Annotated in this window: 111 protein-coding genes and 1 tRNA gene (2 of these 112 cut by a window edge); 58 read left to right on the forward strand and 54 right to left on the reverse strand. The window is 62.1% G+C overall.

The genetic code is table 11. The features are described 5' to 3' along the window. The 5 genes from mce to ACKLNI_RS20745 all read left to right on the forward strand — a co-directional run. Nucleotides 1–342: the 3' portion of a methylmalonyl-CoA epimerase gene (gene mce / locus ACKLNI_RS20725; RefSeq protein WP_413721011.1), read on the forward strand. The gene continues 63 nt to the left of window position 1, outside the view; 342 of the gene's 405 nt are visible here — the last part of the coding sequence; its start codon lies beyond the left edge, outside the window; its stop codon occupies nt 340–342. Continuing rightward, entirely contained in the window at nt 339–626 is a 288-nt protein-coding gene (locus tag ACKLNI_RS20730; protein ID WP_413721012.1) for a DUF1467 family protein, read from the forward strand. Before mce ends, ACKLNI_RS20730 begins: the two co-directional genes overlap by 4 nt. 220 nt (nt 627–846) lie before the next feature. Then, nucleotides 847–1788, forward strand: coding sequence for a lipocalin-like domain-containing protein (locus ACKLNI_RS20735; RefSeq protein WP_413721013.1), 942 nt, complete (start codon nt 847–849; stop codon nt 1786–1788). A 26-nt stretch (nt 1789–1814) separates the two neighbouring features. Further along, nucleotides 1815–3182, forward strand: coding sequence for a c-type cytochrome (locus ACKLNI_RS20740; protein WP_413721014.1), 1368 nt, complete (start codon nt 1815–1817; stop codon nt 3180–3182). 339 nt (nt 3183–3521) lie between these two features. After that, on the forward strand, nt 3522–4841 hold the full coding sequence (locus ACKLNI_RS20745; RefSeq protein ID WP_413721015.1) for an MFS transporter: 1320 nt from the start codon (nt 3522–3524) through the stop codon (nt 4839–4841). A gap of 69 nt (nt 4842–4910) precedes the next feature. Here the strand turns inward: ACKLNI_RS20745 and hemN are convergent, their stop codons facing one another. The 16 genes from hemN to ACKLNI_RS20825 all read right to left on the reverse strand — a co-directional run bounded on the left by hemN (nt 4911) and on the right by ACKLNI_RS20825 (nt 21704). After that, nucleotides 4911–6263, reverse strand: coding sequence for an oxygen-independent coproporphyrinogen III oxidase (hemN, locus tag ACKLNI_RS20750; RefSeq protein WP_413721016.1), 1353 nt, complete (start codon nt 6261–6263; stop codon nt 4911–4913). A 16-nt stretch (nt 6264–6279) separates the two neighbouring features. After that, nucleotides 6280–6870: a bacteriochlorophyll 4-vinyl reductase gene (bchJ, locus tag ACKLNI_RS20755; protein WP_413721017.1), complete on the reverse strand. Its 591-nt coding sequence runs from the start codon at nt 6868–6870 to the stop codon at nt 6280–6282. A 3-nt stretch (nt 6871–6873) separates the two neighbouring features. Continuing rightward, the gene (bchE, locus tag ACKLNI_RS20760) at nt 6874–8493 is read right to left on the reverse strand and encodes a magnesium-protoporphyrin IX monomethyl ester anaerobic oxidative cyclase (protein ID WP_413721018.1); all 1620 of its coding nucleotides are present in this window, start codon (nt 8491–8493) and stop codon (nt 6874–6876) included. Nucleotides 8494–8590: 97 nt separating this feature from the next. Continuing rightward, on the reverse strand, nt 8591–9286 hold the full coding sequence (locus tag ACKLNI_RS20765; protein ID WP_413721019.1) for an RraA family protein: 696 nt from the start codon (nt 9284–9286) through the stop codon (nt 8591–8593). Further along, nucleotides 9283–9975, reverse strand: coding sequence for an alpha/beta fold hydrolase (locus ACKLNI_RS20770; protein ID WP_413721020.1), 693 nt, complete (start codon nt 9973–9975; stop codon nt 9283–9285). The genes ACKLNI_RS20765 and ACKLNI_RS20770 overlap by 4 nt, the downstream gene beginning before the upstream one ends. Beyond that, complete coding sequence (locus ACKLNI_RS20775; protein WP_413721021.1) at nt 9972–11096, reverse strand: cobalamin-independent methionine synthase II family protein; 1125 nt, start codon at nt 11094–11096, stop codon at nt 9972–9974. Before ACKLNI_RS20775 ends, ACKLNI_RS20770 begins: the two co-directional genes overlap by 4 nt. Before the next feature lie 82 nt (nt 11097–11178). Then, nucleotides 11179–12144: a cupin domain-containing protein gene (locus ACKLNI_RS20780; RefSeq protein WP_413721022.1), complete on the reverse strand. Its 966-nt coding sequence runs from the start codon at nt 12142–12144 to the stop codon at nt 11179–11181. Then, nucleotides 12141–13124, reverse strand: coding sequence for a nuclear transport factor 2 family protein (locus ACKLNI_RS20785; protein ID WP_413721023.1), 984 nt, complete (start codon nt 13122–13124; stop codon nt 12141–12143). The genes ACKLNI_RS20780 and ACKLNI_RS20785 overlap by 4 nt, the downstream gene beginning before the upstream one ends. After that, nucleotides 13121–14143 carry a LacI family DNA-binding transcriptional regulator gene (locus ACKLNI_RS20790; protein ID WP_413721024.1) on the reverse strand — a complete coding sequence of 341 codons (1023 nt, stop codon included), beginning with the start codon at nt 14141–14143 and terminating at the stop codon, nt 13121–13123. Before ACKLNI_RS20790 ends, ACKLNI_RS20785 begins: the two co-directional genes overlap by 4 nt. Continuing rightward, nucleotides 14143–14907 (reverse strand): SDR family NAD(P)-dependent oxidoreductase, encoded by a 765-nt coding sequence (locus ACKLNI_RS20795; protein ID WP_413721025.1) that lies wholly within the window; start codon nt 14905–14907, stop codon nt 14143–14145. The genes ACKLNI_RS20790 and ACKLNI_RS20795 overlap by 1 nt, the downstream gene beginning before the upstream one ends. Beyond that, nucleotides 14904–15947 carry an ester cyclase gene (locus ACKLNI_RS20800; protein ID WP_413721026.1) on the reverse strand — a complete coding sequence of 348 codons (1044 nt, stop codon included), beginning with the start codon at nt 15945–15947 and terminating at the stop codon, nt 14904–14906. The genes ACKLNI_RS20795 and ACKLNI_RS20800 overlap by 4 nt, the downstream gene beginning before the upstream one ends. Beyond that, nucleotides 15944–17254, reverse strand: a complete 1311-nt coding sequence (gene hisD, locus ACKLNI_RS20805; protein ID WP_413721027.1) for a histidinol dehydrogenase — start codon at nt 17252–17254, stop codon at nt 15944–15946. The genes ACKLNI_RS20800 and hisD (ACKLNI_RS20805) overlap by 4 nt, the downstream gene beginning before the upstream one ends. Nucleotides 17255–17387: 133 nt before the next feature. Continuing rightward, nucleotides 17388–18269, reverse strand: coding sequence for a carbohydrate ABC transporter permease (locus ACKLNI_RS20810; RefSeq protein ID WP_413721140.1), 882 nt, complete (start codon nt 18267–18269; stop codon nt 17388–17390). Beyond that, nucleotides 18269–19294: a carbohydrate ABC transporter permease gene (locus ACKLNI_RS20815; protein WP_413721028.1), complete on the reverse strand. Its 1026-nt coding sequence runs from the start codon at nt 19292–19294 to the stop codon at nt 18269–18271. The genes ACKLNI_RS20810 and ACKLNI_RS20815 overlap by 1 nt, the downstream gene beginning before the upstream one ends. A gap of 58 nt (nt 19295–19352) precedes the next feature. Then, the gene (locus tag ACKLNI_RS20820) at nt 19353–20579 is read right to left on the reverse strand and encodes an extracellular solute-binding protein (protein WP_413721029.1); all 1227 of its coding nucleotides are present in this window, start codon (nt 20577–20579) and stop codon (nt 19353–19355) included. 75 nt (nt 20580–20654) lie between these two features. Next, nucleotides 20655–21704, reverse strand: a complete 1050-nt coding sequence (locus tag ACKLNI_RS20825; RefSeq protein ID WP_413721030.1) for an ABC transporter ATP-binding protein — start codon at nt 21702–21704, stop codon at nt 20655–20657. 107 nt (nt 21705–21811) lie between these two features. Between ACKLNI_RS20825 and ACKLNI_RS20830 the strand changes: the two genes are divergently transcribed. Beyond that, nucleotides 21812–22795 carry an ester cyclase gene (locus tag ACKLNI_RS20830; RefSeq protein WP_413721031.1) on the forward strand — a complete coding sequence of 328 codons (984 nt, stop codon included), beginning with the start codon at nt 21812–21814 and terminating at the stop codon, nt 22793–22795. A gap of 5 nt (nt 22796–22800) precedes the next feature. Here the strand turns inward: ACKLNI_RS20830 and ACKLNI_RS20835 are convergent, their stop codons facing one another. Next, on the reverse strand, nt 22801–23631 hold the full coding sequence (locus ACKLNI_RS20835; RefSeq protein ID WP_413721032.1) for a GNAT family N-acetyltransferase: 831 nt from the start codon (nt 23629–23631) through the stop codon (nt 22801–22803). Further along, nucleotides 23628–24323, reverse strand: coding sequence for a GntR family transcriptional regulator (locus ACKLNI_RS20840; protein WP_413721141.1), 696 nt, complete (start codon nt 24321–24323; stop codon nt 23628–23630). The genes ACKLNI_RS20835 and ACKLNI_RS20840 overlap by 4 nt, the downstream gene beginning before the upstream one ends. 233 nt (nt 24324–24556) lie before the next feature. Here ACKLNI_RS20840 and ACKLNI_RS20845 point away from each other — a divergent pair, with 233 nt between their 5' ends. The 5 genes from ACKLNI_RS20845 to ACKLNI_RS20865 are packed head-to-tail and all read left to right on the forward strand — an operon-like array spanning nt 24557 to nt 29232. Beyond that, on the forward strand, nt 24557–25543 hold the full coding sequence (locus ACKLNI_RS20845; protein ID WP_413721033.1) for an ABC transporter ATP-binding protein: 987 nt from the start codon (nt 24557–24559) through the stop codon (nt 25541–25543). Nucleotides 25544–25567: 24 nt separating this feature from the next. Then, nucleotides 25568–26827: an ABC transporter substrate-binding protein gene (locus ACKLNI_RS20850; protein ID WP_413721034.1), complete on the forward strand. Its 1260-nt coding sequence runs from the start codon at nt 25568–25570 to the stop codon at nt 26825–26827. Nucleotides 26828–26882: 55 nt separating this feature from the next. Next, nucleotides 26883–27746 carry an ABC transporter permease gene (locus ACKLNI_RS20855; protein ID WP_413721035.1) on the forward strand — a complete coding sequence of 288 codons (864 nt, stop codon included), beginning with the start codon at nt 26883–26885 and terminating at the stop codon, nt 27744–27746. Next, nucleotides 27746–28585, forward strand: coding sequence for an ABC transporter permease (locus ACKLNI_RS20860; RefSeq protein ID WP_413721036.1), 840 nt, complete (start codon nt 27746–27748; stop codon nt 28583–28585). The genes ACKLNI_RS20855 and ACKLNI_RS20860 overlap by 1 nt, the downstream gene beginning before the upstream one ends. Beyond that, nucleotides 28582–29232, forward strand: coding sequence for an aspartate/glutamate racemase family protein (locus ACKLNI_RS20865; protein ID WP_413721037.1), 651 nt, complete (start codon nt 28582–28584; stop codon nt 29230–29232). Before ACKLNI_RS20860 ends, ACKLNI_RS20865 begins: the two co-directional genes overlap by 4 nt. 3 nt (nt 29233–29235) lie before the next feature. On the opposite strand, the gene ACKLNI_RS20870 is transcribed toward ACKLNI_RS20865, so the two are convergent. From ACKLNI_RS20870 to ACKLNI_RS20890, 5 genes are all read right to left on the reverse strand, one after another. After that, complete coding sequence (locus ACKLNI_RS20870) at nt 29236–30021, reverse strand: coniferyl-alcohol dehydrogenase (protein ID WP_413721038.1); 786 nt, start codon at nt 30019–30021, stop codon at nt 29236–29238. Between the two features lie 16 nt (nt 30022–30037). Then, a complete protein-coding gene (locus ACKLNI_RS20875) occupies nt 30038–31600 on the reverse strand; it encodes an FAD-dependent monooxygenase (RefSeq protein WP_413721039.1) in 1563 nt (520 codons plus the stop codon). Next, nucleotides 31597–32370 carry an IclR family transcriptional regulator gene (locus ACKLNI_RS20880; RefSeq protein ID WP_413721040.1) on the reverse strand — a complete coding sequence of 258 codons (774 nt, stop codon included), beginning with the start codon at nt 32368–32370 and terminating at the stop codon, nt 31597–31599. The genes ACKLNI_RS20875 and ACKLNI_RS20880 overlap by 4 nt, the downstream gene beginning before the upstream one ends. After that, nucleotides 32367–34268: a TRAP transporter permease gene (locus ACKLNI_RS20885; RefSeq protein ID WP_413721041.1), complete on the reverse strand. Its 1902-nt coding sequence runs from the start codon at nt 34266–34268 to the stop codon at nt 32367–32369. Before ACKLNI_RS20885 ends, ACKLNI_RS20880 begins: the two co-directional genes overlap by 4 nt. Nucleotides 34269–34332: 64 nt before the next feature. Beyond that, on the reverse strand, nt 34333–35283 hold the full coding sequence (locus ACKLNI_RS20890) for a TAXI family TRAP transporter solute-binding subunit (protein ID WP_413721042.1): 951 nt from the start codon (nt 35281–35283) through the stop codon (nt 34333–34335). Nucleotides 35284–35393: 110 nt separating this feature from the next. Here ACKLNI_RS20890 and ACKLNI_RS20895 point away from each other — a divergent pair, with 110 nt between their 5' ends. Genes ACKLNI_RS20895 through ACKLNI_RS20905 form a run of 3 tightly spaced genes read left to right on the forward strand, consistent with a single transcriptional unit; the run spans nt 35394 to nt 38644 of the window. Continuing rightward, complete coding sequence (locus ACKLNI_RS20895) at nt 35394–37085, forward strand: thiamine pyrophosphate-requiring protein (protein ID WP_413721043.1); 1692 nt, start codon at nt 35394–35396, stop codon at nt 37083–37085. Next, nucleotides 37085–37825 carry a sulfite exporter TauE/SafE family protein gene (locus ACKLNI_RS20900; protein WP_413721044.1) on the forward strand — a complete coding sequence of 247 codons (741 nt, stop codon included), beginning with the start codon at nt 37085–37087 and terminating at the stop codon, nt 37823–37825. Before ACKLNI_RS20895 ends, ACKLNI_RS20900 begins: the two co-directional genes overlap by 1 nt. 24 nt (nt 37826–37849) lie before the next feature. Beyond that, nucleotides 37850–38644 carry a nitroreductase family protein gene (locus ACKLNI_RS20905; protein ID WP_413721045.1) on the forward strand — a complete coding sequence of 265 codons (795 nt, stop codon included), beginning with the start codon at nt 37850–37852 and terminating at the stop codon, nt 38642–38644. Nucleotides 38645–38679: 35 nt separating this feature from the next. Here ACKLNI_RS20905 and ACKLNI_RS20910 read toward each other — a convergent pair whose 3' ends face one another. The 8 genes from ACKLNI_RS20910 to ACKLNI_RS20945 are packed head-to-tail and all read right to left on the reverse strand — an operon-like array spanning nt 38680 to nt 48168. After that, nucleotides 38680–40227 carry a flotillin family protein gene (locus tag ACKLNI_RS20910; RefSeq protein ID WP_413721046.1) on the reverse strand — a complete coding sequence of 516 codons (1548 nt, stop codon included), beginning with the start codon at nt 40225–40227 and terminating at the stop codon, nt 38680–38682. Nucleotides 40228–40249: 22 nt separating this feature from the next. Further along, nucleotides 40250–41725 carry an aldehyde dehydrogenase family protein gene (locus ACKLNI_RS20915; RefSeq protein ID WP_413721047.1) on the reverse strand — a complete coding sequence of 492 codons (1476 nt, stop codon included), beginning with the start codon at nt 41723–41725 and terminating at the stop codon, nt 40250–40252. Nucleotides 41726–41730: 5 nt separating this feature from the next. Beyond that, nucleotides 41731–42924 carry an ATP-binding cassette domain-containing protein gene (locus tag ACKLNI_RS20920; RefSeq protein ID WP_413721048.1) on the reverse strand — a complete coding sequence of 398 codons (1194 nt, stop codon included), beginning with the start codon at nt 42922–42924 and terminating at the stop codon, nt 41731–41733. Then, nucleotides 42917–43654 carry an ABC transporter ATP-binding protein gene (locus ACKLNI_RS20925; protein WP_413721049.1) on the reverse strand — a complete coding sequence of 246 codons (738 nt, stop codon included), beginning with the start codon at nt 43652–43654 and terminating at the stop codon, nt 42917–42919. Before ACKLNI_RS20925 ends, ACKLNI_RS20920 begins: the two co-directional genes overlap by 8 nt. Beyond that, the gene (locus ACKLNI_RS20930) at nt 43651–44586 is read right to left on the reverse strand and encodes a branched-chain amino acid ABC transporter permease (RefSeq protein ID WP_413721050.1); all 936 of its coding nucleotides are present in this window, start codon (nt 44584–44586) and stop codon (nt 43651–43653) included. Before ACKLNI_RS20930 ends, ACKLNI_RS20925 begins: the two co-directional genes overlap by 4 nt. Next, nucleotides 44583–45449 carry a branched-chain amino acid ABC transporter permease gene (locus ACKLNI_RS20935; protein WP_413721051.1) on the reverse strand — a complete coding sequence of 289 codons (867 nt, stop codon included), beginning with the start codon at nt 45447–45449 and terminating at the stop codon, nt 44583–44585. The genes ACKLNI_RS20930 and ACKLNI_RS20935 overlap by 4 nt, the downstream gene beginning before the upstream one ends. Nucleotides 45450–45503: 54 nt before the next feature. After that, nucleotides 45504–46706 carry an amino acid ABC transporter substrate-binding protein gene (locus ACKLNI_RS20940; RefSeq protein ID WP_413721052.1) on the reverse strand — a complete coding sequence of 401 codons (1203 nt, stop codon included), beginning with the start codon at nt 46704–46706 and terminating at the stop codon, nt 45504–45506. Between the two features lie 13 nt (nt 46707–46719). Then, the gene (locus ACKLNI_RS20945; RefSeq protein ID WP_413721142.1) at nt 46720–48168 is read right to left on the reverse strand and encodes an aldehyde dehydrogenase family protein; all 1449 of its coding nucleotides are present in this window, start codon (nt 48166–48168) and stop codon (nt 46720–46722) included. 126 nt (nt 48169–48294) lie between these two features. Here ACKLNI_RS20945 and ACKLNI_RS20950 point away from each other — a divergent pair, with 126 nt between their 5' ends. The 6 genes from ACKLNI_RS20950 to ACKLNI_RS20975 all read left to right on the forward strand — a co-directional run bounded on the left by ACKLNI_RS20950 (nt 48295) and on the right by ACKLNI_RS20975 (nt 54825). Continuing rightward, nucleotides 48295–49188: an AraC family transcriptional regulator gene (locus ACKLNI_RS20950; protein ID WP_413721053.1), complete on the forward strand. Its 894-nt coding sequence runs from the start codon at nt 48295–48297 to the stop codon at nt 49186–49188. Between the two features lie 159 nt (nt 49189–49347). Continuing rightward, nucleotides 49348–50271 (forward strand): Gfo/Idh/MocA family protein, encoded by a 924-nt coding sequence (locus ACKLNI_RS20955; protein ID WP_413721054.1) that lies wholly within the window; start codon nt 49348–49350, stop codon nt 50269–50271. 13 nt (nt 50272–50284) lie between these two features. Beyond that, nucleotides 50285–51790, forward strand: coding sequence for an aldehyde dehydrogenase (NADP(+)) (locus ACKLNI_RS20960; protein ID WP_413721055.1), 1506 nt, complete (start codon nt 50285–50287; stop codon nt 51788–51790). A gap of 292 nt (nt 51791–52082) precedes the next feature. Next, nucleotides 52083–52985 carry an NAD(P)-dependent oxidoreductase gene (locus tag ACKLNI_RS20965; protein WP_413721056.1) on the forward strand — a complete coding sequence of 301 codons (903 nt, stop codon included), beginning with the start codon at nt 52083–52085 and terminating at the stop codon, nt 52983–52985. After that, nucleotides 52982–53845: a sugar phosphate isomerase/epimerase family protein gene (locus ACKLNI_RS20970; RefSeq protein ID WP_413721057.1), complete on the forward strand. Its 864-nt coding sequence runs from the start codon at nt 52982–52984 to the stop codon at nt 53843–53845. The genes ACKLNI_RS20965 and ACKLNI_RS20970 overlap by 4 nt, the downstream gene beginning before the upstream one ends. A gap of 101 nt (nt 53846–53946) precedes the next feature. Next, a complete protein-coding gene (locus tag ACKLNI_RS20975; protein WP_413721058.1) occupies nt 53947–54825 on the forward strand; it encodes an NAD(P)-dependent oxidoreductase in 879 nt (292 codons plus the stop codon). A gap of 4 nt (nt 54826–54829) precedes the next feature. Here the strand turns inward: ACKLNI_RS20975 and ACKLNI_RS20980 are convergent, their stop codons facing one another. From ACKLNI_RS20980 to ACKLNI_RS21025, 10 genes are all read right to left on the reverse strand, one after another. Beyond that, nucleotides 54830–55576: a TSUP family transporter gene (locus ACKLNI_RS20980; protein ID WP_413721059.1), complete on the reverse strand. Its 747-nt coding sequence runs from the start codon at nt 55574–55576 to the stop codon at nt 54830–54832. Beyond that, nucleotides 55573–56442 (reverse strand): NAD(P)-dependent oxidoreductase, encoded by an 870-nt coding sequence (locus tag ACKLNI_RS20985; protein ID WP_413721060.1) that lies wholly within the window; start codon nt 56440–56442, stop codon nt 55573–55575. The genes ACKLNI_RS20980 and ACKLNI_RS20985 overlap by 4 nt, the downstream gene beginning before the upstream one ends. A gap of 3 nt (nt 56443–56445) precedes the next feature. Then, nucleotides 56446–57534: an amidohydrolase family protein gene (locus ACKLNI_RS20990; protein ID WP_413721061.1), complete on the reverse strand. Its 1089-nt coding sequence runs from the start codon at nt 57532–57534 to the stop codon at nt 56446–56448. A gap of 68 nt (nt 57535–57602) precedes the next feature. After that, nucleotides 57603–58631, reverse strand: a complete 1029-nt coding sequence (locus ACKLNI_RS20995) for an ABC transporter substrate-binding protein (RefSeq protein WP_413721062.1) — start codon at nt 58629–58631, stop codon at nt 57603–57605. Between the two features lie 20 nt (nt 58632–58651). Then, nucleotides 58652–59500: an ABC transporter permease gene (locus ACKLNI_RS21000; protein WP_413721063.1), complete on the reverse strand. Its 849-nt coding sequence runs from the start codon at nt 59498–59500 to the stop codon at nt 58652–58654. Then, on the reverse strand, nt 59497–60354 hold the full coding sequence (locus ACKLNI_RS21005; RefSeq protein ID WP_413721064.1) for an ABC transporter permease: 858 nt from the start codon (nt 60352–60354) through the stop codon (nt 59497–59499). Before ACKLNI_RS21005 ends, ACKLNI_RS21000 begins: the two co-directional genes overlap by 4 nt. Further along, nucleotides 60354–61133: an ABC transporter ATP-binding protein gene (locus tag ACKLNI_RS21010; RefSeq protein WP_413721065.1), complete on the reverse strand. Its 780-nt coding sequence runs from the start codon at nt 61131–61133 to the stop codon at nt 60354–60356. The genes ACKLNI_RS21005 and ACKLNI_RS21010 overlap by 1 nt, the downstream gene beginning before the upstream one ends. A gap of 77 nt (nt 61134–61210) precedes the next feature. Further along, complete coding sequence (locus tag ACKLNI_RS21015; protein ID WP_413721066.1) at nt 61211–61864, reverse strand: GntR family transcriptional regulator; 654 nt, start codon at nt 61862–61864, stop codon at nt 61211–61213. 59 nt (nt 61865–61923) lie between these two features. Next, nucleotides 61924–62805 (reverse strand): MBL fold metallo-hydrolase, encoded by an 882-nt coding sequence (locus tag ACKLNI_RS21020; RefSeq protein WP_413721067.1) that lies wholly within the window; start codon nt 62803–62805, stop codon nt 61924–61926. Between the two features lie 7 nt (nt 62806–62812). Further along, nucleotides 62813–63451 (reverse strand): glutathione S-transferase family protein, encoded by a 639-nt coding sequence (locus ACKLNI_RS21025; protein WP_413721068.1) that lies wholly within the window; start codon nt 63449–63451, stop codon nt 62813–62815. A gap of 210 nt (nt 63452–63661) precedes the next feature. On the opposite strand from ACKLNI_RS21025, the gene ACKLNI_RS21030 reads away from it, so the two are divergent. Together ACKLNI_RS21030 and ACKLNI_RS21035 are read left to right on the forward strand one after the other, a co-directional pair. Further along, nucleotides 63662–64126 carry a cupin domain-containing protein gene (locus ACKLNI_RS21030; RefSeq protein WP_413721069.1) on the forward strand — a complete coding sequence of 155 codons (465 nt, stop codon included), beginning with the start codon at nt 63662–63664 and terminating at the stop codon, nt 64124–64126. Further along, nucleotides 64089–65390, forward strand: a complete 1302-nt coding sequence (locus tag ACKLNI_RS21035) for an FAD binding domain-containing protein (protein ID WP_413721070.1) — start codon at nt 64089–64091, stop codon at nt 65388–65390. Before ACKLNI_RS21030 ends, ACKLNI_RS21035 begins: the two co-directional genes overlap by 38 nt. Here ACKLNI_RS21035 and ACKLNI_RS21040 read toward each other — a convergent pair. Then, nucleotides 65366–65971 carry a glutathione S-transferase family protein gene (locus tag ACKLNI_RS21040; protein ID WP_413721071.1) on the reverse strand — a complete coding sequence of 202 codons (606 nt, stop codon included), beginning with the start codon at nt 65969–65971 and terminating at the stop codon, nt 65366–65368. The genes ACKLNI_RS21035 and ACKLNI_RS21040 overlap by 25 nt on opposite strands. Beyond that, the gene (locus tag ACKLNI_RS21045; protein ID WP_413721072.1) at nt 65968–66924 is read right to left on the reverse strand and encodes a cyclase family protein; all 957 of its coding nucleotides are present in this window, start codon (nt 66922–66924) and stop codon (nt 65968–65970) included. Before ACKLNI_RS21045 ends, ACKLNI_RS21040 begins: the two co-directional genes overlap by 4 nt. Nucleotides 66925–67014: 90 nt before the next feature. Here ACKLNI_RS21045 and ACKLNI_RS21050 point away from each other — a divergent pair, with 90 nt between their 5' ends. Together ACKLNI_RS21050 and ACKLNI_RS21055 are read left to right on the forward strand one after the other, a co-directional pair. Beyond that, nucleotides 67015–67500, forward strand: a complete 486-nt coding sequence (locus ACKLNI_RS21050; RefSeq protein ID WP_413721073.1) for an OsmC-related (seleno)protein — start codon at nt 67015–67017, stop codon at nt 67498–67500. Beyond that, nucleotides 67481–68143 carry a TetR/AcrR family transcriptional regulator gene (locus tag ACKLNI_RS21055; RefSeq protein ID WP_413721074.1) on the forward strand — a complete coding sequence of 221 codons (663 nt, stop codon included), beginning with the start codon at nt 67481–67483 and terminating at the stop codon, nt 68141–68143. Before ACKLNI_RS21050 ends, ACKLNI_RS21055 begins: the two co-directional genes overlap by 20 nt. A 13-nt stretch (nt 68144–68156) precedes the next feature. Here the strand turns inward: ACKLNI_RS21055 and ACKLNI_RS21060 are convergent, their stop codons facing one another. Further along, nucleotides 68157–68672, reverse strand: a complete 516-nt coding sequence (locus ACKLNI_RS21060; RefSeq protein ID WP_413721075.1) for a redoxin domain-containing protein — start codon at nt 68670–68672, stop codon at nt 68157–68159. Then, a complete protein-coding gene (locus ACKLNI_RS21065) occupies nt 68669–69133 on the reverse strand; it encodes an OsmC family protein (protein WP_413721076.1) in 465 nt (154 codons plus the stop codon). The genes ACKLNI_RS21060 and ACKLNI_RS21065 overlap by 4 nt, the downstream gene beginning before the upstream one ends. 118 nt (nt 69134–69251) lie before the next feature. Between ACKLNI_RS21065 and ACKLNI_RS21070 the strand changes: the two genes are divergently transcribed. Genes ACKLNI_RS21070 through ACKLNI_RS21080 form a run of 3 tightly spaced genes read left to right on the forward strand, consistent with a single transcriptional unit; the run spans nt 69252 to nt 72918 of the window. Continuing rightward, a complete protein-coding gene (locus ACKLNI_RS21070) occupies nt 69252–70079 on the forward strand; it encodes an FAD binding domain-containing protein (protein ID WP_413721077.1) in 828 nt (275 codons plus the stop codon). Further along, complete coding sequence (locus tag ACKLNI_RS21075; RefSeq protein WP_413721078.1) at nt 70076–70546, forward strand: (2Fe-2S)-binding protein; 471 nt, start codon at nt 70076–70078, stop codon at nt 70544–70546. Before ACKLNI_RS21070 ends, ACKLNI_RS21075 begins: the two co-directional genes overlap by 4 nt. Beyond that, nucleotides 70543–72918, forward strand: a complete 2376-nt coding sequence (locus ACKLNI_RS21080) for a xanthine dehydrogenase family protein molybdopterin-binding subunit (RefSeq protein WP_413721079.1) — start codon at nt 70543–70545, stop codon at nt 72916–72918. Before ACKLNI_RS21075 ends, ACKLNI_RS21080 begins: the two co-directional genes overlap by 4 nt. 37 nt (nt 72919–72955) lie before the next feature. Here the strand turns inward: ACKLNI_RS21080 and ACKLNI_RS21085 are convergent, their stop codons facing one another. After that, entirely contained in the window at nt 72956–73873 is a 918-nt protein-coding gene (locus tag ACKLNI_RS21085; protein ID WP_413721080.1) for a LysR family transcriptional regulator, read from the reverse strand. A 148-nt stretch (nt 73874–74021) separates the two neighbouring features. Between ACKLNI_RS21085 and cuyA the strand changes: the two genes are divergently transcribed. The 6 genes from cuyA (at nt 74022) to ACKLNI_RS21115 (ending at nt 80193) form a co-directional block, all read left to right on the forward strand. Continuing rightward, nucleotides 74022–75026 (forward strand): D-cysteate sulfo-lyase, encoded by a 1005-nt coding sequence (gene cuyA / locus ACKLNI_RS21090; RefSeq protein WP_488199647.1) that lies wholly within the window; start codon nt 74022–74024, stop codon nt 75024–75026. 36 nt (nt 75027–75062) lie between these two features. Continuing rightward, nucleotides 75063–76028, forward strand: a complete 966-nt coding sequence (locus ACKLNI_RS21095; RefSeq protein WP_413721082.1) for an ABC transporter substrate-binding protein — start codon at nt 75063–75065, stop codon at nt 76026–76028. 77 nt (nt 76029–76105) lie between these two features. Then, a complete protein-coding gene (locus ACKLNI_RS21100; protein WP_413721083.1) occupies nt 76106–77161 on the forward strand; it encodes a quaternary amine ABC transporter ATP-binding protein in 1056 nt (351 codons plus the stop codon). Beyond that, nucleotides 77158–78699 (forward strand): ABC transporter permease, encoded by a 1542-nt coding sequence (locus tag ACKLNI_RS21105; RefSeq protein WP_413721084.1) that lies wholly within the window; start codon nt 77158–77160, stop codon nt 78697–78699. The genes ACKLNI_RS21100 and ACKLNI_RS21105 overlap by 4 nt, the downstream gene beginning before the upstream one ends. Continuing rightward, nucleotides 78696–79418 carry an alpha/beta fold hydrolase gene (locus tag ACKLNI_RS21110; RefSeq protein WP_413721085.1) on the forward strand — a complete coding sequence of 241 codons (723 nt, stop codon included), beginning with the start codon at nt 78696–78698 and terminating at the stop codon, nt 79416–79418. Before ACKLNI_RS21105 ends, ACKLNI_RS21110 begins: the two co-directional genes overlap by 4 nt. Before the next feature lie 133 nt (nt 79419–79551). Then, the gene (locus tag ACKLNI_RS21115) at nt 79552–80193 is read left to right on the forward strand and encodes a transglutaminase-like cysteine peptidase (protein WP_413721086.1); all 642 of its coding nucleotides are present in this window, start codon (nt 79552–79554) and stop codon (nt 80191–80193) included. A gap of 76 nt (nt 80194–80269) precedes the next feature. On the opposite strand, the gene ACKLNI_RS21120 is transcribed toward ACKLNI_RS21115, so the two are convergent. From ACKLNI_RS21120 to ACKLNI_RS21130, 3 genes are all read right to left on the reverse strand, one after another. Next, nucleotides 80270–80902: a hypothetical protein gene (locus tag ACKLNI_RS21120; RefSeq protein WP_413721087.1), complete on the reverse strand. Its 633-nt coding sequence runs from the start codon at nt 80900–80902 to the stop codon at nt 80270–80272. A 213-nt stretch (nt 80903–81115) separates the two neighbouring features. Then, entirely contained in the window at nt 81116–81652 is a 537-nt protein-coding gene (locus ACKLNI_RS21125) for a cupin domain-containing protein (protein ID WP_413721088.1), read from the reverse strand. A gap of 51 nt (nt 81653–81703) precedes the next feature. After that, on the reverse strand, nt 81704–82780 hold the full coding sequence (locus ACKLNI_RS21130; protein ID WP_413721089.1) for a C4-dicarboxylate TRAP transporter substrate-binding protein: 1077 nt from the start codon (nt 82778–82780) through the stop codon (nt 81704–81706). Nucleotides 82781–82983: 203 nt separating this feature from the next. Here ACKLNI_RS21130 and ACKLNI_RS21135 point away from each other — a divergent pair, with 203 nt between their 5' ends. From ACKLNI_RS21135 to ACKLNI_RS21155, 5 genes are all read left to right on the forward strand, one after another. Beyond that, a complete protein-coding gene (locus ACKLNI_RS21135) occupies nt 82984–83508 on the forward strand; it encodes a TRAP transporter small permease (RefSeq protein ID WP_413721090.1) in 525 nt (174 codons plus the stop codon). Then, a complete protein-coding gene (locus ACKLNI_RS21140) occupies nt 83508–84824 on the forward strand; it encodes a TRAP transporter large permease (RefSeq protein ID WP_413721091.1) in 1317 nt (438 codons plus the stop codon). The genes ACKLNI_RS21135 and ACKLNI_RS21140 overlap by 1 nt, the downstream gene beginning before the upstream one ends. 118 nt (nt 84825–84942) lie before the next feature. Beyond that, on the forward strand, nt 84943–86043 hold the full coding sequence (locus tag ACKLNI_RS21145) for an LLM class flavin-dependent oxidoreductase (RefSeq protein ID WP_413721092.1): 1101 nt from the start codon (nt 84943–84945) through the stop codon (nt 86041–86043). Continuing rightward, the gene (pcaD, locus tag ACKLNI_RS21150) at nt 86043–86834 is read left to right on the forward strand and encodes a 3-oxoadipate enol-lactonase (protein ID WP_413721093.1); all 792 of its coding nucleotides are present in this window, start codon (nt 86043–86045) and stop codon (nt 86832–86834) included. Before ACKLNI_RS21145 ends, pcaD begins: the two co-directional genes overlap by 1 nt. Before the next feature lies 1 nt (nt 86835). Continuing rightward, complete coding sequence (locus ACKLNI_RS21155; protein WP_413721094.1) at nt 86836–87705, forward strand: polysaccharide deacetylase family protein; 870 nt, start codon at nt 86836–86838, stop codon at nt 87703–87705. A gap of 539 nt (nt 87706–88244) precedes the next feature. Here the strand turns inward: ACKLNI_RS21155 and ACKLNI_RS21160 are convergent. Continuing rightward, nucleotides 88245–89168 (reverse strand): aldo/keto reductase, encoded by a 924-nt coding sequence (locus tag ACKLNI_RS21160; RefSeq protein WP_413721095.1) that lies wholly within the window; start codon nt 89166–89168, stop codon nt 88245–88247. Nucleotides 89169–89356: 188 nt separating this feature from the next. Between ACKLNI_RS21160 and ACKLNI_RS21165 the strand changes: the two genes are divergently transcribed. Further along, nucleotides 89357–90259: an AraC family transcriptional regulator gene (locus tag ACKLNI_RS21165; protein WP_413721096.1), complete on the forward strand. Its 903-nt coding sequence runs from the start codon at nt 89357–89359 to the stop codon at nt 90257–90259. A gap of 610 nt (nt 90260–90869) precedes the next feature. Here the strand turns inward: ACKLNI_RS21165 and ACKLNI_RS21170 are convergent. Together ACKLNI_RS21170 and ACKLNI_RS21175 are read right to left on the reverse strand one after the other, a co-directional pair. Then, nucleotides 90870–92645, reverse strand: a complete 1776-nt coding sequence (locus tag ACKLNI_RS21170; protein ID WP_413721097.1) for an SLC13 family permease — start codon at nt 92643–92645, stop codon at nt 90870–90872. A 165-nt stretch (nt 92646–92810) separates the two neighbouring features. Next, nucleotides 92811–93758, reverse strand: a complete 948-nt coding sequence (locus ACKLNI_RS21175) for a LysR family transcriptional regulator (protein ID WP_413721098.1) — start codon at nt 93756–93758, stop codon at nt 92811–92813. Nucleotides 93759–93869: 111 nt separating this feature from the next. Between ACKLNI_RS21175 and ACKLNI_RS21180 the strand changes: the two genes are divergently transcribed. The 5 genes from ACKLNI_RS21180 (at nt 93870) to ACKLNI_RS21200 (ending at nt 99386) form a co-directional block, all read left to right on the forward strand. Next, nucleotides 93870–94370, forward strand: a complete 501-nt coding sequence (locus ACKLNI_RS21180; RefSeq protein WP_413721099.1) for a flavin reductase family protein — start codon at nt 93870–93872, stop codon at nt 94368–94370. Beyond that, entirely contained in the window at nt 94367–94951 is a 585-nt protein-coding gene (locus tag ACKLNI_RS21185; RefSeq protein WP_413721100.1) for a carboxymuconolactone decarboxylase family protein, read from the forward strand. The genes ACKLNI_RS21180 and ACKLNI_RS21185 overlap by 4 nt, the downstream gene beginning before the upstream one ends. Nucleotides 94952–95251: 300 nt before the next feature. Then, entirely contained in the window at nt 95252–97045 is a 1794-nt protein-coding gene (locus ACKLNI_RS21190) for an ABC transporter transmembrane domain-containing protein (protein WP_413721101.1), read from the forward strand. Nucleotides 97046–97173: 128 nt separating this feature from the next. Beyond that, the gene (locus ACKLNI_RS21195; RefSeq protein WP_413721143.1) at nt 97174–99066 is read left to right on the forward strand and encodes an acyl-CoA synthetase; all 1893 of its coding nucleotides are present in this window, start codon (nt 97174–97176) and stop codon (nt 99064–99066) included. Between the two features lie 110 nt (nt 99067–99176). Further along, entirely contained in the window at nt 99177–99386 is a 210-nt protein-coding gene (locus ACKLNI_RS21200; RefSeq protein ID WP_413721102.1) for a hypothetical protein, read from the forward strand. Nucleotides 99387–99391: 5 nt separating this feature from the next. Here ACKLNI_RS21200 and ACKLNI_RS21205 read toward each other — a convergent pair whose 3' ends face one another. Then, nucleotides 99392–100258 carry a Vgb family protein gene (locus ACKLNI_RS21205; RefSeq protein ID WP_413721103.1) on the reverse strand — a complete coding sequence of 289 codons (867 nt, stop codon included), beginning with the start codon at nt 100256–100258 and terminating at the stop codon, nt 99392–99394. A 110-nt stretch (nt 100259–100368) separates the two neighbouring features. Between ACKLNI_RS21205 and ACKLNI_RS21210 the strand changes: the two genes are divergently transcribed. The 3 genes from ACKLNI_RS21210 (at nt 100369) to ACKLNI_RS21220 (ending at nt 103394) form a co-directional block, all read left to right on the forward strand. Then, the gene (locus ACKLNI_RS21210; RefSeq protein WP_413721104.1) at nt 100369–101976 is read left to right on the forward strand and encodes an alpha-amylase family glycosyl hydrolase; all 1608 of its coding nucleotides are present in this window, start codon (nt 100369–100371) and stop codon (nt 101974–101976) included. A gap of 70 nt (nt 101977–102046) precedes the next feature. After that, on the forward strand, nt 102047–102649 hold the full coding sequence (locus ACKLNI_RS21215) for an HD domain-containing protein (RefSeq protein ID WP_413721105.1): 603 nt from the start codon (nt 102047–102049) through the stop codon (nt 102647–102649). Between the two features lie 157 nt (nt 102650–102806). After that, nucleotides 102807–103394 carry a hypothetical protein gene (locus ACKLNI_RS21220; RefSeq protein WP_413721106.1) on the forward strand — a complete coding sequence of 196 codons (588 nt, stop codon included), beginning with the start codon at nt 102807–102809 and terminating at the stop codon, nt 103392–103394. Nucleotides 103395–103618: 224 nt separating this feature from the next. Here ACKLNI_RS21220 and ACKLNI_RS21225 read toward each other — a convergent pair. Beyond that, nucleotides 103619–103693: transfer RNA gene (locus tag ACKLNI_RS21225), tRNA-Thr, on the reverse strand. 93 nt (nt 103694–103786) lie between these two features. Here ACKLNI_RS21225 and ACKLNI_RS21230 point away from each other — a divergent pair. The 11 genes from ACKLNI_RS21230 to ACKLNI_RS21280 form a co-directional block, all read left to right on the forward strand. Continuing rightward, nucleotides 103787–103936 carry a hypothetical protein gene (locus tag ACKLNI_RS21230; RefSeq protein WP_413721107.1) on the forward strand — a complete coding sequence of 50 codons (150 nt, stop codon included), beginning with the start codon at nt 103787–103789 and terminating at the stop codon, nt 103934–103936. Nucleotides 103937–103938: 2 nt separating this feature from the next. Next, complete coding sequence (gene murA, locus ACKLNI_RS21235; protein WP_413721108.1) at nt 103939–105207, forward strand: UDP-N-acetylglucosamine 1-carboxyvinyltransferase; 1269 nt, start codon at nt 103939–103941, stop codon at nt 105205–105207. Continuing rightward, nucleotides 105204–105683: a DUF2948 family protein gene (locus ACKLNI_RS21240; protein ID WP_413721109.1), complete on the forward strand. Its 480-nt coding sequence runs from the start codon at nt 105204–105206 to the stop codon at nt 105681–105683. The genes murA and ACKLNI_RS21240 overlap by 4 nt, the downstream gene beginning before the upstream one ends. A 217-nt stretch (nt 105684–105900) precedes the next feature. Next, the gene (gene hisD, locus ACKLNI_RS21245) at nt 105901–107214 is read left to right on the forward strand and encodes a histidinol dehydrogenase (protein ID WP_413721110.1); all 1314 of its coding nucleotides are present in this window, start codon (nt 105901–105903) and stop codon (nt 107212–107214) included. Further along, nucleotides 107211–107690: a UPF0262 family protein gene (locus ACKLNI_RS21250; protein WP_413721111.1), complete on the forward strand. Its 480-nt coding sequence runs from the start codon at nt 107211–107213 to the stop codon at nt 107688–107690. Before hisD (ACKLNI_RS21245) ends, ACKLNI_RS21250 begins: the two co-directional genes overlap by 4 nt. 4 nt (nt 107691–107694) lie before the next feature. Then, complete coding sequence (locus ACKLNI_RS21255; RefSeq protein ID WP_413721112.1) at nt 107695–108156, forward strand: arsenate-mycothiol transferase ArsC; 462 nt, start codon at nt 107695–107697, stop codon at nt 108154–108156. After that, complete coding sequence (locus ACKLNI_RS21260) at nt 108153–108545, forward strand: ketosteroid isomerase-related protein (protein ID WP_413721113.1); 393 nt, start codon at nt 108153–108155, stop codon at nt 108543–108545. The genes ACKLNI_RS21255 and ACKLNI_RS21260 overlap by 4 nt, the downstream gene beginning before the upstream one ends. Then, a complete protein-coding gene (locus tag ACKLNI_RS21265; protein ID WP_413721114.1) occupies nt 108542–109129 on the forward strand; it encodes a GNAT family N-acetyltransferase in 588 nt (195 codons plus the stop codon). Before ACKLNI_RS21260 ends, ACKLNI_RS21265 begins: the two co-directional genes overlap by 4 nt. 419 nt (nt 109130–109548) lie before the next feature. After that, nucleotides 109549–109767: a translation initiation factor IF-1 gene (gene infA / locus ACKLNI_RS21270; protein WP_021097168.1), complete on the forward strand. Its 219-nt coding sequence runs from the start codon at nt 109549–109551 to the stop codon at nt 109765–109767. Continuing rightward, nucleotides 109764–110354 (forward strand): Maf family protein, encoded by a 591-nt coding sequence (locus tag ACKLNI_RS21275; RefSeq protein WP_413721115.1) that lies wholly within the window; start codon nt 109764–109766, stop codon nt 110352–110354. Before infA ends, ACKLNI_RS21275 begins: the two co-directional genes overlap by 4 nt. Further along, on the forward strand, nt 110354–111339 hold the 5' portion of the coding sequence (locus tag ACKLNI_RS21280) for a ribonuclease E/G (RefSeq protein WP_413721116.1). 46 nt of this gene lie beyond the right edge of the window; the window shows 986 of its 1032 coding nt (coding positions 1–986); the start codon lies at nt 110354–110356; its stop codon lies beyond the right edge, outside the window. The genes ACKLNI_RS21275 and ACKLNI_RS21280 overlap by 1 nt, the downstream gene beginning before the upstream one ends.

Consider the following 111339-nt stretch of genomic DNA (forward strand, 5'->3'; position numbering starts at 1 on the left):
TATCGCGAAACGCTAGGAGCGAATGTCGGCGCCCCGCAGGATGAGCCGGATCACGGCGTGACCGTTATTTTCATCGAACTTCCAAATACCAAGATCGAGTTGCTCTATCCGCTGGGTGACAACTCTCCGATCAAGGGATTTCTTGAGAAGAACCCGTCTGGAGGGATTCACCACATCTGTTACGAGGTGGACGATATCGATGCATCGGCCCGGAAGCTGACGGATAAGGGCGCACGTGTCCTCGGTGACGGAAAGCCAAAGATCGGTGCGCATGGCAAACCAGTTCTTTTCCTGCATCCGAAGGATTTCAACGGCACGCTTATTGAACTGGAGCAGGTATGAATGTCGTTTCAGCCTTGGTCTTGCTGGCCGTCATTTGGTTCCTGACGCTCTTCATCGTCATACCTATCCGGCTTGAGACACAAGGGGACATTGGTGAACGGGTGGAAGGGACGCATGCCGGCTCTCCTTCGTCATCCTTCTCGATGAAGCGCAAGATCAGGATTACCACGCTGGTCGCTCTTCCGATCTGGCTCGCAGTTAGTGCGGTGATCATCTGGGGCGGCATCGGTGTGCGCGACATAGATTTCTTCGGGCGCATGGGGCCTCCGAGCGAGCAGAATTGATTGCTCGTCGCTTCAGACCTTGCAGGCGGTTCGACACACTCCATCTTCTTTAGGGATGAAAACTTGGATGTCGAAACGCCTGCTGTGGATTCTGATTTTTGGGCTTGCCGTTAACGCTAGTCCAATAGGGAGCCACGCTCAGACTCCTTTGGCGAGGGACGCGGCTGCCTCGCTATACCAAGAGTTGCTCAACATCGGGCGTGATGCCGACTTTCCTTCGTTGTCCGGACCTTGGCGACTTTCGCTGCCGGAGGATCATGGCGCACACCCTGCAGCGCATATCGAGTCATGGGGGATCGTAGCCCATCTTCGCACCGAAGAGGGCGAGTTGGTAAACCTACAGTTCTCACTGGCGCGACTTGGGCTGCGTTCGCCGGACGCGGCTCTGGGACAGTTCGATCTGCGAGAACTCTATCGCGCCCATATAGTCGCCGTGATGACGCAGAGCGGAGCCAGATGGGCCGATGAGCGGTTTTCCAGAGGTCTGGGTGCCGCAGGAGATGACGGAGCATCGGGAGTTGTCTGGATAGATGATTGGCGCTTGTCTTCAAGTGGCAAAGCCGAAATCGACCTTGAGATTTTTTCTGCAGGCGAGGCTATAAGTCTTCGCTTTCACGAAGGAAAATCTCCAATTCAACAGGCGGCGGATGGCAAGGTTCCATTCCGCGGTTTTGCCTTGCCCCGAATGAGCGTTGAAGGTCGGATCGGTAGTAATACCGTGACCGGGACTGCCTGGCTTGACCGGCTTTGGGGCGACGTTCCCATGCCGGGAGGTCCGATTGCTTACGACCGTGTGATCCTTCACCTGGATGACGGTTTCGACATTGGCCTTGTCAGAACCCGCCGGCAGGATGGGGGAGGGATCGCGACTCTTGATGGCGTCGTCGTCGACGGATCAGGTACAGTGTCGGCAATAAGCGATGAGACGATCGAGATGACGGCCGTCAAGGCATGGCAAAGCGAAAAGGCCGGCGAGGCCTATCCAGTTGGCTGGCGAATTGCCGGTGCCGGACTTGATCTGGACGTGTCGCCAATCCAAGAAAACCAGCGTCACACATTTGCCAGCCCAGTTTGGTTGGGAGGAGTTCGCGTCGAAGGGACCCGCAACGGTCAGCCTGTATCCGGCGTAGGGTCGCTGCAACTCTCGGGCTACGAGGAATGATCTCTGCGATCAGATTTTTGTCTTCTGTGGCAGTCATCTTCGCTCTTGCCGGATGCTACGACGACGAGAACGACCATCGTTCGACTGTCGGTCAGGTGCCAATGACGCCCCAGACTTCGGGTGACCCTGAACGAGGCTACCATGCGCTGTTGAATGCGCCTTACGTTTCCTGCGGCATTCCTCTGGATGCTTTTGTCCGCCTTGCGCCGGATGCCCCAACTGAGCCACTCGCGGGTCGTACCGGCCGAAATGCCGAACTGCCGTATGCTGCCACGTCGGTTGTAAACGAAGATGGCGTCGAGGTCGTCGCGTCAAACTGCCTGACATGCCATGCTGCCGAGATAGATGGCGAACTGATCATTGGCCTTGGCAACGAGTTTGCCGATTTCACCAGCGACCCTCGCCGTCTGGCGCTGCGCGCGGGCGCTTTTGTCAGCGGTGCGGCTGAAACGCGTGCGTGGGAAACCTGGGCTGACAGGGTCGAAGGCATTGGTCCCTATATCCAGACGAAGACTATAGGCGTTAATCCCGCGACGAATCTGACTTGGGCCCTGATGGCCCATCTCGATCCCGAGACGTTGAAGTGGTCCAAGACGCCTGTCATCGACCCGCCGCCGGTTGATCCACTTCCGATCAGTGTGCCTCCCTGGTGGACGTTGTCGAAGAAGAACGCGATGTTCTATACGACCATCGCGCGAGGTGATCATTCACGTTACATGCTGCTGGCATCAATGCTTTGCATCGACGGGACAGGCGATGTGGAAGAGGTCCTGGATTACGCGCCGGACATACGCGCTTACATCGCCTCGCTCGACGCACCGGAATGGCCCTGGGATGCCGATGAACTCCTTGTTGAGCAGGGCGAGGCCATTTTCAACGACGTCTGTGCAGAGTGCCACGGTACCTACGGCGAGGAAGAGACCTATCCCAACCGGGTATATCCTCTTGGAAAGATCGGCACCGATCCGGCTTACGCGATAGAGCAGACCAACGGTGATCGCGACAGGTTCTACGATTGGGTCGAGCGTTCGCCATATGGAGACGAATACTCCGCCGCGCCGGCTCCAGGTTACATTGCGCCGCCTTTGGACGGTGTGTGGGCGACAGCACCCTATCTTCACAATGGCTCGGTGCCTTCGATTGCCGCGCTTTTGAGCCCCGAGGCGCGCCCAAAATTCTGGCGCCATCGTCTGCCACGAACTTATGTCCGGGAGGGCATGGGCTGGGCTTACGACGCCCTCGAAAAGGGACAGTTGGAAGAGCCCGATCCGAGCGCACGGCGACGCATATACGACACGACATTCCGGGGGTACGACAACCGGGGCCACAGCTTCGGTAGCGAGTTGCCTGCCGCAGAGAAGACGGCACTGATCGAGTACCTGAAGACTTTGTAGGACATGCCGTTTCCTCCGGGGTAGGTCGTGTTTCGTGCGAGACGGTAGCGACAAGGTCAGCGTCATCCGGCGTGTCCGAGGGCGGCGGATTCGATAGTCTCCTTCCAGCACGGCTTGCTGAAAGCGCCAACGGCGAACAACGCATTGCGCCAGCTTGTCGTCTTTCCCCGAGACAGCTAGCGTCATTTCACGAAAACGCGCTGTCTGACTTCAAGCTGCCGCATGTGGTACGAGGGACCGATACGCGCGACCTTACGGTTTCGCTGGAACATGGAGATGATCTCAGGCTTTCTGAGATGAGAGAGTGAAAAACAAGGCCTTGCAAAACTGAGGCTGAGCATGCTGGAAATCCTTGCCGACCGTACCTATCGACACCTTTTCCTTGCCCAGGTGGTCGCTTTGCTTGGGACCGGCCTCGCGACCGTGGCGCTTGGGCTTCTCGCCTATGATCTGGCTGGCGGCAACGCGTCGATGGTCTTGGGGGCGGTCTTCACCATCAAAATGGTTGCCTATGTTGGCATTGCCCCCTTGGCCGGAGCGTTTGCTGACAGGGTCCCGCGACGCGCGTTTCTCGTGATGCTGGATCTGGTCCGTGCTGGTGCCGCTCTATGTTTGCCGTTTGTCTCGGAAGTCTGGCACGTTTATGTCCTGATCTTCCTGCTTCAATCGGCGTCAGCCGCTTTCACGCCGACGTTTCAGGCGACAATTCCTGACGTTCTTCCCGAGGAGGCGCGCTATACCCGTGCGCTTTCGTTGTCGCGACTGGCATACGACCTCGAAAACATAGTCAGTCCGACGCTGGCAGGTTTGCTTCTGGTGGTATTAAGTTACAACGCACTTTTCTTTGGAACCGTTGCGGGTTTCGTCGGTTCGGCATTGCTTGTCGTCTCGGTCATTCTGCCAAGTCCGAAGTCGTCAAAACCCCGGGGCATCTACGACAGGACTACACGCGGAATTCGCATCTACCTGGCCACGCCTCGTTTGCGCGGCCTGCTGGCTCTCAATCTTGCTGCGGCGTCGGCGGGAGCGATGGTGCTGGTCAATTCCGTGGTTCTCGTGCGAGGGATGCTTGATCTTGGGGAAAGCTCTCTCGCCTGGACGATGTTTGCGTTCGGGGCGGGGTCGATGCTTGCTGCGATGGCTCTGCCTCGACTTCTGGACAGGGTTAGGGACCGCCCTGTGATGATCGTAGGAGCGTCATTGATGGTCGTGGCGCTTCTGGGCCTTGCCGGTGAAATCGCGGCGCTTGGTGTCGGCTGGAACGCGCTGCTCGTTGCTTGGGTTTTGGTGGGGCTGGGATACTCGGCGGTGCTTACGCCGTCGGGACGGCTTTTGAGGCGCTCGGCTCATACGGCGGACCGGCCTGCGCTTTTCGCCGCGCAGTTTGCGCTTAGCCATGCATGCTGGCTGTTCACCTATCCGATTTCTGGCTGGTTGATGACCCGTTTCGGGCCAGTCATTGCGCTTCTGACGCTGGCAGTTTTGGCCGGCTGCGGAATTTTGATCGCGCTGACTCTTTGGCCCAGGGAAGATCCCGATACCGTTGAACATACCCACGACAATTTGCCGAGCGACCATCCTCACCTGCAAGGCGGTCGAAATCACGCGCATCCTCTTGTCATAGACGAGGAGCATCCGCGCTGGGGGTCGAAGTTCTGATGCCGATGCGGCGCGAGGAACCGCGAGGGAGTAGGAGGTTGCGTTTAGCTCCGACCGGAATGATCCGCGTCAGACGGCGACTGCGTGGCGGGCCTTATTTGCCGACAGGTATTCGTCGAATGCAGATGCCACGACCCGTACCAGAGGTTTGCCCGCTTCTGTCAGACTAAGGCGGCCAGCGACGAAATCGATCAGTCCTTCGCGCATGAGATCCGTCAGGACACCGGCGGAGGAAGCATACCACCTTTCTGGCGCTCCGAATTTTTTCGCGGCCGCGTGCAGGTCAACCTTCCCGAGGCACATCAGCGCTTCGATCACATGTCCGCGCAACGCGTCTTGTCCGATCAAAGCCCGCCCCCTGGCAATCGGAAGTCGGCCTTCCTCGACGTTGCGTGCCCAAGCCCCGGTTTCGCTGATGTTCTGGGTGAAGCCCTCGGGCGTTCGACTGATCGATGTCGCGCCAATGCCGAGCAATGCCTGGGCATTATCTGTTGTATATCCCTGGAAATTGCGTCGCAGCGTGCCTTCGGCAAGAGCGATCGCCATATCGTCCTCGGGCAAGGCGAAATGGTCCAGCCCGATGGCCACATAGCCTGCGCGCTGAAGCGCTTCCGCGGCTGCGGACGCCTGGTCAACGCGACCGGCGCTGCGCGGCAAGGAGGCCGCGTCGATCATGCGTTGTTTCTTGGCCATCCACGGCACATGGGCATAGCCGAACAGGGCGATACGATTGGGACGCATTTCGGCGCAAATATCGATGGTGTCGAGCAGCGTTTCGGTGGTCTGGTACGGGAGCCCATAGATCAGGTCGAAGTTTATCCCCGAAATGCCGGCTGCCCGGAGATCGTCGACCGCGGATTTTACCATATCGGGCGGCTGGATGCGGTTGATGGCAGCCTGTACCTTGGGATCGAATTCCTGGACCCCAAAACTGGCACGTGTGAAGCCGAGCGCCCCAATGCGCTCAATCATCGATTTCGCAAGCGTTCGCGGATCGCATTCAACCGCCAGTTCCGCGTCTTCAGCGATGTCGAAGCGTTCCCGGATCGCAGTCATCGTGGCCTCGAAATCATCCGGATCGAGAACCGTCGGAGTTCCGCCACCCCAATGCAGATGCGACACTTGCATGCGATCCGGCAGGGTATCGGCAAGTGTGACGACCTCTCGCTTCAGGGTTTCCGTGTACTCCTTAAGCGGTGCCCTTTTCGACGCAAGCTTCATGTTGCAGCCGCAGTACCAGCAAATCTGTCGGCAGAAAGGTACGTGCAGGTACAGCGAAACCGGAAGCTCTGGATCGAGCCGTGTCAGCCAGCTCTGGTAGATGTCGGCGTTCACAGCATCGGAAAAATGAGGTGCCGTTGGGTAACTCGTATATCTGGGAACACTCTGCTCGGCATAGCGTTGGAAGGCTTGGGAGGTCATCTTCTTGTTGTTTCCATTAGCTCAGGTCGATCACGAATTGACAGGCCTTGTCGGTATCGCGGCAGCACGTGAGGTGGCGCACCTTCGCATCACGATGCACCAAACGCCTGAACAGGCGCTCAAATACGGCCACATGCCAAGCACAGTTGGGTAATGCGAGCGGATTTTCCCTGATCGAGATCAAATGGGCAGGGTCGCGCGACACTTCGCAGATGCCGGATCCGGCAAAAGTCCATGCGTTTCGGTGGATTGCGTTCATCAAGAGGCTGGCTGCGACGGACCTTGGCACGATATGAAAGCTTGCCTTTGCGATCCAAGGGATGCGGTGAGCGATCACGTAATCGGCAGTCTTTCGTCCGGCGGATGAAGCGATCGTGCTGGCCATCTCGTCGGGGAAATGATCCCAAAGCGCGCGCATCAGCCGAGCTGGTATGCGCTGATCGATCATTTCGCCAGGAGGCGTGTCGAAAAGCGACTCGAGACCTTGGTATGAAAAGAATGATCTGGCCTCCTGTTGCCCAATCATTTCTTCAAGGGCAGCAGCGAGTTGAACGACTGCGTTCGGACCAACGAGGCCAGGAGGGTCGAGGACAGATGTCCCGTCCATGACCTATTCACCCGGAATCGTTGTTTCGGCCGGAAGCTGGAAGTCGCCGGCGCCGCAGGCCTTGACGTTGGCTGCTTCGCGCCTTGCGCGGGCTCTGGCGGCACGGTCGGCCGCCGCTTCCCAATCGTCCATCTGTGCCGGGGCGATAGTGCGGCTGCGATCGAAGTTGAAGTTGACGCCCTTCTTGGATTGAGGTCCCCAGTAGTTGGCCTTGCCCAAATCATAGAACTTGCGCTGGAAGCCTGCCTTCATGAAGGCTTTGAGACATCCGAGAAGATACCTGCGCCGGAACCCGGTGCCGCGCCAGGGGTAATAAAATAGCGCCTTGCGCATGTAGAACCGGCGATAATTGTGCATGACCCGATCCAGCAGGGTCGCGCGGTCCATCGCGTCGGGCGACATGATCGGAGTGACGAAATTGTATTTCGAGAAATCAAAGACTTCGACCTTGTCCTTGATCTCGGCAAAAAGCGGTGTGAAGGGCCAGGGCGTGTACATGGCCCAGTTGGCCAGATCGGGCTGCCAATCCCACGCCATTTGGAAGGTTTCTTCCAGCGTCTCGGGCGTCTCGTTGTCGAGTCCCACGATGAACTGTGCTTCGACGAAGATATCGGCCTCGCGCAGGAGGCGGATCGCCTCCTTGTTCTCTTCGACCTTGGTTTCCTTGTTGAATTGATCGAGTTTCAACTGCGCTGCCGCCTCGGTGCCGAGGGAGACGTGCACCAGTCCGGCCTCGCGGTAGAACTTGAGCAACTCGCGGTCGCGGTAGATATCGGTCACGCGGGTGTTGATGCCCCATTTGACCTTTTCGTTCAGGCCGCGGTCGATCAATTCCTGGCAGAAAGCGATGAATTTTTTGCGGTTTATCGTCGGCTCCTCGTCGGCGAGGATGAAGAAGCCAATGTCGTGCTCGTTCACCAGCGTCTCTATTTCGTCGGCCACCTTCTTGGGGTCGCGCACCCGGTAATCGCGCCAGAATTTCCACTGTGAACAGAAGGAGCAAGTGAAGGGGCAACCGCGCGCCATGTTCGGGATCGCAACGCGAACGCCAAGCGGCACATAGATGTATTTCGACCATTCCAGAAGCGACCAGTCGGGGTTGATCGCGTCCAGGTCCTTGACGGTGGAGGCGGCCTGCGTGGCCATGATCTCGTCGCCGTCACGGAAGGCCAGCCCCTTGATCTTCTTCCTGTTTGCTGGCCAGTCGCCGGCCGCGATGGTCCGGATCAACTCGCGGAAGATCTCCTCCCCCTCGCCGCGAACGATGACGTCGATCCAGGGTGCTTCGGAAAGGACCTGTTTGTACATGAAGGTCGCGTGGATGCCGCCGAGAACACGGACTGCGTTGGGGACTTCCTCCGAGGCGATCTTGAGGACATCTTCCGCCTTGTAGATGGAGGGTGTGATGGCGGTAGTGCCTACGACATCCGGTTGTAATTGCTTCAGTTTTTGCCTCAGTTCCTCGTCGGGAAGGTCGTTGGTCATCGCGTCGATGAAGTGGATGTCATCAAAGCCCGCATCCTTGAGGTGCCCGGCCAGATAGGCGACCCAGGCGGGGGGCCAGTTGCCTGCGATTTCTGCGCCACCCGAGTGGTAATTTGGATGGATCAATGCAATGCGCATGGCGCTCCCCCGATCTGTGTCAATTTAATCTGACAGCTTGACTGTCATTTCAAATTGACACAGATCAAATTTCGGTCGGGGAGCGGCGGAATCCTTATCAGGTTCGAGCTGCTTCGAAAGCGGACCAGGCCTCTTCGAAAGCGTCAAAATCGAAGCCGGGGCGCCGTGCCGGTTCCAGAACCAGCTTTTCGGTCGCGAGCAGTTTCCTGATCGCGGTTTCCAGACCATCCACGACCTCGGGTGGAATGACCAGCGCGCCATGCCGGTCAGCATGAATAAGATCGCCGTCCCGGACTGTAAGGCCGAAGATGGACACAGTTGCTCCGATCTCGGTCACATGCACGAAGGCATGGCTTGGGCCGATCGAGCCTGCAACCACCGGAAACCCGTCCGGCAGGTCGCCCAGATCGCGCATGACGCCGTTGGTCAGCGCGCCAGACAACCCGAAGCCCTTGTGGACTGTCGTGTTTATCTCACCCCAGAACGCCCCAATGCAGTTGGGAAAATCCATATCTTCGACAACGGCGATTGCGGGGCGAGGGCCTGAGGACATGTGCCGATAGTAGTCCATGCGGCGTTGACGAATGGTTTCCAATGGGTCCGCGGGCGGATGGGTCGCAGCGATGCGCGCGGTTCTGGCAAAACCGACCATTGCCGGACCATCCGGGACGGAAGACAGCATCGTGCCGCGCGTGAAGTTCGAAAAACCTCGCCTGCCCTCTGCCACTTCGATGGCGTTGCAGACAGTGGGCGTATCGACCTTGCGGAGCAGGGTGAGCAGGGTGTCGTTCATGTTTCCTCCAGCCAGCGGGCAAGCGCCGCGGTCGTTTGATCGGGTTGTTCGAGTGTTGGCATATGCCCCGCGTTTTCAATGACTTCCAGCGTGGCGCGCGGGATCAGCCGTGCCATGAGTTCGTGCCGTTCGACCGGACACAGACGGTCCTGCCGACCACACAGGATCAGGGTCGGGACGTCGATCTTTCGCAGGGTGTCTTCCTGGCTAGCGCGGTCGCGAAGCGCCAGCGCCTGTGCCTCGAAGACTTCGGGACCGGCCGCGCGCGCCATATCGAGGCAGAGGTCCAGAAGGACCGGTTTCGCCGGGCTGTCGACAAGGTAGGCCGGCTTCAGTTCCTCCTGCATCACCTGGTCCAGTTTGCCGGCCTTCACGTCCGCGATCTGCCGGTTGCGGATGTCGAAGTTCTCAGGCGCGTCGGCGAAGGGCGTGGTGTCCATCAGGGCCAATCGTTCGATCCGTTCGGGAGCTTGCGAATAGACTTCCATCGCGATGATGCCGCCCATCGAGAGGCCGCCAAGCGAGAAACGGGGAGGGGCGGCAGCGAGCAGGTTCTGCGCCATCGCGGGAATACTCTTACCGGAAGGCATAGGCGAAAGGACCTGCCGTTCGCGTCCGAAACGCGTGATCTGTGGCCCGAAAAGCCGTCCGTCGCACATGAAGCCCGGGATCAGGACAAGGGGTGTCATCCCACCAGCGCGGCGCCTTCGGCCAGCGTCTTCAGCTTGGCGTAGGCGATGTCGGGATCGACGGCGCCGAAGCCCGCGAAGGTGCCGAAGCCGCAATCGCTGCCGGCGATCACGCGGTCCGGGCCTACGATTTCCGTAAATCTTTCAATGCGTTGCTTCACGAGCTCCGGATGTTCTACAAAGTTGGTCGTCGTGTCTACAACGCCCGGGACCAGAACCTTATCATTCGGTATATCGCCCGCACGGTCGCGGAACACTGTCCATTCGTGGCCGTGGCGGGGGTTCGACGTCTCGAACAGCACATAACGGGCCTTGGCCGACATCAGCGTTTCGAACATCTTCGACATCGGAATGTCGCAGACATGGGGCCCTTCGTAATTGCCCCAGCAGATATGGACGCGCACCTTTTCAGCGGGCACGTTGGAGAGCGCGTGATTCAGGGCCTCGACATGAGATTGGGCGACCTTGACGAACTCATCATCCGACAGATCGGTGAACAACATGTGACGCGAGAGGGCGAGGTCGGGGCAGTCGAGTTGCAGATCGAGCCCGGACGCGACGATCGTCTCGTATTCCGCCTTCATCGCATCGGCCAGTGCAGCCAGGTAGGCGTCGCGGGTCGGGTAGAAATCATTCTGCAAAAACAGGGAGATGACGCCCGGACTTGCAGCGTTCATGAAGCCGCGTTCGATCCCGTTTGCGGTCATCGCTGCCTTTAGGTTGGCGATATCCTTTTCCAGTTCACCCTGGCCCTTGGAGCGCACTTCGCCCACGCACATCGGACGAGCGTATTTGGGTGTGCCGCCGTCATTTGCCAGTCTTTCCAGGAACTTGGGGAAGAGTTTTAAATCGGCTGGCGCGTTCCGGGGGCTGTCGCCGTCGAAGCCGGTGTAGCGATCCTTGACGTAGGTGGCGTAGCTGATCTTGGAGGTTTCGCCGTCGGAGACGATATCGATGCCGGCATCCTTTTGTTTTTTAACGGTTTCCGCCACGGCTTCGGTCATTGTCTCATCGAATTCCGCCTGGGAGTAGGGTGTGTTCCGCTCGCGGGCGAAGATGAAATCGACGACTTTCTGGCTGCGCGGAAGCGATCCGACATGAGTGGTGAGGATGCGTGTCATGGTGTGATTTTCCTTGTCGGCAAAGCGTCGGCGAAGCGTCGGCAAAACGTATGGCAAGGGCGCGCGCCGGCGTCAGTTTTCGTCAACCTGTCCATGTCGCGCCTGCAGGATCGCTGGTCGCGACGATATGGTAGAGCGCGGCCTCACCCGTCATCGAAGGCACCGCGGCGTGGTCGAGGTTCTCGGGCACGCTCATCGTGTCGCCGGGGGCGAGAACCGTCTCTCCGCCTTCCCAAGTCACGCGCCAGTGCCCCTTGACCGGCATCAGAACCGAGGGGCGATCGTGGCGGTGCATCTTGTCGGTCGCGGACCCGCGCGTGACGAGATCAACCTCGAAGCCGGGCTTGTCGCGGATGATGCCGGTCTCGCCGATGACCTTGACAGGAGACTTTCCGGCGATGGCCACCATGTCCCAATAGCGCCGGACATAGCCGCCGATCACCTGCATCGGCGTCGGCTCGGGAAAGGCATTCGCCTCGTCCTCGGTCAGTTTCGGCATGGGGTTGACGCCGTCGGGCAGGGCTTCGCCCTTCTTGGTGTCGTAGAGCTTGCCGGTCTCGGCCAGGACCAGTCCGTGGTCTTTCGCGTCTTCGATCACCTGGGGCGCCCAAATCACCCCGCCGCCGGCGTCGTCGCCGCCCAGGATCGCCATGATCATCCCGTAATCCTCGCCGATGTTCTCGAAGCCACGGAAGATGCCGGTCGGAATGTTGAAGATATCGCCGGGTTCCATCACCACTTCTCCCGCGTCGCCCCAGCGGCCCCAGAAAAACCGCCAGCGGCCAGAAAGGACGAAGAACACCTCGGCCGTGCGGTGGCTGTGCAGCGAGTTCCGGCATTTCGGCGGCTGGCCCGCCGCGCCGATGTTGAAGCCGTGCGGGATCGTGATGTGCACATGCTGGTCGGGGCTTTCCGAGACGCCGCCGCCGATAATGGTGAAATTCTCCTTCTGGTTCGAACCAGGCGTATGGGCGTCAATGAAGGCCGTCTTGCAGGGTTTCAACTCGCCATAGCGAACGATGCGGGCGGCCATTTCTTGGGGGGTCATGTCTCACCTGTGTGAAGGAGGATTTGTTTCCAGATCGCGGTTTCGTCGATCAGGGCGTATTCGCGCCGGATGAGGGGCTGGCCCGTCACCAGCGCGCCAAACTCGGCATGGGCCATGCCCATGACATGTACATACGCACCGGTCGGCGGGCCGAAGGGGCCGGGGCCGTCGTGGGTGCCGTCGAGCGACCAGCGGATCGCGGCGCGGGGTGGCATCAGCGGGTCGTCGCGGCCGATCCGGTGATGGATGGTGAAGCGAGCCGAGGGGAATGCCTGCCGGAGGCCGTTCCAGAACATTAGCGGGCCTTCGCGCCCATGGGTCGTCAATCCACCGGCGTATTCGCCATGGATCGCGCGGTCATAGGCTGCGTCGGCGTCCTTGCCCTCCATCAGGGCGGCGAGGGCGTCGGCGTAGCGCAGGCCCCATTCGTTATCGTTGCCGTGTCCCGTATACGGGCCGGACTTGTCGGCAGCCGGGGTGAAAGGGCGGCTGCTGGCGTTGTGACCGCCCTCGCGGACGATCTGGGCGCGGGTGAACTCGCGCGGGGTCTGGCCCAGTTGGCGGACGATCGCGCCCTGGTCGCGGATCAGCCATTCGTCGTTGATCTGGTTCGCGATGGCGTGGCAGTCGGCAATGACGCGGTAGACCAGTTTCGTGCCTGTCGCAGGGCCGTAGACGCCGTCGGAGGCGTGGGTGGCGGTGGAGAGGATGCGGTGCGAGGACAGCATCCCGTCCTCGGGGGTGCCCGACCAGATCACGTCCTCGCCCAGAAGTTGGCGGTCGGGAAACTCTGCAAGCGTGGCGAGGGTGGCGTCGATCACGGTCTGGTTGCCGATCACGACCGAGGCGGGCGAGCGCACGACGATGTCGGGGGCGTAGTAGTGATTGAGCGTATCGACACCGCGCTCTTCCCAGATCTCGTGGGTGATCCCGAGGATGTAGTCGGAGAAGTCGCGGAATTTCGGGTCGAAGCCGATCATGCCTTCCAGTCCTTCGGGATGCGCGCGGAGCTGCGCACGACCAACGGCGCATTGACCTTGACCCGGGTCGGCGGTGCGTTGGGGCTCTCGATGAGATCGAGCAGGATGCTGACCGTGTTCTGCACCATCAGGTTCGCGCGCTGGCGGATGGTGGTGAGGTCATAGGCAAGCCAGGCGGCGGGAGGCACATCGTCATATCCGACGACCGAGACGTCTTCGGGCACCGAAAGGCCCAGTTCGCCGCGAAGGACGTCCATCACCACGAAGGCCATGTGATCGTTGCAGACGAACACCGCGTCCGGGTGGTCGGGACGGTCGAACATGCGCCGTGCCGCCTCGCGCGCCTCGTCGGCCTTGAAGTTGCCGACCTCACGGCAGTGAAGGCTTCGGCCAGCGCGGGCCAGCCCGTCGAGAAATCCCGCCTCACGGTCGCGCTGCGTGGAGGCGCCCTCCCATCCCGCGATGAAGCCGAAGCGGTCATGCCCGCCCGCCACGAGGAACCTGGCAACTTCCAGGCCGCCGGCGAAGTTGTCCGAGGCGACGGAAGAGAACTCGTCGCCTTCCTGGCGGCGGTTGAAGAGCACGATGGGTACGCCCGCATCGCGGCAGCGCTGGGCGAGGTTCGAGGACATGGCGACGGAGGCGGCGATGATGCCGTCGACCTGGTAGTCGAGGATCTCTTCCACCACGTCGTCGATGTTGCCGGCGGTCTGCGCGGCCATGAAGATCAGGACGTGATAGCCTTCGGCCTGGAGAGCGTTCGAGAGCTTTTCCAGCGCCTCGGGGTAGAAGTAGTTTTCGAGGTAGCTGACCACGAGTCCGATCATGCGGCTCTTGCCGGAGACCATGGCGCGGGCCAGGATGTTGGGGCGATAGCCGAGCTCTTCGGCGGCTTTCCGGACCTTTTCGACGGTCTTCTGCGAAGCCGAAGCGCCGGGCGTGAAGACACGGCTGACAGCCGACTGGCTGACGCCCGCGCGCCGGGCCACTTCCGCCGATGTTACCTTGGTCACGCCCATCAGTCCGCCGTCCAGCCTCCGTCGATCAGAAGCGACGACCCCGTCACGAGGGCGGAAGCGTCCGAGGCGAGGTAGACGACCGCGCCCATGATGTCCTCGACCTCGCCAACGCGGCCGAGCTTGATTTTCTCTTCGATCCAGCGGCGGCGTTCGGGGATGGCGAGGGTCTGCGCGCCGAGTGGCGTGCGGATGAAGGTGGGGCAGATCGTGTTGACGCGGATCTGCTTCGGTCCCCATTCGATCGCCATTGACTTGGTGAAGCCCTCGACGGCGTGCTTGGTGGCGCAGTAGACCGCGCGGTCGATGCCGCCCACATGGGCCATCTGGCTGGAGATGTTGATCAGGCTGCCGGGCTTTCCGGCCTCGGCGAGGCCGCGGGCGACGTTCCGGGTCAGGAAGTAGGCGGCTTTGACGTTGAGGTCGGTGGCGGCGTCGTAATCCGCCTCGGTGGTGTCCAGCGCGGGCGCGTGGCGGGCAAGGCCGGCGGAGTTCACGAGGATGTCGAAGGGGCCATGCGCCGCGACGGCGGCTTCGGTCGCCGCGAGGTCGGTCACGTCGAGGGCGAGCGGTATGGCGGACCAGCCTTCGGTGCGCATCTCAGCGGCCAGGCGCGCAAGCTCGTCGGCCCTGCGGGCGACCAGTGTCACCTCGGCGCCGGCCTCGGCAAGCGCCACGGCGGCGGCCTCGCCGATGCCGGAGGAGGCGCCCGCGACAAGGGCGCGCTTGCCGTCGAGGCGGAACGAGGGGGTGCGGGGCAGGGTCATGCGAAGGCTCCTTCTGGCAGGGTGACGCGGCCCGGAAGCCGGGCCTTGTTGAACTCGGCCATGCGGCCAAGCACATCGACGCCGATCTGCCGATAGAGGTCCAGAAGGTCAACAAGTACCCAGTTCTCGCGGATCAGACCGTCTTCCAGCCGCCAGAAGTCGAGGCTGCGAAGGAGGACTTCCTGGCCGAGGGGCGGGATGCCCATCCAGCCGTCTCCAGTGATCGTCAGCCGCATGTTGGGCCAGCCGGTTTCGGCGACATATGAGCCTTCGGCGATCCAGTGGGACATCAGGTCACCCATCGCATCGAGCTTGCGATCGGGCATGGCCCGGAGGAAGGGGATTTGATGCCAGTTGCGAAAGCCAGCGACGCCGCGTCCGGTGCCGATGCCGGCGGGGCCGTACCAGTTGAAGCGGGGATGCCAGTAGGTCTCCAGCTTCATCACCTCGGGGCCGCCCTGGGCGGGATGCCGGCATAGGTCTGTCAGCATGGCGACGACGTGCGCGAGCGCGGTCTGGCCGTCACCCGAAGCGGTCAGGCCGTCCTGCGTCTGGGGCGCGGGTGTGCAGAGGAAGGCACCCAGTTGCGGCGCCATCGGCCAGGCCCCCGCCTGCATCATCAGTTCGGGAATGTCCCAGATCGCCTGCATCTCGATGACGCGGCCATCTTCGATCCGGAAGAACTCGTGGTAGCGCATGTGGGCGAGGTGGCCGGTGGGCGGGATGCCGAGGAACGGTCCGAGATGTGTGCCCATGTAGTTGCCCAAGCAGGCGACCCAGTCCTGCCCCTCGGGCGTCGTACCCGCCGTCACGATCATGTCGCGGCGTTCGAGATCGGGCATGGCGGCGTGGAGCGGGCCGAGGCAGATGGACCAGAAGGCGTCCGGTCCGGTCAGTTCACCGAACGGGTGACAGAGCCGGAGGCGTGCGCCGGGTGCGAAGGATCGGGCGAGTTCGGACCGGACCGCGTCGGGACCGACCCATGCGGCGGCGGCCCTGAAGGGCGCAAGGGCTGCCTTGATCCGGTCCGGCGTCGTCATTCCGCGGCGGCTCCGTAAGGGACGTTTTTCCGGCCGTAGCGGCGGACGCGGATGTTGCATTGTTCGGCATGGCCGATGAAGCCTTCCAGCATGCAGAGCCGGGAGCCATATTCACCGACCATCGCCGCGGCCTCGTCGGTCAGGATTTTCTGATAGCTGTGGGTTTTCAGAAACTTGCCGACCCAGAGCCCGCCGGTGTAACGGCCTGCCTTCTTCGTTGGCAGGGTGTGGTTGGTACCGATTACCTTGTCGCCGTTGGCCACATTGGTCCGGGGTCCGAGGAACAGCGCTCCGTAGGCGTTCATGTTCTCGAGATACCAGTCGTCGCGGTCGGTCATGACCTGCACATGCTCATAAGCCATGTCGTTGGCGACCGCGAGCATCTCGTCATGGGTGTCGCAGAGGATCACGTCGCCGTAGTCGCGCCAGGAGACGCTGGCGGTTTCGGCGGTTGGGAGGATTTTCAGCAGGCGGTCGACCTCGGCCAGGGTGGCCTCGGCCAGTTTGCTGGAATTGGTGATGAGGCAGGCGGGCGAGTTGTAGCCGTGCTCGGCCTGGCCAAGGAGATCGGTGGCGCAGAGCTCGGCATCCACCGTCTCGTCCGCGATCACCATGGTTTCGGTCGGGCCGGCGAAGAGGTCGATACCGACCCGACCGAACAGTTGCCGCTTGGCTTCGGCAACGAAGGCATTCCCTGGGCCGACCAGCATGTGGACCGGCTCGATGCTTTCGGTTCCGAGCGCCATGGCGCCGACAGCCTGGATGCCGCCGAGGCAGAGGATCTCGTGGGCGCCGCCCATGTGCATCGCCGCGACGATGGCGGGGTGCGGTTCGCCCTGAACCGGCGGCGCGGAGGCGACGATGCGGGGGACGCCCGCAACCGAGGCCGTGAGAACTGACATATGGGCAGAGGCGACCATCGGGAACTTGCCTCCGGGCACGTAGCAGCCGACCGACTGGACTGGAATGTTCCTGTGCCCGAGGATCACACCGGGGAGCGTTTCGACCTCGATATCCGTCATCGAGGCGCGCTGGGCCTGGGCGAAGCCCCGGATCTGGTCCTGCGCGAAGCGGATGTCCTCCATGTCGCGGGCGGAGACCTTTTGCATCGCCGCCTCGATTTCGGAGGCGGTTAGGCGGAAAGCGGCGGGGTCGTACTTGTCGAATTTGACCGACAATTCGCGCACCGCCGCGTCGCCCCGCGCTTCGATATCGGCGAGGATGCTCTCGACCGTGGCGCGGACGCGCGCGTCGTCTTCGGCCTTCTCGGCATCGGGCTTGGAGGTCTTGAGATGCTGGATGGTCATGGTGAGGTCGTCTCCTGAAATTGTCTCTTCGCTCCGCCATGCGGAGCGACCCGCCGGGGGGCGCTGCCCCCCGGTCCCCCCGAAGTATTTCCGCCAAGAGGAAAGAGGCAACGGCTCTTTTGCGTGGCGCGGCTCATCCCTTGACCGCTCCTGCTGTCAGCCCACTGACGATCTGGCGCTGGAAGAACATCACGAGGATGAAGAGCGGAACGGTGGCCGAGACCACGGCGGCGACCGCGAACATCACGTTGCCCTCGGTATAGGTGGTTCCGAGGAAAGCGGCGATCTGGGGGACCATGGTGCGGTTCTGTTCGGCGAGCAGCATCGATGTCACCGCGAAGTCGTTATAGGCGAGTAGGAAGCTGAAGAGCCCGGTGGTGATCACGCCGGGCCACATCACGGGCACGATCACGTGGCGGAAGGCCTGGAACTGGGTGCAGCCGTCAACCTTGGCGGATTCGTCCAGTTCCTTCGGGATGTTCTGGAAGAAGGAATGCAGCATCCAGAGCGTGAACGGCTGGTTGATCGCGACCAGCACGATGATCGTGGTGGGCAGGATGCCCCAGAGGTTCCACTCGAAGAAGGGCAGCATGTAGCCCGCGACCAGCGTGATCGGCGGCATGGCGCGGAAGATCAGCGCGGCGATCAGGAGCCAGAAGGTGTAGCGGTACCCCGAGCGCGACAGGGCGTAGCCGCCCAGCGTGCCGATCGTCAGCGAGGTGCAGACGACAAAGAAGCAGACGATGAAGGTGTTGATGGCGGGGCGCCAGAACTCTTCCTGGACCCAGGCACCTTCATAGCCGGCGCCGGTAAAGGGCGAGCCGTGGGTCTCCATGGTGCGCTTGCCGGTCAGCGCGTTTGTCCAGTCGGCGATCGAGAAGAAATCGAGTTCCACCTTGAACGATCCCCAGAGCGTCCAGAGGAAGGGGAAAGCGGCCATGACGAGCCAGACAGCGACGAAAGCGCCGGTCAGGATGCGCAGGCTTGCGGGGGGGCGTTGCGCGCGGCTGGCCATCAGGTTCTTCCCTTGAAGTCGCGCCATGTACGCACCAGCACCGGCGAGAGGAGGATCGCCACGCCGATGATTGTCAGGACGGAGGTCGTCGCGGCGGCGGAAAGCTGGCGGGTCTCGCCGCCGAGATCGTTGAAGATGATCCAGCTGAGCGAAGTGGCGTGGGCGGAGGCGTTGAAGCCGACGATAGGTTCGAAGACCCGGAAGTTGTCCATCAGCTGAATCAGCGCCACGAAGGTCACCAGCGGCATCAGGTGCGGGATCACCACGTAGCGTACCTGCTGCCAGCGGCTGGCGCCGTCGATCTGGGCCGCTTCCAGCTGGTCTCGGGGCAGGGTCTGGAGGCCGGCATAGAACACCACGAAGGCGAAGGGCGCCGAGTGCCAGACCCCGTAGACGATCAGCATGATCCAGGTCAGCCCGGTCGACGCCTTGAGCGACAGGCCGGGGTCGTCGGCCAGCCACTGTATCGCCGAGCCGAGGATGCCGCGGCTGTCGATCATCCAGAACAGGATCAGCGAACCGATGAGCGGCGTGACGATCATCGGCAGGAGCGAGAAGAAGATCACCAGCCCCTTGAGGTGGCGGTGAAGAGAATTGACGGCGAGCGCGATCATGAGCCCGAAGGCGATGAGGAGCGGCGTGACCACGAATGTGAAGGTCAGAGTGAAGGCCATGGCCCGGTAGAAGGGCAGGTTCCGCAACTGGGCCCAGAACCGGCCCCAGCTTTCGGAGGTGGCCCAGGCCTCGGCGACCTCGGCGACGGCAAGGTGGCCGCGGTCGAAATAGACGTCGAGACCGACGAAGCGACCGAGCGGCTGCGCCTCGCGCAGCGCGCGGGTGGCGTCTTGGTCGATAGTGGTTTCCTTGTTGCAGCCGAAGGGGCCGCAGTTTTCGACCGTGACCAGAACCGCCTCATGCGGAGCGAACATCGACTGGATCACGACCGACACGATCGGCGCGGCGATGAACAGCAGCATCGCGAGGCCGGTGGGCAGGAAGAACCAGAAGAAGGTGCGGTGTTTCATGGGCTCGGATCTTGGGTGAGAGGCGAAGAGGGGCGGGCCCCTCTTCGCGGGAGGCGTCTCAGAGGAAGCCCTTTTCCTTGGCGGCGGCGACATAGGCCGCTTCGACATCCTTCAGGGCCTGCTCGGCGCTTTCCTTGCCCTGCATGAAGTCGGCGAGTTCGTTGCCGAGCGCGGTGTGCAGGAGGCCCATGTAGGGCAGCATCGGGTAGGGGATGGTGCCTGAATTGGCGGCCTCGAACACGCCGACGGCGGCCTCGGTAGGCTTATAGCCGTCGATCAGCCAGACGGCCTGTTTCGCGACTTCCGGATCGGAGAGGATCTCGGGGCGGATCCCGTTCATCATGGCGATGAAGGTGGCTTCGGCCTCTTCGTCCGAGATGTTCTTGGCCACGGTCCAGCCGTCCCACCAGAGGGTCGATGCCGGAGTGGCGCCGCCGCCCACGGTCATCGGGCCGGCGATGGCGAAGCCGTCGATGACTTCCTGAGGCACGCCATCGGCGGTGGTGAGCGTGGCGGCACGGCTGCCCCACATGTTCATCAATGCGACATTGCCTGCGCGGAACTCGGCGTTGGTGGCGTTCGAGTCATGGGTCAGGAAGTCGGGGTTCATGTATTCCGACAGCGCCTTCATCATCTCGAGCGTCTTGATGCCGGCCTCGGAGTTCACGTTGGGTTCGGCGGAGCCGGCCTTGAAGAACTCGCCGCCATAGCCGAGGTACATGTTGTTGAATTCCTGGGCCAGGTTCCAGCCCGCCGCATAAGCGCCGCCGACCGGGTTCTGAAGAATGCCCTGGTCGCGGATCATCTTTGCGGCGGCCAGCATGTCCTCGTAGGTTTTCGGTGGCTCTACTCCGATCTGTTCGAGGATATCGGCGCGGTAGACCAGATGCTGGGCATTGGCCATGAAGGCCACGGCCATGACCTTGCCGTTGATCGAGACCAGCTGGTTCGGCTTGAGACCCGCGCCATGCTTGGCGACGAGGTCGTCCAGCGGGCGGATCACGTCGTCGTTCATCAGCGCCACGATCGAGGAGTTAGCGATGATCGCGCTGGTGTATTCGGCCGGGTTGCCCTGCATGCCGGGCAGGTTGATCTTCTGGTGATCGGCGGTGAGGTTCGTCGAAACCTCGGCGCCGGTGCAGGCCTGCGCGCCAGCGCCCACGGTCTGGATGGCCGGAAACTCGTTGCCCACGATGCTGACGCGCGCCGAGATCGTGCATTCGGCCCAGGCCGTTCCCGCAGCCAGCGACATCGCGCTTGCCAAGGCTACTTTCTTCAGAAACATGATCGTCTCCCTGTTTGTTCGGTGCGTGTTCGAATGTTGCACCGGGTTGTCCGACAACGCGGAATGGATGGGGTCTCAGCCCCCTAAACGCTCACCGGTTTCGGCGTGAAACAGGTGGCAGGCTTCGGTTGGGACATGGATCGAGACCATGTCGTCGATTTCGGCGTGGTAGGTCTTGTCGGCCTTGACCGCGACAAGCGCGCCGCCGATCCGGACCGAGACCATGGTGGCGTCGCCGAGGAGCTCCAGCGTATAAATCGGCGCCTGGATCTGCCCGCCCGAGGGTACGACGCTGGCGTCTTCGGCGCGGAAGCCCAGCGTCACTTTTCCGTCGGGAGCGCCGAGGCCGGCGATTTCGGTCCTGTCGGCGCGGAAGGTGCCGCCCGACATCTGGCCGTCGATCAGGTTCATGGCCGGGTTGCCGATGAAGCCTGCGACGAAGGTGTTCGCGGGCGTGTTGTAGATCTCGGTCGGGCTGCCGACCTGCTGGACGATGCCCTGCTTCATTACCACGACGCGATCGGCAAGCGTCATGGCCTCGATCTGATCGTGGGTGACGTAGATCGTGGTGACTTCCAGTTCGTGGCTGAGGTTCTTGATCTGGGCTCGGGTCGAGACGCGCAGCTTGGCATCGAGGTTCGACAGCGGCTCATCCATCAGGAATACGTTTGGTTCGCGCACTATGGCGCGGGCGAGAGCCACGCGCTGGCGCTGGCCGCCGGAGAGTTCGGCAGGCTTGCGGTGCAGGAAATCGTCCAGTTCGACCATGGCCGAGGCGCGCCGCACCTTGGCGTCATGAGTCGCGGGATCCGTGCCGCGCACCTTGAGCGGAAAGCGGATGTTCTCGTAGACGTTCATGTTCGGGTAGAGCGCGTAGCTCTGGAACACCATGGCCACGTCACGGTCCTTGGGCTCCAGGTCGTTGACGCGCTTGCCGTCGATCAGGATATCGCCGTCAGTGGCGTCTTCCAGCCCGGCGATCATGCGCATCGTGGTGGTCTTGCCGCAACCGGAGGGACCGAGGAGGACGAGGAATTCCTTGTCGGCGATGGTCAGGTCGAAGTTCTCCACGCCAACGAAATTGCCCCAGCGCTTGCTGACACGGCGCAATTGGATTTCTGCCATGCTCCCCCCTGGTGAATGGCTTTTGCATACGCTTGCAAAAAAGGTAGACTCCAAGAGTTCGCTTTGGCAAGAGATTTTTGCAAGCGTATGCAAAATATGGTGCTGAGATGGGATTTAACTCAGAAAAACAGTTGGTTATGGAGCTTCAGGCGGCGTTGCGCGCAGGGGGTGAAGCGGGTGCTTTGCAGGCGATGTCGCGATTCTGCACCCCTGATCTCTTGTGGCGCGGCTATCACCCGTTCAACCAGCTTCAGGGTCCCGAAGAGGTCGCCCGGACATTCTGGGCTCCGCTTGCCCAGGCCTTCACCGCCTTGCATCGGCGCCAGGACGTCTTCATGGCAGGCCGTAACCAGATGGATGGGTTCTCCAGCGTCTGGGTCGTCTCGATGGGGCATCTTGTCGGGCTGTTCGACCGGCCCTGGCTTGGGATCGGTCCGACCGGGCGCATGGCGTTCCTGCGTTACTGTGAATTCAGCAGGGTCGAGGGGAACAGGATCGCCGAGACCGCGTTCTTTTTCGACATTCCGCACCTGATGATGCAATGCGGGATGCGGCCCTTTGAGGATCAGGCGGGCGCGCACCTGGTGCAGCCGGGGCCGGCCACCCATGACGGGCTGATGTTCGGGGATCGTCCGGTGGAGGAGGGCGAGGCGACGCTGGTCGCGATCAATGCGATGATCTCGGATCTGGGAACATGGCAGTCGGGTCTGCCGTTGGAGGAGGAACTGGCGCGGACATGGCATGATGACATGATCTGGTGGGGGCCGGCCGGGATCGGAGCGTGCTACACCATCGAGCGTTATGCGAGGCAGCATTCCGGACCGTTCCGGGCTGCCTTCTCTGACCGCAGTTCGACCGGGCATGTCTGCCGTCTGGCCGAGGGGAATTTCGGCGGGTTCTTCGGCTGGCCGAATTTCAGGGCGGCGTTGACCGGCGACTACCTGGGTATTCCGGCGGACGGGGTGCAGACGGAATTCCGGGTGATCGACATCTATCGGCAAAGCGGGGGCAAGCTGGCGGAAAACTGGGTGTTCATCGACATGCCGCATGTGTTCCGGCAACACGGGATCGAATTGCTGCCGCCCGCGTGATCCGATCAGCCCAGTTCCAGCGTCGTGACGGCGTAGAGTTCTGGCGGGCTTGCCGGGGGTGGTGAGCCACGCACCATGCGCGCGGTGTCGAAGGCCGGTTCGAAGGAGTGGTCTTCGAGCATCTTCCGAAGGCGCGGGCTGGCGGCGGGCACGTCGACGAAGAGCGGGCCGTCGGCAAAGGGTGCGGGGCGGGATTGCAGCAGGGCGAGCGCATCCTCTTCGGAGGCTGCGAGGAGGGGGCCGACTTTCGTGCCTTCGGCGCAGGTGCGAAACGTCGCGAAGGCGAGTGATTCCATTGGCCCGTCGAGAAGAAGAGTCTGGCGTCCGCGGGCGGGACGGAACCATGCGTCGGCATAGGAGCTCCGTTTGTGTCCGGCGGCGGTTGCGTCGGCGGCAATCAGTGCGGCAAGGTCGCTTTCCCTGGCGGGACGGATGCGGTTCGTCCGGGTTGCCGGGACATGTCCCCTGTAACGGACGGTCTGGCCGACATTCACGAACCCGGAACGTTCGTAATTCGCCTGTTGCGCCGGAACGCCATCCAATCCGACCGAGCGCGACCCGGCGTGCGCCAGCGCTGCGGTCCAGAGTGCCAGACCGTGGCCCTTGCCCCGGAACTCGGGGCGGCAGATGTAAAGCCCCAGAAAGGCGTGGTCAGCGTCGTGATTGACGACCGATATCGCCGCTGCAGGCCGGCCATCCACTTCGGCGAGGAAGAAGCCTTCGGGGTCGGCGGCAAGAAAGGCGGGGGCGTCGGAGTGTCCGGGATTCCAGCCTTCCTCCCTTGCCCAGTCGAGCACCATCAACAGGTCGGCAAGGGTCATCTGGCGGATTTTCATGACGACAACGCTTCTTTGAGGCTGCGCGGCGGCGTGTTCCTCTCGCGCAGGTCGAGTGCCGAGTGAAGGTCGACGAGGTGGCTGTGCATCAATTCCTCGGCCAGCTTTCCGTCGCCGCGCGAGATGGCCTCGACCAAGGCGTGGTGAGCGTGTTTCTCGCACAGGGCACTTTCGCGCCGCCAGTAGAGCGCGATGATGAGCGAGGAGCGTGCGATGAGGGCCTCGATGAAGGCGGCGATGGTGGTCTGATCGGCTATCCGGGCGATCTCGATGTGAAACAGCCCCGAGAGATGCAGGGCCGCGCCGTTGTCGGCGCGGGCGAGGGCATCGTGCTCGTCGCGGATGTGGCTGTTCAGGAGTGCGATGTCTTCCTTCGTCGCGCGTTCCGCGGCGCTGCGCGCCGTTCGCGGCTCTAGCAGGGCGCGTGCCTCGAACACTTCTCTGGCTTCGCGCGGCGTCGGTTGCGCGACGAAGGCGCCACGGTTTCGATGGATTTCGACGAGGTGGTTATGGGCCAGCGAATGGAGCGCCGCGCGGATGATCGTGCGGGAGACTCCGTAAATGTCGGCGAGGTCGTCTTCGCCGAGCTTCGTGCCCGGAGCGATCCGGTGCTGATGTATGGCAAGCGTCAGGGCCGACGCGATGTCGTCGGCCTGTGGCGTGCTTTTCTTTTTCGCTGTGTTTTCCAACATACCGTTCACCTGCCCCTTGAATGGCAGAGCCGAGATTTCCCCTCAAGCTGAGTCGGGCATGTATTGGATTTAAATCTTGATTGTATACAAAATTGTGCTCAAAAAGTAAGCACAGGGTCAGGATTCTGCCCTCAATTGGAGCGAGTTCATGTTTTGGGTGGGTCGAAGGCTGGCAAGGTCTTTCCTGATTGCGCCGGTCCCCGCTTTGGTGAAGCGCAAGCGATGGGGATTTCATGGACGCGGCTGGAAAAGAACTTGAACTGGTCTCGGTAACCAAGCGGTACGGATCGACCGTGGCCGTTGATGCCGTCAGCCATCATTTCAAGCCTAACACGTATGCATGTCTTCTGGGGCCGTCCGGTTGCGGCAAGTCATCGACGCTTCGGATGATCGCCGGGCACGAAAGTGTCAGCGAGGGCTCGATCCTGCTGGGTGGCAAGGACATCTCCGACCTGCCGCCTGCCAAGCGCGGCACGGCGATGATGTTCCAGAGCTATGCTTTGTTCCCGCATCTGAGCGTGGCCGAGAACGTGGCGTTCAGCCTGAAAATGAAGGGCGTGGACAAGGCCGAGCGGCTGAAGAAGGCGGGCGAGATGCTGGAACTGGTTGATCTCTCTGCCTTGGTGGATCGCCTGCCGGATCAGTTGTCGGGCGGGCAACAGCAGCGTGTCGCACTGGCCCGCGCCCTGATCACCCGGCCTCAGGTCCTGCTTCTGGACGAGCCGCTTTCGGCACTGGATCCGTTCCTGCGGATCCGGATGCGGGGCGAACTGAGAAAGCTTCAGCGCGAGTTGGGCATCAGTTTCCTTCACGTCACCCATGGACAGGACGAGGCGCTGGCGCTGGCGGACGAGATCGTGGTCATGAACAACGCCGTGATCGAGCAGGCGGGACCGGCGCGCGAGGTTTTCAACGCGCCGAAGACCGCGTTCGTCGCTCAGTTCATGGGCGGGCACAACGTGCTGGCCCTGCCGGATGGGCACTTCGCGATCCGTTCGGATGCCGTCCGTCTTGCGGCGCCGGGGGAAGGCCAGCTGGACGGCCAGATCACCGGCGTCGAGTACCAGGGAACGCATGTCTCCGTGAGCGCGAAAATCGCGGGTGATCAGGACGTGACGGCGCTGATGCCGGACTCCGCGTTCTTTGCAAATCCGAAAAACCCGGGCGACCCCGTCGGCCTGACCTGGGACAAAGACCAACTTCACCGACTGACGACTTAAACCATCCGACAAGGAGTAGAAACAATGGCGAAACTATCCCGTAGAAGCCTTCTGAAGACAGGCGCGGCGGCCGTTGGCGCAAGCACGCTTGGCGCGCCGATGATCTGGGCGCAGAACATCAAGGACGTCACGTTGCGCCAGTTCGGCACCGGCGTGTCGAACCTGAACGAAGTGGCCCAGAAGGTTAAGGAAGACCTGGGCTTCACGCTGGAGATGACGGCGCTCGATTCCGACAGCGTGACCCAGCGCGCCGCGACCCAGCCCGGCAGCTTTGACATCGCCGATATCGAGTACTGGATCTGCAAGAAGGTCTGGCCGACCGGCAACCTGCAGGCGATGGATACGTCGAAGATCAAGAATTACGACAAGATCGTCGGTATCTTCCGGAGCGGCAAGCTGACCCCGGAAAGCACGATCGCACAGGGCACTGCGCCGCACACCGTGGGCTTCACCTCCGGCCCGGAAGGCACTGATTTCGTTCAGGAAGAATCCGGTTGGATGACCCTGATCCCGACGATCTACAATGCCGACACCCTGGGCATCCGCCCCGACCTGATCGGCCGTCCGATCAACAACTGGTCCGAGCTTCTGAACCCCGAGTTCAAGGGCAAGGCCTCGATCCTCGACATCTCGTCGATCGGCATCATGGACATGGCGATGGTCGTTGAATCGATGGGCGAATACACCTATCCCGACAAGGGCAACATGACCCGCGAAGAGATCGATCTGACGATCGGCATCTTCACCGAAGCCAAGAAGAACGGCCAGTTCCGCGCCTTCTGGAAGTCGTTCGACGAGAGCGTCAACCTGATGGCGTCGGGCGAGGTCGTGATCCAGTCGATGTGGTCGCCGGCGATCACCGCGGTCAAGTCGCGCGGCATTCCTTGCGTCTACCAGCCGCTGGAAGAAGGCTATCGCAGTTGGGGCGGCGGCATCGGCCTGTCGGCCGCTCTGACCGGTCTGGAGCGCGATGCGGCTTACGAGTACATCAACTGGTATCTCGACGGTTGGGTCGGCGGCTTCCTGATGCGCCAAGGTTACTACTCGGCCGTGCCGGAGACCTCGAAGAACTACATGTCCGAGAACGAGTGGGGCTACTGGTTCGAGGGCAAGGAAGCGACCGACGTCATCACGTCGCCCTTCGGCGATCCGCTGGCCCAGGCCGGAGAGACCCGCGACGGTGGCAGCTTCTACGACCGCATGGGCGCCGTTGCCTGCTGGAACGCCGTCATGGACGAGAACCAGTACATGGTTCGCAAGTGGAACGAGTTCATCGCCGCCTAAGCGACACTCTCGGGGCGCGGTTTCCGCCGCGCCCCTTTCAGGACATGGGAACAACATGGACCGGATAGCGGGAAATCGGAAACTCAGCGGTCTGCTGATGGTGTCGCCACTGCTTGCGGTGTTTCTAGTGTTTCTGGTGCTTCCCATCGTGATGATCGTGGTCGTCAGCTTCTGGCGCGCGACCGAGTTCTCGATCATCCCCGACTTCGTCTGGGAGAATTACGAGTTCCTGTTCGGATCGGCCGTGACCTACCAGGTCTTCCTGAACACGTTCAAATACGCACTGATCACCTGGGTCTTTACCTTGGTGATCGGGTTCACGGTTGCCTATTTCCTTGCGTTCCACGTCCGCAGCCTGACGTGGCAGATTGCGCTCTTCCTCCTGTGCACGATCCCCTTCTGGACGTCGAACATCATTCGCATGATCTCGTGGATCCCGTTCCTTGGCCGGAACGGCATCGCCAATTCGACGCTGATCTCGTGGGGCGTGATCGACGAGCCATTGGAATGGCTTTTGTTCAGCGATTTCGCGGTGATCCTGGCCTTCGTGCATCTTTACACGCTGTTCATGGTTGTCCCGATCTTCAACACGATGATGCGCATCGACAAATCCCTGATCGAGGCGGCGCGGGACGCGGGTGCGAACGGCGCGCAGATCCTATGGAACGTCGTCATCCCGCTGACCAAGCCCGGTATCATGATCGGAACGATCTTCGTCGTCACGCTGGTTATGGGCGATTTCATCACCGTGCGGTTCATGTCCGGATCGCAGTCGGCCAATGTGGGGCGCCTGATTTCGAACGATATCGCGCTGCTGCAGTACCCCTCTGCCAGCGCCACGGCGGTGATCCTTCTGATCACCGTGCTGATGGTGATCGGCATCCTCTTGCGCTTCGTCGACATTAGGAAGGAACTCTGATGGAACCGCGTCCCAGGTCTTTTTATATCCTGTCGGCCTTCTTCGCGCTGTTCCTGCTGTTTCTTTACGGTCCGACGATCACCATCGCGATCCTGTCGTTTCAGGGGCCGGGCGGCGGTCTGACCTTCCCGATGAACGGTGTGTCGCTGCACTGGTTCCGCGACCTGTTCGAGCAACAGGCGGTGGGCGATATCTGGGGCAGTTTCCGGCGCAGCTTCGCTCTGGGCCTGATGGTGATGGTCACGACAGTCGTGGTCTCGGTCATGGGCGGGCTCGCGTTCCGCAAGCGCTTTCCCGGTTCGACCATCGTTTTCTACCTTATCATCACCTCCTTGGTGATCCCGTCGATCCTGATCTCGCTGGGTGTCGGTTTGCTGTTCAGCCAGTCGGGGCTGGATGTGCATTGGTCGACCTCGGCCTTCGGGGCGCAGCTGACCTGGACGCTGCCCTTCGGCCTTCTGATCATGTTCGCGGTCTTCAACCGGTTCGATAAAAGCTACGAGGAGGCCGCGCGCGATCTTGGCGCGACACCTTGGCAGACGTTGCGCCACGTGGTCCTGCCGATCATCGGGCCATCGCTGATCGGCGTGGCGCTGTTCGGTTTCACGCTGAGCTATGATGAATTTGCCCGCACGCTGCTAACTGCGGGGAGCTATAACACGCTGCCGCTGGAAATCTTCGGCATGACGACCAACGTCACGACACCGGTGCTTTATGCCCTGGGAACGCTGACGACGGCCTTTTCCTTCCTGATCATCGCGGTCTTCCTGCTGCTGGCATGGGGCAGTTCGCGGCGCAAGGCAAAGGCCGGCTCTGACGCGGGCAAGGGCATGGTATGATCGTTCTGATCAACCCCAATTCGACCGAAACGATGACGGAAGCCATGCGCATGACCGCGCAGGCCGCGGTTCCGGACATCAGGATCGAGGGCTGGACCTCCCACGATGGGCCCCCGGCGATTCAGGGCCGGGAGGACGGCGACGCGGCGGTTCCACCTTTGCTGAAACTGGTGAGCACGGCTTCTAAGCAGGGGGCAGCCGCCATCATCATCGGGTGCTTCGACGACACCGGTCTGGAGCAGGCACGCGACCTGGCCGACTGTCCCGTGATCGGCATCGGGCAGGCTGGATATCACATGGCGGCGCTTCTGGGGCGGCGCTTTTCGGTTGTCACGACGCTGGCGGTTTCGGTTCCGATCCTGGAGGAAAACGTGCGGGCCTACGGGCTCGAGCGCAGCCTTGGCCGAGTGCGCGCCAGCGGCGTGCCGGTTCTGGAACTGGAGCGGGAACCCCAGTCGGCCATGCAGCGGGTGATCGAAGAGATTGTGCGGGCCGAGAACGAAGACAACGTGGACAGCGTCGTTCTTGGCTGTGGCGGCATGGTTCATCTGCCTCAGCTTGTCCTTGAGCGCACCGGGCTGCTCCCGATCGATGGCGTTCGCGCCGCTGCGCTGGCCGCGCGCTGCGTTACCGAGCCTCGCCGCTGACGCCTAGCCGGCGGTAACGGACAACGCGCGGGCGTCGAGCGTGGCGGTCAGGCCTCCATCGCATTCGATATTGCATCCCGAGACCCAAGACGCCTCATCTGACGCGAGGAACAGGATCACCTCGGCAATCTCCTCAGGACGTCCAGCGCGTCCGGCGATCGCGACGCCGCGGCTGGCGCGTTCGCCGAACGCTTCCATGAAATCGCCGAGGATCGGAGTGTCGACAGCGGCCGGGCTGACGGCGTTGATGCGGATGGAGCGCGCGCGCAATTCATCGACCATCGCCTTGGTCCAGACCACGACCGCTTCCTTGGAGAGATCATAGGCCCGGACCGGGTCGATGGTTTCTTCGGTGACGAACCGGTCGAGCATCTGCGGACCAAGTACGAGAAGGCGTTTCACCTGTTCGGCGTTTTCGCGCCATTTCGCGCCGGCCTTCGACGCCATGTTCACGATTGCGCCGCCGTCTGCGATTCGTGGCAGGGCGTGCCGCGTCAGGGTACGAAGGCCGAAGACGTTTACCCGGAGAAGCTCTGCTTCCCGCCCGGGGCGCGGTGGCAGGCCCGCGGCGTTCACCAGCGCATGGATTTGATCCGGAAGTCGGAGGCCTTTTATCGAACCCAGATCGCTCAGGTCCGCCTTTACCCAATCGAGCGAACCGTCGTCGGGATCGGTTCGGTCGACGATCGTGACCTTCGCTCCGAGCTTCGCGAATTTTCCCGCTGTCGCTTTGCCAATGCCAGAGGCGCCACCGGTGATCACGATGTTGCGGCCATTCCAGTCCGTCATCTTCCTGTCTTTCCCATCAGGAGCCGAGAGCCGCCCGGAGAATCCGGTCGGCGTCCGCATCGTTGTCACCGGTCCAGGCGACATAGCGGTCCGGCCGTACAAGAATCACCTCACGACCCCAACACTGGTGCCAGTCTGCCATCGATGCCGGGGCGGACAGTGGAACGCCAAGGCTCTTGGCCGCCTTGGTAAAGCCCGCGGCACGCTCCGGGCGGGCGGCCAGCACGGTAAACTCTGGTCCAATCGCCTTGCCGGCTTCGCGTCCATCGGGGCCGGGCGGCGGCAAAAGGTGCCCGGGCCGGGCCGCGAAACTGTGGGAACCCCGCGCGCTGGGCATGCCCTTGCTCTGTGGTATGATCGGCGATCCTTCATAGTTCGGTTCGAAGGCCAGAACCTCGTCGGCATCGAGGTTCCGCGAGAACCAGGCTTTCTCGAAGTCGTCCTTGTCCCGTACCGGGTCGTGTGCCGCAAGGAATGCCCGGTCGTCCTCGATGTAGCGTTCTATGAAGTCGCGGGCGGTCGAGGCGAAGACCGGGCGGCGCTCTGCATCGTAGCTGTCCAGCAAACCATCGCCGCCCCAGCCCTGCAGAACGGCGGCCAGTTTCCAGCCAAGGTTGCGGACGTCCTCGAACCCTGTGTTGATCCCGTAGCCGCCGTAAGGCGGGTGGCTGTGCGCGGCATCGCCCGCGATGAAAACCGGTCCCTTTCGATAGGTCCTCGCCATCGAGACGCGCAGGTCCCAGAGCCCGATATGGTCGATTTCAAGATCGAATTTCTGGCCCACCGCTTTGTGCAGCAGTGCCTCGAAGTCAAAGTTCTCCCGAGTCGTGCCGGGCGGAAGAGGGGCGTGGAAAAACCAGGACAGCCCATGGTCGACGCGTCCGAAGAACAGCCAGTAGCCTTCGTACTCCGGGTTCAGAACGCAGTAGAACGCCTTGCCGGGATAGCGTTTCAATAGTTCGTGCAGTTCTTCCGAGCGGAACACGAGGAGGGCCATCAACTTGTTGTGGTCGGACAGATGCTCGCCGATGCCGGCTGCGTCGCGCACCATGGAGCGGCTGCCATCCGTGCCGACAAGGAAGCGGGCTTCGAGTGTCTCGGACTGGCCCGTCTCGCGGTTCGCGATTGTCAGTCGTGCGCCGTCCTCGCCGGCATCCAGCGCGTCACCGGCCCAGCCGTAGCGGATCGTGACCGATTGCAACTCGGCGGCCCGCGCGCGCAGAACCCGTTCGGTGGCGTATTGGGGCAGGCGGGCATTGGCGGCGAAGTAGTAGTCCTTAACCTTCGCCCGGTTCAGCCAGTCGTAGGTGTATTCGGACAGAAGGGTGCCGTGGCTGGTCATGCCCCCGATGCCGCCGCCTTCGGGGATAGGATGGGCGGCGCGGACTTCGTCCTCACAGTGCCATGCCCGGAAATGCTCGCATGTGCGCTGTGTCAGGTTCTGCCCCTTCGGGATGGGGTGCATGTCACGGTTTCGTTCGACCACGCATGTCCTGATGCCGCGCTGGCCAAGCTCGATGGCGAGCCCCATTCCAACAGGACCGCCGCCATTGATGAGCACGTCGTAGCGTTCCGTCATGCGATCTGCCTTTTCGTTTCGGGATCGAGCCGTCCCGAGATTTCGAGTGAAGTTGTCAGTATGGCGTCCTTGATCACCAATAGCTCGCTGTCATCCGTCCCGCGCGCCTCCTTCGACAGGCATATCGCGCCGATCGGACTCGCATCGGGAGCGAGGATTGGCGATGCGATGCCGATCAGGCCCGGGGTCACTTCGCCCCATGCCATGGCAACGCCTTCGCGGCGAACCTGTTTGAGTTCGTTCAATACCGCCTCGCGGGTCGTTCCGATGCCAAGCGTGGTGAACTCGTCAAGGTATTCCTCGATCAATGCGTTTCTCTCGCGCGAGGGCAGGAACGCCGCGATCGCGCGGCTGATCGCACCGCGGCCAAGCGGCATGGGGCGGCCGCGGGGATAGCTGGAACGCGGTTCGTGCGAGTGATCCTCGGACGCTACGCACAGCAGTTTGCGGCGATACCAGCGGACGACGAACACGGCCGCGCCGTGCCGTCGTGCAAGCCGGTCGAGGTGCGGACGGCTTTCCGCGATCAGCGGATCAGAGCGGCGCATCAGGAAGTCCAGCTCGGTCACCCTGGGGCCCAGCGTGTAGCCATAGTTCGGAAGCGAAGCCAGAAAGCCCGCATCCTTCAGCGTCTTGAGATACCGGTAGAGCGTGGGGCGCGAGTAACCGAGGGCCTCCATCATCTGTTCGGTCGTCCAGTTCGGGCAGTCCTCGGAAAAGAGATCGAGGATCGCCAGAATCCGCTCGCCGGAGCCAGAAACCGAGGTCATTGGCTGGCCTCCGTCATGGGATCGGGATTGCGCCGCAACAGTTCGGACACGATCAGGAGCATGCCCATGACGATGCCGATCACGTCCGTCAGAAGCGCGCCTTCGAAGGCGCCTTCGGGGACAAGCGCCATGAGTCCGGCGACGCCGAAGAGCGTGCGCTTGAAGCGGGAGAGGCGACCGCGGAAGAAACCTGCCAGCGAGGCCGATATCAGCCAGACGCCAAGCGCGGCCGTGAGCGCGGCGAAAAGGACGGCGCCCGGATCGCCGATCAGGATCAGAGTGGGGCTGAAGGCGAACAGGACGGGGATCACGTAGGCGGCCCAGCCAAAGCGCATCGCGGCCCAGCCGGTGGCCATGGCCGGCGCCTTGGCGATGGCGGCGGCGGCGAATGCCGCCAGCGCGATGGGGGGCGTGATCATCGACATCATGCCGAAATAGAGGACGTAGAGATGGGCAGCGATGGGTTCGATCCCGACTTCGATCAGGGCAGGGGCCACGAGGGCTGCCAGAAGGACATACACGCCAAGCGTCGGCAGCCCCATTCCGAGGATGATGCAGACGATGGCAGAGAGCAGGAGGAGAAGGATCGCGCTGCCGCCTCCGATCTGGACCAGCGCGTAGGTCAGATTGAAGCTGAGGCCGGTGATGTTCAGAACCGCGATCACGATGCCGGAGGCGGCAGAGATCAGCAGGATCTCCACGACCGAATAGCCGGTCCTTGCGATGCTGCCGAGGAGCGCGCGTACTCCTGGCCGGATGCCGCCATATCCGAAGACGAGGGCGGTCGCGCACAGCGCCAGCGCCGACCAGAGAGCGGCGCGTTCCGGCTGGTAGCGTTGCCAGAACAGGAGATAGATCAGAACCGCGAAGGCCAGCACGAAGTGCAGGCCGACGGCGACCATCTGGCCCCTTGGAATCTGCGAAGCCGGTATCCTGCGAATACCCAGCTTGGCCGCTTCCAGATCGGCCTGGATGAAGAGCGCCACGTAATACAGGATCGCGGGCAGAAGGGCCGCCATGACGATCTCGCTGTAGGGAACCGCCAAGAACTCAGCCATCAGGAAGGCGGCGGCGCCCATGACAGGCGGCATCAGCTGCCCTCCGGTCGACGCGACGGCCTCGATCGCGCCGGCCTTGTGGGCCGGATATCCGTCTTTCTTGATCATCGGAATGGTCACGACGCCGGTGCCGACCACGTTGGCCACGGCAGAGCCGGAGATCGAACCGAAGAGCCCGGAGGCAAGAACGGCGATCTTCATCGAGCCGCCGCGGAAGCGGCCCATCAGGATCATCGCGGCGTCGGTGAAGAACTGTGAGCCGCCGGTGATGCCGAGAAGCACGCCAAAGAGGATAAAAGCGATGACAACGGTTGAGGCGACCGACATTGGAAGGCCAAGAATGCCGTTCGAGTCGACCGCGATATAGCCGGCCAGCAACTGCCAGTTCTGTGGGCGACCTTGAAGGCGGCCCGGGATCATGTCGCCGATCAGAGCGTAGAGAATGAACGCCGCGATGATCAGGACAAGCGCCCAGCCCGTGGAGCGGCGAAGCGCTTCGAGTGTCAGGAGAATGATGATCAGTCCGGTGATCCAGAGTTCCGGCGGACGGGTGAAGATCTGCAGCACAAGGGTGGGGTAGGCGATCGCCACATAACCGACCGCCAGCATCGAGACGGCGGCCAGCGCCACGTCGTGAAGGGGAACCGCCTGCCGCTCGGTGCCGCGGCGCGCGGGCATCGTCAGGTAGGCGATCGGAAGCGTGAAGAACAGGACGGCGGCAAAGAACTGTTGCGGGTAGAGGTCCAGCCCGAGACGGCGCTGAAAGGACATTGCCCACCCGATGGCGGTCAGCACGAGGCAGGCGGCAAGGATATCCGCCACCGGCTTCGCGGTTTTCATTGGTATTGCCGTCATATGCGCCGCTTTGCTGAGGGGCGGGCCTGAGAGGCCCGCCCTGTCCGGGTCAGTTCAGTCCGACTTCTTCGAAAAACTTGAGTGCGCCGGGGTGGTACTCTGCGATACCCGGATCGCCTTTCATGTTTTCCGGCCGGAACGCGCGCATGGGCGGGAAGGTCTCGCCCATGACGGCGGCCTGTTCGTACATGGCCTTGGCCATGGCGTAGACCTGGTCATCAGGAACGCCCGCGTGGGTGAAGATGACCTGCGGGAAGGCGATGTAGACGCCGTCTTCCAGAACGCCCGGCATAGAGCCGGCTTTCAGAGTGGTGAAGAAGGCCGTCGGCCAGTGCTCCCGCGCCGCGGCCAGTGCCGCTTCGCTGTCGTCCTCGACGGTCAGCGCGCGCAGGCCGCCGACGGCCGCGTCGGCTTCGCGCACCTTGCCCGCGCCATGAGCGAAGATGAAGCCCACCGTGTCACCAGCCATGAAGGCGTCGGCCCCAGCAACCACCGAGGCAACCGAGACCTTTTCGACGTCGTCACGGGTCATGCCTGCCGTGGCATAAAAGGCGGAGAGCTGCGGCAGGATGGTGTTCTGCGCGGTATAGCCGTCGGTCATCGGCTGTCCCTTCAGGTCGGAGACCTTCATGATGCCGCTGTCGGCGCGCACGAAGATAGCCTCGACCAGCGGCTGAAGATGCGCCACGACGCGAAGGTTCGGGTTCTGGTTCCCGTTCCACCAGGCTTCGCCGGTGATGGCGTAGTTGACTTCCTGAAGGTTGGCGACGCCGAATTCGATCCCCCCCTGGTTCAGGAACGGAATGAACTGGTTCGGGCTGGTCGCCGGCTGGATCGTGGTGTTCAGTCCGTTCGCGTTGGCCGCGTTGGCGACCGCGGTGCCGATGTTGTGGAACAGTGATCCGGGGTTCGAAGTTGCGATACCGACATTCTGCGCCGATGCGGCGCTGGCTGTGATCAGGCCAACGGCGACGGCCGCGGCGGTTAGAAGCGATTTCATTTTGGTCCTCCCAGTTGATCCTCTTTTGGGCTCGAATCCCAATTATTGAGAATGAATTGACTTTATGCGGGGCGGGAAGAATATCAAGCGTGACGGATCGGGAGAGTGAAATGGTGTCGGAAACGCATGGACCGGAGACCGGAGGCGAAGCGCTTTTGACCGCCCTTGCAGGCGTGGGAATCGAGTATCTCTTCGCCAATGCGGGAACGGACTTTCCCCCAATTATCGAAGGGCTTGCGCGACTTCCTGCAAGCCAGGTTCCGGTTCCCGTGACGGTCCCCCACGAGACAGCCGGCGTGGCCATGGCGCATGGCTTCTGGCTTGCGACGGGGCGGCCTCAGGCCGTGATGATGCATGTGAATGTCGGGCTGGCCAACGCGGTGATGGGCGTGATCAACGCTGCGTCTGACGACGTGCCGATCCTGGTCATGTCGGGCAGGACGCCTTTGACCGAGACCGGACGAAAGGGGGGGCGGATGACGCCGATCCAGTACGGTCAGGAAATGTATGACCAGACGGGGCTGGTGCGGGGATTGGTGAAGTTCGACTATGAAATTCGTTATCCCGAGCAATGCGACAGCGTGGTGAAGCGCGCGGCCAGTCTTATGGCGAGCGCGCCGCAGGGGCCGGTCTACCTGTCTCTGCCGAAGGAGCCCTTGAGTGAGCCCCTCCCGCAGGCCTTCAGACCGGCACCCGTGGCACCGGCGGCGTCGCCCGCCGCACCCGACTCCGAAGCCGTTGCGCGGCTTGCCGCATGGATCGCCGCTGCGGAGGCGCCGGTCGTTCTGTGCCAGCGTGGTGATCCCGAGGGACGAGTGGGGGCGCTGTTGTCGGAAGTCGCGGCCCGGTTCGGATTGGCTGTCGCCGAACCGTTCAGCATCCGGAACGTTCTTGCCACAAGCGACCCTGCACTGGTCGGATACGATCCGAAGGCGGCGATGGACGGCGCAGACCTTGTCGTTGTTCTCGACAGCGGCGTGCCCTGGATAGAGGCGGGGTCGCCACCGCCGGAGACGGCGAAGATCGTTCATGTCGGTCACGATCCGCTGTTCCGGCGCATGCCCGTCCGGGGATACCGCGCCGATCTCGCGATCGCTGCGGATCCGGTCAAGCTGCTGGAAGAACTCGGGAAACAGCGTATCGGTGGGAATTCGGAGCGGCGAGCGGACTGGGTCGCGCGCAAGCGGGACGCGTATCTGTCAGCGCGTGGGACCGGTATCGAGAGCGGCGGGCCGATGTCGGCAAGCTGGATGAGCCGCTGTATTTCGGACATCATGGACGAGCGCGCGGTGGCGTTCACCGAATTGGGCCTGCTTCTGCCCGATATGGATTTGGAGGGGCCGAACCGCGTCTTCTCGAATGTGCATGCAGGAGGACTGGGATGGGCGATGCCAGCTGCACTGGGCGCGCAACTTGCCGACCGCGACCGGCTTGTGATCGCGTGTATGGGCGATGGTAGCTACATGTTCGCGAACCCGGTCGCATGTCATCAGATTGCGGAGGCACTGGAACTGCCGATCCTGACGGTGATCAAGAACAACGGAATGTGGAATGCTGTGCGGCGGTCGGTGGTCAAAGGCTATCCAAAGGGCGCGGCAGCGCGGATGAACGAGGTGCCGCTGACATCATTGAAACCGGTTCCGGACTTCGCCACGGTTGCCCGTGCCAGCCGGGCGCATTCCGAGAAAGTCGAGCGGGCCGAGGACTTGCCGGCGGCGCTTGAACGCGCGGTCAAGGTTATCCGCTCCGAGCGTCGCCAGGTGCTTCTCGATCTGGACGTCGCCGCGACGGATGCGTTCTGATGGAGTATTGGCCGTATCTCATTGCTGCGCTGGGCATCGCCGGTGGCGGCTTTCTGAAGGGCGCGACAGGCGTAGGCGCTCCGGTCGTCGGCGTTCCGATCCTTGCGATGGTGTTCGACCTGCCGAAGGCGGTTGCGATCTTCTCGGTCATCAACCTTCTGTCGAACATCTGGCAGTCATGGGCCTATCGGAAGGATGCGACGGACCTTCGGTTCGTCTGGATGTTCGCGGCAGCCGGTGGCGCGGGCGCTATGGTTGGCTCGGTCCTTCTGGCCTTGCTGCCGACCGAAGTGCTGATGGCGACGCTCGCGGGGGTGGTGGCGGCCTATATCATTCTTCGTCTCGCGCGACCTCATTGGCAGTTGCCGAGAGAGACGGCGCGCCGGATCGGCCCATCGGTCGGTTTCTTCGGCGGGTTGATGCAGGGGGCGGGCGGCATCTCGGCACCTGTCAGCGTGACGTTCCTCAATGCGATGCGCCTGGGACGGGCCGAGTTCATTGGCACGATCTCGGTCTTTTTCCTGTCGATGTCCGCGTTCCAGATTCCCGTGCTTGTTGGATTTGGAATCCTGACATTGGAACGTGCGGGGCTTGCGATCCTGTCGCTCGCTCCCCTGTTCGCAGGGGTGGCGGTGGGCGCCTGGGCGGCGCGGCGCCTGTCGAAAGAGGCTTTCGACAAGGTGATCCTTGTGCTCCTCGCGGTGATTGCCGTGAAACTGCTTTGGGATGCCGTGCTATAGTGGCGCATGAAAGGGAGGGATGACATGACCGAGACAACCCCAGCCGTGGACCTCGCCGAAGCGGAAGCCGAGGTCGATCTGCCCGAGATCGGGGACCGCACGCGCTATGACGCGCTGATGCAGGTGATCCGCAACCGCGTGACGGTGCGCAAGTTCGATCCGGATTACGTCGTGCCGGAGGAGCATTTCGAGCTGATCATCGAGGCCGCGCGGCACGGGCCTTCGGGCGCCAATTCGCAGCCGTGGCAGTTCATCGTGGTTCGTGAGGCAGAGACCAAGCAGAAGATCGCGGACTATTTCGTGGCCGAGCAGCGTTTCCGGGCCAAGGCGAAGATGAAGTTCCCGACGCCGGATTACCGGGGTCTGGCGACCGCGCCGGGTTTCGTCGTGGTCTGCTCGGACATGCGTTGGACCAATGCCTTCCCGGTACTGAACGACGGCTCCGACCTGGATCGCATGTACCATGAGAATGCGGAACGTATCCTGCTGCAATCGGTAGCGGCGGCCACGATGTCTGCGCATCTGGCCGCGGCGGCGCTGGGCTACAACGTCTGGTGGGTGACCGCCATCGGGCAGGAAGAGGCACAGAACGCCATGCGTCCGCTTCTGGGTATTCCGGATGAGATCTCGGTGCTGGACATCTTCCTCTTCGGCCCCGCAGCGGCAAAACCCTACAAGCGCTGGCGCCGGCCGCAGGCGGAAATCCTCCATTGGGACGGCTACAACCGGGATCACTTCATGTCGGATGAGGAACTGTCCGACTGGATCAAGACGCGCCGGCACAGGGTGATGTACAAGGACGCCACCAATGTCGACTGACCCGCATTTGCCCGCGGGCCAGTCACAAGCCCGGTTCAGCCCTTCTTGTCGTCGGGCAGGACGCCGTCGAGGTTGACTCCGATCTGGTCGCCGATCTTCTTCATGGCGGGCAGCGCGACCGCCATGTCTAGGATCGACTCGATGGTCTGACCAACGGGCGAGGGCGCGCCGCCGCCGCCGGAGCGGTCGAGTCCCGAGATGTGATTGATGTTGATCCCCTTGATCTTCTCGGCGGGTTTGACGACTTCGCTGAGGATCGCCGGCAGCTTTTCAAGCCGGATGCGTTCCGCCTCAAGCGCCATGGCCGCGTCCGAGCGGCCGTTCTCGGCCTTGATCCGCGCCGCTTCGGCCTCGGCTTCGGCCAGCTTGTAGATCTTGAGTGACGCGGCTTCCTCGCGCCGGATCACGCCTTTCACCTTGGCGACCTCCTGATCGGCGTCGGCTGTAATGCGGGCGCGGGTCGCGTTAGCTTCGGCGTCCTGTCGTGCTGCGAGCAGCGCCAGGTCCTTGCGCCGCTCGGCTTCGGCCATTTCCTTCAGCGTGCGGATGTCTTCCTCGGCCTTGATCAGCGCGGTTCGGGCAACCGTCGCCTCGGCACGGGCCTTGCTTTCCTCCTGGCTTTTCGCCGCGATCTGGATTGTCTTGTCCTGCTCGGCCATTTCCAGAGCGCGGAGCTGCGCGATCTCGGCTTCGCGGACCTGAAGCTCGCGCTGGATCGAGGCGGACTGAATTTCCTGCTCCATCCGGATGCGCGCCTGCGCCGCTTCGCGTTCAGCTTCTGCCTTGCGGCGGGCGACCTCGGTCAGCTGAGCGGCCAGAAGCGTCTCGATCTCCTGGGTCTGCGCGATCTCGGCGCGGCGTTCCTCAAGTTCGATCTGGAGCCGGCGCTGACTGGCCTCGACCTCGGCCCGGCGGACGGCAACGGCGGTGTCGCCCTCGATCTCGGCGCGCTCGCGCTTTGACTTGGCGATGACCTCTGCCAGTTTTCTCATGCCGACGGCGTTGAAGGCGTTGTTCTCGTCCAGCGCGGCGAAGGGCGTCTGGTCCAGCGCGGTCAGCGAGACGCTGTCGAGCTGAAGCCCGTACTTGGTCAGCGTGTCGGCCAGCGCGCTATGCACCTGGCGGACGAATTCCGACCGGTTCTCGTGCAGCTCGTCCATCGTCATCTGCGCCGCGACGCTGCGGAGCGCATCGACCATCATGCCCTCGATCAGGGATTTCAGCTGGTCCGGCTGGAAGGTCCTGCGGCCCAAAGTCTGCGCCGCGCGGGTGATCGCAGCCTCGTCGGGCACGACCGAGGCGTAGAACTCCGCACCGACGTCGATGCGCATCCGATCCTTGGTGATCAGCGACTGATCGCCGGTGCGCGAGACGTCCATTCGGATCGTCTGCATGTTGACCCGGCTGATCTCGTGAAAGAACGGGATCGCAAGCGTACCGCCGTCGATGATGACCTTGCGGCCGCCGATACCGGTGCGCACGAGGCTGACCTCGTTGGTAGCGCGTTCGTAGAACCACGCCGCCAGTGCGACGATAATCGCAACGGCGACGACGATCAGGATGATCCATCCGAGAGCGTTCATGGTCTTTCCTCCCTTGTGCCGATCAGAAGACCGGCGGGTAATGGCGGCCGCCGCGTTCCAGCGTGATCCACCGAAGTTCCGTGAAAGCGTCCAGCGACCAGCGGCCGCCGTAACGCCCGACGCCCGAGGCCTTGACGCCCCCGAAGGGCACCTGCGGTTCGTCGTTGATGTTCTGGTCGTTGACATGAACCATGCCGGTCTCTAGCCGGCCGGCCATGGCCAGCGCGCGCGCCTCGTCCGCCGTCCAGATCGCGGCGGTCAGGCCGTACTCCGTGTCGTTGTTCATGGAGATCGCCTCCTCCTCCGTCCGGAAGGGGCAGACCATGACCACGGGCCCGAAGGTCTCGTCGTGCCAGATGTCCATGTTCGTGTTGATGTTCGACAGAACGGTCGGTTCGACGAAGTTCTCCCAGGCGTTGCCACCCAGGTCGACATGCGCGCCCTTGGCGACGGCGTCATCGATCAGAGCTTTGACGCGATGTGCCTGCCGCGTGTTCACCATCGGGCCGATAGTGTTGGACTTGTCGTTGACGTGGCCGGTCTTCAGCTTGGCGGCCCGGGCCAGGAAACGCTGCATGAAGGGCTCGTAGACGCTTTCGTGGACCAGAAGCTTTTCGGTCGACATGCAGACCTGGCCCTGATGCATGAAGCAGCCGAAGTTCGCGGCTTCGGCAGCCTTGTCGAGATCAGCATCCTCGAGCACGATCATCGAGTCCTTGCCGCCCAGTTCGACGCAGCACTTCTTGAGGTACGCGCCGCACTTGGCCGCGATGTGCCGGCCCACGGCGGTGGACCCGGTGAACGAGATTCCCTTGACCAGCGGATGTTCGATCATCGCGTCGCCAACCTCGGCCACGTTGTCGCGCGAACAGGTCACCACGTTGAACACCCCGGCCGGAATGCCGGCCTCTTCAAGGATCTCTGCGTGGTAGAGTCCGCCGGAGTAAGGCGTGTCTTCGGACGGTTTCAGCACCACGCAGTTGCCCGCTGCCAGCGCGGCGGCATAACCGCGCGAGGTCAGGATGCCCGGCATGTTCCAGGGACTGATGACGCCGACAACGCCAAGCGGCCAGCGCGTGGCCATCGAGACCTTGCCATGCTCCGAGGGCAGCACCTCGCCGATCGACTGGTAGCAGAGCGAGGCGGAGGTGCGGAAGATTTCGGCGACGAAGCCGGCCTCGAACACGCCTTTGCCGTACCAGCCGCCGCCTTCGTACATCACGGCGTTGATGAAGTCGTCCTTGCGGCGCTCCCAGATGTCGGCGACGCGCAGAAGCGCCTTTGCGCGTTCCTGGAAGGATTTGCCCGACCATTCGGGGAAGGCGGCCTGCGCGGCCTGGATCGCGCGCTCCATGTCGACGGCGCTGCCGTCGGGGATGCGGGCGTAGAGCGTGTTGTCGGACGGGTTCAGGTCGTCGAAGGTCCGGGCTGCGGGAACCCACGAGCCTCCGATGTACATCCCCCGGATGTTCGGTGAGACGTTCGGCGTATCAAGCATGGAAGTTACCTCCTGTCATGGCCGGGCCGATAGCTCTCGGCGCGGCGGGCGGCGGATTCGATTTCGTCGAGAATTGTGCGCAACCGATCGGACGACGCGCTGAGATCCGGCATTTTCGCCGGTTCCGGGCGCCGGGGAGCCGGGCCGGGCATGGGTTGGGCGCGCGGCGGCACGCTGCCGGTCGGGCGGCGGGACGCCTTGGCGCTCGCCCGGGCGACCAGGTCGTCGACATTGGGCGCGGTCGGAGCCGGGGCCGTGCGGACGGGTTTCTGCGAGACGAACTCGGGTTTCGGCACGGTTTGCCGAGCCGGAGCGGGTGCCGCCGGTGTTGCCCGGGGCGTCTGCTGCGGCGTGGGGTGGGCCGGTGACGTCAGGCCCTTCAAGGCGGCGGCGGCAATGTCGCGGGGCGAGGGGCCCGAGGCCGGACGCGGCGTACTGGCCAGTGCCGTTTTGGGTGTCGGTGTCGAGGTCATCGGTGCTGCCCGACCTCCGCCACCGCCCAGATAGGCTTTCTGAACAGCCGGATCCTTTGCCAGCTTTTCGGCTGTGTCTTCATGAACGATCGATCCATTTTCGAGGAGATAGCCCCGGTCGGCGATCCGCAGGCTTTGCTTTGCATTCTGCTCGACCAGGAGCACGCCCAGACCGGCGGCCCTGACCGTCAGCAGGCTTTGGAACAGGTCCTTGCAGAGCAGAGGCGACAAGCCGAGCGAGGGTTCGTCCAGGGCCAGAATTTCGGGGCTGGACATCATGGCCCGACCTATTGCGACCATTTGCTGCTCGCCGCCCGACATGGTTCTGACAGTCTGCCGGCGGCGTTCGGCAAGTTTCGGAAACAGCGTCAGGACGCGTTCAAGATTGCTCGCCTCGTCGTCGCGGGCACGCTCGGAATAGGCGCCAAGGAGCAGGTTTTCCTGAACGGTAAGATCACCGAAGATGCCGCGTCCCTCGGGAACGAGTGCCAGGCCGGACTCGACGATGCGGTCGGGTTTCTGGCCGATCAGTTCATCACCGCTCAGCGTGACGGAGCCGGTCGCCTTTCCTTCGCATATTCCGGAGAGCGCCTTCAGGAGCGTGGATTTCCCCGCTCCGTTCGCGCCGAGGATAACCACGATTTCGCCGGGTGAGACCCGGAGAGATGCGTTCTCGAGCGCGCGGTGCTGACCGTAGCTGACGGAAAGACCTTTCACCTCAAGCATCGTCGTCTCCCAGGTAGGCCCGTATGACTTCCGGGTCCGACAGAACCTGGTCTGGCGTCCCTTCTGCGATCTTCAGGCCCGAGGACATGACCACGCAGCGGTCGCAGAGCGAGCGGATCGCATCCATCACGTGTTCGACCAGAATGATCGTCCTGCCTTCATCGCGCAGCCGTCTGATCAGGGCGATCCCTTCTTCAAGCTCGGTCGGGTTCAGCCCGGCAAGCCACTCGTCCAGCAACAGTATCTTCGGATCGGACGCCAGTACGCGGGCCAGTTCGACCCGCTTGGTGTCGATATAGGTCAGTTGCCCGACTGTCGCGTAGGCGCGGCGGGCAAGTCCCACCAGTTCCAGCATCCGCAGGGCGTGGGCGTCGGCCTCGCTTCCCCAGCGGCGACGATGACCGAACACCGCTCCGGCGCGGACGTTGTCGAGCACCGTCATCGACGGCAGCAGCCGCACGAGCTGGAAGGTGCGGGCGATTCCCCGGCGCGCGATATCCTGCGCGGGCAAGCCGGTGATCGGCGTGTCGCGCAGCGAGATAGTCCCGGAGGTCGGCTTCAGCGCCCCCGATATCAGGTTCAGCGTCGTCGACTTGCCCGACCCGTTCGGGCCGATCAACCCCATGACCTCGTGCTCGGTCACGTCGAAATCGATGTCGTTGACCGCGACCAGCCCGCCGAACCTCTTGGTTGCCCCGCGCAAGGACAGGATGGGCGTGCCGGTCCTCATGGGAAGGCCTCGCGGTTGGTGATTTTGCGGCGGATCGCCTCGATCAGGCCGACGAACCCTTTGGGCAGAAGGTATACGATGATCAGGAAGCTGACGCCGAGGAGCAGGGTCGTCTGGTTCGGGAAGCTGGCCGAGATCGCCTCCCAGAGGAAGGTGAACGGGATCACGCCGACGATCGGCCCCCAGAGGCGGCCCAGTCCGCCGAGAAGCGCCATGATCACGACGAGGAAGGAAAGCATGGGTGTGAACGCGAGGGACGGTTCGATGTAGATGTAGCGCGGTGCGAGGACACCGCCCACAACCGAAGCGACCGCGCCCGAGACCATGAACAGCAGTACCTTGGCGCGTGCGGTGTTGATGCCGGAGTGGCGGGCCACTTCCTCGTCATCGCCGATGATGCGCAGCGCAAAGCCAAGACGCGAGCGGCCGATGGCCCAGCCTATCAGGTAGACGATCCCGGCCAGCGCCACCAGCTGCCAGTAGATATGCGTCTCGGTGAGATCGGTCAGCACATAGAGGCCCTTCTGGCCCGACACGTTCTGGCCCCAAGTCACCAGCTGGCGCACCAGTTCGGACAGGCCGAGCGTGAAGATCACGAAATAGACGCCCGAGAGCCTGAGCGTTGCCAATCCGACGAGGCCAGCCACGACGGCGCCGAGGATGCCGGCGACAGGCAAGGTCAGCCAGTAGTTCAGGCCGTTCTCGATGCCCAGTGCGGTGGTATAGGTGCCCAATCCGAAAAAGGCGGCAGTGGCCAGCGAGATGTAATGCGTCGGTCCCGAAAACAGCGCCCAGGAGGTCGAGAGCACCGTATACATCGCGATCGTCACGCCGATGGTCAGCAGGTAGGCATCGCCCGTCAATGGCAGGCAGGCCGCGATCGCCAGAAGCGCCGCGCAGAGGATGATGTTCTGCCAGTCGCGCGCCGTCATGCGATTTTCCTCCCGAACAGGCCCTCGGGACGGAAGAGAAGGATCAGAACGAACATCAAATAGGCTGCAGCGAGGGTCAAACCGGGGTCGATCATCGTGGCGACAAATGTTTCCAGGAGACCCAGCAGAAGTGCCGCGACAACCGTGCCGCGCACGTCTCCGACGCCGCCCATGATGACGATGACCAGCGCCTTCAGCGTGAACATTACGCCAGTGGAGGCGTCCAGCGTCAGGAATGTCGAGATCAGCGCGCCGCCCACGGCGGTGACGGCGCCGCCAAGCGCGAAGGCCAGCGCCGAGAGTTTCGGCACGTCGATGCCCACCAGCCGGGCGCTGTCGGGAGCGACCGCGATGGCGCGGATCGACATGCCTGCGCGGCTCTTGTTCAGCCAGAGCCAGAGGCCGCCGCAGATGATGGCGGCCGCGATGGCTGCGGTCAGGCGGTTCAGCGCGAAGGTGTCACCCAGGATTTGCACGGGGCGGGCGAGGTAGGAGTAGGAGAAATAGTCGCCTCCGAAGACGGCCAGCATCAGGCCGACCGAGACGAAGGCGAGGCCGAACGTGGTCAGGATCGCATCGACTTCGAGCTGCCCGCGCGACTTGGCGCGTTTGACCAGCGGGCGCAGCATGATGACGTAGATCAGCCAGTTCACGGCAAAGGCCAGAGGCGCGACGATGAAGATCGTCAGAAGCGGGCTGACCTGCCCGGCGGTATAAAACCAGAAGGCGGCAAAGCCGCCCGCGACCAGGAACTCGCCGTTGGCGAGGTTCATGATGCGCGCGATTCCATATTGCAGGTTCAGCCCCATGGCGATCAGCGCATAGGTGCCTCCCAGCAAAAGGCCCGTGATCAGAATATCCATGCCGTCCTCTCGGTGGTCCGGCCCCGAGGCTTCAGCCCCGGAGCCGGGTAGCGCTTATTCCCAGCCGGTTTTCGGCATGGCTGCGACCGCGCCTTCACGGCCGGTCGACGCGACACCCTTGAAGACGCCGCCCTGCCACTGACCGACGGTCCAGTACTTGGCGTTCGAGTTGTTCTCGTCCCACTCGACGCGGCCGATTACGGTGTCGAAGCCGTTGTTGCCGATGTACTCGGCGACCGCAGCCTTGTCGGTCGTGCCCGCGCCCTCGATCGCCTGCTGAAGGATCTGGAAAGAGGCATAGGCGGGAGCCGAGGCCCAGTAGTCGGGCTTGGCGCCGGTGACCGCCTCGTGGCGTGCCGCGTATTCCTTGAAGGCGTCGCCGTCGGCGTAAACGCCGCCCGCACCCAGAACACCCTCCGCCGCGGCGCCGAAGCGGCCGGCATAGGCCGGGAATGCGGTGGCGACGGCGGTGTAGAACGCCTTGGGCGCAAGGCCCTCGATCATGGCCTGTTCGGTCAGGCCGAAGGTGTCGGGCGGGTAGGACCACGCCACGAAGGCATCAGGATTCGCGTCCTTGGCGCCCTTGATGACGGGCGACAGGTCCTGAGTGCCCAGAGGATAGGACGACTCGTAGACGATCTCGAAGCCCGCTGCCTCGAGTTGCGGCTTGCCGACTTCGGCCAGTTCGATGCCGAAGGCGTCGGCCACGTTGACCATGGCCACGGTGTTGCCGATCTCGCCCGCGTCCCGCATCTGGCTCAGAACCTCCACCACGCCGCCGGACAGGCCGGTCGCGCCGCCCAGAAGGAAGTACATGTTCGGGAATTTCGAGGACAGATCCTCGATCTGGTCCGAGATGGCGGTGTGGGTGACCATCGGGTAGCCGAACCGCTCGAAGATCGGCGCCGAGGCGATGTTCAGGCCGGTCCCGTAGGGGGCCAGGATGAAATCGGCTTCATCCTGGGTGGCCAGACGCTGAACGGCCTTGATGGTTTCGCCGGGATTGGTCTGGTCGTCGTATTCGATGATCTCGACCATCCGCTTCGTTCCGCCGACGTCGATACCGCCGGCTTCGTTCACGTCATGCGCCCAGAGCCGGACGTTCGGCCAGAAGGTGACTTCCGCGCCGCCTGCCAGCGGGCCGGTCTTTGGGCCTACCGCGCCGATCTTGAGCGCGTCCTGCGCCAACGCCGGGCTGGCAATGCCGAGGGCAAGCGTCGCTGCCGCGGCTGTTTTCAGAATCGTTCTCCGTTCCATGTCTGGTCCTCCCTTAAAGAACGTCATTTTCGCCCGGACCGTTGTCCTTGGCGTCGTCATGAATTGCGATCCACTGGCATTCCGTGAATTCGCGCAGGGCTTCGGTTCCACCGAAGCGTCCGTAACCCGAGGCTTTCATGCCCCCGAACGGCATGGCCGGGTCGTCGAACACGGTCGATCCGTTGACATGACCAATGCCGGTTTCGATCTCCCCCAGCAGGGCTTGTGCGGCCATGACATCGGCGCTGAACACCGAAGCCACGAGGCCGAAATCCGTGTCGTTGGCGATGGCAAGTGCTTCATCGCGGTCACTGACGTGAACGATGCCCGCGATGGGGCCAAAGGCTTCCTCGTCGTAGATGCGCATACCCGGGCCCACCCGATCGAGAATGGTGGGCTGGATGCTGCCACCCGAGAGTTCGCCTCCGGTGACGAGCGAGGCTCCCTTTCCCAGCGCGTCCTCGATCATGGCGCCGATGCGAACTGCGGCGGCAGGGCTGATCAGTGCACCAAGCGGAGCGTCTCCCGGTCGAAACCGCAGTTTTTCCGCTTCGGCCCGGAACTTTGCCACGAAGTCTTCGGCCACACTGTCTTCGACAAGGACGCGCTCCGTCGACATGCAGATCTGGCCCTGGTTGAAGAAACTGCCATGGGCGGCGGCGCGGGCGGCTTGGTCGAGATCGGCATCCGCCAGCACGATCATCGTTCCCTTCCCGGACAGTTCCAGCAGGCAGGGCTTGAGATGGCGCGCAGCGGCGACGGCGATCTCGCGTCCGACACGTGTCGAGCCGGTGAAGTTGATCCGCCGGACAGCCGGGTGCGCGATCAGCGTATCGACGACTTCCTCTGCGTGATCTGGCGCGTTCGTGATGTAGTTCAGCACGCCGGCGGGCAGGCCGGCCGAGTTGACGATGTCGGCTACCCATTCATGGGTCTTCGGGCAGAGTTCTGAGCCCTTGAGCACAACCGTGTTTCCGCAGGCCAGCGGAGCGGCAATGGCGCGAGTCGCCAGGGTGACTGCGGCGTTCCAAGGGGCGATCCCGAGCACCACGCCAGCAGGGCGGCGGCTCAGAATGTAATTGCCATGTCGCTCACTGTCGGACCGGAGTGCCGCTGCGAGGTCCTTTGTCTGGCGTAGCATCTGTGCGGCGATGCCGATATTGAAACGCACCCAATCGGGCGACGACCCGACCTCTTCGCAGGCAATCGCCACAACCTCTTCGGCGTTTGCCTCCATCAGCGCAGCAGCGCATTCGAGAATGGCTACCCGGTCCTCGTGAGACGTTGCCGACCATTCGGCGAACGCCCCGGCTGCGGCCGTCGCTGCCTGACGCGCCTCTGCCGCACGCCCGGCGGCGGCGCGCGTCACGACAGAGTCCGACATAGGACCGCGCCTCTCGAACGAAGCGCCGGGCGCGGGCGAAATCGACTGCCCGTTAATGATGAGGCTCGTCTCGTACAGCTGCTCCTCCCCAGGCTAGCTGCTGCGACTCACGGAGGCTCTCCGGAGATACATATCAAAATTGCTAGTTTGGGCTTGGAGTAAATGACGAAATGAGGAATTATATTATCAAAAAGTGGGAATTTGATGCGCTTTGATCAGCATACCGCGGCCGGTGTCGTTCGTTCGGGCCTGTTGGACGGATCACTGAGACCCCGGGTGGTGGGCTTGGCGGAGAGCCTGGCCGGACCCTCGTGGTTTGCAGTTCTGATTGAGTCCGGAGGCGCCCATTTCTCGGACGCGGACACTCCGATTTCGGGGCCGTCACTTGTCTGGCGGCCGTGGGGAGGAGGCGCGCGTGTCACGTTTCAGGCGGGAACATCCGGAACCTACATCATCCTAGGGCCGACTGCCCTGGCGAACGCGGTCGGTCACATGCCCGAAACGCGTGAGCTGCGCGAGATGGCTGATCGGGTTGTCATATCTGCGTTGACGCCGAGCAGCGACGATTTCCTTTCTCTCCGCGCGGTATTCCAAGGGGTCGGACGCGAACTCGGATCGGACGGTGCAGCAGCGCATGCGGTGGTCGAGGCCTACCTTCGTGTGATCCTTGTCGAGGTCTTTCGTGCCGGCAAGTCGCAACTGGAGATCAGAGAGCGACCCGGCGCATCGCACCGCGTGTTTGCCGATTATGGCGCCCTTGTCGAAGCGCATTTCCGCGAGCGCTGGAGCGTCAACGACTACTCCCGGGCACTTGGGGTATCTCGTGACCGGCTTGGCGATATCTGCCGGAGGGTCCGCGGCCTGGGGCCAAAGGAGCTGATTGATCGCCGTGTCGCGCTGGAGGCGCGTCTGCAACTTGAGAACTCTTCGAACTCGATACAGCAGATTGCCGGCCTGCTTGGTTTTTCTTCGGCCGCGCAGTTCAACAGGTTCTTCGCCCGAACGGTCGGACGGCCTCCGGGGGCGTATCGGGATGCATTCGTGAGGGGCGGCCAGCTGGCCGTGGCCGACCCCGCACGGCCCTACGATTGGCCGTGACAGGGCAGCGCCGGCAGCCATTTTGCGAGACGATGATCTGCCAGGGCCATGGAGATTTGAAGATGCGGACGATGCCATCCCTGCGGTGACTTCGGGACATAGGTCTTGCGATCCCGGCCCGGAAAGCGGAGATAGGTTCAGAAAAACAGAGGGGTTATCATGAGCGATGCGCTGAGCGTGGCGCTTGTCGGGATCGGCAAGATCGCAACCGACCAACATGTGCCGGCGATCGCGGCAAGTCCGGACTGGCAGCTGGCGGCGACGGTCAGCCGCAACGGAGCTGTCCAGGGTGTGGATGCCTATCGCGATATGGAGACGATGCTGGCGAGCTGTCCCCAAATCGAGGTTGTCTCGCTCTGCCTGCCGCCGGTCCCGCGTTTCGGTTATGCGGCGGCGGCACTGCGTGCGGGCCGTCATGTGATGCTGGAGAAACCTCCGGGAGCGACGCTGGCGGAAGTCCATACCCTTATGGCGATGGCCGAGGCGTCCGGCGTTTCGCTCTACGCGACATGGCACAGCCGAATGGCGAAGGGCGTGGCCGCCGCCAAGGCGTGGCTGGCGGGTAAGCCTGTGACGCGGGCACATATCACATGGCGGGAAAGCGTGCGGAAATGGCATCCGGGGCAGGACTGGGTGTTCGAACCCGGCGGCATGGGTGTTTTCGATCCCGGTATCAATGCCTTGTCCATCCTGACCGAGGTCCTGCCCATGCCGGTGCATCTCCAATCGGCCGAGCTGGCATTTCCCGAGAACCGGGCAACGCCGATCGCCGCAAGGCTCGCATTCTCCGGCAATGTCAGCGCCGAGTTCGATTGGCGCGAGGAGGGCCGCGATATCTGGGATATCGAGATCGAGACGACAGAGGGCACCCTGGCACTCCGACATGGCGGGAACGCGCTGGAGATCGACGGAGTATCGCAAGGGGAAGCGCCTGGGCTCGAGGGGGAGTACCCTGCGCTTTATGCGCGTATGGCGGAACTGGTGCGCAACGGGGAAAGCGAGGTCGACCTGGCCCCGATGATCCATGTCGCGGATGCAATGACACTTGGCCGGCGGATCACCGTCGAGCCGTTCGAATTCTGAGGGAGGAGCACACATGCTGACAGGGAAGCATCTTATCGCGGGAAACTGGGTCGACGGACCGGCGACGTTCCAGTCATCCCCATCGAGCGGAGAGCCAAAAACCTTCGCGGTCGGCTCACCGGATCTGGTCGCGCGCGCCTGCGAGGCCGCGGAAGACGCTTTCCCGGCTTATTCGGCCACGACGCGTGAAGCGCGTGCGGTATTCCTTGAAACGATCGCCGAAGAACTGGACGCTAGGGGAGACGAGATCACCGAAGTCGGTTGCGCCGAGACGGGCTTGCCGGAGGCGCGACTGATCGGAGAGCGGGGACGCACCGCGGGTCAGTTGCGGCTCTTCGCGGACCACATCCGGAAGGGTGCCTACCTGGACCGCCGGCATGATGCGGCACTGCCCGACCGCCAGCCCCTGCCGCGTCCGGATCTCAAGATGATCCAGGTTCCGACAGGTCCGGTCGGTGTCTTCGGCGCCTCGAACTTCCCGCTGGCATTCTCGACCGTCGGTGGCGATACCGCATCGGCTCTTGCCGCCGGCTGTCCCGTTGTGGTCAAGGGGCACTCGGCCCATCCCGGAACAGGCGAACTTGCGGCACAGGCCGTTGCCGCGGCGGTCGAGGCCTGCGGTATGCCGGCGGGCACCTTCAGTCTGATTCAGGGCGGCAATCGTGCGGTCGGCGAAGCGCTGGTCACCCATCCGCTGATCCGGGCCATCGGCTTCACCGGGTCGCTGGCCGGGGGGCGGGCGCTGTTCGATCTCTGTGCGTCGCGGCCCGACCCCATTCCGTTTTTCGGAGAGCTGGGAAGCGTGAACCCGATGTTCATCATGCCGGCCGCGCTGGCTGCGCGCGGTGCAGCGATCGCCCAGGGCTGGGCCGGATCGCTGACCATGGGGGCAGGGCAGTTCTGCACCAATCCCGGAATCGCGGTCGTGCCCAAGGGGACTGAGGGCGACGCTTTCGCCGAGGCCGCCAAGGTCGCCCTGGGCGGGATCGGCGCCCAGACCATGCTGACCGACGGAATCGCGAAAGCCTATCGCGAGGGCCGGGACCGGGTCGCAGGCTCGGCCGGCGTGCGCGAGGTACTGACATCGGTCTGCGATCTGCGGAATGCGACCCCCTATCTCTACGAGGTATCCGCAGAGGACTGGCTGGCCAATGAAGAGTTGGGCGAAGAGGTCTTCGGCCCGCTGGGCGTCATGGTGCGAACGACCGGGCTGGAGCAGATGGTGGCCATCGCCAGGACGATGCAGGGACAGCTGACGGCAACTGTCCATGTCGACGACGACGACCACGCGGACGCAAGCGTGCTGATGCCGCTTCTGGTCCGGAAGGCCGGGCGTGTCCTCGCCAATGGATATCCGACCGGGGTGGAGGTCGCCGACTCGATGGTTCACGGTGGGCCCTACCCGGCGTCCACCAACTTCGGCGCGACATCGGTCGGAACGCTGGCGATCCGCCGCTGGCTGCGTCCGGTCTGCTTCCAGAACATGCCGGACGCACTGCTGCCCGAAGACCTCCGCTGACGGCAGATCACGCGAGAGGCCACCGCAAATATTCGAAAAGGAAGAAGGAAGGTTTGAACCGAATTTTCTTTCTTCCTGGTCCAAAAACGGCGGGGAGCGCGAGGGGCGCCGCCCCTCGCTTCACGCTTGCCAAAACGCCGGCGCTCTGCTTCTCTGATACCACCTAACCGGGCAGCGGGGTGTCTACTGGACCCGCCCGACGTCGCATCCGACGCGTGAAATCCCCGCGAAAACCGGCCCTTCGGGGTCATTTTCGAAATGCCGGGTGACCGGCTGAAACGGGGGTCTGTCAATGAACAAGACAGGTGTCATCGGTCTGGGCGACATGGGCTCGGGCCTTGCGAAGAATCTCATCAAGAACGGTTTCGAGTGCTGGGGCGTCGATCTTCTGGAACGGCGGATGTCCGCGTTCCGTGAAATGGGCGGCCGGGCGGTTGCCGACGTGGCCGAGGTCGGCCGTCATGCGGACGCGGTTTTCGTCATGGTCATGCAGGGGACCGAGGCGAAGGAGGTCATTCTTGGCCCGGGTGGGCTTGTTGAAACCATGGCGCCCGGCGGCTGCATTCTCCTGTCCGCCACGATCAAGCCGCGAGAGGCGCGCGAGATCGCAGCGGCGATGGAAGGAACCGGGATCGACCTTATCGATACGCCCGTCTCGGGCGGCTATCCCGGCGCTCAGGCCGGAACCCTGACGATGATGGCTGCGGCGCCGGATGACCTTCTGGACCGGATGGCGCCGGTGATGCAGGCGGTCAGTGCCAATATCCATCGGGTCGGGACCAAACCGGGGGAAGGCCAGACCGTGAAGGCCTGCCTTCAATCCCTGATCGGAGCGCAGTTCTCGGCCACCTTCGAGGCGGCGGCGCTGGCGGCGAAGGCCGGCGTCCCGGGGCAGGTTCTGCTGGATGTCTTCTCCACCTCGTCGGCGGGGTGCGGCGTGGTCAACAACGCGCTTCAGAAGATCATCGACCGGCAGTTCGAGGGTACGGGCAGCCATATCAACACCATGTGGAAGGATCTCACGATCTCGATGGACATGGGACAGGAGCTGGGCGTTCCACTTCATACGGCGGCGGCGGCGATGCAGATCTTCCATGCGGGCCGGACCAAATATCCCAACGGCGACAACTGGATCTGCACGCGGGTCATGGAAGAGATCGTGGGTGCCGAACTGCACCGGGAGGGGCCGAAATGAAGCTGGGCGTCATCTGCGACGGTATCAGCCGCGATCTGGCTCATGCCGTTGATGTCATGGACGAATTCGACCTGTCATACGCCGAGTTGCAGTTCGTCGGCGAAAAGGAGGTAGGGGATCATTCGGCCGGTGAGATCCGCGAAATCGACCTGCTGCTTCGGGACAGGGGCAAGCCCGTTTCCTGCCTCAGCCGTCACGTATTCGCGGGCATGACGACGGCCAACACGCCGGGAGACGATCTCCATACACGCCACATGGATGCCCTGAAGCGCGTCATCGACATGGCGCATGTCGTCGGCAGCCCGTTGGTCCGGATCATGACGAACAAGAAGGAACAGATCCTCTGGGGTCTGAACGGGGCCGAGAAATGGAACGTTGCGCATGGCGCCTGGGACAAGACACTGCCGCTGATCGCGCCCGCCTGTGACGTGGCGCGGGATGCGGGCGTGACGCTGGTGGTCGAGACCGGGAACGGGACCATGGTGAACTCGAACTACACCGCGCGGAAACTGATCGACGACCTTGATGCCAAGGATGTGCTGAAAGTCCTCTGGGATCCCGCGAATAACTGCTGGTGTCACGAGCGCGCCTGGCCGGACGGTTATGACGAGGTGAGGGACGGTTATCTCGGCCACATTCACATCAAGGACGTGAAGGTTGACACCCCAAGAGCCACGCTCGAGGTCCGGCGTATGGGCGAGGGGCAACTGGCCGATCAGTTCGAGCCCATCGCAGACGCGCTGAGCGCCGACGGCTATGATGGCGTCATTTCGTTCGAAAGCGTGTATCATCCCGGGAACGGTGACTTCGAAGCCGGGTTCCGTCTCTGTATCGACCGTTTCAAGGCAATTTTCGGCTGAAATAGATTCCGCCGCGGCGTCCGTCTTCGGTGACTCGTGGGGCGCCGCGGCCTATACTCCGCGAACCGCCATGCGGCGGTGGATACGAGAGGAAGCAAAGCATGAAAGTCGGTATTGCCGGGTTGGGTAACATGGGGCGTGCCATGGCGGAACGCCTTGAAGAAGAAGGTGTGTCTCTGGTCGTCTGGAACCGAAGCCCGGGCAAGGCGGAGGGGTTGTCGGCAGAAGTCGCTACGACACCGGCGGAGCTTGCGGGACGTGTCGATGTGATCTTGTCCGTGCTGGCCAACGACGCCGCTACGGACGAGGTCTACTTCGGCCCGGAAGGGTTTCTTTCGCAGGGTCTGGATGGGACATTGATCGTTGAGTTCTGCACCCAGTCCCCGGACCGTTCCAAGGCACTGGCGAAAGCTGTGGTCGAGGCGGGCGGCTCCTATCTCGAATGTCCGGTGGGAGGCACCGTGGCACCGGCGCGCGCGGGCAAGTTGCTTGGCCTAGCGGGCGGCACAGCCGAGGACTTCGAACGCGCCCGTCCCGTGCTGGAGAAGCTGACCCGGCGGCTGGAATACATGGGGCCCGTCGGCAGCGGCGCGGCAATGAAGCTGTCGATCAACCTGCCGCTCATGGTTTACTGGGGTGCGCTCGGGGAAGCCCTTGGTCTGGCGCGGGCAGGGGGCATCGATCCCTCGCTGGCGCTGGATATCCTTGCCGACAGCTCCGGTGCGATCGGCGCAGCGAAGACCCGCGTGCCTCCGATCCGTGACATGGTGGTCAATGGCGATCCGGGCGGTGTCAACATCAAGCTCGAGGTGGCGTTGAAGGACATGGTCGCGATGGTGGCTCTGGCGGAACAGAACGGTTCGGGCAACGCCATTATCGGGGCGGCACGCAGGAGGGCAGAGGCAGCGCTGGCGGATGGGTTCGAGGGGCTGGATGCCTCGCTCGTCGCGGCCTATGGCTCGAAATCCGAGGGGACTTAGATCGTCAGATCAGGTTGACGACGATCAGCCTGAGACCGAGCGCGAGGATGATCCACAGGAGGGCCAGGCGGAAGACCTTGTCGCTGAGGCGGTGTCTGATCTTCGCGCCGATCCGGAAACCGATCAACGCTACCGCCGTTGCGGCCAACGAGAGGATAAACGTCGGGCCATTCAGAAGGGTCGCGGTGAATGTTCCGCCCACAAGACCCACCCCGCCCGCAGAAAAGAGAAACCCGGCAAGGCAGATGAACTGCTCTCGCGGCAGTTTCAGGGCGACCGTGTAGATCATGATCGGCGCCTTGACCGCAGAGACACCGCCCATCACGCCGGAGCTTATCCCTACGGCCAGCTGCCAGAGAGGATGCGGGCTTACTTTCAGTTCCAGCTTCAGAAGCGATGCCAGCGCGAAGACTGAAAGCGAAACTCCCACAAGGACGTTGATCCATCGAGACGGAACGTCAGCGACGAACTGCACAACGAGGAAGATCGTCACCGCGACCGACAAGCCGGCGATCCAGTACTGCCGTACAATGGTCGGCCAGCCCCTGACGCTGAGAAACTGGTAGCCGTTCGTCACAAAGATCGGGATCGCCATCAGCGTGACCCCGAGGGCCGGCTCGATGAAGATCGGAAATATCGACATGGCGACTGCCGGGAAGCCGATCCCAAGCGAGCCCTTGATTGTTCCGGCCGTCATGACGACGGCCAGTATTCCGAGTGTCACCCATAAGTCGGGGAACTCGGCGATCATTCCCGGGGCTTTGTGCGGTAGGCCTCGAAGACTGCCGCCGCGTCATACGTGTTCGGCACGCTGGAGAATGCCGTCTCGTAGCGTTCCGTGGCGGCCTCGAAGAGCGGCATGCTGAGGCCCAGGCGCCGTATGTCGTCGCCGATGACTGTCACGTCCTTGCGAAACATCTTCAGGCTGGCCGTCGGAGGTTCGTATTGACCTGAAATCATCAGAGGCATCCTCAGGTCGGACATCTTGGACTGGCCTGCGCCGGAGGAGAGCATGTCGTACACCATCTGCCTGTCCATCCCGAGCGCATCGGCGTAAGCCAGCGTCTCGGCAGCGGCGGTGTTGTGAAGGACGACGGCGTGGTTGGCGATGTATTTCAGCCTGCTGCCCATACCGTACGGCCCCGCCTCGATCACCTTTTTCGTGATATGAGAGAGATAGGGTTTCGCGTGGGCGATGGCCTCGGAATCGCCCGATGCCATCATGACGAGATCGGCCACAGCAGCCTGTGCGCCGGTGCCGCTGACGGGGCAGTCCAGCGGACGAAGGCCAGCCGCGACCAATGCGTCGTGGGCGGCCATCTTGTCGGCCAGGGCGAAGGTGCCGGTTTCCATGACCACCTGTCCTGGCTTCAGAACACGCACCAGGGTTTCCGTGATCTCGTGCAGGATGGCGGGCGAGATCAGGGAAGTGATCACGAGATCGCAGTCAGCCAGCCACTCTCCGGCGGCCTGATGCGCGACACCACCCATGCCGGCCAGCCGCTCCCGCGCCTCGGGCAGGGGGTCGGCACCTTCCACCGACACCCCTCCCTTGATCAGGTTCTTCGCGTAGGCCGAACCCATGATGCCCAGCCCGATGATCCCGACCTTTCCCATGTCTCAGAGCCCCAGGATGCGCACGGCGTTTTCACCGGCGACCAGCGCCTTTTCCTCGTCGGTCAGCGCCGAGGTTGCGATGTGGCCTACCGGATCATAGTCCGCCATGTCGAAGGGGTAGTCCGATCCCATCAGGATCTTGTCGGCTCCGTAGAGCTTCACGAGATATTCGAGCTGGTGGTGAGTGAAGACCACGCTGTCGAAGAATACGCGGCGCAGTGACTCCGTCGGCGGATTTTTCAGCTTGCCGCGGCAGTCTTCGCGCGCGCCCCAGGCATGGTCGATCCGGCCCGAATAGGCGGGCAGGTAGCCGCCACCATGAACGGCGTAGATCTTCAGGTTCGGCATCCGTTCCAGAACGCCGTTGAAGATGAGGTAATGCAGCGCCGTGGTCGTCTCGAGCGGGTTTCCGATCACGTTCGAGAAGTAGTATTCGTGGAAACGCGCACCCTCGGTGAAGCCGTTGGGGTGGATCATGACGAACGCACCGAGTTCTTCGGCCTTGCGCCAGAATGGCTCGAAGCGGTCGTCGCCGATCTCGGCGCCATCGACGTTGGTCAAAAGCATAACGCCTTTCAGTCCAAGCCCCATCGCGCGTTCAAGCTCTTTCGCTGAGAGTTCCGGATCCTGCAGCGGAACGGTGCCGATCGCGGCGAGACGGTCAGGGGCGTGCGAGACCCACTCGGCCAGGCCGTCGTTGACCATCTGACTGCCCTTTAGAGCATGTTCGATGGGTGATTGGTAATAGCACTGCGGCGGCGGAGGCGCGACGAGTTGCTTGGAGATACCCTGCGCGTCCAGAACCGCGATCCGGTCCGCCACGTCTGCCATGGCGACTGGTGTCCGGTCCTCGTCCTGTTTCTTGTTCACCGCGCGGGTTGCGTCGTTGGCATGCTTGACCATTGCGATCCGCATCGGATCGACATGGGGCATCATGTATTCGGTCGCCGCCTTGATGTGGACATGGGCGTGGGCGTCGACGGTCGTCGAGGTCAGCCGTGCCGGCTTGTCCGGGTGCGAGCGGGCCGAAGTCGGTCCATAGCGGTTCAGGGCACCGCCCAGTTCGGGCGTGTCGATGGTCGAGTGGCTCATGTCGCGAGGTTCCTGATTGTTTTCTTGTGGGCGAGGCCGGGCGGCAAGTGCCGCCCGGCACGATGGGCTTACATGTTTTCGGCAGCCCAGGCCTCGACTTCGGCGGCAACTTCGTCGCGGTCGAAATCGTTGGCGGCGGCGATGTAGGTGTCGTTGAGGAAGGTGCTCACATCCACCGGCTCGGCAATCGCGCCCGCCTCGATCATCCGCGGCTGGATATCGGTCCAGACCTGGGTCTGAACGTCACCGTACCGCTCGGTCGACGAGACGTTCATCGGGATGACGCCATCCAGCAGCGACTTGCCGGCAGCCTCGTCTTCCCATTCTTCCGGTACCGCGTCGCGCAGCATCTTCTCGACGACATCCGGGCGGAGCGTTGAGACGTGGATGCCCTTGGACCAGGCCCGCATGAAGCCTTCCATCGCTACGCGCTTTTCCTCGATCTTGGACGCATCCATCGCGAAGGTGTTGGCCGGCGCGGCGAGAAGGTCGTCAGGAGTAATCAGGCGAAGTTCTATGCCCGCCGCCTGAAGACCAGCCCAGTCAAACACCGAGCCCGAGATTGCCGAGACATCGCCGTTCGAGATAGCGCGTGCCAGAACCGGACCGCTTTCCCCAAGGATCACAGTCTGCACATCGTCGATGGAATGGCCTTCCGCGGCCATCGCGGCCTGAAGAAAAGCGCGGTCGCGGTCGGAGACCAGTCCAACGGTCGTGCCCTTCAGTCCGCCCATGTCCTGGATGCCGCCCGAAGCCAGGACCGCAATCCCCTCGGGGGCGTTCTGCATCACCTCGTAAACGGTGTTGATATTGGCACCGGCGAGCACGGCCGAAAGCGTCTCGTTCTGGTCGAGCATCGCGAGGTCGGCCTGGCCGTTCTGCACGAAGGCGACATACGGGATCGACGTGTCGGACGGCAGAAGATTGACGACAACGCCCTCTTCTTCGAAGTAGCCGAGCGCCTCACCCACCACCAGTGGATAGAACACGGTCGACCGCGGCAGCGGGTTGATCATGTTTACCGTCGTCTGCGCGACGGCAGCCCCGGCCGTCAGGCCGAAGGCGGCGGTAATCGCCAAAGTACGCAGCATTTTCATAGTGTTCCTCCCAGAGTCACTTATTTGCCCTTTCGCCTTTCCCAGGCACGGGCCCTTGCGCGCGAGGCGGCTGCCCGGCGCTCTTCCCGACGCCAGAAGATCATCCGGTCGTCGAGGAATTCGATTGAATAGAACAGGATCAGCCCGATCAGCGTCATGCTGAGCAGCGTCGCGATCGAGGCGCCCATGTTCAGTTGGAACGAAAAGCGGTTCATCAGAACACCCACGCCCTCGGTGGCCTGGGCGAATTCGGCCACGACCGCACCGATCAGTGCGGTGGTCAGGCCGATCTTCAAGCCCGCGAACATCAGCGGCAGCGCCGAGGGGACGCGCAGTTTCCAGAAGATTTGCGAATGCGATGCGCCGAGCGACCGGAAGAGTTCCTCGCGCTCGCCGTCGTGTTGCGTCAGGCCGGTCAGCGTGTTCACGAAGACCGGGAAGAAGCTGATCACCGCGGCCAGCGCCATTTTCGAACCCATGCCGAAACCGAACCACGCGATGATCACCGGGGTCAGCGCGATGCCCGGCGTGACATTCAGAACGATCGCGTATGGGGTCACGTAGCGCTTGAACGGGTCGGACAGCGACGAGCCGATGGCGAGGGAGACAGCAATGGATGCGCCGATCAGGAACCCGACCACCGCCTCGGTCAGCGTGATGAAGAAGTGCCTCCAGATGGTGCCCTTGACGAAGTAGAGGTCGATGATCGCGGCACCGATCGCCGATGGCTTGGGAATCATGATCGACGTGATGACGCCGGTCCGGACTAGCATCTCCCAGACCAGGATCAGGGCTGCGAAAAGTCCGAGGTGGGGCAGGACGCGCGACAGCCGCCACAGCCACTTCGATCCTGTATCCGGCGTGCTCATGCCTGCCTCCCCCAACGCGCTTTGCGTTTCGCGCTCACGCGGGACATGCCTTCTTCATGGCTCCAGAAGGCGATGCGGCGGTCCAGAAGCTCCATGCCTCGGAAGATCAGGAAGCCGATGATCGTCAGCGTGAAGATACAAGCGAAGGCAGACGCCATGTTCAGGTTGCGCGTGTAGACAAGGATCAGCGAGCCGATCCCCTTGTCGCGCTGGATGAATTCCGCCACCAGAACGCCAGACAGGGCGGCAGTCAGCGCCAGACGTTCACCTGCCATGATCACCGGGACGGCCTCTGGCAGCACCAGTTTGCGCAGGATTTGCAGCTTGGACGCGCCAAGCGACTTCATCAGTTCCAGCTTGTCTTCATTGACGTTCACAACGCCGGACAAGGTGTTGATGAAAGGCGCGAAAAAACAGACCAGCATGATGATCGCGATTTTCGATTGTGCGCCGAAACCCAGTGCTGCGATCAGGAGCGGGGCCACGGCAATGCGGGGCGTGGCCTCAAGCACGATCACGTAGGGTTTGATGAAGCGTCGAACAAGCGAGTTGAACCCGACCAGACTGCCGAGGACGATGCCGAGGATCGAGCCAGCCGCGAAGCCCGCGAAGACAAGACCGAGACTGACGTAGAGATGGTACCAGATATTGCCCTGGGTGATGTAGACGCGCAGGAACGACTGAAGGATTGCCGTTGGTCTGGGGAAGAACAGAGGGTCCAGAAACCCGGTTCGCGCGCCCAACTCCCAGGTGGCGATCAGGGTCAGGAATATTCCGCTGTGGGTCAGGGCCCTTCGCATTCCCAGCGACAGGCCGGGACGCGGCAGGTCGTTGGAAAGCGATGCGTCTGACATCAAAGCGCCCCCAGGGTTACGCGGGCCTCTTCGACGAGGTGGTTGAACTCGGGCGACAGTTGCACCGACAACTCGCGGGGACGCGCGATCGGAACATCAATCACACTGGCAATTCGGCCGGGGCGGGGAGTCATCACATAGACCTGGTCGGCCAGAAAGATTGCTTCGGCGATGTTATGGGTGACGAAGATCGTCGTTGCGCCGATCTCGCTGACGATGCGCAGAAGCTCGATGTTCAATCGCTCTCGCGTGAATTCGTCGAGGGCTCCGAATGGCTCGTCGAGGAGAAGCACATCGGCACCGGTCTGCAAGAGGCGCGCCAAGGCGACACGCTGCTGCATGCCGCCGGAAAGCTGCGCGGGAAACGAGAAGGCGAAATCGCCAAGCCCGACCAGCTTCAGCAATTCCATCGCGCGGTCCTTGTCCTCGGATGTGATCCGGCGTTGCATCTCGGTCGGAAGCAGCACGTTCTCGATCGCGGTCCGCCATTCCAGGAGCGTTGCACGCTGGAACATCATGGCGACGTCCTGGCGTGGCCCCGTTACCTGAGTGCCGTGCAGATTCAGCACGCCGCTGGTGGGCTTGATGAGACCGGCGATCAAGCGGAGAAGTGTCGACTTGCCGCAACCCGAAGGCCCGACCAGTGACACGAACGAGCCCTTTTCAATCGCGAAATTGGCGTTGTCCAGTGCCACGACGGTGCCGTTCGCGAAGGTCTTTCCGACCTTCGCTCCGCTTACCACCGGTTCGGAAACGCGCGCAGCAGCTGCCTGTTCCATGTTCCCCCTGAGTCGCCTTCATGAAATGTCAGCGCACTCACCTTTGCATATGTCTGATATATCACCAAACGAAAATTTCAGGCGACTATGGCGCGACTTTCCAGCCCTCTCATGACTTTGGTGCGCGACTTCCTGACGTGTCGCGCCGAGGCACGCACCGCGGCCGCGGCGTTCCTGGTCTGCAGGGCGTCAATGATCGTATTATGGTCAGCCAGAGCATCGCTCATCGACCCGATTTCGTCGCGCCCCGAAGAGAGCGAGACGATGCAAAGGCGGTCGTAGTTCTCCATCAGGCCCGCCATGGAGCTGGCCAGGCGCGCATTGCCCGAGGCGCGGCAGATCGCCAGATGGAACTCCCTATTGTAGTCGGCGAAAGCGTTCATATCGGACGTATTCGCCTCACGAAAACGGTCTAGCGTCTTCAATTCCTCGTCGGATACGCGGGCTATTATTGTACGAAGTGCCCCGGCTTCGAGGATTTCGCGGAGATCGAGGATGTCCTCCGCGTCCGCGATCGAGATCGGTGCAACGCGATGTCCGCGGCGCGGTTCGATCTCGATAAGCCCTTCGATTTCAAGCCTCTGGAGGGCATCGCGGATCGGAGATTTCGAAACCCCGAATTTCTCCGCCAGATCACCTTCGCGGAATTGCATGCCGGGAGTGAGGGCGCAGGACAGGATGTCCGCGCGCAGCTTTTCGTAAATCTTGTGGCGTATGAGGCTGTCGGTCATGGCTTGCTCTGATATATCAGGAGCATGATGATGGCCGACGCCTGATGCGTCAAGCTGCTTTACAACCGCAACTGATAAGCGGCGGGCGTCCATCGATAGGCGTCGCCATTGCGTTCCACGTAGCCGACCGACGGGTAGGGCATGTGATGCCCTGCGATCAGCAGGCCGTCCGTCGCGCACATGTCCAGAACCCTGCGCCGCGTGGCGATGGCGGTGTCCTTGTCGTCATCGAAGCCGACCGGGCTATCGGGATTGCCGACCGAGAAGACGAAATGGTTCGCGATGTCCCCCCAGACCAGAACCTGTTTGCCCGAGCTTTCGATGCGGAACATCATCTGTCCGATGGAGTGCCCGAAAGCGGCTTCGGCGGTTACGCCGGAAGCAACGCGGTCTCCGTCTTCGAGGAAAACGAACCTTTCGGCCAACGGCGCGATGAGCTTGAGGAACATCTCGCGGTTCTCGGCCCTTTGGGGCGGAATATTCGCACCTGAATTCCATTCGTCGAATTCGCGCCGGCCAATCATCAACTGAGCGTTCGGAAACGCGATCTCGCCGTCCTCCAGGATGCCGCCGATATGGTCCGGGTGCACATGCGTCAGCGCAACCACATCGATATCGCCGGGCGCATAGCCCGCATCGGCCAGTCTCTCCAATAGGAACCCAGCGCCGTTGTTGCGCCGGAAATGGCCGCAGCCCGTGTCGAAAAGCACCAGTTCCGAGCCGGTGTTGACGAGCGTCGGGATGAAGTTGTTCTCCAACCGGTCCGTCGGCAGGTTTGCAGCCGTGGCGATCGCGGCGATCTGCTCGTCATCCTTGTCCAAAAGAAAGGGCGGGCGAATTCCCATGGGAATGGTGCCATCGAGGATGGTCGTGACTTCGGCATCGCCCAGCGTGAACCGGTGGGCGGGGTGGCGTAGCGGGCCAAGCAGTTCTGCGGTCATGTTGTCCTCACGGCATTGGGATTTCGTTCACGAATTTCGGCACCTGATAGCCTTTCTGGACCGCCGGTCTTTCGGCAATCCGGACATACCAGTCGCGCACGTTCGGGTACGCGTTCAGGTCCATCTCCTGCCACTCGAAGCGCGAAACCCATGGCCAGCATGCCATATCGGCGATCGTGTACTCGCCTTTTCCGTCTCCGGCGATGAAATCGCGGCCCTCGAGCCGCGTGTTCAGGACGCGGTACAAACGGTGCGCCTCCTTGGAATAACGCTCTTCGGCGTATTCCGATGTCCCTTTGTTGTACTTCACGAAGTGATGCACCTGGCCCAGCATCGGGCCAAGACCGCCCATCTGCCACATCAGCCATTCCACCATCCGCCAGTACTCGTCGCCCTTGCAGATGAAGCGATCGTATTTCTGTGCGAGGTAAAGCATGATCGCGCCCGACTCCATCAGTGTCATGCCCGTGTCCTGGTCGACGATCGCGGGAATGCGGTTGTTCGGCGAGACCTTCAGGAACTCCGGTTCGTGCTGCTCACCGGCACCAATGTTGACCGCATGGGCATTGTAGGGCACGCCCAGTTCCTCCAGCAGGATCGAGACTTTGCGCCCGTTCGGCGTGGTCCATGTATAAAGGTCGATCATCTATACTCTCCTTCGTCTTCGGGTCGTCCCCGAGCGTTGTGTCTCTTGCTCCGAGCTGCCCGGCGACGGTTCCTCTTTGCAATTTGGTTATCGATCTATAAATTATTCCGTAGATGGTTCACGATGCCTGTGCAATCGGACTTTGGCCAAGGCGCCGCCGATCACAAGTATCGGCCATCACATGCCCGAGAGGAATGAGGAGGACCGATCTTGTCCCAACATGGACCCGATCATATCGAGACCGCCACCGATCCGGCTGCTTTCGCCGATTGGCCCAACGGTTTGTACGAAGAGATGCTGGCGAACATCCAGAATGGAACGGTCGGTTCCGTACTGGTGTCCGAGACCGACCGCGTCAGAGTCTGGCACCTTTCGCTCAAGCCAGGCTGCCGCTGCCCGTTTCACCGGCACGTGAACCCCTATTTCTGGTCCTGCCACACGAATGGAACGTCGCGGAGCTATTTCTCGGATGGCCGGATCAAGGACACGGACCATTTCGCGGGCGAGACCAGGCACTTCCACTATGGGCCCGGTGACTACATGGTGCATTCGCTCGAGAACGTCGGCGAAACGGAACTCGTATTCACGACTGTCGAGTTTCTGGATGGGTTGAACGCCCCGCTGGCCATTCCGGACGATGTCCGGCTTGGTGCGTCTGCCGTGGCCGCCGAATAACCCGATCGGAAGGGCGATCCATGTTCAAAGGCTGGTGTTCCCGATGACGGGCCGGGCCATCATCGCAGGCGGTTCGATCGGCGGGCTTTTCGCCGCCGCCGCATTGCTGCGCGCCGGTTGGGACGTGCGGGTATACGAACGGTCTCCGGTCCCGCTGGCGGGGCGTGGTGCCGGCATCGTGACGCATCCCGAACTGGTCGCTGCCCTTGAAGCGGTGGGCGCCGATACCTCGTCGCTGGGCGTCGATGTCCACGAGAGAGTCGCCTACGACATGGACGGCGCACGCGTCGCCGCGTTCGATTTTCACCAGGTCGTCACATCCTGGGACCGTGTCTACCAGATACTGCTCAGCGTCATGCCTGAAGGCACTTACGTGCTGGACCGGACGGCTGCCGGGTACGAGGACAAGGGAAGTCACGTCACGTGTCTTTTCTCCGACGGTCGCCACGAGGACGCCGACCTTCTGGTCGGCACAGACGGTTTCCGTTCGGCGATCAGGGGGCAGATGTTGCCCGGGATACAGCCGGAGTATTCCGGATACGTGGTGTGGCGTACTCTGGCCGCCGAGGCAGACCTCCCCGAGTATATCCGCGCCGATATCTTCAAGACCTTCGGTTTCTTCATTCCGAGCGGAACGCAGATAATCGGCTACCCCATCGCCGGGCCGGCCAATGATCTGAGACCGGGGCGCCTGCGCTACAACTTCGTCTGGTATTCGCGAGAGACCGAAGACCACCTGAAAAACATGCTGACTGACGCCTATGGCACGCATCACGCCATCTCCATTCCGCCGCCGATGATCCGCGATGACGTGATCGCGGCGATGTACGAAGACGCGAGGACACGCTTGCCAGGCCCTTTCCGCGATATTCTCGCCGTGAGCGACCGGCCGTTCTTCACGCCGATCTACGACCATCACTCACCGGTCATGGGCAGGGGCAGGGTGGCGCTGGCCGGGGACGCAGCCTGCGTGGCGCGACCGCATGTGGGCATGGGCGTGACGAAAGCGGCGGGCGATGCCCTGGCACTGGCGGATGCAGTTACGGCGATGCCCGTGCCCGAGGCCGTCACCGCGTATTCGGCGGCACGCGTGGAACCGTGCCGGATCGCCTTCGAGACATCGCGCAGGCTTGGCAGCTACATATTCGGCGGCGATCCCACCCGGAACCTCGACGGACGCAGCCATCCGAACCGCGAGACCGTCATGCGCGAAACGGCCGTCGTTCCGGCCGCGCTCGCTCAGTTCGCACGCAACTCTTCATAAGAGGTCATGACCGTGGCGCGGTAGCCGGGCCGCTCGGCCAGACGTGCGTACCAGTCCGAAACCCTTGGGAAATCGCCCTTCGGCCAGTCGATGTCATGGATGCGGTACATCAGCGAGCCCGCGGCGATCTCCGCGGTCGAAAATGCGCTTCCGTTCAGCCACGGGGACTGTTCCAGACGGTCGTCGAGAATGCCCAGGGCGGCGTTCAGCGCCTCGCTCTGTTTCGCCAACACCTCCGCCGAGCGTTCTTCGGGCCGCATGCGGACCATCTGCCAGAAGATCGCGATGAACGACGGCTGCAGGGTCGAGGTTGTCCATTCCATCCATTGATCCGCCACCGGATCATGCGCAATGCCGCGCGCGGCCAGGTGACGGACGATCGCGTGGCTTTCCCACAACGTCAGCCCGTCTTCCTGCCAGATCGGCACCCGCGCGTTGGGGTTGAGCGCACGCAACTCGTCGACGCGGCCGTATTTTCCGGCCGCGTCGATCCTCTCATGCTCCAGCCCGATCTCGGCCAGTGCCCACATGACCTTCTGGACATTGACCGAACTTGCCCGGCCCCAGAGTGTCGGTGTCACTTGATTGCCTGCGGGTTGATGGGTGAGCCCGCGCCGCCTGGCAGGTGCAGCGGCGGCGCGCAGAAGAAGAACTCGTAGACACCATCCTCGGCGCAATCCTCGCCCAATTCCTTGAGGTAGAAGATTTCGCCCATCGAGATGCCGATCGACGGAATCACCACCCAGTGCCAGGGCTGGTTCGCCTCATCGGTTTCGTTGGGCCTGACCTCGCAGCCCCATGTGTCGGCACAGATCGCGGCGATGTCGTGTTTCCTGATCCAGTAGGCGGTCTCGAATGCCAGCCCCGGTGCGTCCCCGCCGGCGTATCCCGTCCAGTCGCCGCTGGCGAGGCAGCGTTCCTGGTGTCCCGTGCGGACGATCACAAAATCGCCCTTCCGGATCTCGACCCCCTGCGCGGCGGCGCAACCGTCGAGATCGTCATTGGTGATCGGATAGCCGTCGTCCAGACTGTCGAGTCCCTTCCAGCGCGCGATGTCCAGCAGAACGCCCCGGCCGACCATCTTGTCCCGCACATTCTCGATCCCAAGGTGCTTTGCCCCGTTCACCGTCACGTCGGTCGCCGGAAAGCCGTTATACATCTTGTCGTCCAGGAAGATGTGGCAGAGCGCATCCCATTGCGTGGACCCCTGGCAGGGCACGTTGATCGCGTCGTCGGCATAGCGGAGATAGGCCTTGCCATCGCCATCCTGCTCTCCGTTGACCGCATCCGTGCCGGTGGCCAGCATCTGGTGAATCAGGTTCCAGCGCCCGCCGAACAGGCCCGACTGGATTTTCTGCTTGAGATCGAGGCCGAGAGCGAAAGTCTTGCCCTTCCGGACCAGCTTGGCGGCGTTCACGATATCCTCGGGGCTGATATTGTTCAGGGTGCCGATCTGATCGTCATCCCCCCAGCGTCCGTGGTTCGATAGCTCTTTCGCGGTGCGGTAGATATCTTCGCGCGTGTAGCGTGCCATGTGTCCTCCCCGGATTTTTCGGCTTGCTTATTTATCAATTGAAAAATTAACCTGCGGCACTGTCAACGAAACTCTTGCGGGGAACTCGCCTTGGCTGACGAAAAACGCTTCGACATCGTGTTCGAGGGGCACGGACGGATGACGGGCAAGATGCGAAACGACATCTCCGTCGACTTCGTGACCATGGGCGAGCACTTTGAGCTGGCAACCGACGAAGGACCGTTTCACGGCGGGGATGGCACTGCGCCTCCGCCGCTTGCTTTGTTCACCGCCGCGCTGACGGGGTGCTTCATGACGCAGGTGCGGGCATTTTCGAAAAGGCTGCGCATTCCGATCCGCAATGTCGATGTGCGGGCAAGGTTGCACTGGCAGGGTGTGCAGGAAGGCAGCGGTCCCTATGTTTCGGAACCCGTGGGGTTCAGCCTGGACATCGAGCTTGATACGGATGCGTCCGAAGAAGACCAGACACGTCTCGTAGATGCGGCCCGGAAGGGCTGCTTCATCGAGGCAAGCCTGGCGCAGGGAGTCATAGTGGGACACAGACTGAAAGCGGGAGATGGCTGGCGAGACGTCTGAAAAAGTGACCGGGGACGACGATCGCCCGGCGCGCAAACGCCTGTCATCGGACGAGCGGCGCAAGGAGTTCATTCGAAAATCCGTCGAGCTTTTCGCCGAGGACGGTTTCGAAAGCTCGACGCGCGAACTTGCCCGCAGGCTGGGCGTAACCCAGCCGCTGCTCTACCGGTATTTCCCGTCGAAGCAGGACCTCGTCTCAGCTGTCTACGAGGAAGTCTACCTGCGGCGCTGGCGCCCCGAGTGGGAGGCGCTGCTCGCCGACCGTTCGCGGCCTCTTCGGGATCGGCTGGTCGAGTTCTACGGGCTTTATACCGACGCCATTTTCCACCCCGACTGGATTCGCATCTATCTCTACTCGGGTCTCAAGGGTGTGGAGATCAACGCGCGCTACATGAAGCTGATCGTCGAACGGATCTTCACTCCGATATTCAACGAGATACGTGCGGACGCCGGGCTTCCCGAACGCCCGCTGACCGAAAAAGAGATTGACGAGATGTGGCTGATCCACGGCGGAATCTTCTATTTCGGCGTCATCAAGTTGGTCTACCAGAAGACAGCGCCGGACACCAAGGCGGTCGCGATCGGCTTCGCCATCGACGCTCTGGTCGATGGGCTGAAGCGCGGGTTCCGGAACGAGACCTGAACCCGCGTCACGCTCAGTGGCCGCCGCGGGCCGGATAGCCCTTTTCGACGGCGAAGGGGACTTTCGAAAGCAGGAACGCCAGGTCAGGCCGTGCCCAGGGCATGTTCGAGACATCCGCAAGGTAAAGGCGCCCGTCCGGCCGGACCCAGAACAGCCCGGGCTCGCAGAACACGTCCGCTTCCACGTCCTTGATGGCCTTGGAAACGTAAAGCCCCCATTCCCGCGCCTGGGCATCCGTCACGCCGTAGGCGACCGGCACGTTTCCGATATTCCATTCGGCCTTTGTCTTCCCGGCGGTGTCGGCATCGTTCATCGAAGCCGCGACCACGTCGAACCCGGCTTCGCGATATCCGTCGATCAGCCCGTTGAGCGTCTCGAGATAGCTCTTGCACACCGGGCAGTGCAGGCCCCGGTAGAAGATCACCATCGTGAAATTGGCAGGAGGTGTTCCGTTCAGCGTGAACGTGCCTCCGCCGACAAGTGGCAGGGAGAGCGCGGGGACGGGTGCGTCTGGGGTAAGTTTCGTCATAAGGGTTTCACAGTCCAGTTTTCGGTTATGGTGATGCCAGCGCCGCGGAAAACCTTGGCGACCGGGCAGAACTTTTCCAGTTCGATCCTCAGAGTTTCGATCTGGTCTTCGCTGCCGTTCGTCGTCACCTCGATATCCATGACGATGTTCGAGAACGGCTGATCGACCTCTTCGGCCAGAGTCACACCCCGCCGGTCGAAGTCGGCGGTCAGGGCAATCTCCATCCTCGCGATCTCGATTCCCATCTGAGCGGCGATCTTGTTCGAGATCACGTTCGTGCAACCGATCAGCGACGACATCAGCGTTTCGGTCGGGCTCAGCCCTTGGTTCGTTCCGTGCCGTTCAACGGGTTCGTCGATGGTGGACGTCACGTCGCGCACGGAAATCCGTGAACGGGAATGCGTTTCACCCACGCCGGACAGCTTCATCTGGATCGTGGTCTTTGGCCGTATCTTGACCATCTTGCATATCCTCCCGTTCGCGCAATGTTGGTGCTTGTTTATTGATTGATAAATTAGCTAGAGTTCATCTGTCGAAGACACAAGCGCTAAAGCGCGGAACGGCAAGGGGAGGATCAGCGTGAAAGCATCACGTTTCAGTTACGCGCGTCCGGAGACGCTCGACGAAGCACTTGCACTGATGGCCGATGACGCGGCCGAGCCCATGGCGCTGGCCGGGGGACAAAGCCTGATGCCCATGATGAATTTCCGTGTCGCGCGGCCGGGCGTTCTGGTCGACCTGAATCGGGTTCCGGGGCTTTCCGGCATCGAAGAGATTGGCGGCACGGTACGGATCGGTGCAATGACCCGATACCGCGATCTGGCCGCATCGGACGTCGTGGCAACGCGTTTGCCGCTCGTCGCCGCTGCGCTGCCGCACATCGCCCATGCCGCGATCCGCAACCGGGGAACCATCGGAGGGAGCATGGCGCTGGCCGATCCCGCCGCCGAACTGCCGGCTGTCGCGCTGGCATTGGGCGCGACGCTGCACCTCGTCTCGAAGGCTGGACACCGCGACGTGGCAGCAGACGATTACTTCCTTGGAGCTTATGACACCGCGCTCGACACGGGCGAACTGGTGGCCGGAGTTTCGTTTCCCGCGGCCGGACCGGCAGACCGGTTCGGCTTCAACGAGATCGTGCGCCGCCACGGGGACTACGCCATGGCCGGCGCAGTGGTCGCCGCTGCGGGTGGCGCGGTCCGGGTCGCCTTCTTCGCCGTTGGCGATGGCGCGATGCGCTGCCCGGGCGCCGAAGAGGCGCTGGGCGCCGACCTGTCCGGGATCGACGCCGCCGTCGCCGCGTTGTCCGACCTGGCGGTATCGGGCGATCTGAACGGTGACGAGGCGACCAAGAGACACCTGGCCGGCGTTGCCCTGCGCCGCGCCGTCGCGGAGGCATTGGCATGAGCGATACGATGAACATCACGATGACGATCAACGGCGAGGCGATCACGCGCGACGTTCCGGTGCGTCTGAACCTTGTCGATTTCATTCGGACCGAGGCTGGACTGACGGGCAGCCACGTGGGGTGTGAGCATGGGGTCTGCGGAGCCTGCACCATCGAAGTGGACGGCCAGGCCGTGCGCGGCTGTCTGATGCTGGCCGTTCAGGCCGACGGCGCAAGTGTCACAACGATCGAGGGCTTCGGTGACCGTGCCGCGGGGTTGCGCGAAGCATTCTCGAACCGCAACGCGCTGCAATGCGGCTATTGCACGCCCGGGATGCTGGCCAGCGCTCTCGAGTACATCGAGGCGGGCGGCACTGCCGACCGCGCCGCGATCCGTGAGCATATTTCCGGGAACTACTGCCGGTGCACCGGCTACCAGGCGATCGTCGAGGCGATCGCAGACGTGATCGAAGGAGGCAGGGCATGAGTGGACTGTTCGAATACGACCGGCCGAATTCCTATATCGGCAAGTCTGTGCCGCGCCCGGATTCCAAGCGCCTGCTGGAGGGCCGGGGGCAATTCGTCGACGACCTTCAGTTGCCTCGCATGGTCCACGCGGCCTTCCTTCGTTCGCCCTATGCCCATGCCGAGATCAAGGGGTTCGACCTGAGCGAAGCCAGGAAGGTTCCGGGCGTCGTCGCGATATACACCGGTGAAGATTTTATTGGTGTCGTAGAGCCTTACGTCGGCGTGTTGAGCCATCTGGCAGGATTGCGCAGTGCGCCGCAGATGCCGATGGCCGTGGGTCGCGCCCGCTGGCAGGGAGAACCCATCGCGATGGTCGTGGCGCAGTCCCGCGCCGCCGCGGAAGATGCCGTGGAACTGATCGAGGCGGATCTGGAACCCTTGCCCGCAGCGGTCGACGCCGAGAAAGCGCTCGATCCGGGCGAGGTTCTCATCCACAAGGAGTTCGGGTCGAACCTGGCCTGGGAGCGCACCGTCGACGTGGGCGACGTCAAGAAGGCCTTTGCGCGCGACGACGTCACGGTGGTCGAGCGCGAAATCCGGTTCGGCCGCCACACGGGCGTCACCCTGGAGCCGCGCGCGGCTGTTATGGATTATGACCCTTCCGAAGAACAGCTGACCTTCCACTACTCGGGTCAGGCGCCTCACATGATGCAGTTCATCCTGGCCAAGCATCTGGGGCTGCCGGAGGAAAACGTGCGCGTCATCGCCAAGGATGTGGGCGGCGCGTTCGGCATCAAGGTGCACACCTACGGTGACGAAATAGCCGTAGGAGCGGCGGCCAAGTTGCTGGAAAGGCCGGTGAAGTTTGCTGCGGACCGGTTCGAGAGCTTCGTCTCCGACATCCATGCCCGCGACCACGTGGTCAAGGGGCGCATGGCGGTCGACAAGGACGGCAAGATCGCGGCACTGGCGTTCGATGACCTGACAGGGATCGGGCCGTTTTCGATGTATCCGCGCACGTCGGCGATCGAGGCGAACCAGGTTCTGAACCTGACCGGCGCGTCCTATGATCTGGAGAACTACCGGGCCAATGCCAAGGTCGTGTTCCAGAACAAGAACATGATGTGCCAGTATCGCGCGGTCGGGCATCCGATCGCGATGGCGATCTGTGACGGGTTGCTGGAAGACGCTGCGGCCGCCATCGGGATGGACCCGGTCGAGATCCGCAGGCGGAACCTCATGAAGGACGACAGCTACCCGCGCGCCTCGGCCAGCGGCATGAAGCTGGACGATCTTTCACACCATAAGGCGTTGGAAACGCTGGTGGAAATCATGGAGTACGACAAGCTGAGGTCCGAGCAGGCTGACCTGCGCAAGAAGGGCATTTATCGCGGAATCGGTTTCGTCTCGATGGTCGAGGTTACCAACCCGTCCCCGATGTTCTACGGCGTCGGCGGTGCGCCGATCGCAAGTCAGGATGGCGCTACTCTAAGGCTGGATGCCGGCGGCGGGCTGCGAATTGCGTCTTCGGTGACCGAGCAGGGGCAGGGTACGAACGCGATCCTCGTCCAGATCGCGGCAGACGCCTTCGGTATCTCGACGGATCGGGTCAAGGTCACCACGGGCGACACCGACCATACGCCATACGGTGGTGGCACTTGGGCGTCGCGGGGCGCCGGTATCGGAGGCGAGGCGATGCTTCAGGGCGCGCTGCAGCTGAAGAGCCAGGTTCTGGACGTGGCGGCGGTGATGCTTCAGTCAACGCCATCCGCGCTCGACATCCGGAACGGAGCGGTCGTCGATGCGGATACCGGGTCCGAACGCATGACGCTCTCCGACCTGGCGCGCACGGTCTACTACCGGGGCAATGAATTGCCAGCGGATCTGAAGCCCGAACTGATCGCCACGCGGCACTACCGTGTCACCGACTTTCCCTTCGTGTTCACCAATGGGGCGATGGCGGCTCATGTGGAGGTCGACACGGATACCGGACTGATCAAGGTGCTGCATTTCTGGGCGGTCGAGGACTGCGGACGCGTGATCAACCCGATGCTCGTGGATGAACAGGTGCGCGGTGGCGTGGTGCAGGGACTTGGCGGCGCTCTTTATGAGGAGTGCCTCTACAGCGAGGACGGCACCATGTTGAACACGACCATGGCCGATTACCTCGTTCCGATGGCCGTCGAGACCCCCGAAATCACCGTTGCCCATGTCGAGACGCCCACGAAAACCTCGGTTCTTGGCGCCAAGGGCGCGGGCGAGGCGGGCACCGGCGGTGCGCCGGCGGCCCTGATGAACGCAGTGAACGACGCGATCCGCCCGCTTGGTTCCTCTATATGGCAGATGCCGATGACGCCCGAGCGAGTGCTGAAGGCGCTGGGCAAGGTCTGAAGCGCGGAACGCCGCGACGCCTTGGACCGGTTTTGTTTCAGGGCGTCGCGACGAGCGAAACGGACTGGCGAACCTCGAGGAAGGACCAGAGCGAGCGAGTCACCCGGTTCGAACGCTCCTTGTTCCGGAACAGCCGGATCGTCAGGTCGACGACCCAGTCAGGCTCGCCCGTGGAAACCAGAAGGCCGCTTTCGAGATCGGGCAGGACAAGGCTCTTGGGAAGCCAGGCAACTCCGTCACCAGCCCGTGCCCGTATGCGCAAGGCGCCGGCCATCGAGTTCTCGTAAACGGTGCGCAGGCGCTCTGAAATCCGGTGCTGGGCAAACAGCGGCTCCAGATGCGCCCCGATGGGCGCCGTTTTCCCGAAGCGAAGATAGGGCATTGTCACTTCGCGGCTGTCGAATCCGAACAGCGGAGACCCATCGGCTGCCGGTTTGCAGACCGGCACAAGCTGGTCCTGACCGATCATGATCGAGTCGGCGGAGCGTGCCGGCAGGGTGTCCGCGCGTTCATAAGCGATCACGAAGTCCACATCGCCGTTCTTCAGATCGCGCATGCAGTTGGGCAGATCGTCGGCCCTGAGACGTGACAGGATCGGGCCATAGGCTTCCTCCAGGGCCTGCAGCCATGCCGGATAAAAACGCCATCCGATCGAATGCTGCGCTCCGAAGGTAACGACGTATTTGTCGGGCAAGGATTGGACTTCCAGTATCTGGCTGCGTTCCTGCTCGATCCGCGTCAAAGCCTGAAGGCCAGCCTCCAGCATCTGTTCGCCAGCCTCGGTCAGAGCGACGGGCTGGCGCGAGCGGTTGACCAGGGTCACGCCGACCCATGCCTCGAGCGATTTTATGCGCCTGCTGAACGCCGGCTGGCTGAGATTTCCCAGCGCGGCCGCTTGCGAGAAGTTGCCAGTCTGCCGAAGCCGTTCGAGGTCGCGAAACAAGAGAATGTCCATTCGCGCCAGAATAATGCAAAATTTGCATAATGCCATAGAAACATAACATTGGATCGCTATGGGATCCTGCAGCACTCTTGAGCCGACGAGTTACCAATCAGGATGCACCATGGCCGACACAGATACGTTGCCGCGTGAGAGCGCGAGAATTGATTTCGACCGTTTCCCGCGAACGGAACTGTGCCACCAGCCAACGCCGATCGAGGCCATGCCGCGACTGAGCGAGCTGCTGGGCGGTCCCCGGCTGTTCATCAAGCGCGATGACTGTACCGGTCTGGCGATGGGCGGAAACAAGACCCGCAAGCTCGAATTCCTCGTCGGCGAGGCGATGCTCGAAAAGGCCGATATGCTGATAACGCAGGGCGCGGTTCAGTCGAATCACGTGCGCCAGACGGCAGCGGCGGCCTGCAAGGTCGGCATGAAATGTCATGTCCTGCTGGAGCGCCGGGTGCCGGATCGCGACACCTCCTACGAGGAAACCGGCAACGTCCTTCTCGACAACCTCTTTGGCGCGACCTACGAGTTCCGGCCTTCCGGCCTTGACATGAACGCCGAGGCTGAGGCGGTGGCCGAGGCTATGCGGGCACAGGGCAACCGGCCCTATTTCATCCCCGGCGGCGGGTCCAATCCGACCGGCGCACTGGGTTATGCCAATTGCGCGCAGGAGATTGCCGACCACACCCGTGAGACAGGGCAGGGGTTCGACTGGCTTGTCATGGCAACCGGCAGCACGGGGACACAGGCGGGCCTTGTCGCCGGCTTCCAGGCCATCGGTCACACACTGCCCGTCATGGGCGTCAGCGTTCGCCAGCCGCGCGAGCGCCAGATGAACGCGGTCCACGGTCTGACCCAGAGAACCCTCGAAAAGCTTGGCGCCGAAGGGGTGCCGCTCAGCCGGATCCTTGTCGATGACGGCTATGTGGGCGAGGGCTACGGGATTCCGGCAGAGTCCACGATGGAGGCGATCCGCCTCCTTGCGCGGCAGGAAGGCATTTTGCTGGACCCCGTCTATTCCGCGAAGGGCATGGCTGGATTGATCGGCATGATCCGTCTGGGTTTCTTCAAGCCTACCGACAACGTGCTGTTCCTGCATACGGGCGGCGCGACAGCACTTTTCGCATATCAGGAGCAATTGCTCGCATCGCTGAACTGACGCCGGAAAAGGCGCATACCAACAGAGGAGAAGAAGATGAAAACCAAACTGCAGACACTGGGCCTCGCGACCGCCGTCAGCGTGTTCGCGCTGCCCGCGCTCGCAGCCGAGGAAGTCGCGATCGGCGTGCCGTCATGGACCGGCGCTCAGGCCATCGCCCATGTGCTGGGCGAGGTCGTGACCTCCCGCATTGGCGGCACTGTCGAATATGTGCCCGGCAACAACGCCACGATCTTCCAGGCAATGGACCAGGGCAAAGGCGACATCGACGTGCACCCCGATGTCTGGCTTCCGAACCAGGAGAGCTTCACCAAGGAATACGTGGACGGCAAGGGAACCGTCACGCTTTCGTCCAACCCCTATGAGGGCAACCAGGGCTTCTGCGTATCGAAGGACTTCGGCACGGCCAACAACATCACCGACATCGCCGATCTTGGCCGTCCGGACGTGGCCGCGTTGATGGACAGCGACGGCAATGGCAAGGGCGAGATGTGGATCGGCGCTCCGGGCTGGGCTTCTGCGAACGTGAACGAGGTAAAGGTGCGGGATTACGGCCTTCTCGACTTCATCGAGCCGATCCGTGCCGAAGAAGCGGTCAAGACCGCGCGCATCAAGGACTCGATCGCCAAGGGCGAAGGCTATGCCTTCTACTGCTACACTCCCCACGCAGTGTGGTACATGTTCGATGTCATGATGCTGACGGAACCGACCTATGACCCGGCCAAGTACATCATGGTGCAGCCGTCGGATGATGCCGACTGGTACAACAAGTCCATGGTCGCCACGAAAGACGACCTCAAGCAGGTTCAGATCGCATGGTCGAATTCGCTGGTTGAACGCTCGCCCGCCATCGCAGAGTTCTTCCAGAACTTCGCCCTGACGGCAGACGATGTGTCGGCCCTTGCCTTCGAGATCAGCGCCAACGGCCGCGATCCTGCGGAAGTCGCCAAGGAATGGGTCGAGGCGAATTCGGACCGCGTCGACGCGATGCTGGGCCTCTGATCGGCACGTCGTAAACTGCGGGGCAGCGCCGGTCGGAACGGTGCTGCCTTGCGAACTGCAGCCAGGACAGGACGCTCATGCACGACGATACCGTCATAGAGATCTCGAATGTCTGGAAGATCTTCGGCGCGCGCCCAGAACAGGCGCTGAAGGCGATCCGCGAAAGAGGCCTGAGCAAGGCCGAGGTTCTGGCCGAATACAACGCCGTCGTCGGTGTCGCCGATGTCAGCCTTTCCGTGAACCGGGGCGAGATTTTCTGCATCATGGGGCTGTCCGGCAGTGGCAAGTCCACGCTCGTGCGTCACTTCAATCGGTTGCTGGAACCCACTGACGGAAAAATCGAAATCGAAGGCACCGATGTAATGGCGCTGGGCCCGAAGGAGCTTCAGCGCTTCCGCAACCGGAAGATCGGCATGGTGTTCCAGAACTTTGCACTGATGCCGCATCGATCCGTGCTGGACAACGTGGCGATGCCGTTGGAAATCCGGCAGGTCGCCAAGAACGAACGCATGCGCCAGGCCGCGGCCATTCTGGATATCGTCGAACTGGGCGCATGGGGCTCGAAATTCGCGCATGAACTGTCGGGCGGCATGCAGCAGCGGGTGGGCCTTGCACGTGCGCTGGCCGCCAACCCGGACGTTCTCCTGATGGACGAGCCCTTCTCCGCGCTTGACCCGCTGATCCGGCGGCAATTGCAGGACGAATTCATCCGTCTGTCCAAGATCCTCAAGAAGACAACCGTCTTCATCACCCATGACCTCGACGAGGCCGTGCGCATCGGCGACCGCATCGCGATCATGCGGGACGGGAAGATGGTTCAGGTCGGCACTGCCGAAGATATCGTCATGCATCCCGCCGACGATTATGTCGCCGACTTCGTGGCGGGGATCTCGCGCCTGAAAGTCGTGCATGCCCATGCCGTGATGCGGCCAATAGAGGCCTACCTGTCGACGCAGGGTCCGCTTCCCGCCGACGCGCCCCGAGTGACAGGCGACGAGACGCTCAGCAACCTGATCACGATGGCCATCGACGACGACAACCCGATCCTGGTCTGCGACAACGGAAACGATGTCGGCATCATCACCCGCGCCGATCTGCTGCGCACAGTCATCGAGGGAACGGAGGTCTCATGAGAGACGAGAACGTGAACCCGCTTGAAGATACCGACAGCGAGGCCGCCCGCGCCTATGCCGAGGAACGCCGCGAGAATATCCGCGCCTTCGTTCAGACGAACCCAGACTACTACATCCGGAATTTCGACAGGATCGGCGCCTCGTCCCGCTTCACACCCACGTTCAACCTGATCGCAGGTCTTCTTGGACCGGTTTGGTTCGGGGCGCGCGGTTTGTGGTCCTGGGCTCTGCCGTTTCTGATCTTCGAGGCCCTCGCGCTCGTCCAGATTGCTCGCGGCCTGTTTGGTGATCTGGCTGCCGATGCCATGGCGCGGATCGAGTCGATCGAGGGAACGCTTGAGTTGCGGCGCCAGCAGCTTGCGGCCGCCATAGAAAGCGGCTCGGATAGGGTGGAGGCGTTCCAGCGTGCCGTCGATGGTCTGGAGGCCAATATCGGCGGCATCCGTGCCGAGGCCGAGGCCCTCGCCGCCGAGGGACCGACGATTGCGCTGACGGGACTGGGGATTCTCCTGCTGGCCAAGGCGGTGCAGGCCATCGTGGCGAACTGGGCGCTGGAGGCGCGGTTTTCGGACTGGCTGTCCGACCGCTCGGTCCGGTCTGGAATGCCGGTGTCGCAGATCGTGTTCAGCGCCGTGTTCATGGGGTTGATCGTCGCCGCGGCGATGCTCCACTACAGTTTCCCCGGCCGGTTCGACCTCCTGAGCGCTTTCCCGACGGATCCCGACATCCGGCTTGTCAGCATCGACTGGGTCGAGGCGTTCTTCAACTGGGCGGTGCTGAATGGCGAGGCGCTGTTCGACGCGATCACCTATTTCATCCGGCTGGTGCTGGATGCGCTGGAACTGGTTTTCGTCTCGACGCCCTGGATCGTGATCGCTTCGCTGATCATTCTCCTGACCTGGCTCACCGCAGGCGTGCGCATGGCGATCTATTCTGGCGCATTCCTGGCCTATATGGGCCTGCTCGGCTTCTGGGAAAAAGCCATGACGACGCTGGCGCTTCTGGGCACGGCGGCCTGTCTCTCGATCCTGATCGGCATCCCGCTTGGCATGTTCGCCGCCCGCCGTCCCCGCTTTTATGCTGCGATACAACCGATCATGGACTTCATGCAGACCATGCCGGCCTTCGTTTTCATGATCCCGGTGATCGCCTTCTTCGGTACCGGCAAACCGGCCGCTGTGGTCACCACCATGATCTTCGGCGGGACGCCCGTCGTGCGCCTGACCGTTCTCGGCCTTCGCGGCGTGCCCGAAAGCGTGCGAGAAGCCGCCATCAGCTTCGGGGCGAACAAGTGGTATCTCCTGACCAAGGTCGACCTGCCGCTGGCCAGCCCATCGATCCGGGCGGGCATCAACCAGACCATCATGCTGTCCCTTGCGATGGTTGTCGTCGCCTCGCTGATCGGCGCAAAGGGGTTGGGTGAGGATGTGCTCGAAGCCCTGCAATACGCCAACGTGGGGCAGGGAATCCTGGCCGGATTCTCGATCCTGTTCTGCGCCATGATCCTCGATCGCATCGTTCAGGGCGGGCGTCGGTGAAACCTCTGGTCCTGGTCCACGGCTTCATGGGCGGTAGCGACCAGTGGGCGCTTCAGAAACCTCTGGCAAAGGGGCGCGATCTGATCGCGGTGGATTTGCCGGGCTTCGGCAAGAACGCGCATCTGGCGCCTGTCGCCAGCATCGCCGGGTTCGCCGACTGGGTCCTTGCGGAACTTGCGCGCCGGGGTGTTTCAGACTTCGACCTGCTGGGCCACTCGATGGGAGGCATGATCGTTCAGGAGATGGTCCGGTTGGCACCGCATCGTGTCGCGCGGCTGATACTTTACGGCACGGGCGCGGTAGGCCTTCTGCCCGGACGCTTCGAGCCGATCGAGACATCCATGGATCGCGCGAAGAGGGACGGCGCGTCGGCGACCGCCCGCCGTATCTCCGCGACGTGGTTCCTCGAGTCAGAGGCCTCGCAGGGCTATCCTGCCTGCGCGAAAATCGCCGAGCAAAGCACGCTACCCGCAATTCTTGCAGGGCTGGAAGCGATGCGGGACTGGTCCGGGCAGGACAATCTCGCACTTATCTCCGCCGAAACGCTTATCGTCTGGGGGGACGGTGACCGCACCTATCCCTGGTCGCAGATAGAATTGCTCTGGCGTGCCATTCCGAACAGCCATCTGGCCGTCCTACCGCTTTGCGCTCATGCGGTGCATATGGAGCGCCCCGATCTCTTCAACCGGATCGTCGGCGAATTTCTGGCGCGCAGTTGATGTTATCATTCGGCGGCTTCGCCCAACTTCTGCCAGTTTTTGAATGTTTTATGGAAAACCAGCATGTCAGGGTTGGACATATGCCGACTCCTGGCTAACATGCCTGCTGCGGCCAAGACATGGGACCTGGGACATGGACACCGCGAAGAGAAAGACCAAGAATGCGTGTGTCGGGACAGTGGTTCCGGATCGCGCGCTGGGCATCCGCCTGGCCGGGCTTCCGGTGCTGACGGCGTTTCTGATGATGACCACGACATCGCCGGTTCCTGCGCAATCGGGCGCGCGTCATCTCTCTCTCGCAAGTGTGGTTGCCGCGCCAGCGGCGGCCAAGGACCTCTGCGTCCGCTACGCCTGGGCTTGTGGCCGAACCCGGGGAAAGATTGCCGACCACTCGCGGATGATTGCGATTGCGACCGAGGTCAATCGACGGATCAACCGAAAGGTCCGTCCGGTGGATGACATCGCGCAATACCACGTCGAAGACTACTGGACATTGCCTTCCAGCAGGGGCGGCGACTGCGAAGATGTGGCGCTGTTCAAGAAGCAGGAACTTGTCGCGAGAGGGGTTCCGGCAGACCGCCTTCTTCTTGCGACGGTATTCAGCAAGAATGTCGGTGCTCATGCCGTGCTGGTCCTGAGACTGGACGAGGGCGACTTCGTGCTGGACAGTCTGAACACCCGGATCGAAGCCTGGCACCAGACTGGCTACACGTTCCTGCGCATGCAGAACCCCGACGCCCCGGGGTCTTGGGTCAGGGTGACCGCGGGAGGCTGAAATCTCTCTCTTTCTGTAGAAACAGGCGTCCCGCACGCCGGGGGCATGCGGGACTGATTTTCAAAGACATTTCCTGTCAGTTTGACTTCGATTTGCCGGGGTTGTCTTCGTCAACTCCATCGGCATCGTTGCCGTGACCGCGGTCGTGGTCGTCTTCAGGGCCGCACGAGGCCGGCGGCGTGCCGGTTGACTTGCCGGGATTGTCTTCGTCGCAACCATCGGGATCGTTTCCGTGCCCCTTGTTGTCGTCGTCGCCGTCGTCGCCGCCGTTGCCATTGTCGCCGCCGTTTCCGTTGCCGTTGCCGTTGTCGCCATCATCGTCATCGTCATCGTCATCGTCATCGTCGGACGAGGGACCAGAGGGAAATTTGCGGCCGTCGTTGTCCTCTGCCACAGAGGGCACAGGCGTTGCGGCAACCGATACGTCGATCAGCAGGGCGGCCAAGGCCGGGCAGTACTCGTTGGTGATCTCAAGGATCTCTCCAAAGTCATCCTGCCTGCGCAGATAGCCAAGCATTCCGGGGGTTACCACCTGACAGTTGCAGAGATCCCTGACAGAGGACATGTTTTCGGCGGTTGCGATCGTGCACCGTACCTTGCCGTCCGCGGTAAGCTCCTGGGAAAAGGCGCTGCCGGCTCCTACGAGACCGGAACACAGAAGAAGAGTCGCCAGCATCTTGCTGGATTTGATCTTTTGATCGTTTTTCATTTTGCTGCTCCATTCACACTTGACGAGATCGGCGGGATGCCGATCTACATATTACTTTTGATATGTTATATTGTGTGAAGAAACAGAGGCTTGATCGAGGTCAATTTGATCGTTGCTAAATGAGAAACATTCTTTTTCGCTCTCCGAAGAGAAACGTCACGCAGGGGTGCCAGATGTCCGGAGGGGCCGAGCCGGTCCCAAATCCGAAAGCCGTCAGCCGCTTTCTTCGAGGTCGCCTTCCGCGTTTACCCGCAAGCCGGTCCTGTGGCTTTCTTCAAGGATTGAAGGCGCCCAGTCCACGCGCCCGCCATCCTGCGTCGCTTCCTTGGACCCAATGATCGCCATAAGCACCGCGTGTTCGCTGCCGATGTTGCGAAAGCCTCGATAGACGCCAGGAGGAAAGCTGATGCAGTCGAAGGGATCGAGCTCGATCTCCTTGTCGCCTGTCTCTCCCCAGTACGCCGCCCAACGGCCGGTCAGCGGGATAAAGACCTCGATCGTCTCATGGGAGTGCAGGGCGGCACCCTTGCCGGGCTCTGCGCCCACATAGGTGATCCCGAAATAACGTGCGTCTGTGATCGCGGGGGCAAGGCTTGCGTCCTCGGTCACGCCACGGCCGATGATATTGTAGATGTCCCTCTGGTACTCGGGGATACGGGTGTCGACGAAGGCCTGTTTCGAGGGCTTGACCTCGGAAAAGCGCGCTGTCCGCGCCAGCATTTCGTCGACGGTTGGCTCGGTGATCTTCATTGGCATAGTCCCGAAACGAGAGGGGCGGCCCGAAGGCCGCCCCGTGATCCGTCATTCGATCGTGTAGCGCACCGGCCACTCGTAGCCGGAGTCGTCGACCGCCTTGATATAGGCGTTGAGAACTTCGGTGCCGGGCATGCCACGCCCGTCGGCGTCCTTGGCCTGCTGGCTCGGGAAGCTGGTTAGTGACTGCGCCCATCCGGCGCGAGCCTCCTGCGACAGTTCCTTGATCTGAGCGCCAACTTCGGCCAGGCCCTTCAGACCGGATTCCTGGCGGGCGTTCAGCGACGCACCGGCCTGATCCTCGTAGGCCCGTCCTACCTCGCGGATGATTTTCTGAACGTCTTCCGGCAGGTTCGCCATGGAGCGTTCGTTGATCGTCAGAGCATTCACGCCCATCGCGCCGAAGCCGATCAGCGTATAGTGTGGCGAAGGCTCATAGAACTTGAAGCCCAGATAGGCAGAGGGGAACATCAGCCAGCCGTTGTAGACACCGGTCTGAAGCGACAGGTAGCCGTCGGGCAGGGTGGACTGAACCGGGATCGCGCCGGCGAATTCCAGCCAGGGCAGGTTCGGGCCGGCACCGCCGATCTTAACGCCTTTCAGGTCGTCGACCGTATCCCACGGGTCCGTCGTGCCAAGGTGGTAGTTGTCCCAGCCGTGCAGGCCCAGAAGCTCCTGTCCGTATTCGGACGAGAACTGCTCGGTCAGCCATGGCACAGCGTCATATGTTGCGCGCACCGTATCCATCGCCTGGTCCGAGTCCTGTGGGCCGAACGGCGTGTAATACGGGAAGTTGTGCAGGAACAACTTCGCAGGCTCGAAACAGATGCAGTAGGCGCCAATGTCCAGAATTCCGTTCTGAACGGCCTCCAGGGTTTCGGCTACGCCGGCGATGGCGCCGCCATAGCCTTCGACGAACTCGATCTCGTGCTCGGTTTCCTCGGCAACGCGGCGCTTGACCTCGGGCACGAAGAAATTCGCAGTGTCCGCGACATAGACAGCCGGTCCGTTCGGATGGCCCGAGCCAATCCGAAGCGTAAAGGTGTCAGCCGCCGCTGCGCTGCCCATCGCGGCCAGCCCCAGCGCAGCAGAGCCAACGCGCAGGGCCTTTCCTACATTCTTCATTGCATTCCTCCCATTGCATTCATCAGTGCATACGGTTGTTCAACCGCTCTTATTTATCGTTCGTTAACTAGCGCACAGAACCGAAATACGGTCAAGCATCCGGTTATTTATCGACTGCTAAATTTCGTTCTTGACCCCTTCGGCCTTTCCGTTAGCGTGGCACGACGAACGCCCGACAAGGGCGTCGCGACAGGGGAGGAGTCATGAACGCAGCGGTCAAGCTTGCGCGGGTCATCCATATATTTTCAGCATTCTGGACGCTTGCGCTGGCAGTGCTGATCTTCGGTGACGTCATGGGCCGGCAATTGATGTCGCAGCCGATCCCGGGCACCAAGGAACTGATCCAGAACTCGGTGGTCGCGATCACCTTCCTGCAATTGCCGATGGCGATCTATTCCGGTTCCATGATCCGGACGACGATTTTCGCCGATGCGGTGCCTGCGCCAATCCGGCGCATTCTTCGCACAATCGGCGCGCTTCTGGGGCTTCTTCTGTTCCTCGGTCTGATCTGGAGCACCTGGCCGTCATTCTGGGATGCCTACCGGATCGGGGAATACGAGGGCGAGGGCGCCCTCAGGGTTCCGACATGGCCGGTGCGCGGCGCGGTGCTGGTGATTTCCGCCTTCGGGCTTTTCGCCTACCTGTCGATGATCATCTATGACTGGACGGGCCGGCTCGAGGACGAGCAGGCCGCGCCCGGCGCCAATCTCAGCGGCGGAGAAGCCTGATGGGTGGCGATATCGTTCTCTGGATGCTGGGGCTGCTGGTCCTGCTCATCCTTCTTGGCACCCACATCGGTGTTGCGCTTGCGATCTGCTCGGGTCTTGGGGTCTTCCTGATCCTCGGGTCGTTCGAGGCCGCCGTGTCGATCCTCGGAAACACCGCCTATGAAGCGGTTCGCAAGGATGTCTTCGCGGTCATCCCTCTCTTCGTTCTGATGGGCGACATCATATCAAGGTCAGGGGCGGCGGCCGATCTCTACCGCATCTGTGACCGGACGATGAAGCGGCTTCCCGGACGGCTGGCCATCGCGACCATTGCCGGCAACACGGTCTTCGCGGCGGTGACTGGCGTCTCCATCGCCTCGGCGGCGGCCTTCAGCCGGATCGCCTATCCCGAGATGGTCAAAGTCGGCTACCGCAAGACCTTCGCGCTTGGCTCGGTCGCCGGGTCGGCCTGCCTCGGAATGCTGATCCCGCCGTCGGTCCTGCTGATCGTCTGGGCCATCCTGACGGAGATGTCGGTCGGCGCACTGTTCATCGCCGGCATCATTCCGGGCATCGTTCTGGCATTGCTGTTCGTCGCCTATGTGGTCATTGCCGCCGCCCGCAATCCCGACATCGCGCCGCCCTTCCAGGAAGACCTGGTCGAGCTGACGCCTCAGGAGTTGCGCTCGGAACTGATCGGAGGCTTCGGCATTCTCGGCCTGATCATGCTGGTGATCGGCGGCATCTGGACGGGCTTCTTCACACCCACCGAGGCCGCGGGCTTTGGTGCCCTGGGTGCGCTTGTGGTGGGCGTCATCAAGGGCATGCGCTGGTCAGACATCGTGGCCGCCATCATCCAGGCCGGCCGTACGACGGCACCGATCATGTTCCTCCTGATCACCGCCTCCATGTACTCGCGCCTTCTGGCCATCGGCGGTGCGGTCAACTTCATTCAGAACCTCTTCCTTGGCGCCGGGCTGGAGCCTTGGCAGATCATCACCCTGATGATCGTGGTCTGGCTGGTCCTCGGGATGCTGGTCGACAGCGTCTCGATCATTCTCCTGACCGTGCCGATCTTCGCTCCGATCGCCATGGCGCTCGGCCTCGATCCGATCGCCTTCGCGATCTTCGGCATCCTTGTCATCGAAGCGGGGCTGTTGACGCCACCATTCGGATTGCTGGTCTACACGGTCAAGGGCTCTGTCCCCGACAGGGAAGCGACGCTGGGGATGATCTTCAAGGGTTCGACGCCATACTTCCTTTTGATCCTTGTCGCCGCGTTGCTCGTGCTCTGGATTCCGGCCCTTGCGACATGGTTGCCGAAACTGATGTTCTGAACGATTTCGCGAGGCCACAGAACTATCCCTTTTTGTGATAGGTGGTCTCGCGATTTATAATTTCTTCTCATATGTGCCGGACGCTACATTTCCCGGAACGAACAACAGGGAGCACCCGATGGAACTCGGATTCTTCACGATGCCTATTCACCCGCTGGACAAGGACTGGCGGCAAACGCTGCGCGAGGATCGCGAAGCATTCCTTCTGGCCGACGAGCTGGGCTACGTCGAGGCGTATTGCGGCGAGCACAGCACCGACCAGGCCGAGAACATCACGTCGACCGCCATGTTCATGGCGTCCCTGGCCTATGAAACCAAGAATATCCGGCTGGGTACCGGCACGATCAACATGCCGAACAGCCACCCGGCCGCCGTTGCGGGCCAGATCGCGATGCTGGATCACATGCTGGACGGACGCTTCAACTTCGGCATCTCTCCCGGCGGACTTGCATCGGACGCCGAGGTCTTCGGAAATCTCGATGCCGACCGGCAGGAGATGTTCCTCGAGGGCATCAACACGGTTCTCAAGATCTGGGAAAGCGAAGCGCCTTACAACATCGAAGGCAAGTACTGGAAAATCTCCACCGAACGCACCTCGATGGTGGATATCGGCCAGGGGATCATGCCGAAACCTCTGCAGCGCCCGCACCCGCCGGTGGTGGTGACGGCGGTCGCTCCCTTCTCGAAGGGCGTGACGGAAGCCGCTGCCCGCGGCTGGGATCCGATCAGCGCGAACTTCCTTATGCCGCAATGGGTGGCCAGCCACTGGCCGAGATATGTCGAGGGCTGCGAGCGCGCGGGCCGTCCCGCCGATCCGGCAAACTGGCGCGTGGCCAAGTCGGTATTCGTCGCGGACGATCTGGACACCGCCCGTCGCTACGCCACCGACCCGGACTCGCCCTATGTGTTCTACTACAAGCAGCTCTTCACCAAGCTGAAGAAGCACGGCCGGATCAACCTGTTCAAGGAGCACAAGGACCAGCCGGATGACGAGGTCACGCTGGAGCACGTCTGCAACCGACTGATCATCTGGGGCACGCCGGACAAGGTCGCCGACGAACTGCTCGCCTTCCGCGAGGTGACCGGCGACTTCGGCACCCTGCTTTACGCGGGTAAGGACTGGGCCGATTACGATCTGGGCCGGCGCTCGATGATCCTTCTGGCCGAAAAGGTGAAACCGGCGGTCAACACCGCCATTGCGGCGATGGAGCCTGCCTGATGCCGAAAGTCCGTCTGTCGGACGGCGTGTCCCTCAACACCCGCGTCGACGGTGCCGAGGGCGCGCCTTGGGTCGTGCTGTCGAACTCGCTGGGGTCGAACCTTTCGATGTGGGATGGCCAGATCGAGCTTCTGACGTCCAAGTACCGGGTGCTGCGCTATGATCATCGCGGTCACGGCGCCAGCGACGTGCCGCCGGGGCCTTACTCGCTGGACAAGCTGGTGGGCGATGTGATCGAGCTCATGGATCATTTCGGGATCGAAAAGGCGGATTGGATCGGCCTGTCCATGGGCGCGATGACCGGCATGGGGCTGGCAATCCATCACCCGGACCGGTTCGGGCGCATGGTTTTGGCCGATGGCCGTGCCGATGCCCCCGAGATGTTCCGGGCCATGTGGGACCAGCGCATTGCGGTCGTCTCCGAAGGCGGGACAGAGGCGGTGGCGGACGGAACGCTCGGCATGTGGCTGACCGAGGATTGGCGCGCGGCCAATCCCGAGGCGACCGCGGCCGTCAGGGCGATGATCTCGTCGACCGATCCCAAGGGCTATATCGCCTGCTGTCAGGGTCTGAAGGAACTGGACTATCTCAAGGACCTTGGCTCGGTCCGGGTGCCGGTTCTCTACATCTGCGGCGCCGAAGACAAGGGGGCGCCGCCGGATGTCATGAAGGCAATGAAGGCGGCGACGCCGGGAGCGGCCTATGTCGAGATCCCTGCCGCCGGCCACGTCCCGAATATCAACCGGCCCGAAGCGTTCAACGCCGCTCTGGCCCAGTTTCTGGAGGTGTGAGTTGGCGCTCTCGGATCGCATTCCGTACCAGGCCATTGTCGACCGTCCCAAACTGACCCTTCCGGATGGCAAGCGCATCGCGGTTTGGGTCATCCTGAATGTCGAGGAATGGCGGATAGAGGGCGCGATGCCGCGCACCGTTCTGCCGCCGCCCATGGGCCAACCGCTGCTGCCGGACGTGCCGAACTGGTCCTGGCACGAATACGGAATGCGCGCGGGCTTCTGGCGGCAACACGCCGCGCTGACGTCACGCGGAATACCCGTGACCATGGCCATCAACGGCAATGTCTGCCGGTCCTATCCGCGCGTCGCCCAGGCCGGCGTCGATGCGGGCTGGGAGGTCATGGGGCATGGCTTCCTGCAAGGTCCGATGCACCGTCTCGAAGACCAGAGAAAAGCGATTCACGATGCGATGGACACGATCGAAGCCTTCGCGGGCACGCGTCCACGCAGTTGGGAAAGCCCCGGCCTGACCGAGACGGAAGAGACGCTGGACCTTCTGCGCGAGGCGGGGGTCGAGTATGTCGCCGACTGGGTCATCGACGATCTTCCACAGGATATCGAGACGCCCCATGGGCTGATCACGTCGATCCCCTATACCGTCGAGGTGAACGACATCACGGTCTACGCGTTGCAGCAGCATGACTCCGAGGTCTTCCTCAGCCGTGGCAAACGCCATTTCGACCGGCTCTATGCCGAGGCGGCGGAAAACGCGCGGGTTATGGCGATCTCGATCCATCCCTATATCACGGGCGTGCCACACAGGATCGGGGCGCTGGAGGACCTGCTCGATTATGTCGGCGGGCACGAGGGCGTCGCGTGGATGACGGCCAGCGAGATCGGCGACTGGTATCGGGGGCAGATGGGCTAGGGCAGGGTGCCCGGCCGCTTCGCCATTTGAGACATTCACCGGAAAAAAGCCGCGCGGGTCTGCAAGACCTGCGCGGCTCTCTCTTTCCGGGGACGCGACTCCCGTCGACGGCCGCTCCAGAAACCGTTGCTTGTCCTCGACGGCGAGTTGATCGGTTTCCCACCGGTGGCCGATCCAACCATGGAGCCAACGGAAATGTCCGACTCCGCGAAGGCTATATCAACGTACAATCTCAATTCGGGGTCTCTTGATGACTGGCTTCTTTTCGTGGAACTGACAGGACCAGCGCCTCCCCGGCACGGCGATCAAGGCGAAACGGATCGCGAAACTCCCGACGATCACGGAAGCGGCTGTGGGCACGCCGGCTCGCAAGCTGTCGTGCCATGTCTGGTCCAATTTTTAGGTGGTTGTTCTGTATGATTTGATAAAGCCTTGATCTTGGTGTCGAAAGCGGAAGAGGGGCTCCCTCGGACGCATTCGGAAAGGTGAACGAGAGTGGGGCCACCCATCCGCTTCCGTTGATGCCGCGAGGGTTTCCCTCAGCCCAGGAAGCGCGGGTCTCCCGTGGCCCATGCAACGCCGTCGCCCCGGTCCATCGTCTCGATCAGTGCCATGTCGGCGGCGTCGATCTCGAAACCGAAGAGGTCGATGTTCTGGCGCATCCGCATTGGGTTCAGGCTTTTCGGCAGAACGGCGAAACCCTTCTGTACCCCCCAGCGCAGCAGCACCTGAGCCTCTGTCACTCCATACTTCGCGGCCATCGCCTTGAAGGGCGAGGCGGCATTGGCGCCGGCGGCCTGCATGTCTGCCGTCTTCGCGCTGTCTTGCCCGGGTTCGGCGCGCCATGTCGAGAGGGGCACAAGCGAGCTGTAGGCGATGGGTGCGATACCGTTCGCCGCCATGACGCCGAGAAGCTCGGGCTTCTGAGACCAGGGGTGCAGTTCGATCTGGTTGTACTCCGGCATCGGCAGGCCCGCAGCGCGGATTTCCTCGATATGCGCTTCGGTATAATTGCTGACGCCAATGGACCGCACCTTGCCCTTTGCCTTGAGGTCCACGAGCGCGCCCCACTCGTTCACCCGTTCGGCCCCGCCGGACGGAGCATGGATCAGGTAGAGGTCGACATAGTCGAGCCCCAGTGCTGTGCGCGACGTCTCGAAGGCCGCCATGGTTTCGTCGTAGCCCTTCGGTGCGTCACCCCAGGCCGGATTTCCGGGCCAGAGCTTTGTGGTCACGAAGATGTCCGCACGGTCCAGCCCGGTCGCAGAGAGACCACGGCGGATACCTTCACCAACGCCGGCTTCGTTGTGATAGCCTGCGGCGGTGTCTATATGGCGATACCCTGCTTCGATTGCCGCGGCGACGGCGCTTGGGGCGGCGTCATCAGCGATCAGATAGGTGCCGAATCCGACGAAGGGCAGGCCGCTCTCGGTTTTGGGGGTGTCATTGGAGTGGCTGTTCATCTGTGATCTCCCGTTTGCACCCGACGCTTCGGATGGATTTGACTGATAGGAGATCCAATAAACAATAATTCACATGTTTTCTTTTCTCGGACTCCACATAACTTGCCTGATTATCCAAATGTTCAGAAATTTGTTAAATACGCCTTTAGTCGTGCTATGCCCATTCAAACGAACTGGAAGAAGGGCCGATGCAGGTGGAACCTATTCAGGTGGCGCGCGAAATGGTTATTGCCGACTCGGCGGATGGTGTGACGCCGGTTGGACTGGGCGAAGCCGTCATCCTTCGGCGCGACCACCCCTCGGACATTGAGGGAACGCTTTATCGACCTTTGCTCTGCCTGATCCTGCAGGGTGCCAAGGAGGTTACATCGGGCTCGTTGTCGGTTCATTGCCCTGCCGGGAACGCAATTGTGGTGAGCCATGACCTGCCGGTTCTGTCACGCATCACCCAAGCGTCACCGGATGAGCCCTATGTCGCTGTCGTGCTGCCCATCGATCTTGGTCTCCTCCGAAGTTTTTTCGATCACATGCCCGACTTCGCGGACGGAGATGAAGACGCAGGAGCGCTCTTGTCTTACAAGGCGGAACCGGCCTTGCTGGATGCCGCGGCACGCCTCCTCGCGCTGTCCCGCGATGCCGGCGCCGCGCCGCTTCTGGGCCCGATCCTTCTTCGGGAGATACACGCGCGGCTGCTTCTTTCTACGCAAGGCGCCATCCTTAGGCGGTTCTTGCGCCGCGACGATCCTTCGAACCACGTATCTCGGGCGATTGCTTCTATTCGATCTTCCATCGACGCGCCGCTATCGGTATCTGCGTTGGCCGAACATGCCGGTATGAGCAAGTCGTCCTTCCACGCGCATTTCAAAGCGGTCACGGGGTTGACCCCGGGGCAATACCAGAAGGACATCCGATTGCTGGAGGCGCGGCGACTTGTCTTGGAGGGTAAGAAGGCCATCTCCTCGATCGCATTCGATGTCGGCTACGAAAGCCCGGCGCATTTCAGCCGGGACTACTCGCAAAAGTTCGGACATTCGCCGCGCGAAGATCGCAACAGAGAGCATCGCATCTTGGGTGTGGTCGAGACCGCATGATCGTTTTTCCGACTTGAGGTCGGCGAGCCGGCGCATCTGCTTGTCCGAGAGGCCAACGGGGAGATGGAGTGGGCAAGGCGCCCGTCAGTTTGAGGAAAACCAACATTTCGCATGAGAAAATAAATGGTTACGATCTCCGTCGCCGCCTGCCGTCTTTCCCGATTGCCCCGTGAGAGAAGGGAGCAGCCGCCATGTTCCTCGCAACAACGCTTCTCAACGTTTTGCGCTCTACCGGTGCCCCTTGGCTTTCGATGCCGGCCTCAACGGCTTTCTCTGGTGATTGGACCGGAGTCCGCGACGGAGGCCAGCTTGGGTAGAAGGATCACGAAATCTACCTGGACGAGACTGTTGGCCCGAACCCGGCAGGCTGTGTCATGCGCGAAGGCTCCGGGGGAACCTGGGGTGATCACGTTGGATATGACCGTGATCCCGGTGATTGGGTGATCGGTGCCCGTGCTGACGCGGACCCCTCGAACGTCGATATGGCAAGCGCAGTTGGTGGCCCCTACATTCCTTACGGCAAAGAGAGCCATGCGGCCGAGACTGCGTTTCGGCGACGATGCGATTGTCCTATCGCTTCTGATCGGCTTTCCCTTGGTTGGACCGAGCCCTACAGTGGCCACACCACCAGGATTGCCGGCATGGCGACTGCGATAACCAGAATCTCCAGCGGCAGGCCCATGCGCCAGTAGTCTCCGAACTGATACCCGCCAGGGCCCAGAATGATCGTGTTGTTCTTGTGCCCGATCGGCGTGAGGAACGCGCAGGACGCCGCCACGGCAACGGCCATCAGCCAGGCGTCCGGGTTCGTTCCCGTCGACGCCGCCATCGTCAGCGCAATCGGGGCGGCGATCAGTGTGGTCGCCACGTTGTTCAGGAAATCCGACAGGGTCATCGTCACGACCATCAGCACAAGAAGCGACACCCACGCCGGGTATCCCTCTGTGATTGCGAGGATCTGGGATGCGATCAGTTCCGCACCGCCGGTCCTTTCAAAGGCGGCGGCCAGCGGTATGAGGCTTGCCAGCAGAACGATGACTTTCCACTCGATCGACTCGTAAACCTCGCGCCCCGACACCAGCCCGACGACCACGAAACCGATCACGGCGGCGGCCAGCGTGACCGGCAGCGACGCCCACCCAAGTACCGCCACACCGATGGCGGCCAGGAAGATGCCCACTGACAGCCCTGCCTTCGAACGCTGCACCACCTGTGTCTCGCGGCCCTCGATCGGAAGGACACCCAGCCACGCTGTGGCGGCGGCCACGCGTTCGGGCGTGCCCAGCAGCAGCAGCACGTCACCCGGGCGGATGGTCAGAAGACGGACGCGGTCGCTGAACTGCTGACCGTTCCGGGAAACCCCGAGAAGCGTCACCGAATGCTGGTAGAGGAGGCGGAGGCTGCGCGCGGTGCGCCCCGCGATCCGCGAGTCCTCGGGGACGATGGCCTCGGTCAGGGTCAGGCTGCCCGAGGTCACGCCTCCGGCGTGCTGTTCGGCCCCCGCGAACTCCAGTTCGGCCTGTCCCATGAAGGTTTCGATCGCCTTGGGCTCTCCCTCGACCACGATGAAGTCACCCGGCCGGATTTCGTTTCGCGCGGCGAAGCCCGGCAAGCGCTTGCCGCGCCTGACGAGGCCCAGGATATGCAGGTCGTGCTCGTCGGCCAGCGGATAGAGCGCGGCCACGGTCGTGCCTTCCTTCACGGCCTTGTCGCCGACCCGCAGCTCCGCGATGTATCGGCCTTTCGAAAACTCCTCCTCGTGCTCCAATGCACCCTTGCGGTCAGGGAGAAACCGCCAGCCGATCAGCGACACGAAGGCGATCCCGGCGATTGCGACAGCAAGGCCGACGGGAACGAAATCGAACATGCCGAATGACTCTCCCAGAGCGTCCTGACGGTACTCGGCGATGACGATATTTGGTGGCGTGCCGATCAGCGTGATCATCCCGCCCAGAATCGTTGCGAAAGACAATGGCATCAGTGTCCGGCCCACGGCGCGCTTGGCCCGCGCCGCCGTCTCGACGTCAAGCGGCATCAGGATAGCCAGCGCCGCCACGTTGTTGATCACGGCCGAGATGCCCGCTCCGACCACGGCCATGACCGCTATATGCAGGGGCAGGGGCCGGTCGGCGTTGAGAAGCCGTGCGGCCAGCTTCTCGATCGCGCCCGACGCGATCAGCCCCCGCGAGACGATCAGCACCAGCGCGATGATCGCCACCGCCGAATGGCCGAACCCGGAAAAGACCTCCTCTTTCGGTATGGTGCCCAGTGCCGACGCCAGGACCAGCGCGCCAAAGGCCACGAGATCATATCGGATCCGTCCCCAGATCAGCAGTGCGAACAGCACCGCGAAGATGGCGAAGATCAGGGTCTGGTCACTGGGCATCGCGTTCCCCATTTACCGGTTCACCTTGGTTAGTCCGGATCACGGGTGAACGCAAAGAACCGAAGGGAGTTTCCTTGCACTTGGGCCGAGGGGACCTCTCTCGCCGCCATCTTGGATGTTCCTCAACGGACACGGCGTGGTGTTCGGCCTCGGGCACGGTCGGTATCACCCTCGGCCTTCGACGGCGGCGTCCCAGTCTTCGCGAATTTCCAGCGCTGCGGATTTGAGGTGCTCGAACATCAACTCCGCGGCGCGGCTCAGCGCCACTTCGGCCTTCTGGACGATCACATAGTCGGTGCGGATCGACGGCTCGATCAGCGGGTGCAGTTTGCGCCGTTCGCCGGGCAGGTCGGTATGGCAGATGGCGGCAGGCAGGATGGCGCACCATCCGCCGCTCGCGATCAGTTCCAGCGTGCCAAGCATCGCATCCATGTCCATAACCTCGCCCGGTTCGACGCCGTGGCTGGTGAAATACTGCTCCAGCCCGCGCCGGCGGACATTGATGGAAGACGGAAGGATCAGGTTCAGACCATTGAGGTCTGCCGGCCGTACCGGGTCAAGGTGCCGATGTCCGGGCAAGGCGTCCGGAGATGCCGCCAGAACTTCACTGTCAGAGGCCAGGTAGGTTGCCTTGAGGCCGCTCAACAGGTCGCCGGCGGGAACCGCTGCCCAGTCCAGTTCTCCCATCGCCACCCGGCGCATGAGCGAAAAGGAGTATTCCTCGATCACCGAAACCTCGACATCCGGATAGGCGGTGCGAAACTGGCCCATCGCGCGGGGCAGAACCGCGCGCGTCAGGGTCGGAATGACACCAAGCCGGATCGCGCCCGAGACGCTGCGGTCAAGCGAGTCTATCTTTTCTTCCAGTTCGAAGAGGGATTTCAGAACATGCCGCCCGCGCTCGTACACGATCTCGCCGGCGGGTGTCAGTTCCAGGGCACCCTTGCCGCGTTTCAGAAGCGGTCTGCCAAGAATCGTCTCCAGTTTCTTGACCTGCGTGGACATGCCCGACTGCGTCGCATTCTCGCGATCCGCCGCCCGGCTGAAGGACTGCTCCTCATAGACGGCAAGCAGGGCCTGAAGGCTGCGTATGGTGATTTTGGGCGCTGGCATGATCCGGCTTTACTATACGATTTTCGAATAAAGAAAATGCCAAATCATCATTTTGAAAGATGTTGATGCCGCACTATCTTCCGACTTGTCATCAAAATCAAAGGTTGTGACATGCTGGATGCCACTGAGGATTTCACGAAACGGCTGCGGAGCGCGTTCGGTTGCTTTGCGTCTGGCGTGACCGTCGTCACTCTGCGCGATACCGCAGGAACACCCACGGGGATCACCGTGAATTCATTCTCGTCCCTCAGCCTCGATCCTCCACTTCTCCTCTTCTCGGTCGGATCGCAGCAGGTAAGCTGCCGCTGGTTCGAAGCCGGCGCCCCCTTCACGGTCAACGTGCTGGCTGCGGATCAGGAGAAACTTGCCTGGCAGTTCGCCAAGCCGTTGAAAGACAAGTTCGAAGGCGTGGGTTGGCGGGAAGGCGTCAACGGCGCGCCCGTGATCGAAGGAACGCTTGCCAGCTTCCAGTGCCGCAAGTGGTCGATCATGGAGGGCGGAGACCACAAGATCGTCGTTGGCGAGATCGTTGATTTCGGTGCTACCGACGGTGACGCTCTCACCTTCTTCCGTGGCTCGATGCAGCAACTTCCGCACAGCAGCGCAGCTTGAAGAAACCACGCTATCCGAAAATCGTCGAGGCCGCGCTGACCCCGCGTCAGCGCGAGGTCTATGACAGGATCGTGTCTGGTCCGCGGGGCGAGGTCCGCGGGCCGCTGCGGGTCTGGCTGCATTCGCCGGAACTGGCCGATCGGGCGCAGGCCCTTGGCGGCTTTGTCCGCTACGACACCCTGTTGCCTCCGCTTCTCTCCGAACTCGCGATCCTCGTCACGGCAAGGCTGTGGTCCTCGGGCTTCGAATGGGCGCACCATGCACCCATTGCCGAACGTGCAGGGCTGGATAGCGAGATCATCGCGGCGATCGGGCAGGGGCTGACACCGGCCTTTGCCGATGCGGTTCAAAAAGCGGTGTTCGACGTGGCGGTGGAGCTTCACCGCGACCGCAAGTTGACGGACGCCACCCATGACGCCGCGCTTGAGGCGCTTGGACGACAAGGCCTCGTCGATCTTGTGGGGATCTGCGGCTACTACACGCTGATCTCGATGACGATCAACGCATTTGAGGTGCCGGTCGACGAAGGCCCGTTGCTACCGCAGGTCGACGTTCCAGCCGAGCAGATGTTCAAAGAATAATTGCGGTTTTTCGGGGTCAGGGAGTCGACTTGGCGAAAATCGACCGTTTGATCGGTGCCGCCAGGCGCACCTGCCGATGGAGCACTTTCTTCCGTTCCACCACAAATCCTATTGAATAATAGTGTCCCGCTCTCGCCCGCCGGCCAGAGCGGTGCAGAGGCGTCGAATCCGGTGGGTCGAATGCCGGGCTGGCATGCTTGCGGGAGTTCCGTTTCGCGCAAATGCAGGGTGCTCCGCGTTCATGCCGGGTTGTGACCGTCCCGCGCTGGGGTTATTTCGATTCTGCAACGAGGGGAACCGATGGCAGACAGCGCCGCGACATTGAACGAGGAACGCGCGAAATCGAAGAACGTGCGCGCATTAAGTGCGCTCTGGCCGTTTCTTGCGCCCTACAAGGCTTTGCTCGCCGCCGCGATGCTGGCGCTGGTGACAACGGCGATGATCTCGCTCATCCTGCCCTTGGCGGTCCGCCGTGTGGTTGACGGGTTCGAAACCTCGGCCGAGTCGCTTCTCGACAGCTATTTCACGGCGGCATTGGGTATCGCGCTCCTGCTCGCGCTGGGCACGGGGCTTCGCTATTATCTCGTCACCCGGCTGGGCGAGCGTGTCGTGGCCGATATCCGCAAGGCCGTTTTTGATCGCATGATCGGGATGAGCCCGGCATTCTACGAAAAGATCATGACCGGTGAGGTCCTGAGCAGGATTACCACCGATACGACTTTGATCCTTTCGGTCATCGGCTCGTCCATCTCCATAGCGCTCAGAAACTTCCTGATCCTGATCGGCGGGCTTACGCTCCTGTTCGTCACGTCGCCCAAGCTGGCGGGCCTCGTTCTCCTGATCGTGCCCTGCATCATTGTTCCGATCGTGGTGCTGGGCCGCCGTCTCAGGGTCCTGTCCAGGGAAAACCAGGACTGGATCGCGGCGTCTTCGGGCAACGCCTCCGAAGCGCTGCTCTCGGTGCAGGCCGTGCAGGCCTATACCCACGAAACTCCCAGCCGCGCTCGTTTCGCCGACGTGACGGAACGTTCGTTCGATTCCGCGCGCAAGCGTATAGGAACGCGGGCGATCATGACGGTGATCGTCATCAGCCTTGTCTTCGCGGGGATCGTCGGTGTGCTTTGGATCGGCGCGCGCGACGTCCGTGCCGACGCGATGAGCGTGGGCGAACTGGTGCAATTCGTCATTTATGCCGTTCTCGTCGCGGGCGCCGTGGGCGCTCTCTCCGAGATCTGGGGCGAGCTTCAGCGCGCGGCGGGTGCGACCGAAAGGCTGGTCGAGTTGCTGACCGCGGAAGACAGCGTCAAGGACAAGGCCCAAACGGTTCCGGCTCCCGAGAGGGTTGCCGGTGCGGTCGCGTTCGAAAATGTCGTGTTCCACTATCCCGCACGGCCGGAAACGGCAGCTCTGAACGACGTCTCCTTCACCCTGGAGCCCGGCGAGACCGTCGCGCTCGTCGGACCATCCGGGGCGGGCAAGACGACGGTTATCCAGCTTCTCCTTCGGTTCTACGACCCGGATGGCGGGCGCATTACCATCGACGGTCACGACCTGACCGATATGGCGCGGGCGGACTTCCGTCGTCACCTCGCGCTGGTGCCTCAGGACCCGGTGATCTTCGCGGCCACGGCGCGCGAGAACATTCGCTTCGGCCGTCCCGACGCCGCGGACGCCGAGATCGAGGCGGCCGCCAAAGCGGCCGCGGCGCACGATTTCCTGGTTGCCCTGCCTCAGGGGTACGACACCTATGTCGGCGAGCGCGGCGTGATGCTCTCGGGCGGCCAGAAACAGCGCATCGCCATCGCCCGGGCGATCCTTCGCGATGCACCCATCCTGCTTCTTGACGAGGCGACATCCGCGCTGGATGCCGAAAGCGAGCGCGCGGTCCAGGAGGCTGTCGAAAAGCTGTCCCGTGATCGCACGACCATCGTCGTTGCGCACCGTCTGGCGACCGTGAAGAAGGCCGACCGCATCCTTGTGTTCGAGAATGGCCGGATCGTCGCGAGCGGAACCCATGACAGTCTCGTGGCGGACGGGGGCCTCTACGCGCGCCTTGCGCGGCTCCAGTTCACCGAAGGCATGGCGGCGGAATAGCACACTGACGTTGCGTTTCTTCGTATTCGCCCGCTTGCGTCGCGGGTCTTTACCTTTACAGTTTTTGGAAGGGTGTGCAGGCGCCTCGGGGAGCAGGTGGTCGGGGAGGACCAAACCGAATGAAACAGATGGATTTCTCGTCTCTGGACGCCCGCAATTCTATCGAAAACGAAATGCCCTGGGAGGCCCGCGACAAGGCGAAAAGCGTCTATGGCATGCTCAGCCGCACGGCAGAAAGGTTCCCCACACGTAACGCGATCAGCTACCAGCTGCTTTCCGGGCCGACCGACCGGGCCGAGACGCTGACATGGGCGGACCTGCATCGAAAGACCACTCAGGCCGCAAATCTCTTCCGCTCGCTCGGCGTCGGCGAGAATGACGTCGTCGCCTACCTCCTGCCCAATGCGACCGAGACGGTGATCACGCTGCTGGGCGCTTGCGTCGCCGGAATTGCCAATCCGATCAACCCGCTTCTTGAACCCGAGCAGATCGGCTCGATCCTGCGCGAAACCAACGCGAAGGTCCTGGTCACGCTCAAGGCATTCCCCAAGACGGACGTTCCCCAGAAGGCGGCGGAGGCCGTAAAGCTGGCGCCCAATGTCACTACCGTACTCGAGGTGGATCTCAACCGTTATCTCTCGCCGCCCAAGTCCTGGATCGTTTCGCTGATCCGGCCGAAGAACCCGGTCAGTCACAAGGCGAAGGTCCTCGACTTCAACGCCGAGATCGCAAGACAGAACACCTCGCTTGATTTCGCCGAGTCCGCCGAAGACCGTGTTGCTGCATATTTTCACACCGGCGGCACGACCGGCATGCCGAAAGTTGCGCAGCATCTGAATTCGGGGATCGTCTACAACGGCTGGCTGGGCGACGCGCTTCTCTTCGACGAGACGTCGGTCGTGATGTGCCCGCTGCCGCTCTTCCATGTCTTCGCCTGTCACGTGATCCTCATGGCCGCGCTGACCTCCGGCGCCCACGTCGTCTTCCCGACACCTCAGGGCTATCGTGGCGACGGCGTTTTCGACAATTTCTGGAAACTGATCGAACGCTGGAAAGTCACGTTCATCATCGGCGTCCCGACGGCGCTCTCCGCTCTGATGCAGCGCCCGGTCGATGCCGACATCTCCACCGTGAAGACGGCGTTCTCCGGCTCTTCGCCCTTGCCGGTCGAACTGTACAAACGCTTCGAGAAAGCTACCGGCGTCGAGATCATCGAAGGTTACGGGCTGACTGAAGCCACTTGCCTTGTCTCGATCAACCCCCTGGGAGGGATGAAGAAAATCGGATCGGTGGGAATTCCGTTCCCGTATACCGACGTGAAAATTCTGATCGGTACTCCCGAGGGTGTCAGGGAATGCGGTCCCGACGAAGTCGGCGAAATCTGCGTTTCCAATCCCGGTGTCCATGCGGGCAATACCTATACCCAGCCCGAGAAGAATGCCGAACTTTACCACGAAGTCGGAAATCGGACCTACCTTCGCACCGGCGATTTGGGGCGGATCGACACTGATGGCTACATCTTCATCACCGGCCGCGCGAAAGACCTGATCATTCGTGGCGGTCACAACATCGACCCGGCCGAGATCGAAGAGGCGCTGGCCGGGCATGAAGCTGTCGCGATGGTTGGCGCAATCGGTCAGCCCGACGCGCATTCGGGTGAACTTCCCTGCGCCTATGTCGAACTGGTGGCAGGAGCGAATGTTTCGACGGACGAACTTCTCAGCTACGCTCGCGAAAAGATCGCAGAGCGCGCGGCGCTGCCGAAGCATATCGAAATCCTCGCGGAACTTCCGAAAACCGCCGTGGGCAAGGTATTCAAGCCAGATCTTCGGCGCCGCGCGATTACGCGGGTTTTCGATGCGACACTGAAGGAAGAGGGGCTGGACGCGAGGGTCGCCGAGGTGATCGAGGACAAGAAGCGGGGCCTGGTCGCTCGGATTGCCGGAAGAAACGCCGGGAACGAGCAAAAAGTCTCGGAGCTTCTGGGCGCGTTTCCCGGATACTGGGAGTGGAAGGACTGATCGCTAAAGTCCAAGACAAACGCCCAATTTTTGCCCTATTTCAACGGCTGTTTGACGTATTGCGGCCTCATTTTCCGGACATTCTATCCATGCGATTGGAGGAATGTCTCGTGATCTTAGTTTACCTGATTGTCAGCATGATGGCCGCTTTCGCGATGTCCATAACCGCCTACGGCGTCACCGGTTCGATACTTCTCGCTTTTCTCACATATTGCGCGACAGGATCGATAGTCCTGATGGCGGTATTCATCTCCGGGTACCTTGCCCATGACGAAGACGACGCCAGCCAGCAGGAACAGCGGCTCTATCCCGCCGAATAAGTTCGTCAGTTCAGCACGACGGAATATCTCACGATCCGGTTGTTGTCGGAATCGCTGAAGAAAAATCGGCTTCCATCCACAGCCACGCCTTCCGGATCGTCGAACTTACCCGGACCCAATCCCGGCAGCCCGTCTCCAATCACACCCAGCAATGCGCCACCGCCGGGGCCATCGGGATCGATCAGCAGCACCCGGTGCGCATCCTGATCTGCCACGACCAGATGTCCGAACTCCGTGACGTCGAGGTATCGGGGCCCGATGAACCCGAATTTTCGATCGTCGATGATCTGCAGGCGCTCCAGCTCGGCCGAATACTTCACCAGCCTCCGGTTCGCGTTGTCTGCGACCCATATGCTGCCATCGGGCGCTTCGGCGACGTCATGCGCGCCCGGATGTCCTTCGACCCCGGCCACGAATTCCAAGCCGCGAAAGCGGACCAGAGCGCCGAAGCCGCTGGCCATGACGTAGAGGTCCCCGTTCGAGTGCATCAATGCGCCTTCGGTCCGCGCGGCCTGTACACCGATGTCGGGCGGGTCCTTCAGAACATCCAGGCTCTCGTAGATAGCCACCGCATTCGCCCCGGTCACCGCGACCGCAACCGAGCCATCGGGGCCGAATGAAATATCATGGACGCCGGGCAGATAACCTTCGCCCAGCATCTCGATCAGTTCCAGTGTGTCCGGGTCGAAAACGGCAATCCGCGCGCCGAACTTGTCGGCGACGTACAGCCGACCATCCGGTCCGATGGCAAGGTCATGGGGATCGGCCAGCACGGGTTCGCTGGCCAGATCGAAACTGGCGAAAGGGCCGGGCGCATCCTGTGCGCTGACCGGCATGGCAAGAAGGAAGGCCGTGATGGCTGCGTATCTCATGGGCGAATTCTATCAGCCCCGCAGCATTCTGTCTCGTGCCCGGTCTATTCCGATTGAAGCGGGCGACCAGACCGCTAGTGTCACCCGGCAGGACAGCAGCAGGTACCAAGATGAGCACTGACGACTGGTGGCGGCACGCCGTTATCTATCAGGTCTATCCCCGATCGTTCCAGGACGATGACGGCGATGGGGTGGGAGACCTGAACGGGATCACGCGGCGCCTCGATCACATCGCCTCGCTGGGCGTCGACGTGATCTGGCTCTCGCCCGTCTTCACCTCGCCCATGAAGGACATGGGCTACGACATCTCTGATCAGAAGGACGTCGACCCGCTGTTTGGGACGCTCGCCGACTTCGACCGTCTTTTGCACCGCACCCACGAATTGGGGATGAAGCTGATCGTCGACCAGGTCCCGTCGCACACCTCCGACCAGCACCCGTGGTTCGTCGAAAGCCGCGCCAGCCGCGACAATCCCAAGGCCGACTGGTACGTCTGGGCCGAAGCCAAACCCGACGGATCGCCGCCCAACAACTGGCTCAGCGTCTTCGGTGGCCCTGCCTGGACGTGGGACCCGAAGCGCCGCCAGTACTACCTGCATTCGTTCCTCGCCACGCAACCCCAAATGAACTTCCACAACGCAGAGGTCGTCGAGGCCAGTCTCGACGCCATGCGGTTCTGGCTGGAGCACGGTGTCGACGGCTTCCGCCTCGACAGCATCAACTACCCGTTCCACGATCCGCTTCTGCGCGACAACCCGGCCAAGGACAGCCCGACCGACGGCGACTGGGTCAACCCCTACAACGTCCAGAACCACGTCTACGACAAGACCCGCCCGGAAACGCCGGGCTACCTGGAAAAGGTCCGGGCGCTGCTCGACGAGTATCCCGGCACCATGAGCGTCGGCGAGGTGGGCGAGGGCTATCGCGCAGCGAAGATCATGGGCGATTACACGCGCGGGGATAAGCGCCTCCACATGGCGTACTCCTTCGAGATGCTGGGCCCCGATTTCTCGCCCGAGTTCTTCCGCAACTGCGTTGGCGGGTTCTTCGATCAGTCCGATGGCGGCTGGCCGTGCTGGGCCTTCTCGAACCATGACGTGATCCGGCATGTCTCGCGCTGGGCAACGGACGGCGACACCGATGCCGTGGCGCGACAGGCAATCGCGCTGCTGCTCAGCTTCGAGGGCGCGAAATGCCTCTACCAGGGCGAGGAACTTGGGCAAACTGAGACCGAACTATCCTACGACGAGATCGTTGATCCGCCGGGGCTCAAGTTCTGGCCCGAATACAAGGGGCGCGACGGCTGCCGGACACCTATGGTCTGGGAGGCAGCCGCAGCGAATGCCGGGTTCACCACGGGTACGCCCTGGCTGCCGGTCAAGCCACCCCAGGCGGCGCGAGCGGCGGACAGGCAGGAAGCCGATCGGGACTCGATCCTGCACCACTATCGCGCCGCGTTGAAATTCTACCGCGAGACCGATGCGCTTCGCGACACCGGGACAGAATGGATATCGCTGGAGGATCCCGTCTTGGCCTTCCGCAGGGGCAGGGACGCGGAACTGGCCTGCGTATTCAATCTTGCACCCGAACCGGCCGGCGTTCCGATCAGCAGCGACGCGCATCTCCTCGGCCCGTCTGTCGCGACGCTTGACGGCAAGGGGCTGCATCTTCCAGCCTATGGTTATGCCTGGCTGTCGGGTCGCCCGCGTTTCGGGTGATGCCGGTTTTCGGCGAGACAAAAGCCACGCATTCTCCATGCTTGGCCAAGAGACACCGGAGGGAAGCTCGATGACCCGCGAAGTATCGTTCACCCAGATGAAGGACGGCACGGCCGAGGACTATGCGCTGCTGGCCGAGCTGGAAAAACCATTCCTCAGGCTCACCGCGGACCGTGTTTTGTCCGAACTGGAGCGCCAGGGCGAGATGACGCTCGAAGGCTACAAGATCACCCGGCTGGAGCATGGCCTGCAATCGGCCACCCGCGCCGAGGAGGAGGGGGCGGATATCGACTGGATCGTCGGCGCGCTTCTCCATGACATCGGTGATGGGCTCGCCCCGCAGAACCACGACAGGATGTCGGCCGAAGTGATCCGGCCCTTCGTCCGCTGGGAGGTCGCCTGGGTGGTCGAGCACCACGGCATTTTCCAGATGCTCTACTACGGCCATCACTACGGTTGGGACAGGAACGCCCGCGACCGGTTCAGGGATCATCCCTGTTTTGACGCCTGCGCTGAATTCTGCGAGCGCTGGGACCAGTCATCCTTCGATCCCGGCTATTCCTCGAAACCGCTCAGCCATTTCGAACCGATGGTACGCGAGGTTTTCAGCCGCAAGGCCTACGACCCGGCAATCGTCCGGGAAGGCGAGGTCACGGGGCTTCCGCCGCTCTAAATGCGGTGCGCCGCCCTGTGGCCTGCGGGAAACAGAGCGGGACAGTCTTCCGTGGACGGGTGCGCTCGTACTGCTCCGCTTCGACCTCGGCAGGTCGCGGCAATCTACTGGCGTTCTGGAAGTTCTGGGTGGGTACGTTCTGCTGAATGGTGCGTTCATGTTGGTTCTGGTGCCGGCCCACGCAATTGGTGGCTGGTATTTCACCGATATGCTGACCGCGCTGAACCTCATCCTCATCCTTTTGGCCGCACCCCATCTCAGCAGACTCACGTCGCCTCGCGCGGCGCTCATGGTGCTGCCCTTTCTGGCAATCGCGACCTTTGCTGCGGCGCGAAACGCCAATCTTCAGGTCAAATACGAGCGGCCGACCAGCTATACGGTCGTGTTCAAGGAACTCTGCCAGAACAGCGCCGCCCTTAGGGCGCGACTGAAGGCTGTGGCCGAGGCAGAGGGGATCGCCGACATCAGGATCATCGACACCGCCGATGGGGCCTGTGCTTATTGCATGGAATTGCCGGCACTGGGGTTGACCGGTCTGGGAGATTCCTTGGAGTATCTTGCCGATCGTCGGGCCTCCTCGTTGTTCGAAGCAGCCGCAGGGCGGGGGCATGTCTTTGTCGGCAGCAGTCCAGTCAAATATGCGGCCTATCCCTTGAGAGAGACGGCTGCTGAAGACGGCTACAGCGCGCCGCTTCTCTTCGCGGAGGGATTGGTCGAGTTCTGGAAGATCGAACTGGCGCAATGAATCGGCCTTCACGTTCTGGCAACGTCGGTGAACCAAACGTGACCTTTCCGTCCCGAAAGTCGCTGGCCCGACCCGGTGCCATACACTTTGCCGACGTTTGCCATACGCTTTGCCGACCCGGCTTTTTTCGCAAACCTTCAGAAACGCCGGGCACACGATTCCAGTCGCATGCGATCTGCGAGTTCGGCCCTAAGCCGCTGTTTTGACTATGATGATTGGAGGAATGGTGCTGCCGGAGAGATTTGAACTCTCGACCTCTCCCTTACCAAGGGAGTGCTCTACCCCTGAGCTACGGCAGCGCCGGTGCAACAACGCCCGCGCGGGATAGTGGTTTTCCGCGTCTCGTGCAAGCGCAATCTGGACGCTTTTCCACCACTGCGGTAGGGAGGGCCATGAGCAAGAAAAACACGTCCCCGAAAGGCGGCAAGACCGTCTCGGAGCGCGAAGCACGTCTGAAAGCCGCGCTGAAGGCAAATCTTCAGCGGCGCAAGGCTCAGGCGCGCGCGCGTAACGGCGAGATGACAAACAACAAGGCAGGCTGAACATGGACTCGATTCTCGTGAAGGGCGGCGCTGAACTGCACGGCGAAATTCCTATCGCCGGTGCCAAGAACGCCTGCCTGACGCTGATGCCGGCGACCCTTTTGACTGAAGAACCTCTGACGTTGATGAATGCGCCAAGGTTGAGCGATATCAAGACGATGACGATGCTTCTTCAGTCGCTTGGCGCCGAGGTTCAGAGCCTGCAGAGCGGGCGGGTTATTGCCATGTCCTCTCTCGGTCCCGTCAAGACGCGAGCCGAATACGACATCGTTCGCAAGATGCGTGCGTCGAACCTCGTCCTTGGGCCACTTCTTGCGCGTGAGGGACATGCGGTGGTCTCGCTGCCGGGCGGTTGTGCGATCGGCGCACGGCCGATGGATATCCACATCCATGCACTCGAGGCGCTTGGTGCCGAAATCGAGTTGAAGGACGGCTATCTGCATGCCAAGGCCCACGGCGGCCTCAAGGGTGCGAGAGTACCACTTCGCTTCGCCAGCGTAGGCGCCACGGAAAACACCTTGATGGCCGCCACCTTGGCCAAGGGCACGACGGTGATCGAGAACGCCGCCCGTGAACCCGAGATCGTGGATCTCGCGGCTTGCCTGAGCAAGATGGGTGCGCAGATTGAAGGGGCAGGTACGTCGACGATTACGATACAGGGTGTCGATCGATTGGGCGGTGCAACTCATCCAGTCGTGACCGACCGGATCGAGTTGGGAACCTACATGCTGGCTCCGGCAATCTGTGGCGGCGAGGTCGAATGCATTGGCGGACGGATCGACCTTCTGGTGTCCTTCTGCGAAAAACTGGATGAAGCAGGGATTTCCATTACCGAAACAGACCGGGGACTGAAGGTTGCGCGGAAGAACGGACGGATCAACGCCGTGGACGTCAAGACAGCGCCATTCCCCGGTTTTCCAACCGACCTTCAGGCACAGATGATGGCGCTGCTTTGCACGGCAAGCGGCACTAGCCATTTGGAAGAAACGATTTTCGAAAACCGTTTTATGCATGCACCAGAATTGATGCGGATGGGTGCGAATATCGAGGTGCACGGCGGTACAGCGACCGTAGCAGGTGTGGAGCAGCTAAAAGGAGCGCCGGTCATGGCGACCGACCTGCGCGCATCGGTGTCGCTTATTCTTGCCGGCCTCGCCGCACGGGGCGAAACCCTCGTGAACCGGGTTTATCACCTTGATCGTGGCTATGAGCATGTCGAAGAGAAATTGGGGGCAGTAGGGGCCCGGATCGAAAGGGTGGCGGGTTCATGACCGAGGATGCGCGCTTCGAAGACGGAGGTGAACGCCCGTTGCGATTGAAGGCGCTTGAGCCCGAAGATCTGCCGGTGATCGCCGCGCTGATACAGGATGCGGTTTTCCCGGTCACCGAGATGCATTGGGACAGGAAGCGGCGGAGATTTGCTCTTCTTATCAATCGCTTTCGCTGGGAAGACAAATCCTCGGCCGAGCGGAGAGGTAGGGCTTTTGAGCGCGTGCAATCGGTTCTTGCATTCGAAGATGTGCTGACGGTGCAGACGCAAGGTTTGGATAGGTCGGACAAGGATTTGGTTCTGTCCTTGCTGACACTGACCTTCTCTCCCGGTGAAGACGCATCGGGGCGGCTTGAACTGACACTTGCGGGTGATGGAGCCGTGGCCGTCGACGTTGAAGCGCTTGAAGTGACGCTTCGGGATGTGACACGGCCCTATGTTGCACCATCACGAAGGGCTCCTGGACATCCAGAGTGATCATTCGAAAGCTGTGGCCCTGAGGATGCTCACTACGGCGCGAGATGTGCCGTTCCTTCTTTCCAAATTCCGGTTTTCTTTGTGCGGAACCGGTGCCGTTCCAGAACCTTTGTTTAGGTTTCAGCGGCCACCTGATCCTTGCGTGCTTGCAAGATTGGCCGATCCGGCTTGAGGCAAGGGCCCGCCAAGGCTATGTCGGGCGCAAAGGAAGACGTCCATGCCTCAGTTTCTGAATACTCGCGACCCAGACTTCGAAGATCGGTTTCAGGCGCTTTTGTCCATGAAGCGCGAAGATGCGCCGGATGTGGATGCGGCGGTTGCCGGGATCATTGCCGACGTACGCGCACGCGGCGATGAGGCGCTGATCGAACTGACGTCCAAGTTTGATCGTCTGGATCTCACTCCGGAAACCTTTGCTTTCTCAGAGGACGAAATTGACGCTGCCATAGCCGAGGTTCCCGAGGCAGAGCGCGCAGCGCTGGAGTTGGCGGCGGACCGCATCGCGGCGTATCACGAGCGCCAGTTGCCGCAGGACGAATCCTGGACCGATGAGGCGGGTGCTACTCTGGGGTGGCGCTGGACCGCAGTTTCTGCGGCCGGGCTTTATGTGCCTGGTGGTCTGGCGAGTTATCCGTCGTCGGTCTTGATGAACGCCATACCGGCCAAGGTGGCGGGGGTAGAGCGTCTGGTGATAACGGCCCCGACCCCGGATGGTAAGGTCAATCCACTCGTGCTTCTGGCCGCGCGCCTCTCCGGGATCGACACGGTCTATCGACTTGGTGGCGCGCAGGCTATCGCCGCGCTGGCCTACGGAACCAAGTCCATTCGCCCCGTCGACAAGATCACCGGACCGGGAAACGCATGGGTCGCTGCGGCCAAGCGGCGGGTTTTCGGCAAGGTCGGAATCGACATGATCGCGGGCCCCTCCGAAATTCTCGTGATTGCGGATGCAGACAACGATCCCGACTGGATTGCCATCGATCTTCTCAGCCAGGCAGAACATGACGAAAGCGCTCAATCGATCCTGATCACCACGTCTGAGCGCTTCGGGCGAGACGTGGCAGCATCGGTCGACAACTATCTGAAAGTCTTGGAGCGTTCTGGGATCGCGGGAAAGAGTTGGGAGACCAATGGCGCAATCATAACCGTACGGAACCTGGGCGAAGCGGCGGCGCTTGCCGACGACATCGCGCCCGAGCATCTTGAGCTTTGCGTCGCCAATCCCGAAGCGCTGTCAGAGAACATCCGGCACGCGGGCGCGATTTTCCTCGGTGCGTGGACACCGGAGGCGATTGGCGACTACGTGGGCGGCCCAAACCACGTGTTGCCGACGGCTCGGTCCGCGCGTTTCTCTTCTGGGCTTTCGGTCCTGGATTTCATGAAGCGTACGACCCTCGCCAAGATGACACCCGGCGCACTGGCGCGTATCGGGCCCGCGGCGGAAACCTTGGCCGGTAGCGAAAGTCTTGAGGCGCATGGCCTCAGTGTCAGGGCTCGACTGGACATGCTGAACGAGGAGGGCGACGAATGAGCAAAATTGCACATATCGAGATCGACGACAGCGCCCTTCCGCCACCGACGCCCGAAATCGAACAAGAGCGGAAGGTCGCCATTTTCGACCTATTGGAGGACAATAGCTTCAACCTTCCAGCACGAGATGGCCGCGAAGTACCCGACGGGCCATACCGTCTCATGCTTGCGATCCGGGACCGCCGTCTGGTTTTCGATATCCAGACCGAAGATGAACAGCAAGCGGCAGAGTTTCACTTGTCTTTGGGCCCGTTCCGGCAGGTGGTGAAGGACTACTTCCAGATTTGTGAAAGCTATTTCGACGCCGTGAAGAAATTGCCGCCCAGCCAAATCGAGGCGATCGACATGGCAAGGCGTGGTATTCACAACGAGGGCGCACGCGTTGTGCAGGAACGTCTGGAAGGCAAGGCCGAACTGGATATCGACACCGCGCGGCGGTTGTTCACGCTGATCTGCGTCCTGCATTTCGGGGGCTGAGCGATTGGCGGACCTGCCTCAGTCGGTTCTCTTCTGCTGCGATCACAACGCTGTCCGCTCGCCCATGGCCGAGGGGATGATGAAGAAGTTCTATGGCACCGAAACGTACGTGCAGTCTGCCGGCGTCAAGGGCGACATGGAGATCGACGGGTTTTCGATCGCGGTATGTCAGGAGCTTGGGATTGAACTGTCGCGACATCGGTCACGCAGCTTCGACGAAATGCAGGAATGGGGAGATGACCTGTCGGGGTTCGACCTGGTCATCGCCCTTTCGCCCGCCGCACAGAGAAAAGCTCTCGATCTGACGCGGTTCTTTCATCTTGACGTCGAGTACTGGCCGATCCTCGATCCGACCGGGCTGGGAGAGACCCGGGAACAGAAGCTCGCCAGCTACCGACAAAGCCGCGACCAGATCCGGCAACGCATGCTGGAAAGGTTTGGGCCCCCGACAGAGGTGCAGGAATGACAGAGACCGTGCATAGATACTTCGATGCCTTCAATGCTGGTAATGTAAAGGAAATGCTCGATTGCCTTGGCGATCACGTCGAACATCATGTCAATGAAGGTAATGTTCGGATAGGGAAGAAAGCGTTCCGCGAGTTTTGCGAGCACATGAACCGGTGTTATCGGGAGAAACTGACGGAAATCGTGATCTTCGAGGCCGAAAGTGGAACCAGGGCCTCGGCGGAATATATCGTCGAGGGTACGTACCTTGAGACTGACGAGGGTTTGCCGGAGGCCCGAGGGCAATGTTATCGCCTTCCCGCTGGTTCATTCTTCAGTCTTGAAGACGAAAGGATCACGCGGGTGACGACCTATTACAATCTTGCCGATTGGCTGAGACAGGTCGGATGAGTCTGGACGTCCAGATCCTTACCGGTGCGGCACTGGAGGCAGCACTGGGCGATGTCGCGGCACTTCGGATCAGTGTGTTTCGTGACTACCCCTATCTGTATGATGGCGACGAGGCTTACGAACGGCGCTATCTGGCGGCGTATCGAGACGCACCCGGTGCCATTCTGGTAGGGGCGTTCGACGGAGCGCGATTGGTGGGAGCGTCGACCGGCACCCCACTGGCGCGTCATGATCCCGCTTTCGCTGCACCACTCGTAGATGCCGGGTACGATGTTGATCGGATTTTTTATTGCGCCGAGAGCGTCTTGCTGAAGCCATACCGCGGTCAAGGCGTTGGCCATCGGTTCTTCGATATCCGCGAGGCGCATGCGCGCGATCTTGGGTTGGAGTTCTCTGCTTTCTGCGGCGTTGTCCGGCCGGAAGATCATCCTGCCCGCACCCCCGATTACCGGTCGCTCGACGATTTCTGGAGCCGGAGAGGATATTCGCCGATCCCGGGAGCCATCGCGAATTTCGACTGGAAGGAAATCGGGACAGACGAAGAAGTCCCACACGAGCTTCAGTTTTGGATTCGCAGGCTGTGAGCATATTGAAATATCTGGAAATTGCGCGGACTGCCGAGATGGGTGCGCAAAATCGTGACACGCAGTGAGATCACTGATCATGGAACATTCGTTGGCGAAATCCAGAGAGTGTTGAAACTCCCAGGTTCGAAGATGCTTTGCCTCCATGACGTCTGGATTCCTCGATCTGGCAGCTTTCGACGGTCGACCATACCCAGTCGAATCAGCCCTTGGTGGCTTTCCGAATATTGAAATGCTTGTCGTGGGGAACCTGTTTCTGCCAAAGCCAACTCTCGTCAAAACAGAACCCACAACACTCGGGGCGCCTGTCAAACACACGCGGCTTATGTGCACTCGATTCGATTCTCCCTTGATTCGGAGACGGATAAGGCCCAAATAGACGCGCGTCCAACGAAGGGCGAGAGTGACAAGGAGAGACCATGGCCAAGGAAGAATTGCTCGAATTTCCTGGTGTCGTGAAGGAACTCCTGCCGAACGCGACATTCAGGGTCGAGCTTGAGAACGGCCATGAGATCATCGCGCACACGGCAGGCAAGATGCGTAAGAACCGCATCCGGGTTCTGGCTGGCGACCGGGTTCAGGTGGAAATGACGCCGTACGACCTGACGAAAGGTCGGATCAACTACCGCTTCAAGTGACAGGCGAAATCCCTCGTCTTGTTCTCGGCTCGGCGAGTCCGAGGCGTCTTGAAATTCTTGCGCAGCTCGGCGTCACGCCGAATGATGTGCGACCGCCAGAGGTTGATGAAACGCCTCTTCCCGGTGAATTGCCTCGTGCCTATTGCATCCGGGTCACCAGGGACAAAGCGATGGCCGTTCCTCGCGTCCGAGGCGAAATTGTGCTCACCGCGGATACGACGGTCGCCATTGGGCGACGAATATTCGGAAAGCCCGCTGGCCGTTCCGAAGCCGAGGAGTTTCTCACAAGGCTTCAGGGACGGCGTCACCGCGTACTAACTGCTGTTGCGGTTGCCTCGGACAGCGGGTTTCGTGAGCGTTGTGTGGAAAGCATCGTCAAGATGAAGCGCCTGTCCGACGCAGAGATGCAGGGCTACCTTGATACGGAAGACTGGAAGGGCAAGGCAGGAGCGTACGCAATACAGGGCCCAGCTGGTGCAATCATCCCTTGGATTTCAGGATCTTATTCCGCGATCATGGGGCTTCCTGCGTATGAAACCGCTACGCTTTTGCGGTCGGTGGGACTCCCGATTTGGGGCAAGGGCTGATGAAGGGAACGCTTGTCGCATTCGATACATGGCGCGGCCGCGCCGCTGCTGCCCGAATGGTGGATGGGCGGTTGGACGATCTTATGATCGATCCGCCGGATGACAGGATTGCACCCGGTACGATTTATCGCGCAAAGGTCGGACGCCCGCTGAAGGGGCAGGGCGGTGCGATTCTTGAAACGCCGGACGGCCCCTTGTTCCTGAGGCAGGCCAAAGGGTTGCCGCAGGGCGAGAACCTGCTGGTTCAGACCTCCACCTATCCCGAAGCGGGAAAAGCTACGCCGGCTGGCCTTAAGCTCTTGTTCAAAAGCCGTTTCGTCATCGTTACCCCCGGTGCGGAGGGCGCGAACATCGCCCGCAGCATCAAGGATGAAGAACGCCGCGTCGAATTGCGCGAACTGCTGGCGGGCATTGATTTGGCCGATGGCATGGGGTTGGTCGTGCGTTCCGCTGCGGTGGGGGCAGATGACGAGGCTGTTCTGGATGACATCACCCAAACCCTCGATTTGGCAAGGAATGTCATGTCAGAGCCGGTGAACGGGCCAATCGAAAAGCTGCTGGATGGTGCAGGCGCCAACGAGTTGGCCTGGCGGGAGTGGCCAACTCCGGACATGAGCGATACCGAGGCAGGCAGTTTCGCGCGCCATGGTGTCGATATCGCCATAGAGGCACTCAGTGACCCGCGCGAACCCCTGTCCGGCTCCGGTTCCATGTTCGTGGAGGCTACCCGCGCATTGGTTGCTGTGGACGTCAATACCGGTGGGGACACGTCTCCGGCCGCCGGATTGAAGGCCAATATCGCGGCGGTTCAGGCGCTTCCGCGCGCCCTTCGGCTTCGCGGTCTCGGAGGGCAGGTGGTTCTTGACCTGGCTCCCATGGGCAAGAAGGACCGCCGGCAGGTCGAGCAGGCCCTGACCCGGGCGTTTCGTTCCGATCCGATCGAAACCAGTCTTGTCGGCTGGACTCCCCTTGGGCATCTCGAGCT

It is taken from the genome of Silicimonas lutimaris, from assembly GCF_047314965.1.
Classification (GTDB): Bacteria; Pseudomonadota; Alphaproteobacteria; order Rhodobacterales; family Rhodobacteraceae; genus JAVJUV01.

Coding starts and splice junctions, on each gene's coding strand:
- ACKLNI_RS20730 (WP_413721012.1), top strand. CDS start 339: ATGAATGTCGTTTCAGCCTTGGTCTTGCTGGCCGTCATTTGGTTCCTG.
- ACKLNI_RS20745 (WP_413721015.1), top strand. CDS start 3,522: ATGCTGGAAATCCTTGCCGACCGTACCTATCGACACCTTTTCCTTGCC.
- hemN (WP_413721016.1), bottom strand. CDS start 6,263: ATGACCTCCCAAGCCTTCCAACGCTATGCCGAGCAGAGTGTTCCCAGA.
- bchJ (WP_413721017.1), bottom strand. CDS start 6,870: ATGGACGGGACATCTGTCCTCGACCCTCCTGGCCTCGTTGGTCCGAAC.
- bchE (WP_413721018.1), bottom strand. CDS start 8,493: ATGCGCATTGCATTGATCCATCCAAATTACCACTCGGGTGGCGCAGAA.
- ACKLNI_RS20765 (WP_413721019.1), bottom strand. CDS start 9,286: ATGAACGACACCCTGCTCACCCTGCTCCGCAAGGTCGATACGCCCACT.
- ACKLNI_RS20770 (WP_413721020.1), bottom strand. CDS start 9,975: ATGACACCCCTTGTCCTGATCCCGGGCTTCATGTGCGACGGACGGCTT.
- ACKLNI_RS20775 (WP_413721021.1), bottom strand. CDS start 11,096: ATGACACGCATCCTCACCACTCATGTCGGATCGCTTCCGCGCAGCCAG.
- ACKLNI_RS20780 (WP_413721022.1), bottom strand. CDS start 12,144: ATGACCCCCCAAGAAATGGCCGCCCGCATCGTTCGCTATGGCGAGTTG.
- ACKLNI_RS20785 (WP_413721023.1), bottom strand. CDS start 13,124: ATGATCGGCTTCGACCCGAAATTCCGCGACTTCTCCGACTACATCCTC.
- ACKLNI_RS20790 (WP_413721024.1), bottom strand. CDS start 14,143: ATGGGCGTGACCAAGGTAACATCGGCGGAAGTGGCCCGGCGCGCGGGC.
- ACKLNI_RS20795 (WP_413721025.1), bottom strand. CDS start 14,907: ATGACCCTGCCCCGCACCCCCTCGTTCCGCCTCGACGGCAAGCGCGCC.
- ACKLNI_RS20800 (WP_413721026.1), bottom strand. CDS start 15,947: ATGACGACGCCGGACCGGATCAAGGCAGCCCTTGCGCCCTTCAGGGCC.
- hisD (WP_413721027.1), bottom strand. CDS start 17,254: ATGACCATCCAGCATCTCAAGACCTCCAAGCCCGATGCCGAGAAGGCC.
- ACKLNI_RS20810 (WP_413721140.1), bottom strand. CDS start 18,269: ATGGCCAGCCGCGCGCAACGCCCCCCCGCAAGCCTGCGCATCCTGACC.
- ACKLNI_RS20815 (WP_413721028.1), bottom strand. CDS start 19,294: ATGAAACACCGCACCTTCTTCTGGTTCTTCCTGCCCACCGGCCTCGCG.
- ACKLNI_RS20820 (WP_413721029.1), bottom strand. CDS start 20,579: ATGTTTCTGAAGAAAGTAGCCTTGGCAAGCGCGATGTCGCTGGCTGCG.
- ACKLNI_RS20825 (WP_413721030.1), bottom strand. CDS start 21,704: ATGGCAGAAATCCAATTGCGCCGTGTCAGCAAGCGCTGGGGCAATTTC.
- ACKLNI_RS20830 (WP_413721031.1), top strand. CDS start 21,812: ATGGGATTTAACTCAGAAAAACAGTTGGTTATGGAGCTTCAGGCGGCG.
- ACKLNI_RS20835 (WP_413721032.1), bottom strand. CDS start 23,631: ATGAAAATCCGCCAGATGACCCTTGCCGACCTGTTGATGGTGCTCGAC.
- ACKLNI_RS20840 (WP_413721141.1), bottom strand. CDS start 24,323: ATGTTGGAAAACACAGCGAAAAAGAAAAGCACGCCACAGGCCGACGAC.
- ACKLNI_RS20845 (WP_413721033.1), top strand. CDS start 24,557: ATGGACGCGGCTGGAAAAGAACTTGAACTGGTCTCGGTAACCAAGCGG.
- ACKLNI_RS20850 (WP_413721034.1), top strand. CDS start 25,568: ATGGCGAAACTATCCCGTAGAAGCCTTCTGAAGACAGGCGCGGCGGCC.
- ACKLNI_RS20855 (WP_413721035.1), top strand. CDS start 26,883: ATGGACCGGATAGCGGGAAATCGGAAACTCAGCGGTCTGCTGATGGTG.
- ACKLNI_RS20860 (WP_413721036.1), top strand. CDS start 27,746: ATGGAACCGCGTCCCAGGTCTTTTTATATCCTGTCGGCCTTCTTCGCG.
- ACKLNI_RS20865 (WP_413721037.1), top strand. CDS start 28,582: ATGATCGTTCTGATCAACCCCAATTCGACCGAAACGATGACGGAAGCC.
- ACKLNI_RS20870 (WP_413721038.1), bottom strand. CDS start 30,021: ATGACGGACTGGAATGGCCGCAACATCGTGATCACCGGTGGCGCCTCT.
- ACKLNI_RS20875 (WP_413721039.1), bottom strand. CDS start 31,600: ATGACGGAACGCTACGACGTGCTCATCAATGGCGGCGGTCCTGTTGGA.
- ACKLNI_RS20880 (WP_413721040.1), bottom strand. CDS start 32,370: ATGACCTCGGTTTCTGGCTCCGGCGAGCGGATTCTGGCGATCCTCGAT.
- ACKLNI_RS20885 (WP_413721041.1), bottom strand. CDS start 34,268: ATGAAAACCGCGAAGCCGGTGGCGGATATCCTTGCCGCCTGCCTCGTG.
- ACKLNI_RS20890 (WP_413721042.1), bottom strand. CDS start 35,283: ATGAAATCGCTTCTAACCGCCGCGGCCGTCGCCGTTGGCCTGATCACA.
- ACKLNI_RS20895 (WP_413721043.1), top strand. CDS start 35,394: ATGGTGTCGGAAACGCATGGACCGGAGACCGGAGGCGAAGCGCTTTTG.
- ACKLNI_RS20900 (WP_413721044.1), top strand. CDS start 37,085: ATGGAGTATTGGCCGTATCTCATTGCTGCGCTGGGCATCGCCGGTGGC.
- ACKLNI_RS20905 (WP_413721045.1), top strand. CDS start 37,850: ATGACCGAGACAACCCCAGCCGTGGACCTCGCCGAAGCGGAAGCCGAG.
- ACKLNI_RS20910 (WP_413721046.1), bottom strand. CDS start 40,227: ATGAACGCTCTCGGATGGATCATCCTGATCGTCGTCGCCGTTGCGATT.
- ACKLNI_RS20915 (WP_413721047.1), bottom strand. CDS start 41,725: ATGCTTGATACGCCGAACGTCTCACCGAACATCCGGGGGATGTACATC.
- ACKLNI_RS20920 (WP_413721048.1), bottom strand. CDS start 42,924: ATGCTTGAGGTGAAAGGTCTTTCCGTCAGCTACGGTCAGCACCGCGCG.
- ACKLNI_RS20925 (WP_413721049.1), bottom strand. CDS start 43,654: ATGAGGACCGGCACGCCCATCCTGTCCTTGCGCGGGGCAACCAAGAGG.
- ACKLNI_RS20930 (WP_413721050.1), bottom strand. CDS start 44,586: ATGACGGCGCGCGACTGGCAGAACATCATCCTCTGCGCGGCGCTTCTG.
- ACKLNI_RS20935 (WP_413721051.1), bottom strand. CDS start 45,449: ATGGATATTCTGATCACGGGCCTTTTGCTGGGAGGCACCTATGCGCTG.
- ACKLNI_RS20940 (WP_413721052.1), bottom strand. CDS start 46,706: ATGGAACGGAGAACGATTCTGAAAACAGCCGCGGCAGCGACGCTTGCC.
- ACKLNI_RS20950 (WP_413721053.1), top strand. CDS start 48,295: ATGCGCTTTGATCAGCATACCGCGGCCGGTGTCGTTCGTTCGGGCCTG.
- ACKLNI_RS20955 (WP_413721054.1), top strand. CDS start 49,348: ATGAGCGATGCGCTGAGCGTGGCGCTTGTCGGGATCGGCAAGATCGCA.
- ACKLNI_RS20960 (WP_413721055.1), top strand. CDS start 50,285: ATGCTGACAGGGAAGCATCTTATCGCGGGAAACTGGGTCGACGGACCG.
- ACKLNI_RS20965 (WP_413721056.1), top strand. CDS start 52,083: ATGAACAAGACAGGTGTCATCGGTCTGGGCGACATGGGCTCGGGCCTT.
- ACKLNI_RS20970 (WP_413721057.1), top strand. CDS start 52,982: ATGAAGCTGGGCGTCATCTGCGACGGTATCAGCCGCGATCTGGCTCAT.
- ACKLNI_RS20975 (WP_413721058.1), top strand. CDS start 53,947: ATGAAAGTCGGTATTGCCGGGTTGGGTAACATGGGGCGTGCCATGGCG.
- ACKLNI_RS20980 (WP_413721059.1), bottom strand. CDS start 55,576: ATGATCGCCGAGTTCCCCGACTTATGGGTGACACTCGGAATACTGGCC.
- ACKLNI_RS20985 (WP_413721060.1), bottom strand. CDS start 56,442: ATGGGAAAGGTCGGGATCATCGGGCTGGGCATCATGGGTTCGGCCTAC.
- ACKLNI_RS20990 (WP_413721061.1), bottom strand. CDS start 57,534: ATGAGCCACTCGACCATCGACACGCCCGAACTGGGCGGTGCCCTGAAC.
- ACKLNI_RS20995 (WP_413721062.1), bottom strand. CDS start 58,631: ATGAAAATGCTGCGTACTTTGGCGATTACCGCCGCCTTCGGCCTGACG.
- ACKLNI_RS21000 (WP_413721063.1), bottom strand. CDS start 59,500: ATGAGCACGCCGGATACAGGATCGAAGTGGCTGTGGCGGCTGTCGCGC.
- ACKLNI_RS21005 (WP_413721064.1), bottom strand. CDS start 60,354: ATGTCAGACGCATCGCTTTCCAACGACCTGCCGCGTCCCGGCCTGTCG.
- ACKLNI_RS21010 (WP_413721065.1), bottom strand. CDS start 61,133: ATGGAACAGGCAGCTGCTGCGCGCGTTTCCGAACCGGTGGTAAGCGGA.
- ACKLNI_RS21015 (WP_413721066.1), bottom strand. CDS start 61,864: ATGACCGACAGCCTCATACGCCACAAGATTTACGAAAAGCTGCGCGCG.
- ACKLNI_RS21020 (WP_413721067.1), bottom strand. CDS start 62,805: ATGACCGCAGAACTGCTTGGCCCGCTACGCCACCCCGCCCACCGGTTC.
- ACKLNI_RS21025 (WP_413721068.1), bottom strand. CDS start 63,451: ATGATCGACCTTTATACATGGACCACGCCGAACGGGCGCAAAGTCTCG.
- ACKLNI_RS21035 (WP_413721070.1), top strand. CDS start 64,089: ATGTCCGGCTTGGTGCGTCTGCCGTGGCCGCCGAATAACCCGATCGGA.
- ACKLNI_RS21045 (WP_413721072.1), bottom strand. CDS start 66,924: ATGGCACGCTACACGCGCGAAGATATCTACCGCACCGCGAAAGAGCTA.
- ACKLNI_RS21055 (WP_413721074.1), top strand. CDS start 67,481: ATGGCTGGCGAGACGTCTGAAAAAGTGACCGGGGACGACGATCGCCCG.
- ACKLNI_RS21060 (WP_413721075.1), bottom strand. CDS start 68,672: ATGACGAAACTTACCCCAGACGCACCCGTCCCCGCGCTCTCCCTGCCA.
- ACKLNI_RS21065 (WP_413721076.1), bottom strand. CDS start 69,133: ATGGTCAAGATACGGCCAAAGACCACGATCCAGATGAAGCTGTCCGGC.
- ACKLNI_RS21075 (WP_413721078.1), top strand. CDS start 70,076: ATGAGCGATACGATGAACATCACGATGACGATCAACGGCGAGGCGATC.
- ACKLNI_RS21080 (WP_413721079.1), top strand. CDS start 70,543: ATGAGTGGACTGTTCGAATACGACCGGCCGAATTCCTATATCGGCAAG.
- ACKLNI_RS21085 (WP_413721080.1), bottom strand. CDS start 73,873: ATGGACATTCTCTTGTTTCGCGACCTCGAACGGCTTCGGCAGACTGGC.
- ACKLNI_RS21095 (WP_413721082.1), top strand. CDS start 75,063: ATGAAAACCAAACTGCAGACACTGGGCCTCGCGACCGCCGTCAGCGTG.
- ACKLNI_RS21100 (WP_413721083.1), top strand. CDS start 76,106: ATGCACGACGATACCGTCATAGAGATCTCGAATGTCTGGAAGATCTTC.
- ACKLNI_RS21105 (WP_413721084.1), top strand. CDS start 77,158: ATGAGAGACGAGAACGTGAACCCGCTTGAAGATACCGACAGCGAGGCC.
- ACKLNI_RS21115 (WP_413721086.1), top strand. CDS start 79,552: ATGGACACCGCGAAGAGAAAGACCAAGAATGCGTGTGTCGGGACAGTG.
- ACKLNI_RS21120 (WP_413721087.1), bottom strand. CDS start 80,902: ATGAAAAACGATCAAAAGATCAAATCCAGCAAGATGCTGGCGACTCTT.
- ACKLNI_RS21125 (WP_413721088.1), bottom strand. CDS start 81,652: ATGAAGATCACCGAGCCAACCGTCGACGAAATGCTGGCGCGGACAGCG.
- ACKLNI_RS21130 (WP_413721089.1), bottom strand. CDS start 82,780: ATGAAGAATGTAGGAAAGGCCCTGCGCGTTGGCTCTGCTGCGCTGGGG.
- ACKLNI_RS21135 (WP_413721090.1), top strand. CDS start 82,984: ATGAACGCAGCGGTCAAGCTTGCGCGGGTCATCCATATATTTTCAGCA.
- ACKLNI_RS21140 (WP_413721091.1), top strand. CDS start 83,508: ATGGGTGGCGATATCGTTCTCTGGATGCTGGGGCTGCTGGTCCTGCTC.
- ACKLNI_RS21145 (WP_413721092.1), top strand. CDS start 84,943: ATGGAACTCGGATTCTTCACGATGCCTATTCACCCGCTGGACAAGGAC.
- pcaD (WP_413721093.1), top strand. CDS start 86,043: ATGCCGAAAGTCCGTCTGTCGGACGGCGTGTCCCTCAACACCCGCGTC.
- ACKLNI_RS21160 (WP_413721095.1), bottom strand. CDS start 89,168: ATGAACAGCCACTCCAATGACACCCCCAAAACCGAGAGCGGCCTGCCC.
- ACKLNI_RS21165 (WP_413721096.1), top strand. CDS start 89,357: ATGCAGGTGGAACCTATTCAGGTGGCGCGCGAAATGGTTATTGCCGAC.
- ACKLNI_RS21170 (WP_413721097.1), bottom strand. CDS start 92,645: ATGCCCAGTGACCAGACCCTGATCTTCGCCATCTTCGCGGTGCTGTTC.
- ACKLNI_RS21175 (WP_413721098.1), bottom strand. CDS start 93,758: ATGCCAGCGCCCAAAATCACCATACGCAGCCTTCAGGCCCTGCTTGCC.
- ACKLNI_RS21180 (WP_413721099.1), top strand. CDS start 93,870: ATGCTGGATGCCACTGAGGATTTCACGAAACGGCTGCGGAGCGCGTTC.
- ACKLNI_RS21190 (WP_413721101.1), top strand. CDS start 95,252: ATGGCAGACAGCGCCGCGACATTGAACGAGGAACGCGCGAAATCGAAG.
- ACKLNI_RS21195 (WP_413721143.1), top strand. CDS start 97,174: ATGGATTTCTCGTCTCTGGACGCCCGCAATTCTATCGAAAACGAAATG.
- ACKLNI_RS21205 (WP_413721103.1), bottom strand. CDS start 100,258: ATGAGATACGCAGCCATCACGGCCTTCCTTCTTGCCATGCCGGTCAGC.
- ACKLNI_RS21210 (WP_413721104.1), top strand. CDS start 100,369: ATGAGCACTGACGACTGGTGGCGGCACGCCGTTATCTATCAGGTCTAT.
- ACKLNI_RS21215 (WP_413721105.1), top strand. CDS start 102,047: ATGACCCGCGAAGTATCGTTCACCCAGATGAAGGACGGCACGGCCGAG.
- ACKLNI_RS21220 (WP_413721106.1), top strand. CDS start 102,807: ATGTTGGTTCTGGTGCCGGCCCACGCAATTGGTGGCTGGTATTTCACC.
- ACKLNI_RS21230 (WP_413721107.1), top strand. CDS start 103,787: ATGAGCAAGAAAAACACGTCCCCGAAAGGCGGCAAGACCGTCTCGGAG.
- murA (WP_413721108.1), top strand. CDS start 103,939: ATGGACTCGATTCTCGTGAAGGGCGGCGCTGAACTGCACGGCGAAATT.
- ACKLNI_RS21240 (WP_413721109.1), top strand. CDS start 105,204: ATGACCGAGGATGCGCGCTTCGAAGACGGAGGTGAACGCCCGTTGCGA.
- hisD (WP_413721110.1), top strand. CDS start 105,901: ATGCCTCAGTTTCTGAATACTCGCGACCCAGACTTCGAAGATCGGTTT.
- ACKLNI_RS21250 (WP_413721111.1), top strand. CDS start 107,211: ATGAGCAAAATTGCACATATCGAGATCGACGACAGCGCCCTTCCGCCA.
- ACKLNI_RS21260 (WP_413721113.1), top strand. CDS start 108,153: ATGACAGAGACCGTGCATAGATACTTCGATGCCTTCAATGCTGGTAAT.
- ACKLNI_RS21265 (WP_413721114.1), top strand. CDS start 108,542: ATGAGTCTGGACGTCCAGATCCTTACCGGTGCGGCACTGGAGGCAGCA.
- infA (WP_021097168.1), top strand. CDS start 109,549: ATGGCCAAGGAAGAATTGCTCGAATTTCCTGGTGTCGTGAAGGAACTC.